Raw genomic sequence first — 84,490 nt, 5'->3', positions numbered from 1 at the left:
CTGCCTGTCACGCAGGGGGTCGCGGGTTCGAGTCCCGTCCGTTCCGCCACTTATTTATATTAAGCCTGCTATATTAGCGGGCTTAATAGCGAGAAAGATTTAGGGGCGTAGCTCAGTTGGTAGAGCACCGGTCTCCAAAACCGGGTGTCGCGAGTTCGAGTCTCTCCGCCCCTGCCATATATAATCCTTTGCTTCGGCAAAGGATTTTTTTTGTCTTTAATTTCTCCCATCACTCTGCCTTTCCAGTTTTTTAGCCACTCCATCCATGGAGTCAGATCGCTATTCCAGGATGCTGCTTTTCAGGATCTCGCGAATATGTGCCTGCTTATCGCTATTTTGTAGCCAAATGGCATACAGAGGACGTGAAAGGGTCGCGCTATCGGTCACCGTGTGCAAGCCGGTTTTCTGCTGTGCCCAACTAACGGGTAACCAGGTACAACCATTCAAGGTAGTGAGCTGTTGATAAGCCAGTTCTGCGGAGCTCGTCGTCAGTAGCGGTACATCATCGCTGCCGATCAAACCCACTTCGTTTTGCTGGAAGTCCGGTCCCCATTCCAGCCGCAGGTAGTTCAAATCATTCTTATTTTTTCCCGGCGCGGCACAATAGAGCGCCAGGGTGAAATGACCCAATAACTGGCTGCTTAATTCATCCATCTTCGGTGATTCTGTGGTGATCAGGAGATCGAGCTGGCGTTCATGCAACTGCTTCACTAATGACTGGCGTTGAGCTATCCGGGCCTCAAATTGCAGATTATAGGGATCTTTGTAGAGCGTCCCCAGCCAACCGTTCAATAGGCATTCCCATAGCGACGCGCTGGCGCCGATCGAAAACTCATTATGGCGAGAAGAGTGGGCAACCTCCTTACGCGCGGCCTGCCAGGTATTCATCAACGTTTCGGCATAGGGCAACAGTTTCTCACCGGCTGACGTCAGGCGAATATTGTTACGATGGCGGGTGAATAAATTTACGCCCAGCTGGTTCTCCAACTGACGAATGCGGAAGCTAACCGCTGATTGTGTTAAATAAAGCGCTTCCGCTGCCCGCCCAAAGTGGCGAGTTCTGCTCACTTCAAGGAAAGTTTTGAGCAATTCCGTGTCCACACTCTTCTCCGCAAAATTATTTGTCGTGATGATTTAAATGTTTTGTTTGACGCTCTGTCAAGCGTAACTAATACTCCGCGCCATAAATAGCTCGGCCAAAGAATCAGGAGCGTGTAGGATGGCGGAAAGCTTTACGACGACTAATCGTTTTTTCGACAATAAAAATTATCCACGCGGGTTCTCCCGTCACGGTGATTTCACCATCAAAGAGGCGCAACTGCTTGAACGTCATGGTTACGCCTTTAATGAGCTGGAATTGGGCAAACGCGAGCCTGTTACCGAAGATGAAAAACAATTCGTTGCGGTATGCCACGGCGAACGTGAGCCGGTGACCGAAGCGGAACGCGTTTGGATTAAGTATATGGCGCGAATCAAACGTCCGAAGCGTTTTCACACCTTATCTGGCGGTAAGCCGCAGGTTGAAGGCGCTGAAGACTACACTGAAAGCGACGATTAAAAAAAAGGGCGAAAGCCCTTTTTTTATGCCATCAGCGTCTGCAGGTGATTTAACATACGGTCGATAGCCCGGTAGCTTAGCGCCTCCTGCAAATGATGACGTTCGATATCCCTATCCTCATTAAGATCGGCGATAGTACGCGCAACTTTCAGTAAACGTTGCCATGCGCGGATTGAAAGCCCTAATAGTGAGAGCGTCTGTTCCAGCCATATCGCGTCGTCTTCTTTCAGCTTGCACCAGACTTTTATCTCCCCGCTGTCCAGTTGTGCATTAAGTTTATTCTGCCGTGCGAGCTGTCTGTCGCGCGCCGCGAATATCCGTAGACGAATGGTGGCGCTTCGCTCTTCGCCAACGCCACCCCGGCTTAATACGCCCGGTGGAGGGAGTGGAATCTCAAGCGAGAGATCGAAGCGGTCGAGAAATGGCCCTGACAATCGGCCCAGGTAGCGCAGGGTCTGTTCCGGTGTGGCCCGATTATGCTGACCCTGGTAATGTCCTGTTGGGCTGGGATTCATGGCGGCAATCAACTGAAATCGCGCAGGATAGTCAATCTTAGCCCGAGTGCGGGAAAGATGAATTTTTCCTGATTCAATGGGCTCTCGTAGTGCATCCAGAACCCGACGCTCGAATTCAGGTAGTTCATCAAGAAACAGAATACCGTTATGCGCCAGGGAGATCTCCCCAGGGGCAGGGATTGAGCCGCCGCCGACCATCGCCGTTAGCGAAGCGCTGTGGTGAGGGGCGCGAAAAGGCCGCCGACGCCACTGACGCGTAACGTAATGAGCATTGACGAGGCTGAGGATAGCCGCGCTTTCCAGCGCTTCCTGGTTGCTTAGGGGCGGTAAAAGCCCCGGCAAACGGCTGGCGAGCATCGTCTTCCCTGTACCCGGTGGACCCATCAAGAGTAAATTGTGACCGCCAGCTGCGACTATCTCCAACGCGCGTTTTCCCTGCTGTTGGCCAATGACATCGCCGAGATCGTCATAATCGTCCTCTCCCGCAGTTATTTCACCAGTCGGCGGCTGCAGAATATGTTTCCCTTCCAGGAACGCACAGACTTCCTGCAGGTGCCCTGCTATAAGGCACTCATTGCCGTTAATCAAGCCGACCTCTTCGGCGTTATCTCCAGCAACGACAATCTGCCTCCCGACTTTTATCGCTTCCATAGCGCTGGATATTGCCCCAGGAACGCCGCGTAATGCGCCTGTAAGCGCTAATTCGCCAATAAACTCATACTGATTAAGTTTTGGGGCGGCAAGCTGCTGCGAAGCGACCAGGAGCGCGAGAGCGATAGGTAAATCATATCTCCCGCCCTCTTTCGGCAGATCGGCTGGGGCAAGGTTTATGGTTATCTTCTTTGCCGGAAAGCTGTAGCCGCTGTTAATAATGGCGCTACGTACCCGATCGCGGGCTTCCTTTACCGTGGTTTCCGGCAGGCCGACCATCGTCAAACCAGGGAGTCCGTTGCTGATATGGACTTCGACGGTAATTAGCGGCGCGCTGACCCCGAGCGCCGCGCGGGTATAGACAATTGCGAGTGACATAACGCCTCCTGAGCGGAATGATTATGTCTATTCATAGAGTTTCATGAACCTGGGAATATTTAACTTTACGACGCCTGTTCCAGACAATTGTCTGCAAAGTTTTGCATTTTTATTATCTTGCGAGGACATACGCAAATCCGTCATGACGCCGTTTTGATGCCGTAAAACATGGATGCAAACGCGAGAATAAACTGAATTTTTTTCATTTTATTTTTTTCTTTTTAAAAACAACTGGTTTAATAAAAATCGTTAGCAAGATCAGAAAATGGAACATAAAAAAATCTTGTGCTTAATGTGATGTCTGTGGTAACTCTTTAGGTATTCCTTCGAACAAGAAGCCAGAAAGAACAGAAAATGACAGCCCTTCTACGAGTGATTAGCCTGGTCGTGATTAGCGTGGTGGTGATTATTATCCCACCGTGCGGGGCTGCACTTGGACGAGGAAAGGCTTAGAAATCAAGCCTTAACGAACTAAGACCCCCGCACCGAAAGGTCCGGGGGTTTTTTTATAACTTAAAAAACATAAGCGAGGAGCAGAAGATGAGTTTTAGCATAAAATTCTGTTTCTCCCGATCTATGACGGGGAAGTAACTATGAACGGGGCGCAGTGGGTGGTACATGCTTTGCGAACACAGGGGGTCGACACGGTATTTGGCTATCCGGGTGGCGCGATTATGCCGGTTTACGATGCTTTGTATGACGGCGGCGTGGAACACCTGCTGTGTCGGCACGAGCAAGGCGCCGCAATGGCCGCCATCGGTTATGCCCGCGCGACCGGCAAAACTGGTGTTTGCATCGCCACTTCCGGCCCTGGCGCCACCAACCTGATCACCGGTTTGGCTGACGCGTTACTTGATTCTGTACCTGTTGTCGCCATCACCGGTCAAGTGGCGGCGCCGTTTATCGGCACCGATGCTTTTCAGGAAGTGGACGTTCTCGGTTTGTCGCTGGCCTGCACCAAACACAGTTTCCTCGTGCAGTCGTTGGAAGAGCTGCCGCGCGTCATTGCGGAAGCTTTCCAGGTGGCAAACTCAGGCCGTCCTGGCCCGGTACTGGTTGATATCCCGAAGGACATCCAGCTGGCTAAAGGGGAATTAGATCCGCATTTCTCCACCGTCCCTGATGATGTTGAGTTCCCGCACATACAAGTCGAGCAGGCGTTAGCGATGCTTGCGCAGTCCCACAAGCCAATGCTGTACGTGGGCGGCGGTGTTGGAATGGCACAGGCGGTACCGGCCGTGCGCGAATTTCTGGCGGTGACGCAGATGCCGGTAACCTGCACTCTGAAAGGGTTGGGCGCCGTCGCCGCGGATTATCCGTATTACCTTGGCATGCTGGGTATGCACGGAACCAAGGCAGCAAACCTGGCGGTGCAGGAGTGCGATTTATTAATCGCCGTCGGCGCCCGTTTTGATGACCGGGTTACCGGCAAGCTGAATACCTTTGCCCCGCACGCCAAAGTAATCCATATGGATATTGACCCGGCTGAGCTGAACAAACTGCGCCAGGCACACGTCGCCTTAACCGGAGATTTAAACGCCATGCTGCCGGCGTTGCAGCAGCCGTTGGCCATCGATGCGTGGCGCGAGCGCAACGCGCAGCTGCGCGCGGAGCACGCCTGGCGTTACGATCATCCCGGCGAGGCAATCTACGCGCCGCTGTTGCTCAAGCAGCTTTCCGATCGCAAACCGGCGGATTGCGTCGTGACGACCGATGTCGGCCAGCACCAAATGTGGTCGGCCCAGCACATGACCTATACCCGCCCGGAAAACTTCATCACTTCCAGCGGCCTCGGCACCATGGGTTTTGGTCTGCCGGCAGCCGTTGGCGCGCAGGTGGCTCGCCCGGACGATACGGTTATCTGTATCTCCGGCGATGGCTCTTTCATGATGAACGTGCAGGAGCTGGGCACCGTTAAGCGCAAGCAATTACCGTTGAAAATCGTGCTGCTGGATAACCAACGTTTAGGCATGGTTCGCCAGTGGCAGCAGCTGTTTTTCCAGGAGCGTTACAGCGAAACCACGCTTACCGATAATCCTGATTTTCTTACGCTGGCCAGCGCTTTTGGCATTCCAGGCCAGCACATCACCCGTAAAGACCAGGTTGAAGCGGCACTCGACACCATGCTTTCGAGCCAGGGGCCATACCTGCTTCATGTCTCAATCGATGAACTTGAGAATGTCTGGCCGTTGGTGCCGCCCGGCGCCAGTAATGCAGAAATGCTGGAGAAATTATCATGATGCAACATCAGGTCGCTTTACAGGCTCGCTTCAACCCCGAAACCTTAGAACGCGTGCTGCGCGTGGTGCGCCATCGCGGTTTTCAAATTTGCTCAATGAATATGGAAACCGCGTCGGATGCGCAAAACATAAATATCGAGCTGACCGTTGCCAGCCAGCGGCCCGTCGAATTACTGTTTAGTCAGTTACGCAAACTGGTCGACGTCGCCTGCGTCGAGATCCAGCAACCCACATCACAACAAATCCGCGCCTGAGCGCAGAGGAATAAAAACAATGACGACGAAGAAAGCTGATTACATTTGGTTCAATGGCGAGATGACCCCATGGGGCGAGGCGAAAGTACACGTCATGTCCCACGCGTTGCACTACGGGACTTCGGTATTCGAAGGTATCCGCTGCTACGATTCTCACAAAGGGCCAGTGGTGTTCCGCCATCGTGAACACATGCAGCGTCTGCATGATTCAGCCAAAATCTACCGTTTCCCGGTTTCTCAGAGCGTTGACGAGCTGATGGAAGCCTGCCGCGAAGTTATCCGTACCAATAAACTGACCAGCGCTTATATCCGTCCGCTGGTGTTTGTTGGCGATGTTGGCATGGGCGTTAACCCGCCGGACGGTTACAAAACCGACGTTATCATCGCGGCGTTCCCGTGGGGTGCATACCTTGGCGCAGAAGCGCTGGAGCAGGGGATCGATGCGATGGTTTCTTCCTGGAACCGCGCGGCGCCAAACACCATCCCAACCGCAGCGAAAGCGGGCGGCAACTATCTCTCCTCTCTGCTGGTCGGCAGCGAGGCGCGTCGTCACGGTTATCAGGAAGGTATCGCGCTGGACGTTAACGGCTATATCTCCGAAGGCGCAGGCGAAAACCTGTTTGAGGTGAAAGATGGCGTGCTGTTTACTCCGCCGTTTACCTCTTCCGCGCTGCCGGGTATCACCCGCGACGCCATCATCAAACTGGCGAAAGATCTCGGTATCGAAGTCCGCGAGCAGGTGCTGTCCCGCGAATCTCTGTACCTCGCGGATGAAGTGTTCATGTCCGGTACCGCTGCGGAAATCACGCCGGTACGCAGCGTTGACGGTATCCAGGTTGGCGCAGGCCGCCGTGGCCCGGTGACCAAACGCATTCAGGAAGCCTTCTTTGGCCTCTTCACCGGTGAAACGGAAGATAAATGGGGTTGGCTGGATCCGGTTAGTAAGTGATTAAAAATGGGACGGCACGCACCGTCCCATTGCATAAACAGAGATGGGAGTAAAAAGAGCATGCCTAAGTACCGTTCCGCCACCACCACACATGGCCGCAATATGGCGGGCGCCCGCGCGCTGTGGCGCGCAACCGGAATGACCGATGCCGATTTCGGCAAACCGATCATCGCCGTTGTTAACTCCTTTACCCAGTTTGTACCAGGGCACGTGCATCTGCGCGATCTCGGCAAACTGGTTGCCGAGCAAATTGAAGCTGCTGGCGGCGTTGCTAAAGAATTCAACACCATCGCGGTGGATGATGGGATCGCCATGGGGCACGGGGGTATGCTCTATTCACTGCCATCCCGCGAGCTCATCGCCGATTCAGTCGAGTACATGGTTAACGCCCACTGCGCCGATGCTATGGTCTGTATCTCTAACTGCGACAAAATCACCCCGGGGATGCTGATGGCCTCCCTGCGATTGAATATTCCGGTGATCTTTGTCTCCGGCGGTCCGATGGAAGCCGGGAAAACCAAGCTGTCTGACAAAATCATCAAGTTGGATCTGGTTGATGCCATGATCCAGGGGGCAGACCCGAAAGTCTCTGACGATCAGAGCGAACAGGTGGAGCGTTCCGCCTGTCCGACCTGCGGTTCGTGCTCGGGGATGTTCACCGCGAACTCAATGAACTGCCTGACCGAAGCATTAGGCCTGTCGCAGCCGGGTAATGGTTCTCTGCTGGCGACCCATGCCGACCGTAAAGCGCTGTTTCTCAACGCCGGTAAACGTATCGTTGAACTGACCAAACGCTACTACGAGCAGGACGACGCTTCCGCGCTACCGCGCAATATCGCCAGCAAGGCGGCATTTGAAAACGCCATGACTCTCGATATCGCAATGGGCGGCTCAACCAATACCGTACTGCACCTGCTGGCGGCGGCGCAGGAAGCCGAAATCGACTTCACCATGAGTGATATCGACAAGCTGTCCCGCAAAGTGCCGCAGCTGTGTAAGGTGGCGCCGAGTACGCAAAAATACCATATGGAAGACGTGCACCGCGCCGGTGGCGTGCTGGGTATCCTCGGCGAGCTGGATCGCGCGGGGTTACTCAACCGCGATGTTAAAAACGTCCTTGGCCTGACGCTGCCGCAGACCCTGGAACAGTACGATGTGATGGTGAGCCAGGACGACGCGGTGAAAAAAATGTTCCGCGCCGGTCCGGCGGGGATCCGTACTACCCAGGCGTTCTCGCAGGATTGCCGCTGGGATACGCTGGATGACGATCGCGCTGAGGGATGTATCCGTTCTCTGGAACATGCCTACAGTAAAGACGGTGGCCTGGCAGTACTGTACGGTAACTTTGCCGAAAACGGCTGTATCGTCAAAACCGCTGGCGTCGACGATAGCATCCTGAAATTTACCGGCCCGGCGAAAGTTTATGAAAGCCAGGACGAAGCGGTTGAGGCTATCCTCGGCGGCAAAGTCGTGGAAGGCGACGTCGTGGTTATTCGCTATGAAGGGCCGAAAGGCGGGCCGGGAATGCAGGAGATGCTCTATCCGACCACTTTCCTGAAGTCCATGGGGCTTGGCAAAGCGTGCGCGTTGATCACCGATGGCCGCTTCTCCGGCGGCACCTCCGGGCTTTCCATCGGCCACGTATCGCCGGAAGCCGCGAGCGGCGGCAACATCGCTATCATCGAAGATGGCGACATGATTGCTATCGATATTCCGAACCGCGGTATTCAGCTGCAGCTCAGCGATGCCGAAATCGCTGCCCGTCGCGAAGCGCAAGAAGCGCGTGGCGATAAGGCGTGGACGCCGAAAGACCGCGAGCGCCAGGTCTCCTTCGCGCTGCGCGCTTACGCCAGCCTCGCGACCAGTGCCGACAAGGGCGCCGTGCGCGATAAATCAAAACTTGGGGGTTAATCATGGCCGAGTCGCAACCCCTATCCGCCGCCCCTGAGGGGGCGGAGTATCTCCGGGCGGTACTGCGCGCGCCGGTTTATGAAGCGGTGCAGAAAACCCCGCTGCAAAAAATGGACAAGCTCTCTTCGCGGCTGGATAACGTTATCCTGGTGAAACGCGAAGACCGCCAGCCGGTGCATAGCTTTAAGCTGCGCGGCGCCTACGCGATGATGTCCGGCCTGACGGCGGAACAAAAATCAAATGGCGTGATCACCGCTTCGGCGGGTAATCATGCGCAGGGCGTGGCGTTCTCTGCCTCCCGGCTGGGTGTTAAGGCGCTGATCGTGATGCCGGTAGCGACCGCCGATATCAAAGTCGATGCCGTTCGCGGCTTTGGCGGCGAAGTGCTACTGCACGGCGCCAACTTTGACGAAGCGAAAGCCCGCGCGATTGAGCTGGCGCAGCAGCAGGGGTTTACCTGGGTGCCGCCGTTCGATCACCCGATGGTCATCGCCGGTCAGGGAACGCTGGCGCTGGAGCTGCTGCAGCAGGATGCCCACATTGACCGCGTATTCGTCCCGGTTGGCGGCGGCGGTCTGGCGGCAGGCGTGGCGGTGCTTATCAAGCAGCTGATGCCGCAGATTAAAGTGATAGCGGTCGAAGCGGAAGATTCGGCGTGTCTGAAAGCGGCGCTGGATGCCGGTCACCCGGTGGATCTGCCGCGCGTCGGTTTGTTCGCTGAAGGCGTGGCGGTGAAGCGCATCGGCGATGAAACGTTCCGTGTATGCCAGGAGTATCTGGACGACATCATCACCGTCGATAGCGATGCTATCTGCGCGGCGATGAAAGATCTGTTCGAAGATGTGCGGGCGGTAGCGGAGCCCTCCGGCGCGCTGGCGCTGGCGGGGATGAAAAAGTATATCGCCCAGCATAACATCCGCGGCGAGCGTCTGGCTCACATCCTGTCCGGCGCCAACGTCAACTTCCACGGACTACGCTACGTTTCTGAGCGTTGCGAGCTCGGGGAGCAGCGCGAAGCGCTGCTGGCGGTGACGATACCGGAAGAGAAGGGTAGTTTTCTTAAGTTCTGCCAGCTACTGGGCGGCCGTTCGGTTACCGAGTTCAACTACCGTTTTGCCGATGCCAAAGATGCCTGTATTTTCGTTGGCGTGCGGCTGAGCCGCGGGCTGGATGAGCGTAAAGAGATCCTCGATTTACTGAGCGAAGGCGGCTACAGCGTGGTCGATCTTTCCGATGACGAAATGGCGAAACTGCACGTGCGCTATATGGTCGGCGGACGGCCGTCTAAACCGCTGCAGGAGCGCCTGTTTAGCTTCGAGTTCCCGGAATCACCAGGCGCGCTGCTCAAGTTTCTCCACACCCTCGGCACCCACTGGAATATTTCGCTGTTCCACTATCGTAGCCACGGCACCGATTTTGGCCGCGTTCTGGCGGCGTTTGAGCTTGGCGAGCATGAGCCGGACTTCGAAACCCGTCTTAATGAACTGGGCTACGAGTGTCATGACGAAACCCATAACCCGGCGTTCCGCTTTTTCCTCGCGGGCTAGTGGTTAGGCAGGATTTTCCAGAACGCATCAATAAGCGGCTCGTACAGCCGCTTTTTTTGTGCGCAGACGCCCAGCTCAAATGGCGTTTTCTCATCGCTGCGATCGAGGATCATCACGCGATTGCGGACCGGCTCGGGGCTGTTTTCCAGCACCACTTCCGGCAGTAGCGCCACGCCGCAGCCGAGGGCGACCATCGATACCATGGCTTCATGGCCGCCGACGGTGGCGTAAATGGATGGATTGCTGATTTTATGGCGACGGAACCACAGCTCGATGCGGCGGCGCACCGGGCCCTGATCGGCCATGATAAACGGCACCGTTGCCCAGTCGGGATGTTCGACCGTCACCTGATTGCGCACCGGGCAGGGCAACGCCGGGGCAATCAGTACCACCGCAAGATTTTCCAGCATCGAAAACGCCACCGAGCCCGGCAGCGTCTCCGGCTTACCGGCAATGGCCAGATCGGCTTCTCCAGTGACCACTTTTTCCATCGCATCAGCGGCGTCGCCGGTCGATAACTTTATCTCTACCGAAGGATGCGCGGCGCGAAAGCGGTCGAGAATCGGCGGCAGATGGCTGTAAGCGGCGGTCACGGAGCAGAAAATATGTAGCTCGCCGGAGAGCGACGGCCCCTGCTGGTCGATGGCGTGACGCAGTTGCTGATACTGCAATAAAGTCTGCTGGGCAAAGGTGCGGAGTTCTTCGCCGGCCTCGGTTAGGGTCACGGTGCGATTATCGCGAACGAACAGCGGCTGGCCGAGGTCCTCTTCCAGGCGTTGAATCTGCCGCGAAAGCGTGGAGGGACTGACATGCATAGCCCGCGCGCTGCGGCCAAAATGGCGGCTTTCCGCCAGATGCAGAAAGGTTTTCAGATCGCGTAAATCCATGGCTCAATCCCCTGAAAATAACGTTGCAGTTATTGCAATGTGATGTTGTGAATATATCAATTTTCGCAACAAAATTCCTGTCATATAGTGGGTTCATTCTCGCAAAACGCGAACCGAACAATAAGCACGACAACACAACATCACGAGGTATCACCATGGCTAACTACTTCAACACACTGAATCTGCGCCAGCAGCTGGCTCAGCTGGGCAAATGCCGCTTTATGGGGCGCGATGAATTTGCCGATGGCGCAAGCTATCTTCAGGGTAAAAAAGTAGTCATCGTCGGCTGTGGCGCGCAGGGCCTGAATCAGGGGCTGAACATGCGTGACTCTGGCCTGGATATCTCCTATGCGCTGCGTAAAGAAGCGATCGCCGAGAAGCGCGCATCCTGGCGTAAAGCGACGGAAAACGGCTTCAAAGTGGGTACCTATGAAGAGCTGATCCCGCAGGCTGACCTGGTCGTCAACCTGACTCCGGACAAACAGCACTCTGACGTTGTGCGTTCCGTACAGCCGCTGATGAAAGACGGCGCGGCGTTGGGTTACTCCCACGGCTTCAACATCGTTGAAGTGGGCGAGCAGATCCGCAAAGACATCACCGTGGTGATGGTGGCGCCGAAGTGCCCGGGTACCGAAGTTCGTGAAGAGTACAAACGCGGTTTCGGCGTGCCGACGCTTATCGCCGTACACCCGGAAAACGATCCGAAAGGCGAAGGTATGGCCATTGCTAAAGCGTGGGCAGCGGCGACCGGCGGCCATCGTGCGGGCGTTCTGGAATCCTCCTTCGTGGCGGAAGTAAAATCTGACCTGATGGGCGAGCAGACCATCCTCTGCGGTATGCTGCAGGCGGGTTCTCTGCTGTGCTTCGACAAGCTGGTGGCTGAAGGTACCGATCCGGCCTACGCGGAAAAACTGATTCAGTTCGGTTGGGAAACCATCACCGAAGCGCTGAAGCAAGGCGGCATCACCCTGATGATGGATCGCCTGTCTAATCCGGCGAAACTGCGTGCTTACGCGCTGTCAGAACAGCTGAAAGAGATCATGGCGCCGCTGTTCCAGAAACATATGGATGACATCATCTCCGGCGAATTCTCTTCCGGCATGATGGCTGACTGGGCGAACGACGACAAAAAACTGCTGACCTGGCGTGAAGAGACCGGTAAAATCGCGTTCGAAACCGCGCCGCAGTATGAAGGTAAAATCGGCGAGCAGGAGTACTTCGATAAAGGCGTTCTGATGATTGCAATGGTGAAAGCGGGCGTTGAACTGGCCTTCGAAACCATGGTTGATTCCGGCATCATCGAAGAGTCCGCTTACTACGAATCGCTGCATGAGCTGCCGCTTATCGCCAACACAATCGCCCGTAAGCGCCTGTATGAAATGAACGTGGTTATCTCCGATACCGCGGAGTACGGTAACTACCTGTTCTCTTATGCTTGCGTACCGCTGCTGAAAGAGTTCATGACTACTCTGCAGACCGGCGACCTGGGCAAAGCGATTGCCGAAGGCGCGGTGGATAACGCTCAGCTGCGCGACGTAAACGAAGCGATTCGCAGCCACGCTATCGAAGCGGTGGGTAAAAAACTGCGCGGTTATATGACCGATATGAAGCGTATCGCGGTTGCCGGCTGATTCCTCGTCGTCTTTCGACTTGCCGTCTTCCGGCAAGCCGAAATCCATAGAGGAATGGATTTGTTTAGTAGGCCTGATAAGCGAAGCGCCATCAGGCAAAAACCCGGAGATTAAGATCCCCGGGTTTTTTATTATTTCCGGTACAGCACTTTGATGATGTGGTAACCGAACTGGGTATGCAGCGGGCCGGTTGGCTCCAGTTCCGGGCAGGAGAAAACCACTTTATCGAATGCCGGAACCATCTGGCCCTGGCGGAATTCGCCCAGATCGCCGCCGCGTTTTCCTGACGGGCAGATAGAGTGTTTTTTCGCCAGCTTGCCGAAGTCGGCGCCGTTTTTGAGCTGCTCAAGCAGATCGAGAGCCAGTTTCTCTTCTTTTACCAGGATATGCAGTGCTGCCGCTGTTTTAGCCATGATTGCGCCTTGATTGAGTTGGGATAAATCAGGGCGCCATAGTAACACGCGCTAGCGGCGATACAGCACCTTGATGATATGGTAGCCAAATTTGGTTTGTACCGGGCCATAGGGTTTGAGCAGCGGACAGCTGAACACGGCTTTATCAAACGGAGCGACCATCGCGCCCTGCTGGAACTCCCCCAAATCGCCGCCATGGCGTCCGGACGGACATTTTGAGTAGCGCTTCGCCAGATGATCGAAGCTGACGCCCCGTTCCAGCTTGGCGAGGATGTCGTGTGCCAGTTTTTCTTCTTTGACCAGAATATGCAGGGCCGCTGCGCTTTTTGCCATTACCGGAGCCTCGGGATGAATTGCGTGGCTGACACTTTACCATCAGCCGGTAAATCTCGGCCTCGCTTTCTGCTACAATCCACACCCCGTTCGAAGATTGAGCAATATTCCCATGCGTTTAAACCCTGGCCAACAACAAGCCGTCGAATTCGTTACCGGACCGTGCCTGGTGCTGGCGGGCGCCGGTTCCGGTAAGACCCGCGTTATTACGAATAAAATCGCCCACCTGATCCGCGGCTGCGGTTATCAGGCGCGCCATATCGCGGCCGTCACCTTTACTAACAAGGCCGCGCGCGAAATGAAAGAGCGCGTCGGGCAAACGCTGGGGCGAAAAGAGGCGCGCGGGCTAATGATTTCCACCTTCCACACCCTGGGGCTGGATATCATCAAACGTGAATACGCCGCGCTGGGAATGAAATCTAACTTTTCCTTGTTCGATGATACCGACCAGGTCGCGCTGCTCAAAGAGCTCACCGAAGGGTTGATCGAAGATGACAAAGTGGTGTTGCAGCAGCTGATCTCGACGATCTCCAACTGGAAAAACGATCTGAAAACGCCGGCGCAGGCGGCGGCTGGCGCGAAAGGCGAACGGGACCGCATCTTCGCCCACTGCTATGGGCTCTATGATGCGCATATGAAGGCCTGCAACGTCCTCGATTTTGACGACCTGATCCTGCTACCGACGCTGCTGCTGCAGCGAAATGAAGAGGTGCGCGAGCGCTGGCAGAACAAGATCCGTTACCTGCTGGTGGATGAGTATCAGGATACCAACACCAGCCAGTATGAGCTGGTGAAGCTGCTGGTGGGGCAGCGCGCGCGCTTTACCGTGGTGGGTGATGATGACCAGTCGATCTACTCGTGGCGCGGCGCGCGGCCGCAGAACCTGGTGCTGTTAAGCCAGGATTTTCCGGCGCTGCAGGTGATCAAGCTTGAACAGAACTACCGTTCATCAGGGCGTATTCTGAAGGCTGCCAACATTTTGATCGCCAATAACCCGCACGTGTTTGAAAAGCGGCTGTTCTCGGAACTTGGCTACGGTACCGAGCTGAAAGTGCTCTCCGCCAATAACGAAGATCATGAAGCGGAGCGCGTCGCTGGCGAACTGATTGCCCACCACTTTATTAATAAAACAAACTACAAAGATTACGCCATCCTTTATCGCGGCAATCACCAGTCGCGGGTCTTTGAAAAGATGCTGATGCAGAACCGCATCCCGTACAAAATCTCGGGCGGCACCTCGTTCTTCTCGCGTCCGGAAATTAAAGATCTGCTGGCCTATCTGCGCGTACTCACCAACCCGGATGACGACAGCGCCTTCCTGCGTATCGTCAATACGCCGAAGCGAGAGATTGGTCCGGCGACCTTGCAAAAACTGGGCGAATGGGCGATGAGCCGCAATAAAGGCTTATTCACCGCCAGCTTTGATATGGGGTTAAGCCAGACGCTGACCGGGCGCGGGTATGAATCCCTCACTCGTTTCACCCACTGGCTGCGGGAAATTCAGCAACTGGCCGAGCGTGAACCAGTCAATGCCGTGCGGGATTTAATTCGCGGGATTGATTATGAGTCCTGGCTATATGAAACCTCGCCGAGCCCGAAAGCCGCGGAAATGCGGATGAAAAACGTCAACCAGTTGTTCACCTGGATGACCGAAATGCTGGAAGGCAGCGAGATAGATGAGCCGATGACGCTGACGCAGGTGGTTACCCGCTTTACCCTGCGCGATATGATGGAACGCGGCGAATCGGATGAAGAGCTGGATCAGGTGCAGTTGATGACCCTGCATGCCTCAAAAGGGCTGGAGTTCCCGTATGTTTACCTGGTGGGAATGGAAGAGGGATTGCTGCCGCATCAGAGCAGTATCGATGAAGATAATGTTGATGAAGAACGGCGACTGGCCTATGTAGGTATAACGCGCGCGCAGAAAGAGCTGACTTTCACGCTGTGCAAAGAGCGTCGTCAGTATGGCGAGCTGGTGCGCCCGGAGCCGAGCCGTTTTCTGCTTGAGCTCCCGCAAGACGATCTGATTTGGGAGCAGGAGCGGAAAGTCATCTCTGCGGAAGAACGTATGCATAAAGGCCAGGCCAACGTCGCGAATATCAAGGCGATGCTGGCGAAGGCGAAAAAGGGCTAACGTTTCAGGCGACAAACTGTTGCCAGGCGGTGGAAAATGGCATCACCAGCAGCAGCGACGGCAGCATGTTGGCGGTGGGGAAATGGCGAATACCGCAAAGCCGAAAACCGGTCGCCAGCATAATAATACCGCCGCAGGCAGTAAAATCAGCGATCATCGATGGGCTTATCAACGTCATAATAAACGTGGCGGCGAAGAACAGAATCACGAAGATGATCAACTGGGGAATAAAAATCGCGGTGATAATGTAGCCCAGCGTGGATGCGAAAATAGCGGCGGTGAAAAAGTCGAGTATCGACTTGGTCAGCAGAATGGTCGGGTCACCGGTCATCCCTTCGGTTAGGGCGCCAAAAATACCGGTACCGCTGGCGCAGAACAGGATCAGCACCGCGATAAACTGGTTCATAAAATCCTCCGCTTCTACGCCTGCGTTGTTTTGGCCTGGAAAAATGCGCTCGATGGGCGTTCGCAGCTGTGTTCCCGCCCGCTCAATCCACTTCTCAATATTCAACAGGCCGCCAATAATCGTGCCGATGATAACGGCCAGCGCAATGGGTGGCAGATTGATGAGTTTGTTAAGGAAGAACACGCCCATACTGATAGAGATTAAACCGGAAATAAGCGGTAGCGTTTTCTTAAAGTGATCCGGGATAAATCGGTTGAGTGAGGCGCCTGCAATCGCGCCGACGAGTAATGAACCGCTGCAAACAAAAATACCTACCGGCATAGTATATTCTCCCTGTAATAAAATCAGGGCCTGAGAACAGGCCCTGTCGATTTATTTTTATTATTTGATATTAAATACGCGGCTGGCATTGCCCCAGGCTATTTTTTCTTTCAGCCCTTCATCCATTTCTAACGGATCAAACCAGTCGCAGGCCTGATGAATATCTTCATAAGGGTAATCTACGGAGAACATCACGCGATCTGCACCCATTACTTCAATCGCATTATTTAGCGAATGAGTATTAAAATGACCGCTGGTGGTGACAATAAAGTTATTTTGCAGATAGTGCATTAACGGTTTTTCCGCCTTGCCCAAACCGCAGCCGAAACGCTGACGATAGAGGCGATGTTGAGTCCGCGGCAGCATGTGTACCAGCCCTTCACCGAGGTGTCCCAGCACCAGGTTAAGATTCGGATAACGGTCGAACAGGCCGCTCATCATCAGGCGAATAGCGTGAACGGCGGTTTCCTGCGCAAAGCCCCAGGCGGAACCGATTAGGCTTTCGTAACCGGTATAAATCCCGCGCGCCGGGCCTTCCAGCGGTTCACGCGGATGCAGGTACACCGGCACGTTTAGCTCGTTGACTTTATCCCAGAATACCAGCATGGATTCATCATCAAGATACAGGCCATGTTCGCTGTCTTTGACGTTGGTGTAGCCGTTAATCAGCGCGCCTTTCATGCCCAGTTTTTTCACCGCGCGCTCCAGCTCTTCCGCCGCAGCTTCCGGGTTTTGTAACGCCAGCGTGGCGAACGCGCTAAATTTATCCGGATTCGGTTTTACATAATTATCAACGATAAAGTCGTTAGTGTCGCGAGCGAAAGAGACCGCTTTGGCTTTATCTAAAATAGATTGCGCGCCGGGTGAAGTCAGAGAAAGAATAACGTGGTCGATATTACGTTGCGCCATTTCTTCGAGTTGAATGCTGCGGTCAAGCAGGCGGCGCTCTACGTCTTGCATATATTCGCTACCGTTACGGTTAGCTTCACCGGTTGAATCCCATAAACGGTTATTTTCAGGAGTAGATACATGTTCTTCTAAAGCGATTTTTCCGCGCATGATAGGTTCCTTTATTTATTCGGTCGATATGAACTGATGCGAGGAGATTAAAATTTTTGACGTATTGACAGCAATAAACCAAATAGAATATGGCGTATCAGGAATCCTAATACAGCCGATTATTTTATGATTTAAATGCTAATAGAACCGCCTGAGGCGGCAAGATCTACAATCTGCTTGCGCAGCCAGATATGCCCAGGATCGCGGTGCAGACGCTGGTGCCAGACCTGGCGAATCGCGATGTTAGCCAGTGAGAAAGGTAGCGGCCAGCTGCTGCAGGGGTAACGCCTGGTGATGTGGCGCGCCAGCTGCTCCGGCACCACCGCGATCATCTCGCTGCCGGCAACCAGCTCGCCCGCGCCTAAAAAGCTGGGCAGCGTCAATGCGATACGCCGCGGCATACTGTGTTCCGCCAGCAGTTTATCAATGTCGCCGTGGGCGGTGCCGTTGACGCGAACCGCAAGGTGCTTTTCCTGACGCCAGTCTTCGGTGCTGAACCGATGACGAATGCGCGGGTGATTGTCCGCTGCCAGACAAACATACGACTGATCGAACAGATGCTGCTGATAGACGCTATCCGGCAGTTGGGTAAGATAGCCGATCGCCAAATCACATTTACCTAATTCCAGCGCGCTAAGCGTCTGATCGTCAATATTCAGCACCGTAAAGGTGATGCCGCTGGCGTCCAGCCGCTGTAGCTGGCTTTGCAGCAAAGGAAGAAGCGTCATCTGGCTGATATCGGTCATGCCGATGGTGAAGTTACGGTTGCTCTCCTGCGGGATAAATTCCGGCTTAGCCGCCAGATCGGTATCGGCCAGTTGCAAAAGAGTAAAAATGGTGGGGGCGATTGCGTCCGCGCGCGGCGTTGGCGCCATGCGTTGTCCAACGCGCACAAACAGCGGGTCGTCAAAGTGCTCGCGTAGCTTTTTTAGCAGCAGGCTACCGGTTGGCTGACTGATATCGAGCGCTTCCGCCGCCGGAGAGACATTCCCCAAACGGTAGAGCGCGGAGAAAAAGCGTAGTGATTTGAAATCCAGTTCTTCCCGCATGCGCCCTCCTGGCCGGAAATTACCTCGCCGCGTCGTCGTTGATCAACAGCACCCAATGAACATAGCTTTGCCACTGACACTCTTGCTCAACCATTTCCCGGCCCAGCGGATGTTCCTTCAGCCAGTCATCCGGCAGCGTCAGCGTCAGTTTTTCGTCGTCGGCGGCAAGTTGAATGGCTGGCAGGAGATCGTCGCGCCGGCGGCTGGCAAACAGAATCGCCAGTCGCAGCAGGCGACACAAATGTTCAGCAACGCGCGGCGGTACCGCGTTTTGCTGATGGAGCGAAGAAAGATCGATGGCGTTAGTCTGGTTGAGCAGCAGCGTGGCGATGAGCTTCTTCTGCGCCGGGGTAAAACCGGGCAGGTCGAGGTTATTGACCAGATAGGCGGCGTGCTGCGGCGCGCGTTTGAAATCGACGCTCAGGCCAATTTCATGAAGCGCACAGGCGCTGACGAGCAAATCACGGCTTAGCGGATCCAGCTCCCAGCCGCTGTCCAGTTGATCAACCAGATGGGTGGCCAGATTAGCCACCCGTTGCGCCTGTTCAGTATCGATCATAAAGCGACGCTGAATATTACGCAGCGTGCGGCTACGAATATCCTGATCGACAGAAAGGTGCAACATGCCGTAGACCAGGCCTTCGCGTAATGCGCCGCCAGCCAGCGTCATGCACTGAATATTCAGTTCGCTAAAGATAGCAATCAGAATGGCAAGGCCGCTCGGAAAAACCAGTGCGCGTTCGAGCGTCAGCCCTTCGATTTCCAGCTCTTCGAGTCGGCCGCACTGGATGGCGCGCTGCTTAAGCTGCTGTAGCTTGCTGAGGGTGATTCGCTCATCCATTCCCTGCGCCATCATAATTTCCTGCAGCGCCTGCACGGTGCCTGAAGCGCCGACGCACACTTTCCAGCCGTGGTAACGCAGGACATCAGCGATTGGAAGCAGCACATCGCGCGCCGCAGCTTCAGCGAGATCGAAGTTTTCTTTCGTCAGGCTACGGTCGGCAAAGTAGCGTTCAAGCCAGGTGACGCAGCCCATCGACAGGCTGAACAGCGAGGTCGTTTGCGCGCCGGTGCCGGTCACCAGTTCAGTGCTGGCGCCGCCGATATCCACCACCAGACGCTGATCGGCGCCGCCGGTGGTATGGGCTACGCCCTGGTAGATCAGGCGGGCTTCTTCCTCACCGCTAATCACCTGGACGGGGCAACCGAGGATTTCCTGCGCTTTCGCCAGAAATTCGCCGGCGTTGACCGCCAAACGCAGGGTGGCGGTGGCGACGACGCGAATTTGCGCCGAAGGAATATCCTGCAGACGTTCGGCAAACAGGCGTAAGCACTGCCAGCCGCGCTCCATCGCTTCTGCGGAGAGCGCATTGTCGTTATTCAGGCCGGCAGCCAGACGCACCTTGCGCTTAATGCGGCTCAGGGTCTGAATACTGCCCGCCACCTCGCGCACCACCAACATATGAAAACTATTGGAGCCAAGGTCGATGGCGGCATACAGCGAGGTGGAACTCATACTCTTCATCTTTCAGGCAGCTCCTGTGTCGACTGGGCTTCGTTGCCCGGGATAATCTCCGTGGCGCATCCTGAAAAATTTCGTGTATGGCATAGATATTAACCTGAGCGACGACGATTACGAGGCGGGCCATTACGGCGCGGGCCATTACCTGGGCGGGTGCGCGTTAAACGCAGCGGCTTCGGTAAATCGGTCATCAGCGCGTCCGGATTGTACTTGCTGACCGGGATCGAATGGCCGATATAGGTTTCGATTGCCGGCAGGTTCAGCGCGTATTCTTCACAGGCCAGGCTGATGGAGTGCCCGCTGGCGCCCGCGCGGCCGGTACGGCCGATACGGTGGACATAGTCTTCGCAGTCATCCGGCAGGTCATAGTTAAAGACATGGGTGACGGCTGGGATATGCAGGCCGCGAGCGGCTACGTCGGTCGCAACCAGAATATCGAGATCGCCGCGGGTGAACTCTTCGAGAATACGCAGGCGTTTTTTCTGCGCCACGTCGCCGGTCAGCAGGCCGACGCGATGTCCATCTGCCGCCAGATGGCCCCAGATATCTTCACAACGATGCTTGGTGTTGGCGAAAACAATAGCGCGGTCGGGCCACTCTTCTTCCAGCAGCGTCTGCAGCAGGCGCATTTTTTCGTCGTTGGAAGGATAGAACAACTCTTCTTTAATGCGGTGGCCGGTTTTCTGTTCCGGTTCGACTTCAACGTACTCGGCGTTGTTCATCTGTTCGAATGCCAGTTCGCGTACGCGATAAGACAGCGTGGCGGAGAACAGCATGTTCAGGCGCTGAGTGGCCGGCGGCATGCGGCGGAATAGCCAGCGGATATCTTTAATAAAGCCGAGATCGTACATGCGATCGGCTTCGTCGAGCACGACAACCTGAATGGCGCCGAGATTAATGTGGTTTTGTTTGGCGTAATCGATCAGACGACCGGTGGTGCCGATCAGAATATCAACGCCGCTTTCCAGTACTTTCAGCTGCTTATCGTAGCCGTCGCCGCCGTAAGCCAGACCGAGCTTCAGACCGGTGGCCTGCGCCAGCGGTTCGGCGTCAGCGTGAATCTGTACCGCCAGCTCGCGCGTTGGCGCCATGATCAGCGCGCGCGGTTGGTTAACCTGGCGGTCTGCGATGGCCGGGTGAGAGAGAAGATAATGAAACGTTGACGTCAGAAACGCCATCGTTTTACCGGTACCGGTTTGCGCCTGCCCGGCGACATCGCGGCCTTCCAGCGTGAGCGGAAGGGCGAGAGCCTGAATGGGTGTGCAATTATGAAACCCTTTTTTTTCAAGGGCTTCGACAACTGCCGGGTGCAGGGCGAAGTCGGAAAACTTCTGTTCTGTCAAATGTGTTTTGCTCATAGTGTGGTAGAATATCAGCTAACTATTGCATTAAGAAAGCGTATCCGGTGAAATAACGTCAACCTTTCGTTGGCGATATACGAAATTATTCAAGGTGCGTCTCCGGCTACTGAATGGATCCCGGAAAGCTTAGACTACTAAGCGCAACGGGGGCGGTAAATCTGCCGCAGGTAGATTTGCAGACAGTGCGCTTAAGCATCGGCGGTGGTGGTCCATGGTGGATCCATTCCCGCAGGTAGCTTATAAAAGAGGCATCCTGAAGAATAGCGTGCATAACGTAGCATCAACACGTCGTTGATGACTGCGACACCAACACACCAGGCTTATTCCTGTGGAGTTATATATGAGCGATAAAATTATTCACCTGACTGACGACAGTTTTGACACGGACGTACTCAAGGCTGACGGGCTGACCCTCGTCGATTTCTGGGCAGAGTGGTGTGGTCCGTGCAAAATGATCGCCCCGATTCTGGATGAGATCGCTGAAGAGTATCAAGGCAAACTGACCGTGGCTAAACTGAACATCGATCAGAACCCGGGCACGGCGCCGAAGTACGGCATCCGCGGCATCCCGACGCTGCTGCTGTTCAAAAACGGCGAAGTCGCGGCGACCAAAGTCGGCGCGCTGTCCAAAGGCCAACTGAAAGAGTTCCTCGACGCCAACCTGGCGTAATCGGTTTGCCATTCCGGCGTCCGGATTCCTATTTTTTGTGGAACTCTGGACGCCCGGCCTGAGTCGTGCTAAGTTAATTCCAGACTTCGTTTTAAACATACCTATTGTTTGAATCTTGTTTTACCCAAAGCGTCCCGCAGACTATGCGCGTGAGGCTAATAATTCCGGGCTTATCACTCATTCCGTCTTGTCGTTTCAGTTCTGCGTTCTTTCCTGTGACCAGGCAACGTACAGACACGAGATGAAGCCGCTAACAGGCATGGATGTTCCTGCCATACCATTCACAACATTAAGTTCGAGATTTACCCCGAGTTTAAGAACCCACACCACTATGAATCTTACCGAATTAAAGAATACGCCGGTTTCTGAGCTGATTACTCTCGGCGAAAATATGGGGCTGGAAAACCTGGCTCGTATGCGTAAGCAGGATATTATTTTTGCCATCCTCAAGCAGCATTCAAAGAGTGGCGAAGATATCTTTGGCGATGGCGTACTGGAGATACTGCAGGATGGATTTGGATTCCTCCGCTCAGCAGACAGCTCCTACCTCGCCGGTCCAGACGACATCTACGTATCCCCCAGCCAAATCCGCCGCTTCAACCTCCGCACTGGTGACACCATTTCCGGTAAGATTCGTCCTCCTAAAGAGGGTGAACGTTACTTCGCGCTGCTGAAAGTTAACGAAGTTAACTACGACAAGCCGGAAAACGCGCGTAACAAGATTCTGTTCGAGAACTTAACGCCGCTGCACGCGAATTCACGCCTGCGTATGGAGCGTGGTAATGGTTCTACCGAAGACTTAACCGCTCGCGTACTGGATCTGGCATCGCCGATTGGCCGCGGCCAGCGTGGTCTGATCGTCGCGCCGCCGAAAGCCGGTAAAACCATGCTGCTGCAGAACATCGCGCAGAGCATCGCGTACAACCATCCTGACTGCGTGCTGATGGTGTTGCTTATCGACGAACGTCCGGAAGAAGTGACCGAGATGCAGCGTCTGGTTAAAGGTGAAGTTGTCGCTTCTACCTTCGACGAACCGGCATCTCGTCACGTGCAGGTTGCCGAAATGGTTATCGAGAAAGCGAAACGTCTGGTTGAGCACAAAAAAGACGTTATTATCCTGCTCGACTCCATCACCCGTCTGGCTCGTGCCTACAACACCGTGGTTCCGGCTTCCGGTAAAGTGCTGACCGGTGGTGTGGACGCCAACGCCCTGCATCGTCCGAAGCGTTTCTTCGGTGCGGCGCGTAATGTGGAAGAGGGCGGCAGCCTGACCATCATCGCTACCGCGCTTATCGATACCGGCTCTAAAATGGATGAAGTTATCTACGAAGAGTTTAAAGGTACCGGTAACATGGAACTGCACCTCTCCCGTAAGATTGCGGAAAAACGCGTCTTCCCGGCTATCGACTACAACCGTTCCGGTACCCGTAAAGAAGAGCTGCTGACCACCCAGGAAGAACTGCAGAAAATGTGGATCCTGCGCAAAATCATCCATCCAATGGGTGAAATCGACGCAATGGAGTTCCTCATTAACAAGCTGGCGATGACCAAAACTAACGACGACTTCTTCGATATGATGAAGCGTTCGTAGGACGGAATACGCCGAAAAAACGCCACGCGATTGCGTGGCGTTTTGTTTTGTAGCTTTGTATGATCCAGGCGGGAAAAGCACCGCCAACGTTGACGTATGATATGCGCGGCGGGTTAAGCAGAAAGGACTTTAACAGTCTAAAATATATACAATAAATTTGTAATGTTCTGCTTTTCCCCTTCAGGAGTGGAGACATCATCGTTATACTCCCCGGATTAACTATGCTGAGAGCACATGTGTTGTGAATTTACTCACTGCTATTACTGAATTAATCAGTGTTTTCTTATTCACGACCCTGTTTATATTTGTTGCCCGTAAAGCAGCGAAAAAAATTGGGTTAGTGGATAAGCCAAACTATCGGAAACGGCATCAAGGTTTGATTCCGTTAGTTGGTGGTATCTCAGTTTATGCCGGTATTTGTTTTACCTTTGCGATTGCCGATTATTATATCCCTCATGCCACGCTGTATCTGGCCTGCGCGGGGGTGCTGGTGTTGGTCGGCGCGTTGGATGACCGATTTGATATCAGCGTAAAAATTCGTGCGGTTATTCAGGCCGCGATAGCCGTTATCATGATGACGGCGGGTAATCTGCATCTCAGCAGCCTCGGCTATATTTTCGGTTCGTGGGAGTTAGTCCTCGGCCCCTTTGGTTTTTTCCTCACGCTTTTCGCCGTTTGGGCGGCAATCAACGCCTTCAATATGGTGGATGGCATTGACGGGTTGCTCGGCGGGCTTTCGTCCGTCTCCTTCGCGGCAACCGGCATCATCTTATGGTTTGATGGCCAGTACAGCCTGGCGATGTGGTGTTTTGCGATGATCGCCGCCATTCTGCCCTATATTTTACTTAATCTTGGCGCGCTTGGACGTCGCTATAAAGTGTTTATGGGTGATGCCGGCAGTACCATGATTGGCTTCACCATTATCTGGATCCTGCTGGAGACGACGCAGGGCAAAACGCATCCCATCAGCCCGGTGACGGCGCTGTGGATTATTGCGATTCCACTGATGGATATGGTGGCGATTATGTATCGCCGCCTGCGAAAGGGGATGAGCCCGTTCTCGCCAGATCGTCAGCATATTCATCATTTGATCATGCGTGCCGGGTTTACTTCCCGGCAGGCCTTTGTCCTGATTACGCTGGCTGCCGCTTTACTGGCGCTGGTCGGCGTAGTGGCGGAATACACCCGTATTGTTCCTGAATGGGTGATGTTAATACTCTTTTTGTTTGCTTTTTTACTTTATGGCTACTGCATTAAGCGCGCATGGAAAGTGGCGCGTCTGGTTAAGCGCATTAGACGCAGAATTCGGCGACACAGCGGCAATAATCCAAATTTAACCAAGTAAAACTGGGGAAGTGATGACTCAACCATTACCGGGAGCACAAGCAGTGAACGTTGAGAACGAACTGGATATTCGCGGGCTGTTTCGCGCCTTATGGGCAGGAAAAGGCTGGATAGTCGGCATCGCCGTGCTGTTCGCGCTGATCGTTCTTATTTATTCCTTTTTTGCTCGCCAGGAGTGGAGCGCGACGGCAATTACCGACCGGCCGACCGTCAATATGCTGGGCGGATACTATTCGCAACAGCAGTTCTTACGTAACCTGGATATCAAAGCCGATCTGGCTTCGGTAGACCAACCTTCCGCCATGGATGAGGCATACAAAGAGTTTATTATGCAACAGGCGTCATGGGATACCCGCCGTGACTTCTGGCTGCAGACCGATTACTACAAGCAGCGCCAGTCAGGCAACTCACGCGCGGATGCCGCGATGCTTGACGATCTGATTAACGATATTCAGTTTATCCCCGGCGACCCGCTGAAAAGCGTCAATGACAGCATCAAGCTGACGGCGGAGACCGCGCCAGATGCCAATAATCTGCTGCGTCAGTATGTCGCTTTTGCCAGCCAACGTGCCGCTGGTCATCTTAATGATGAGCTGAAGGGCGCCTGGGCGGCGCGTACGGTACAGATGAAAGCGCAGGTGAAGCGTCAGGAAGAGGTGGCAAGCGAGATCTTCAACCGCCGCGTGCAGAGCGTCGAGCAGGCGTTGAAAATCGCCCAGCAACATAACATTTCCCGCAGCGAGACCGATGTTCCGGCGGAACAACTGCCGGCCTCCGAACTCTTCTTACTTGGCCGGCCGATGCTGCAGGCGCGCCTCGAAAATCTGCAGGCCGTAGGGCCGGAATACGATCTCGACTATGACCAGAACCGCGCCATGCTGAACACGCTAAACGTTGGCCCGACGCTGGATCCACGTTTTCAGACTTACAGATATTTGCGTACGCCGGAAGAACCTGTAAAACGCGATAGCCCGCGGCGTGTATTTCTGATGATCATGTGGGGGATTGTGGGCGCGCTCATCGGCGCAGGCGTGGCGTTAGCACGTCGTCGTGTCCAGTGAATGGGGCCTGTGATGAAGGTTCCTCGCCATCATCACCTAATCGAAGAGAATCGATGTGAAAGTACTAACTGTATTTGGCACGAGACCAGAAGCCATCAAGATGGCGCCGCTGGTCCATGCGCTGGCAAAGGATCCTCATTTTGAGGCAAAGGTTTGCGTAACCGCGCAGCATCGGGAGATGCTCGATCAGGTGTTGAAACTGTTTTCGATTACGCCGGACTACGATCTGAACATTATGCAGCCGGGTCAGGGATTAACCGAGATCACCTGCCGCATTCTGCAAGGTTTAAAGCCGGTACTGGAGTCGTTTAAGCCGGACGTGGTGCTGGTACATGGCGATACCACGACGACGATGGCGGCCAGCCTGGCGGCGTTTTATCAGCGCATCCCGGTGGGCCACGTGGAAGCGGGCCTGCGTACCGGCGACCTGAACTCGCCGTGGCCGGAAGAGGGTAACCGCACGCTGACCGGGCGTCTGGCGATGTACCATTTCGCCCCGACCGCCACCTCGCGCGATAACCTGCTGCGGGAAAATATTAACGAAGAACGCATTACCGTCACCGGCAATACGGTGATCGATGCGTTGTTCTGGGTTCGCGATCGTGTCCTTGGTGACGAGGCGCTGCGCAATGAACTGATGCAGCGCTATCCGTTCCTCGAAGAGGATAAGAAATTAATTCTGGTGACCGGCCACCGCCGCGAGAGCTTTGGTCTCGGCTTTGAGCACATTTGCCATGCGCTGGCGGATATCGCCAGCCATCACCCTGATGTACAGATTGTTTATCCGGTTCACCTGAACCCGAACGTCAGCGAGCCGGTTAACCGTATTCTCGGCCATGTCGCTAACGTGAAATTAATTGATCCGCAGGATTACCTGCCGTTCGTCTGGCTGATGAATCGCGCGTGGCTGATTCTGACCGATTCCGGCGGGATTCAGGAAGAAGCGCCGTCGCTTGGGAAACCGGTACTGGTGATGCGCGAAATGACGGAGCGCCCGGAGGCGGTCGCCGCTGGCACCGTACGTCTGGTCGGCACCGACAGGCAGCGTATCGTCGATGAAGTCACCCGTCTGCTGCAGGATGATGCCGCCTGGCAGGCAATGAGTCGGGCCCATAACCCTTACGGCGATGGTCAGGCATGCGATCGTATTTTATCCGCTCTTAAAAATAATCAGGTAACGCTATGAGTTTTTCTACCATTTCAGTGATTGGCCTTGGGTACATTGGTCTGCCAACCGCTGCCGCATTTGCTTCCCGGCAACGGCGGGTGGTTGGCGTGGACATCAATCAACACGCCGTTGAGACCATTAACCGTGGTGAGATTCATATCGTCGAGCCGGATTTAGCGAGCGTCGTAAAAACGGCGGTTGAACAGGGATATTTAAGCGCCACCACCGTGCCGGTGGAGTCTGACGCCTACCTGATTGCCGTCCCGACGCCGTTTAAAGGCGGGCATGAGCCAGATATGGCCTTTGTTGAATCCGCCGCTAAATCTATTGCCCCGACCCTGAAGAAAGGGGCGTTAGTGATCCTGGAATCCACCTCGCCGGTCGGTTCGACTGAACAGATGGCCGAGTGGCTGGCGGCGATGCGCCCCGATCTCAGCTTCCCACAGCAGGTGGGCGAGGCGGCCGACGTTAATGTCGCCTACTGTCCGGAGCGCGTGCTGCCGGGGCAGGTGATGGTTGAGCTCATCAAAAACGACCGCGTTATTGGCGGCATGTCGCCGGTCTGCTCGGCGCGTGCCAGTGAGCTGTATAAAATTTTCCTTGAAGGCGAATGCGTAGTGACTAACTCGCGCACTGCGGAAATGTGCAAGCTGACGGAAAACAGCTTCCGCGACGTCAACATCGCCTTTGCTAACGAACTATCGCTGATTTGCGCCGACCAGGGGATCAACGTCTGGGAACTGATCCGCCTGGCGAACCGCCATCCGCGCGTCAATATTCTGCAGCCGGGTCCGGGCGTCGGTGGCCACTGTATCGCCGTCGACCCGTGGTTTATCGTGGCGCAAAACCCGCAGCAGGCGCGTCTGATTCGCACCGCGCGCGAGGTTAACGACCACAAGCCGGAATGGGTTATCGAACGGGTGAAAGCACAGGTTGCCGAGTGCCTGAATGCCAGCAATAAACGCGCCAGTGAACTGACTATTGCCTGCTTCGGCCTGGCCTTTAAGCCTAACATTGATGATCTACGTGAAAGCCCGGCGATGGAAATTGCCGCGCAGATCGCCCGCTGGCACAGCGGCGTGACGCAGGTGGTTGAGCCCAACATTCACACGCTGCCGAAGAAGCTTGATGGCCTGTGTACGCTGGCGACCCTTGATGATGCGCTGGCGAGCGCCGATGTGCTGGTGATGCTGGTCGATCACAACGAGTTTAAAGCCGTTAGCGGCGATAGCGTTACCCAGGCCTATATCATCGACACCAAAGGAGTGTGGCGGTGAGAATCCTACCCTCGTCTGGTTCATCCAATGCCTCTGCACGCCAGTATTGAAGCGCTGGAGTGGGAAAACCGCTTCTTCGCCGTTAATAGCGGCATCGTTCGCTTTGACGAGCGCGCGTCGCTGCTCACCGCTGAAACCCTGGCGGGATGGTCGCGAGTGCAGGCGAAAGTCGCCGCCAGCGACACCGCCCGGCTGGATGCGCTACAGGAGATCGGTTTTCAACTGGTGGAAGGCGAGGTTGATCTGGCCTTGCCGGTAGGCGACCCGGCTGATGCCGGCGCCGAATGGGCCGTTGAAGGCGATATTGCGCGGCTGCGCGAACTGGCTGCGCAGGCCTTTGCTATGAGCCGTTTTCGCGCTCCCTGGTACGCCGCTGACGCCAGCGGCCGATTCTACGCGCAATGGATTGAAAACGCGGTGCTGGGGACCTTTGACCACCAGTGTCTGCTATTTCGCGCGCCCGATGGCGACATCCGCGCATTTGTTTCTTTGCGTCAGCTCAACGACACCGACGCGCGTATCGGCCTGCTGGCCGGGCGCGGCGCTGGCGCCGAGCTTATGCAGGCGGCGCGCCACTGGGCGGCGCAACGCGGGCTTTCTACACTGCGGGTGGCGACCCAAATGGGCAACACCGCCGCGCTTAAACGTTATATTCTCAGCGGTGCGAATGTGGAAAGCACCGCGTACTGGTTATACAGGTGACACGATGATTCCATTTAACGCACCGCCGGTGGTGGGGACTGAGCTCGATTACATGCAATCGGCGATGAACAGCGGCAAGCTTTGCGGCGACGGCGGTTTTACCCGTCGCTGCCAGCAGTGGTTTGAACAGCGCTTCGGCACCGCTAAGGCGCTGCTGACGCCATCATGCACCGCGTCGCTGGAGATGGCAGCGCTGCTGCTGGATATTCAGCCTGGCGATGAAGTCATCATGCCCAGCTATACCTTTGTTTCCACCGCCAATGCCTTTGTGCTGCGCGGGGCGAAAATCGTCTTCGTCGATATCCGTCGCGATACGATGAATATTGATGAATCGCTGATAGAAGCCGCAATCACTGATAAAACTCGGGCGATCGTGCCGGTGCATTATGCGGGCGTGGCCTGTGAAATGGACACTATCATGGCGCTCGCCGCCAAATATAACCTGTTTGTGGTGGAAGACGCCGCGCAGGGCGTGATGTCCACCTATAAGGGCCGCGCGCTGGGCACCATCGGCCATATTGGCTGCTTTAGCTTCCATGAGACGAAAAACTACACCGCCGGTGGTGAAGGCGGCGCAACGCTTATCAACGATCGTAAACTGGTGGAACGCGCGGAAATCATTCGCGAAAAGGGCACTAACCGTAGCCAGTTCTTCCGTGGTCTGGTGGATAAGTACACCTGGCGCGATATCGGTTCCAGCTATTTGATGTCCGATCTGCAGGCCGCCTATCTTTGGGCGCAGCTGGAAGCCGCGGAGCGGATTAACCAGCAGCGCCTGACGCTGTGGCAAACTTATTATGACGCGCTGCTGCCGCTGGCGCGCGCGGGTCGTATCGATCTGCCGGCGGTGCCGGCGGATTGCGGGCAAAACGCGCATATGTTTTACATTAAGCTGCGGGATAACGATGACCGCGCGGCGCTGATTAACTGGCTGAAAGAGGCAGAAATTCTGGCGGTGTTCCACTATATTCCGCTCCATAGCTGCCCGGCTGGCGAACAGTTCGGCGAGTTCTGCGGCGAAGATCGTTATACCACCCAGGAGAGTGAACGCCTGCTGCGTTTGCCGCTGTTCTACAACCTGTCTGCGGTAAACCAACGGACGGTGATTAATTCACTGCTGAGCTACTTCTCCTGATATGTCGTTGGCAAAAGCATCACTGTGGACCGCGGCGTCCACCTTAGTCAAAATAGGCGCCGGTCTGCTGGTGGTAAAGCTGCTGGCGGTCTCATTTGGCCCGGCGGGCGTAGGCCAGGCCGGTAACTTCCGGCAACTGGTCACCGTTCTGGGCGTCCTGGCGGGCGCCGGGATTTTTAATGGCGTCACTAAGCTGGTTGCCCAACATCACGACGATCCGCTACGCCTGAAGCAGGTGGTTGGAACCTCGTCATCAATGGTGCTCGGTTTTTCCACCCTGCTGGCGCTGGTCTTTTTGCTGGCGGCGGCGCCCATAAGCCAGGCGCTGTTCGGCCATTCGCACTATCAGAATCTGGTACGTCTGGTGGCGCTGGTGCAGATGGGAATTGCGTGGGCCAACTATCTGCTGGCGCTGATGAAAGGTTTTCGCGATGCGGCGGGTAACGCTTTTTCGCTGATTGCCGGGAGTCTGATTGGCGTGGCGGCCTACTACGCCTGTTACTACTTCGGTGGTTATCAGGGGGCGCTGTTAGGGCTGGCCTTAGTTCCCGCGCTGGTGGTGGTTCCGGCCGCCATTATGCTTTGGCGGCGCGGCGCGATCCCGCTGAACGCGCTACGTCCGCGTTGGGATAACGGGCTTGCGGGGCAACTATCGAAATTTACCCTGATGGCGTTGATTACCTCGGTGACGCTGCCGGTGGCCTATGTGATGATGCGTAATCTGCTGGCGGCGCATTACGGCTGGGAGGCGGTCGGTATCTGGCAGGGGGTGAGCAGTATCTCGGATGCCTACCTGCAGTTTATTACCGCTTCCTTTAGCGTATATCTGCTGCCGACGTTGTCGCGACTGAGCGCCAAGACGGACATCACGCGTGAGATAGTGAAGTCGTTGAAATTCGTCCTGCCGGCGGTGGCGGCGGCAAGCCTGATGGTCTGGCTGCTGCGCGATTTTGCCATCTGGTTACTGTTTTCCGCGCGCTTCACCGCGATGCGCGACCTGTTTGCCTGGCAGTTGGTGGGCGATGTTTTAAAAGTTGGCGCTTACGTCTACGGCTATCTGGTGATCGCCAAAGCGTCATTGCGTTTTTATATTCTGACGGAAATCAGCCAGTTCACGCTGCTGACCGCATTTTCACACTGGCTTATTCCGGCGCACGGCGCACTTGGCGCGGCGCAGGCGTATATGGCCACTTATATTGTTTATTTCGCCCTTTGTAGTGGCGTGTTTTTACTCTGGCGTAAACGGGCATGACAGCACTGATACACGTACTGGGATCGGATATCCCGCACCACAACCAGACCGTATTGCGGTTCTTTAACGACGAACTGGCCGCCGACGCGCGGGCCAGGACGTTTATGGTCGTGGGTGATGCGACAGGTATGCGCGAGGCGTATCCGGCGCTGGAAATTACCTGCTATCCGGGTAAGAAATCGCTGGCGCAGGCGGTGATTGCCAAAGCGAAAGCCGATCGCCAGCAGCGCTTTTTTTTCCACGGCCAGTTTAATACCGGTCTGTGGCTGGCGTTGTTGAGCGGCGGGATCCGCCCGTCGCAATTTAACTGGCATATCTGGGGCGCGGATCTGTATGAAAACTCAGCCAGCCTGAAATTCCGTCTGTTTTATCCTCTGCGCCGCATGGCGCAAGGGCGGGTAGGACGCGTTTTCGCCACCCGCGGCGATCTCAGCTGGTTTGCTAACCGCCATCCGCGAGTGCCGGGCGAACTGCTGTACTTCCCGACGCGTATGGATCCGTCGCTAAATTCCCTTGCCGATACCGCCCCGCGCGGTGACACGCTGACCATTCTGGTGGGGAACTCCGGCGATCGTAGTAATGAGCATATTGCGGCGCTAAGGGCGATTCATCAGCAATTTGGCGATACGGTGAATGTCATCGTGCCGATGGGTTATCCGGCCAACAATGAAGCCTACATTGATGAAGTGCGTCAGACGGGAGCGGCACTGTTTAGTCGCGAGCATCTGCAGATCCTTAGCGAGAAGCTTGAGTTTGATGATTATCTGGCGCTGCTGCGCCGCTGCGATCTGGGTTATTTCCTGTTTGCGCGCCAGCAGGGTATCGGCACGCTGTGCCTGCTGATTCAGGCGGGTATTCCCTGCGTGCTCAATCGCGAAAATCCGTTCTGGCAGGATATGACCGAACAACAGATCCCGGTGCTGTTTACCACCGATACCCTGGACGCCAACGTGGTGCGCGAAGCACAGCGTCAGTTAGCGAGCGTTGATAAAACGCAAATCGCCTTCTTCCGCCCGAACTATCTGGCGGGCTGGCAGCGGGCGCTACAGCTGGCAGCGGAGGCGCGGGTATGACGTTAATGCAATTTAGCGGGCTGTTGGTGGTCTGGCTGCTGTCGACGCTGTTTATCGCCACCGCCACCTGGTTTGAGTTCCGCCGCGTGCGCTTTAACTTCAACGTCTTTTTCTCGTTGTTGTTCCTGCTCACCTTTTTCTTCGGCTTCCCGTTAACCAGTATCCTGGTATTCCGCTTTGACGTCAGCGTGGCGCCGCCGGAGATTTTGCTGCAGACGCTGCTGGTTGCGGTGTGCTTCTATGCCATCTACTACGTGACCTACAAAACGCGATTGCGTCCGGCATCGCGCGATGTTCCACGTCGTCCGCTGTTTACCATGAACCGGGTTGAAACCCATCTGGCCTGGGGGATTTTGATGGGGCTGGCGCTGCTGTGCGTCGGTATCTTCTTCGCCCACAACGGTTTCCTGCTATTTAAGCTCAATTCATACAGCCAGATATTCTCCGCGGAAGTGTCCGGCGTGGCGTTGAAGCGCTTCTTCTACTTCTTTATTCCGGCGATGCTGGTGATCTATTTCCTGCGTCAGGATTACAAGGCGTGGATTTTCTTCCTGGTGAGCACCGTCGCCTTTGGTCTGCTGACCTACGCGATCGTCGGCGGTACCCGCGCCAACATCATTATCGCTTTCGCTATCTTCCTGTTTATCGGCATTATTCGCGGCTGGATCAGCCTGTGGATGCTGGCGGCAGCGGGCGTGCTGGGTATTGTCGGCATGTTCTGGCTGGCGTTGAAGCGCTATGGGATGAACGTTAGCGGCGATGAAGCGTTTTATACTTTCCTCTATCTCACGCGCGATACCTTCTCGCCGTGGGAGAACCTGGCGCTGTTGCTGCAGAACTACGACAAGATTGAGTTCCAGGGGTTGGCGCCGATGATCCGCGACTTCTACGTCTTTATCCCCAGTTGGATGTGGCACGGTCGCCCGACAATGGTGCTGAATACCGCCAATTACTTCACCTGGGAAGTGTTAAATAACCATTCGGGGCTGGCGATATCGCCGACGCTGATTGGTTCGCTGGTGGTGATGGGCGGCGTATGGTTCGTACCGCTGGGCGCCGTCGCGGTAGGGCTCATCATTAAATGGTTCGACTGGCTGTACGAACTGGGCAACCGGGAGAGCAATCGCTACAAAGCGGCTATCCTGCACAGTTTCTGTTTCGGCGCTATCTTCAACATGATAGTGCTGGCACGCGAAGGGTTGGATTCGTTCGGCTCCCGCGTGGTGTTTTTCCTCGTGATCTTTGGTATCTGCTTGTTAGCGGCGAAACTGCTGTACTGGCTCCTGGACAGCGCAGGATTGATTCATAAGCGGGTGAAGCCGCTTTCGCAACCGCAGGTCTGATAAGGATGAACATGACTGATAACACTTCGGCGCCGCAGTATGCGCTGCGAGGGCTGCAGCTGATTGGCTGGCGCGACATGCAGCATGCGCTCAACTATCTCTTCGCCGACGGCGAACTGCGTCAGGGAACGCTGGTCGCGATCAACGCCGAAAAGATGCTGGCGGTAGAAGATAACCCGGAAGTGCGTGCGCTGATTGAGGCCGCCGAGTTTAAATATGCCGACGGTATTAGCGTCGTGCGCTCATTACGTAAAAAATATCCGCAGGCTGAGGTGTCGCGCGTTGCCGGCGCCGATCTGTGGGAAGCGCTGATGGAGCGGGCTGGCGCTCAGGGAACGCCGGTGTTCCTGATCGGTGGCAAGCCCGAGGTGCTGGCGGAGACGCAAGCGAAGCTGCGTGAGCGCTGGAAGGTCAATATCGTCGGCAGTCAGGACGGCTATTTTTCCGCCGATCAGCGTCAGCAGCTGTTTGAGCGGGTGCGCGACAGCGGGGCGAAAATTGTCACCGTCGCGATGGGATCGCCGCGCCAGGAAATTCTAATGCGCGACTGCCGGCTGGTGTATCCCGCCGCGCTGTATATGGGCGTTGGCGGCACTTATGACGTCTTTACCGGCCACGTTCACCGGGCGCCAAAATTCTGGCAGAACCTGGGGCTGGAGTGGTTCTATCGCCTGCTCCTGCAACCGAGCCGTATCAAAAGACAGTTCCGTTTACTGCGCTATTTACGTTGGCATTATTCCGGCAAGCTCTGATATTCCACTGCAACCAGGCGAGATTGCATACATATTCTGTGTAATCTCTTCACTCGCCTGATACTTTATTTGCCATTTCCGTAAAATTAATTAACCATTCGCATGCTTCAAACGCGTGGGGGAGACCTGCGCGTCGGCAAGGCTATGGTTTCAATTAATAACAATAACCGGGAGTACCCGGAGTACAGCAAACACAAGAGGCTTTATGACTGAGAAAAAAGCGGAACTCCAGCGTGGACTGGAGGCCCGGCATATTGAGCTAATCGCGCTAGGCGGGACGATTGGCGTAGGGTTATTCATGGGCGCGGCAAGTACGCTGAAGTGGGCCGGTCCATCCGTCCTGCTGGCGTATATTATCGCCGGTTTATTTGTCTTCTTTATCATGCGTTCGATGGGCGAAATGTTGTTCCTCGAACCGGTAACCGGCTCATTCGCCGTTTACGCGCACCGTTATATGAGCCCGTTCTTCGGCTATCTCACGGCCTGGTCATACTGGTTTATGTGGATGGCGGTGGGAATATCAGAGATCACCGCCATCGGGGTATACGTGCAGTTCTGGTTCCCGGAGATGGCGCAGTGGATCCCGGCGCTAATTGCCGTTGGGTTGGTAGCACTAGCGAATCTGGCGGCAGTGCGTCTGTACGGCGAGATCGAGTTCTGGTTTGCGATGATTAAAGTCACCACCATTATCGTGATGATTGTCATTGGCCTGGGCGTCATCTTCTTTGGCTTCGGTAACGGCGGGCAGTCGATCGGTTTTGGCAACCTGACCGAGCACGGCGGCTTCTTCGCCGGCGGCTGGAAAGGCTTCCTGACGGCGCTGTGTATTGTCGTCGCCTCTTATCAGGGCGTTGAACTTATCGGTATCACCGCCGGGGAAGCGAAAAACCCGCAGGTCACGTTGCGTAGCGCGGTGGGTAAGGTGCTGTGGCGTATCCTGATTTTTTACGTGGGCGCGATTTTCGTTATCGTGACTATCTTCCCGTGGAACCAGATTGGATCGACCGGTAGCCCGTTCGTCCTGACCTTCGCCAAAATCGGCATTACCGCGGCGGCGGGGATTATCAACTTCGTGGTGCTGACCGCAGCGCTGTCGGGCTGTAACAGCGGGATGTATAGCTGTGGGCGTATGCTGTACGCGCTGGCGCGCAACCGTCAGCTACCGGCAGCAATGGCCAAAGTGTCGCGTCAGGGCGTGCCGGTGGCGGGCGTCGCGCTGTCGATCGTGATTCTGCTAATCGGTTCGTGCCTGAACTACATTATTCCTAACCCGCAGCGCGTGTTTGTCTATGTCTATAGCGCCAGCGTGTTGCCGGGGATGGTGCCGTGGTTTGTGATCCTGATTAGCCAGCTGCGTTTTCGCCGCGAGCATCAGCAGGCGATGGCCAGCCATCCGTTCCGTTCATTGTTGTTCCCGTGGGCAAACTATTTGACGATGGCTTTCCTCGTTTGTGTGCTGATCGGCATGGGAATTAACGATGAAACCCGGATGTCGCTCTTTGTCGGAATGATTTTCCTCGCCGCGGTGACCCTTATTTATAAGGTTTTCGGCCTCGGCAAGCGGGGAAATCTCGATAAAACGGCGGAATAAGCGCCAAAGCGCACAAACTGTGAGCAAATAGAAATTTTATTTAAAAAGGCACTAGACAGGGGTGGGGGAAGTCCGTATTATCCACCCCCGCAACGGCGCTAAGCGCCCGTAGCTCAGCTGGATAGAGCGCTGCCCTCCGGAGGCAGAGGTCTCAGGTTCGAATCCTGTCGGGCGCACCATTTACCCGGTGCTGGAGCTGCGGTGGTTTTAATACCGCGTAAAAGAATTGTTGTGGTGGCTATAGCTCAGTTGGTAGAGCCCTGGATTGTGATTCCAGTTGTCGTGGGTTCGAATCCCATTAGCCACCCCATTATTTGATAGAGTTGTGAATTGCGAAGGTGGCGGAATTGGTAGACGCGCTAGCTTCAGGTGTTAGTGTTCTTACGGACGTGGGGGTTCAAGTCCCCCCCCTCGCACCACGACTTTAAAGAATTGAACTAAAAATTCAAAAAGCAGTATTTCGGCGAGTAGCGCAGCTTGGTAGCGCAACTGGTTTGGGACCAGTGGGTCGGAGGTTCGAATCCTCTCTCGCCGACCAATTTTGAACCCCGCTTCGGCGGGGTTTTTTGTTTTCCGATTTTCTTCAGGCGCCTTTTATCCCGCTGATCTTCCTCGTAAAAAATCGTTTCTAGCTCTGCGAATTATTGCCCGGAATTGTCCCAAATGATTGCTGCGATAGATGCAATCTCCCAGGATCCTGTGCGATAATAACCGGGTAGATGCTCATTCCATCTCTTATGTTCGCCTTCGTGCCTCATAAACTCGGGAATGATGCAGAGCCGTACTTACGGTGCTTATCGTCCACTGATAGATGTCGCATTTTATGTCTCATCAAACACCATGGACATAACGTTGAGTGAAGCACCCAATTTGTTGTCAAACAGACCTGTTTTAACGCCTGCCCTGATTTCAGCGCAGGCGTTTTTTTCTTTCAGGGGTAGGCTATTTTTTTCGCGAGAGAAGGGCGCTATCGCCCCATACGAGGCGATAGCGTTATCGTGAATTACTGCTGAGGGTTATTGTGTAGCGTCAACAGCAGGCCGTCACGACGCATGGTCGCCGCTTCTTCCGGCTGGTGCAAGCGGTCCAGCGCATCGGCAAGCCACGCGTAATCAAAGGCATCCGGGCGCTGCTTAAGCGCGGCGCGGAAGGCGATACTGGCCTCCTGCCATTCACCGTGACGCATCAGCGACTGGCCCAGAGTGCTCCACAGCAGCGGACGGTCGCCGACGGCTTTGATCTGCTGGCGCAGCACTTTTTCCAGTTGCTCAGGATTATTGGTCTTCAGCCGTGGGATCGGCATGACCAGGCGGTCGTCGTACTGTTTCTTCAGACCATCGATAATAATTTGCTGTGCGGTATCGTGATCGTCGCTTTCGATCAGGCGTTCGGCCATTGCCACCTGCAGCGGTATCAGCGCGCGCGTTTTACGGCTCTGGTTGCGCCACCATTCGCGTAGCCCTTCGCTACCGCCGTCGGCCAGCGCTTTATCCATCAGTCCAATCCACGCCAGCTGTTCCAACGCGGCGCGGTGCTCTTCATCCGCCACGTTGGCTTTCGCCATAGACGGAATGATGTCCAGCAGCGAATTCCACGCGCCGGTGCGGGTATAGGCCTGCTCGGCGAGACGCAGTACCTCCGGATGACGCGGGGTCACTTCCAGCAGCTTATCGATACCGTGACGGGCGGCGTGGTTTTCATTACGCGCCAGCTGTAGGCGCACGCGGGTGATTTCAACCGGGATCAGATCGTCGCCAGCCAGTTCGGCGGCGCGCTCAAGATGCTGATTGGCGCGAGCTTCATCACCGCGCTGTTGGGCCGCTTCCGCCGCTAACAGATAGTTCACTACCGGTTGTTCGGCGTGATCGGCATTTTTCGCCATCAGCTTTTCAACCTGTTGGTAATCGCCTTCCGCCAGTTTCAGCAGCGCTTGCTCGGTTTGCTTACGCGCGCGGCGGCGCTTACGCCCGACGAACCAGCCGCGAGTGTGCGCGCCGGTACGGAAAATGCGGCGCAGAAGCCACTCGATAGCAAACAGCACGACCATTGCGAGGATCAGGATGATCACAAGACCCGTCACGCTGGTTTCGATATTGTAGTTATCGGTCTGGATCAGAACATAGCCCTGATGGCCCGCGATCATCGGCCCAACGACGATCCCGGCGATCAGCAGTGCGAAAAGCAGGAGAATTTTCAGCATCGGTTATTCTCCTTGCGGCGCAGGCGCTGGCGCGGTCGCTGCTGGCGCTGGCGTCGGAGCGGCTGCCGCAGGCTGGGCCATTAAATTACGCACCCGGGTTTGCATCAGCTTTTCCAGCAGGCTCTGGCTCTGCAGCGTTTCCGGTACGCTCATGGTGATACTCTGCTGACTGAGCTTATCCACTTCTTCAAGGAAAGCCTTGGTGGTGGCGTCTTCAGTATCGTAATAAGCGCGTACCCAGGTGGAGACGTTTTCCAGCGCCTGCTTATAGGTTTCTTCCTGATGACGCGGCACCGCCTGCGCGGCGACCAGCAGGCGAGAACGGATATTTTCGCGCAGATAGACATCCTGATTCGGCGCTAACAGCGGCACCGCCGTTTCGTCGCGGCGGCGTATGGTAATGAAGCTATCCATAAAGTTCTGCCAGCTTTTCTGCAGGTTAACCCGCCATTCGCCGATGGAGCTGGAGAGCTCGTCGCTGTCGGCATCCATCGGGGAATCATCGTCGTTATTATCGGCCAGACGCAGATTGTCGATTTGATTCGCCAGCTGGTTAACTTTGAGGATGATGCCGTCATAATCGACCTGGCTTACCGCCGACAGCGAAGCGATGTCATCGGTGATGGCGCGGCGCGCGCCGATAAGGCTTGGGTCGTTCATGTCGGCGAGGCTGGCATCGGCGCTTTTCAGCAGCGCGGCGGCGGTCGTCACATCCTGATCGCTCCACAGTTTACGTCCCGCCAGCTTAACCAGGAAATCAGCCTGCGCCAGCAGCCAGGTTTTGGCGTCGCTGCCGGAAATCACGGCAACTTTTTGCTGTAGCTCATCAAGCTGTTTGGTCAGGGTTTCCTGTTCACGTTTGGCTTCGCTCAACTGGTCGGCCTGCTGTTTGATGACGCTTTCCAGCTCGCTCTTTTGGCTGTCCTGCGCTTTTTGCAGCGCCGCGAGCTGGCTTGCTAATTCAGAGCTGGTTTCGTTTTGCCGCGTAACCTGCTGCTTATTCAAGCCATACAGGCCAATACCGGCGGCGAGGGCGATAGCGATAGCAATCGCGCTGAGCGCCAGGCTGGTTTTGTTGCCGGCCTTTTTCTTCTCGTTGTTTTCTGGCTGTGGCGTGGTTTCCACGGCCTCCCTGGTCTCTTCAACCACGGCGGATTGATTTTGTTGTTCCGTCATTATGGCTTCCAATGTTGAGAGTTATTGTAATGCGCGTAGCAGCGCATCGTTGTCGGCGTTATCGGCAACCTGAATATCCTGCCAGCCCAATTCCCGGGCCTGAAGGGCCAGACGTTCGCTGACAACGATAAGGCTACAGTGCAGCAGCCACTGTTCGCGATACCACTGGGGTATTAACGACCACAGCTGCTGCAGCATCTCGCCGCTGGTGACCACCAGCGTTGTGACTCCACGAGATTGCCAGCGCATAGCCTCTTCCGCACCATCATAGTACTTCGCACAACGTTGATAACATTCACAAAATGTTACTTCGGCGCCGCGATCTCGCAGCGTGTCGCCGAGTAATTCCCGCCCGCCGTTGCCGCGCAGAATCAGGGCTTTCTTGCCCGCAATGTTTTGTAATTCAGGTAATTGTAGCAAGACTTCGCTGATTTCCCGATCTAACGGGTAACGGATATTTTTACCACTGACCGTATGCAGGGCCAGCGCGGTGGTGCGGCCTATCGAGAAATAGGCCGGGTCGGAGGGCCAGCGTTGGCTCTCCTGCAGCAGACGGGCATGGGCGAATTCCACCGCATGCTGCGACAGCGCAAACAACAAATCGTCCGCGCCTAATGCCGCCAGTTGACGCGGGAGCGCTGCCAGCTCTCTCCCCGGCGTGAATTCAATCAGCGGAAAGCTCCAGGCCACGCGTCCCAGCGCGCGCAGGCGGCTGACTAACTCTTCACCTTGCGGTAGCGGACGGGTGACCAGGATGCTCATCGTGGGGCTTCTCCATCATAGACCGCCGCGAGGATGTCGCGGGCGCCGTTATCCAGTAGCTCTTCCGCCAGCGAGACGCCGAGCGCCTCTGCCTCTTCAGGCCGCCCGCGGCGTTCACCGCGCACGACCAGCGAACCATCCGGCGCGCCCACCAGCGCTCGTAGCCACAGCTCACCATCGCGCAGTTCGGCATAGCTGCCAATCGGCACCTGACAACCGCCTTCGAGACGGGTGTTCATCGCCCGCTCGGCACGTACGCGCACGGCGGTCTCTGTATGGTTAAGCGGCGCTAACAGCGCTTTGGTCCATTCATCGTCAAGGCGGCATTCGATACCTACCGCGCCCTGGCCGACGGCCGGCAGAGATTGTTCAGGCGAGAGCGGCTGGCGAATACGCGCTTCCAGTTTCAGGCGCTTCAGCCCGGCGGCGGCAAGGATAATAGCGTCATACTCGCCGTTATCGAGTTTGCCTAATCGCGTGCCAACGTTGCCGCGTAGCGAGCGGATCACCAGATCGGGGCGCTCTGCCGCCAACTGGCACTGGCGACGTAAACTTGACGTGCCAACGATGCTGCCAGCCGGCAGCGCGTCAATTGAGGCATAGTGATTGGAAACAAATGCGTCGCGCGGATCTTCACGTTCGCAAATGGTGACCAATCCCAGGCCTTCAGGGAATTCGACCGGGACATCTTTCATCGAATGGACGGCGATATCGGCGCGCCCCTCAATCATGGCGAGCTCTAACTCTTTCACAAATAAGCCCTTGCCGCCCACTTTCGCCAGCGGGGTATCAAGGAGCACGTCGCCGCGGGTGACCATTGGCACCAGCTCAACGGAAAGCCCCGGATGACAGGACTCCAGGCGCTCTTTCACATAATGTGCCTGCCATAGCGCAAGCGGGCTTTGCCGTGTGGCAATTCTCAAAACTTTGTCTAACATGCTTGTTACCGTCATTGTCGACCATGAGCCATCCTAACATTGTTGCTTTAGGGATGTTAGTTTCACGGTTAATGTGGGATGCTGGCATGATGACCTTTAGCGTTTCATGCGCGTGCGGTTGCCGCAAGCGTAGTGGGGAATTTACACCCGGCAAACGGTGCTACACTTGTATGTAGCGCATCTTTCTTTACGGTCAATCAGCAAGGTGTTAAATTGATCACGTTTTAAACCATTTGTCAGCCAGCAGTTCATCACAACCACACCGATGACGAATGGTGACGGTTCTTGTTGAAATACTGAAATCCTCCGTACTATTGTACGTCGGATTTTTGAACATCAGGCGATATGTCTTGTACCTCTATATTGAGACACTGAAACAGAGACTGGATGCCATCAACCAACTGCGCGTGGATCGCGCGCTTGCTGCCATGGGACCTGCTTTCCAGCAGGTTTACAGTCTTCTGCCGACATTACTACATTATCATCACCCGCTGATGCCGGGTTACCTTGACGGTAACGTTCCCCGCGGCATTTGCCTCTACACGCCTGATGAAACCCAACGCCACTATCTTGACGAACTCGAACTGCATCGCGGCCTGCTAACGCAGGAGCCGCCGAAAGGCGAACTGCCGATTACCGGCGTCTATTCGATGGGCAGTACCTCTTCCGTCGGGCAAAGCTGCTCTTCCGATCTGGATATCTGGGTATGCCATCAGGCCTGGCTGGATAACGAAGAACGCCAACTGCTGCAGCGTAAATGCAGCCTGCTTGAAAGCTGGGCGGCGTCGCTCGGCGTCGAGGTCAGTTTCTTCCTGATCGACGAAAACCGCTTCCGCCATAACGAAAGCGGCAGCCTCGGCGGCGAAGACTGTGGTTCGACCCAGCATATTTTGTTGCTCGATGAATTTTACCGCACCGCCGTGCGTCTCGCCGGGAAACGTATTCTGTGGAATATGGTGCCGGGCGATGAAGAAGACCATTACGATGATTACGTGATGGGACTGTATGCCCAGGGCGTGCTGACGCCAAACGAATGGCTCGATCTCGGTGGCCTCAGTTCTCTGTCGGCGGAAGAGTACTTCGGCGCCAGCCTGTGGCAGCTGTATAAGAGCATCGACTCCCCGTATAAAGCGGTGCTGAAAACGCTGCTGCTGGAAGCCTACTCGTGGGAATACCCCAACAACCGCCTGTTGGCGAAAGATATTAAACAGCGCCTGCACGATGGCGAGATTGTCTCATTCGGTCTCGACCCCTACTGCATGATGCTGGAGCGCGTAACCGCCTATCTGCAGGCTATCGAAGACGACACCCGTCTCGATCTGGTACGCCGCTGCTTCTATCTGAAAGTCTGTGAAAAACTCAGCCGCGAGCGCGCCTGTGTGGGCTGGCGTCGTGAAGTCGTCAGCCAACTGGTGAAAGAGTGGGGCTGGGATGAAAAGCGTCTGATGATGCTCGATAACCGCGCTAACTGGAAAATCGATGAAGTGCGCAAAGCGCACAACGAACTGCTCGACGCGATGATGCAGAGCTATCGTAATCTGATCCGCTTCGCGCGTCGCAATAACCTCAGCGTCTCCGCCAGCCCGCAGGATATCGGCGTGCTGACGCGTAAGTTGTATGCGGCCTTTGAAGCCTTGCCGGGCAAGGTTACCCTGGTAAACCCGCAAATTTCACCGGACCTGTCGGAACCGAATCTGACCTTTATCCACGTGCCGCCGGGCCGCGCCAACCGTACCGGTTGGTATCTGTATAATCGCGCGCCGGATATGGAATCGATCATCAGCCATCAGCCGCTGGAATATAACCGTTATCTTAATAAGCTGGTGGCCTGGGCCTGGTTTAACGGCCTGCTGACCTCACGCACCCGTCTGTTTATTAAGGGCAACGGTATCGTCGATTTGCCGAAGCTGCAGGAGATGGTGGCCGACGTGTCGCACCACTTCCCGCTGCGTCTGCCGGCGCCGACGCCAAAAGCGCTGTACAGCCCGTGCGAAATTCGCCACCTGGCGATTATCGTTAACCTCGAATATGACCCGACGGCGGCTTTCCGCAATCAGGTGGTGCATTTCGACTTCCGTAAGCTCGACGTTTTCAGCTTCGGCGAAGAGCAAAAATGCCTGATTGGCAGCGTCGACCTGCTGTATCGCAACTCGTGGAACGAAGTGCGTACGCTGCACTTTAACGGCGAGCAGGCGATGATCGAAGCGCTGAAAACTATTCTCGGCAAAATGCATCAGGACGCCGCGCCGCCGGATAGCGTGGAGGTGTTCTGCTACAGCCAGCATCTGCGCGGCCTTATTCGCACCCGCGTGCAGCAGATGGTCTCCGAGTGCATCGAACTGCGTCTCTCCAGTACCCGTCAGGATACCGGGCGCTTCAAAGCGCTGCGCGTCTCCGGCCAGACCTGGGGCCTGTTCTTTGAACGCCTGAACGTTTCGGTGCAGAAGCTGGAAAACGCCATTGAGTTCTACGGCGCTATCTCGCACAACAAGCTCCACGGCCTGTCGGTACAGGTAGAAACCAATCACGTTAAGCTGCCGGCGGTGGTGGATGGCTTCGCCAGCGAAGGGATTATTCAATTCTTCTTTGAAGATGCGGATAACAATGATAGCGGCTTTAACATCTACATTCTCGATGAAAGCAACCGCGCAGAGGTCTATCACCACTGCGAAGGCAGCAAAGAAGAGCTGGTGCGCGACGTCAGCCGCTTCTACTCGTCATCGCACGATCGCTTCACCTACGGCTCCAGCTTCATTAACTTCAACCTGCCGCAGTTCTATCAGATAGTCGAAGTTGACGGACGCACGCAGGTGATCCCGTTCCGCAGCCAAGCGATTGCCGCCGCGGTGCCGCCGGGCCAGGAAGCTGTCGCCTCACCGGTGCTGCAGCAGCGCTACTCGTAGATTTGGCCCGCATAAGGCGCGATGCGCTATCCGGAGATATTCCCTGCTGGCGTTGCGCTTAGCAGGGCTACGGTTCTATGTCGTCGGGTAGCACGGATAAGGCGCGATGCGCCGCCATCCGGGAAACACCTCATTAACGGAAGCTCACCGTCTCGCCGGCCTGATTGCTTGCCGCCTGCTCCAGCAGATCCCAGAAGCGTTCGCCGCTGCGATCGCAGATCCACTCGTCGCCTTGCAGATCGAAGTGATAGCCGCCTTGCTTGGTCGCCAGCCAGACCTGATGCAGTGGCTCCTGACGGTTAATAATGATCTTACTGCCATTTTCGAAGCTGATGGTCAGCACGCCGCCGTTGATTTCGCAGTCGATATCGCTGTCGCCGTCCCAATCGTCCAGACGTTCTTCGATGGTCATCCACAGGCTATCGGCCAGGCGATGGAATTCACTGTCGTTCATGGTTCTATCCTGCTTTTTTGAAGATGGCCGCAGTATAGCGCGAAACAAAAGCGCGTGCAGTCAGATGCTAAACGCTTGCTTTTACGTCTTCTCCTGCGATGATAGAAAGCAGTAACGAATGAATCATGGGCAACTATCAATGAAAAACGTTTTACCCACGCTTGCCGTTCTGTTTGCAATCTTCAGCCTGACCGGCTGCGGTTTGAAAGGGCCGCTGTATTTCCCGCCGGCAGACAAAACCGCGCCGCCGCCGACCAAGCCGGTTAACCCAGGCATTCAGAGCGCGACGCCGGATCGTAACGATCGCGGCGATAATGGCGGTCCGACCCAGGTTAACTATTAACGATAACGTTCTGTTCCGCGCAATTGGAGTAGATAATGCAGTTCTCTAAAATGCATGGCCTCGGCAACGACTTCATGGTTGTTGATGCGGTAACGCAGAATGTTTTCTTCTCACCGGAGCTGATTCGTCGCCTTGCGGATCGGCATCTTGGCGTCGGCTTCGACCAGCTGTTGGTTGTCGAGCCGCCGTACGATCCCGATCTGGACTTCCACTACCGTATCTTCAATGCTGACGGTAGCGAAGTCTCGCAGTGCGGCAACGGCGCGCGCTGCTTCGCCCGCTTTGTCCGTTTAAAAGGCCTGACCAATAAACGTGATATCCGTGTGAGCACCGCCAATGGGCGTATGGTATTAAGCGTAACGGAAGATGATCTGGTGCGCGTTAACATGGGCGAGCCGAATTTCGAGCCGTCTCAGGTCCCGTTCCGCGCCAACAAAGCGGAAAAGACCTATATTATGCGTGCGGCTGAACAGACAATATTGTGCGGCGTCGTCTCAATGGGCAACCCGCACTGCGTGATTCAGGTCGATAACGTGGACACCGCCGCGGTTGAAACCCTCGGTCCGGTGATGGAAAGCCACGAACGTTTTCCGGAACGCGCCAATATCGGCTTTATGCAGGTAGTGGAACGCTCTCATATTCGTCTGCGCGTCTATGAACGCGGCGCAGGTGAAACGCAGGCCTGCGGCAGCGGCGCCTGTGCGGCGGTGGCGGTCGGTATCCAACAGGGATTACTCGCCGAAGAGGTACGCGTGGAATTGCCAGGCGGGCGTCTCGACATCGCCTGGAAAGGTCCGGGTCAACCGTTGTATATGACTGGCCCGGCGGCACATGTCTACGACGGATTTATTCATCTATGAAACAGATCGGGGAAGAACAGCAGGAACTCGCCACAGCGCTCGACGACAGCGCGGTAGTAGATTATCTGCTGCAAAATCCTGAGTTCTTTATTCGTAATGCAGCGCAGGTAGAGCATATCCGCGTCCCGCATCCGGTGCGCGGCACCATCTCGCTGGTCGAGTGGCATATGCTGCGGGCGCGTAACCATATCAACGTGCTGGAAGAAAATATGACGCTGCTGATGGAACAGGCGACGGCCAATCAAAGCCTGTTTCAGCGCCTGTTCCATCTGCAGACGCGCCTGGCGTCCGCCGATAGCCTGGATGAAATGCTCAACCGCTTTCATCGTTGGGCGCGCGAGCTGGGCCTGGCGGGCGCGACGGTGCGCCTGTTTCCGGACAGCTGGCATCTCGGCGCGCCGTCTAAATTCACCCATCTGGCGTTGAGCCGGCAGGCGTTCGAACCCATTCGTATCCAACGGTTGGGCCAGGCACGTCACTATCTTGGTCCGCTGAACGGGCCAGAGCTGTTGGTGGTGCTGCCGGATGCGAAAGCTATTGGCTCGGTGGCGATGTCGCTACTGGGCGATGACGACGCACCGGGGGTGATGTTCTTCAGCAGCCGCGATCCGCAGCATTATCAGCAAGGTCAGGGAACACAGCTACTGCAGGAGATCGCCCGTATGCTGCCCGGCCTGCTGGAGCGCTGGATTGAACGCGCATGAGCCACTCCCCGCTATTCGCCTGCGTCGACCGCTTCCTGCGCTATCTCGGCGTAGAGCGCCAGCTTAGCCCGATTACGCTCACGAATTACCAGCGCCAGCTGGAAGCGCTGATCGCGCTGGCGGATGATGCTGGCTTAAAAAGCTGGCAGCAGTGCGACGCCGCTCAGGTACGTAGCTTTGCCGTGCGCAGCCGCCGCGCGGGCTTAGGCCCGGCGAGCCTGGCGCTGCGGCTTTCCGCCTTGCGCAGTTTCTTCGACTGGATGGTCAGCCAGGGCGAGTTAGCGGCTAACCCGGCGAAGGGGATTGCGGCGCCAAAAATTCCCCGCCACTTACCGAAAAATATCGACGTTGATGATGTGAATCGGCTTCTGGATATCGACCTTAACGACCCGCTCGCGGTGCGCGACCGGGCGATGCTGGAAGTGATGTACGGCGCGGGGCTGCGTCTTTCTGAGTTAGTTAACCTTGATATTAAGCACCTTGATCTTGAGTCAGGGGAAGTGTGGGTGATGGGTAAAGGCAGCAAAGAGCGCCGCCTGCCAATTGGGCGCAACGCGGTGGCGTGGATCGAACACTGGCTGGATTTACGCGGCCTGTTCGGCGGCGATGACGACGCGCTGTTTTTGTCGAAGCTGGGTAAGCGCATTTCAGCGCGCAACGTGCAGAAGCGGTTTGCCGAATGGGGGATCAAGCAGGGGCTCAATAGCCACGTGCATCCGCATAAGCTGCGGCACTCCTTCGCGACGCATATGCTGGAGTCGAGCGGCGATCTGCGCGGCGTGCAGGAGCTGCTGGGGCATGCCAATCTCTCTACCACCCAAATCTATACCCATCTCGATTTTCAACACCTTGCCTCGGTGTACGATGCCGCGCATCCGCGCGCTAAACGGGGGAAATAATGCGTTTTTACCGACCTCTGGGCCCGATCTCCGCGCTGACGTTCGACCTGGATGACACCCTTTATGATAACCGCCCGGTGATTGACCGGACGATGCAGGAATCGCTGACGTTTGTGCGCAATTATCATCCGGCGCTGAGCCAGTTTGATGCCCATGCGCTTAATCAACTGCGACAAACGCTATTGTCCTCAGAACCTGAGATTTATCATGACGTCACCGTCTGGCGCCACCGCGCGCTGGAGTTAGGGATGCGTAATGCCGGGCTCTCCGCCGCCGAGGCGAAAGCCGGCGCCGATGCGGCGATGGAAAACTTCGCCCACTGGCGCAGTCGCGTCGACGTGCCGCAGGAGACGCACGATACGCTGGCGAAGCTGGCGCAGAAATGGCCGCTGGTGGCTATCACCAACGGTAACGCCCAGCCGGAACTGTTCGGGCTGAATGACTATTTCCGTTTCGTGCTGCGCGCGGGTCCGGATGGCCGCTCCAAGCCGTTTGCCGATATGTACCATCTGGCGGCGGAGCGTCTGGATTTGCCGCTCGGGCAGATTCTGCACGTCGGCGATGATCTGACCACCGACGTAGCTGGCGCTATTCGCTGTGGAATGCAGGCCTGCTGGATCAAGCCGCAGGACGCCTCTCTGATGAAAACCGCCGATAGCCGCTTGCTGCCGCATATTGAAATTTCACGGTTGGCATCTCTGACCTCGCTGATATAATCACCAGTAACTCTGTATATATTAACAGGGGTTCGTGGAACCCCTTCTCTTCCGGCGGTGCCAATGGACGTTTCTTACCTGCTCGACAGCCTTAATGACAAACAGCGTGAAGCCGTAGCGGCCTCGCGCACCAATATGCTGGTTCTGGCAGGGGCGGGCAGTGGTAAGACGCGCGTACTGGTGCACCGTATCGCCTGGCTGCTGAGCGTAGAGAACTGCTCGCCATATTCCATTATGGCGGTGACCTTTACCAACAAAGCGGCGGCGGAAATGCGCCACCGTATCGGCCAACTGATGGGCACCACCCAGGGCGGTATGTGGGTCGGCACCTTCCACGGCCTGGCCCATCGCCTGCTACGCGCCCATCATCTGGATGCCAACCTGCCGCAGGATTTCCAAATCCTCGATAGCGAAGACCAGCTACGCCTGCTGAAGCGCCTGATTAAGGCGATGAACCTGGATGAGAAACAATGGCCGCCGCGTCAGGCGATGTGGTACATCAACAGCCAAAAAGATGAAGGGCTGCGCCCGCACCATATTCAGAGCTACGGCAACCCGGTCGAACAAACCTGGCAGAAGGTGTATCAGGCCTATCAGGAAGCCTGCGATCGCGCCGGGCTGGTGGACTTCGCCGAGCTGCTGCTGCGCGCGCACGAACTGTGGCTGAACAAACCGCACATCCTGCAGCACTACCGCGAGCGCTTCACCAATATTCTCGTCGACGAATTCCAGGATACCAACAACATTCAATATGCCTGGATCCGCCTGCTGGCGGGCGATACCGGCAAAGTGATGATTGTCGGCGATGATGACCAGTCGATTTACGGCTGGCGCGGCGCGCAGGTTGAAAACATTCAGCGCTTCCTGAATGACTTCCCGGGGGCGGAAACTATTCGTCTGGAGCAGAACTATCGTTCGACCAGCAATATTCTCAGCGCCGCCAACGCCCTGATTGAAAACAACAACGGGCGGTTGGGCAAAAAACTGTGGACCGACGGCGCCGACGGCGAACCCATTTCGCTGTACTGCGCCTTCAACGATCTTGATGAAGCGCGTTTCGTGGTTAACCGAATTAAAACCTGGCAGGAGAACGGCGGAGCGCTGGAGCAGTGCGCCATTCTCTATCGTAGCAACGCCCAGTCGCGCGTGCTGGAAGAGGCGCTGCTACAGGCCAGCATGCCGTACCGTATCTACGGCGGCATGCGCTTCTTCGAACGTCAGGAAATCAAAGATGCGCTCTCTTATCTGCGTCTGATTGCTAACCGCAACGATGACGCGGCGTTTGAGCGCGTGGTCAATACGCCTACCCGCGGCATCGGCGATCGTACCCTGGATGTGGTGCGCCAGACCTCGCGCGATCGTCAGCTGACGCTGTGGCAGGCCTGCCGCGAGCTGCTCAAAGAGAAAGTGCTGGCAGGCCGCGCGGCCAGCGCTCTGCAGCGCTTTATGGAGCTTATCGACGCGCTGGCGCAGGAAACTGCCGATATGCCGCTGCATGTCCAGACTGACCGGGTCATTAAAGATTCCGGCCTGCGTATGATGTACGAGCAGGAAAAAGGCGAGAAGGGCCAGACCCGTATCGAAAACTTAGAGGAACTGGTGACGGCGACGCGCCAGTTCAGCTACAACGAAGAAGATGAAGATCTGATGCCGCTACAGGCGTTCCTCTCCCACGCCGCGCTGGAAGCCGGCGAAGGGCAGGCGGATACCTGGCAGGATGCGGTACAGCTGATGACTCTGCACTCGGCAAAAGGGCTGGAGTTCCCGCAGGTGTTTATCGTCGGCGTTGAAGAGGGGATGTTCCCGAGCCAGATGGCGCTTGATGAGGGCGGTCGTCTGGAGGAAGAGCGTCGTCTGGCCTACGTCGGCGTGACGCGCGCGATGCAGAAACTGACACTGACCTACGCCGAAACCCGTCGTTTGTACGGCAAAGAGGTTTACCATCGCCCATCGCGCTTTATCGGCGAGCTGCCGGAAGAGTGCGTGGAAGAGGTGCGGCTGCGGGCTACGGTGAGCCGCCCGGTTAACCATCAGCGCCTCGGTACTCCGGTGGCGGAGAACGATACCGGCTATAAGCTGGGCCAGCGGGTCCGGCATCCGAAGTTCGGCGAAGGCACCATCGTAAACCTTGAGGGCAGCGGTGAACATAGCCGGCTGCAGGTGGCATTCCAGGGGCAGGGAATTAAATGGCTGGTTGCCGCCTATGCCCGGCTGGAAACGGTGTAACTTTAAGAAAAATATAATTTTTTTGTAATAATCTGCTAGCCTTATATGCTAAAGGGCAGGATTTGCTCTTTAGCGTTCCCTTGCGTGTTGACGCCGTTTTGGCGCTGGCGTAACATGCGCGCACGATTACGCTAAGAGGACATTCGCCTTGGACACACCCAGTAGATGCTGGCTCAACTTCCTGTCATTCAGGAACAACTCCTAAGGCTATCCCCTTATGCCGATAGCCTTAGCGGTTGTCGGCGACTCGTCCTATCCCCGTCGCTCTGAGTCAGGCTTAATGGTCTGAAACCCAAATAGTTTCTGTGTGCCCATCGAACTGTCCGATAAATTTTTTGTATTGGGAGTCCCGGTCATGCTGAGCGCATTTCAACTGGAAAATAATCGTTTAACGCGCCTTGAGGCCGATGAGATCAAGCATCTCGCCAGCTCGGTGTGGGTCGATCTGGTCGAGCCAGACGATGACGAACGTAGCCGTGTGCAAACGGAGTTAGGCCAGAACCTGGCGACGCGCCCGGAACTGGAAGACATCGAAGCGTCAGCGCGTTTCTTTGAAGACGAAGATGGTTTACACATCCACTCCTTTTTCTTTTTCGAAGATGCCGACGATCACGCCGGTAACTCAACCGTGGCGTTTACCATCCGCGAAGGCCGCCTGTTTACATTGCGCGAGCGTGAACTACCCGCTTTTCGCCTGTACCGCATGCGTGTGCGTAACCAGACGCTGGTCGACGGCAACGCCTACGAGCTGCTGTTAGATCTGTTCGAGACCAAAATCGAACAGCTGGCGGATGAGATAGAAAACATCTACAGCGACCTGGAAAAGCTGAGCCGCGTGATTATGGAAGGCCACCAGGGCGACGAGTACGACGAAGCGCTGTCGACGCTGGCGGAACTGGAAGATATCGGCTGGAAGGTTCGCCTCTGTCTGATGGATACCCAGCGCGCGCTAAACTTCCTCGTGCGCAAGGCGCGCCTGCCGGCAGGCCAGCTGGAACAGGCGCGAGAGATCCTGCGAGATATCGAATCCCTGCTGCCGCACAACGAATCGCTGTTCCAGAAGGTGAACTTCCTGATGCAGGCGGCGATGGGCTTTATCAACATCGAGCAGAACCGCATTATCAAGATCTTCTCGGTGGTTTCGGTCGTGTTCCTGCCGCCGACGCTGGTGGCGTCCAGCTATGGGATGAACTTTGAGTTTATGCCGGAACTACACTGGAGCTTTGGTTATCCGGGAGCCATCGTGTTTATGATGTTGGCAGGCCTGGCGCCGTATCTCTACTTCAAGCGTAAAAACTGGCTGTAGTTGTTGTGCCGGATGCGCTTCGCTTATCCGGGCCTACGTGTTGTGCTTTTGTAGGCCGGATAAGGCGTAGCCGACATCGGGTAATATCCTATCCCCGGCGCCCCCGTCTTTGCGTATATACCGCATCCATCACGAATATCGCCAGCGCCACCCAGATAAAGGCGAAGGTTACCATCTTATCCGTGCCCGGCACTTCACCGTAGAACGTTACCGCCAGCAGGAACATCAGCGTCGGGCCAATGTACTGGAAAAAGCCCAACGTCGACAAGCGCAGGCGGGTTGCCGCACCGGTAAAGCACAGCAGGGGGATGGTAGTTACCACGCCCGCGGCCATCAGCAGTAAATTGAGCGACCAGGGGTTGTCTCCCATATGGCTGGTTGGGCTATCGGTGATGCCGAAAAGCCAGATCGCTGCCACTGGCAGCAGCCATAGCGTTTCCACCAACATGCCGGTCTGCGCATCGACGGCGATTTTCTTACGTACCAGTCCGTAGAAGGCAAAGCTGAAGGCTAGCCCAAGGCCGATTACCGGCAGTGAGCCGAAGGTCCAAAGTTGCACCAGCACGCCGCAAAAAGCGAGGATCACCGCCAACCACTGCAGCCGACGAAAGCGTTCGCCGAGGAAAATCATCCCGAGCACGATATTAACCAGCGGGTTAATAAAGTAGCCGAGGCTAGCTTCCAGCATATGGTGGTTATTGACCGCCCAGATAAAGAGCAGCCAGTTGCCGCCGACAAGCACCGCAGAGAGCGCGAGCAGGAAGATCTTGCGCGGGGTTTTTAGCAGTTTTTTTACCTGCGGCCACTGGCGGCTGACGCTGATGAGCGCCACCATGAAAAAGAAAGACCAGATCACGCGATGGGTCAGGATTTCATCGGCGGGAACGTAGTAAATAAGTTTGAAGTACGCCGGCGCGATACCCCAGATAAAATAGGCGGCCAGCGCCAGCATAACGCCCAGCCGCGTTTGTTTTGCGTCCATTGGTAGAATCCATTGCCAAAGAGAGTGATGTTACTCGATCTGCGGCAATCAACCCACCATATAGGTGGCTGTGGCGCTGGCGATATAAACCTGCTCTTCGTTATGCAGCTCGACGCGAGCCACGGCGACTTTGTTTCCGGCACGCAGCAGGCTGCTGGTCGCGGTGAAGCGTTCGCCGCGGCCAGGGCGTAAATAATCGACGCGCAAATCGATAGTTCCCATCCGCGAGAGGCGCTGGCGCAGCTCTTCTTCGTTGATGGTGTCATGGCGAGTCAGGGTGCTGCCGACGCAGACCAACCCCGCGGCGACATCCAGCGCAGACGCAATAACGCCGCCGTGCAGAATACTCTGCGCCCAGTTGCCAACCATCATCGGCTGATTATTAAAGCTGAGCTGGGCAAACTCTTTTTCATACCGTTCCAGTTCCAGCCCAAGGGCACGGTTAAAAGGCATATGATAAACAAAAATCTCGCCCACCAGCTTTAGCGCGGCGGCGGCGGTCAGTTCAGACATAGCAGAGGTCCATTCGTTAATGAAATGTTGATTTTATGCTTCAAAAATATTGATTTCCACTTTCGGAGGCGATAACGCAGCGGGAGGTGGATAAATAGGTAGAATGGCAGCAGGACAAAACATTAATAAGAACCATTCTTCAGGAGAACAGTAATGCGTATCTCTTTAGCCTGGCTGCTGGCGCTTAGCGCGTTACCAGCAGGCGTTCTGGCGCAGGACGCGCCGATTGAACAAACCGTTCATGACAAACCCGCGGTACGGGGCAGTATTATCGCCAACCTGCTGCAGGATCATGATAATCCGTTCTTGCTTTATCCTTATGAGAGCAACTATCTGCTCTATACATGGACCAGCGATCTCAATAAAGAGGCAATTCGTAGTTACGACTGGGCCGATGACGCGCGTAAGGATGAGGTGAAGTTCCAGCTCAGCCTGGCGTTCCCGTTATGGCGCGGTATTCTCGGCGATAATTCGCTGCTTGGCGCCTCCTATACGCAAAAATCCTGGTGGCAGCTCTCTAACAGTAAAGGCTCGGCGCCGTTTCGCGAAACCAACTACGAGCCTCAGCTCTTCCTTGGCTTCGCGACGGATTATGAGTTTGCCGGCTGGACCTTGCGCGATATCGAAGTCGGCTATAACCACGACTCTAACGGCCGTTCCGATCCAACGTCACGTAGCTGGAACCGCCTGTATACTCGCCTGATGGCGCAAAACGGTAACTGGCTGGTTGAAGTGAAGCCGTGGTATGTGGTCGGCAGTACCGATGATAACCCCGATATCACCAAATACATGGGTTACTACCGCCTGAAGATTGGCTACCAGCTGGGGGAGGCTATTTTTAGCGCTCAGGGGCAATATAACTGGAATACCGGCTACGGCGGCGCGGAAATCGGGGTCAGTTACCCTATTACCAAGCACGTGCGCGCCTATACTCAGGTGTACAGCGGTTATGGCGAGTCGCTCATCGACTATAACTTCAATCAGACGCGCGTCGGCGTCGGCGTGATGCTCAACGATCTGTTTTAATCGTTGCACTCTGGCTCGCAGGCGCTGAAAATAGCGCCTGTTTTCTTTTCAGGCGAATGGGGTCAACGTGGCACAGGCGGAAGTATTAAATCAGGAATCGCTGGCTAAGCAGGTTTTACAAGAGACCTTCGGCTACCAGCAGTTCCGCCCGGGCCAGGAATCGATTATCGCCACGGCGCTGGAAGGCCGCGATTGCCTTGTAGTGATGCCGACCGGCGGCGGTAAGTCGCTGTGCTACCAGGTACCTGCATTGGTCCTCGGCGGCCTGACGGTTGTCGTGTCGCCGCTGATTTCGCTGATGAAAGACCAGGTCGATCAGCTGCTGGCGAACGGCGTCGCCGCGGCCTGTCTTAATTCAACGCAAAGCCGCGAGCAGCAGCAAGAAGTGATGGCGGGCTGCCGCAGCGGGCAGATTCGTCTGCTGTATATCGCGCCGGAACGCCTGATGCTGGACAACTTTCTCGAGCATCTGAGCCACTGGAACTTAGCGATGCTGGCGGTAGATGAGGCGCACTGTATCTCGCAGTGGGGCCATGATTTCCGCCCGGAATATGCCGCGTTGGGCCAGCTGCGCCAGCGGATGCCGCATATTCCGTTTATGGCGCTCACCGCCACCGCGGATGACACCACCCGCCGCGATATTGTTCGCCTGCTGGGGCTCAACGATCCGCTGATTCAGGTCAGTAGCTTCGATCGCCCCAATATCCGCTATATGCTGATGGAGAAATTTAAGCCGCTCGATCAGCTGATGCGTTACGTCCAGGATCAGCGCGGTAAATCAGGGATTATCTACTGTAACAGCCGTTCTAAAGTTGAAGACACCGCCGCCAGGCTGCAAAGCCGCGGCATCAGCGCGGCGGCCTACCATGCTGGTCTGGAAAATGATATTCGTGCCGACGTGCAGGAGAAATTCCAGCGCGACGATCTGCAGATCGTGGTGGCGACGGTGGCCTTCGGTATGGGCATTAACAAGCCGAACGTCCGTTTTGTGGTGCACTTTGATATCCCGCGCAACATTGAATCCTATTATCAGGAAACCGGCCGCGCCGGGCGTGACGGGCTGCCGGCGGAAGCGATGCTGTTTTACGATCCGGCGGATATGGCGTGGCTGCGCCGCTGCCTGGAGGAGAAGCCCGCCGGGCCGCTGCAGGATATTGAACGTCATAAGCTGAATGCGATGGGCGCCTTTGCCGAAGCGCAGACCTGTCGCCGTCTGGTGCTGCTGAACTATTTTGGCGAAGGGCGTCAGGAGCCGTGCGGCAACTGTGATATCTGTCTTGATCCGCCAAAGCAGTACGATGGCTTAATGGACGCGCGTAAGGCGCTTTCAACTATTTATCGGGTGAATCAGCGCTTCGGGATGGGCTATGTGGTTGAAGTACTCCGCGGCGCCAACAATCAGCGTATCCGCGACCTGAACCACGATAAACTGCCGGTGTACGGTATTGGTCGCGAGCAGAGCCACGAGCATTGGGTGAGCGTGATTCGTCAGTTAATTCACCTCGGACTGGTTACGCAAAATATTGCCCAGCACTCCGCGCTGCAGCTCACCGAGGCCGCGCGTCCGGTACTGCGCGGTGAAGTCCCGCTGCAGCTCGCCGTGCCGCGTATCGTGGCGCTAAAACCGAAAGCGATGCAGAAATCCTTCGGCGGCAATTATGACCGCAAGCTGTTCGCCAAGCTGCGTAAATTACGTAAAGCGATCGCCGACGAGGAGAATATCCCGCCCTATGTCGTCTTTAACGACGCGACGCTGATTGAGATGGCCGAACAGTCGCCGCTCACCGCCGGGGAAATGCTCAGCGTCAACGGCGTGGGGACCCGCAAGCTTGAGCGCTTCGGTAAAGAATTCATGGCGCTGATACGTGCTCATGTCGATGGCGATGATGAGTAGTCAGCCGCGGGAAAAGGTGCCAGAATAGTTTCCTTCTTCACTATTTCCCTGCGAGTTAAACATGTTGATGCTTTTTCTCACCGTGGCGCTGGTGCACATCATTGCGCTAATGAGTCCGGGGCCGGATTTTTTCTTTGTTTCGCAAACCGCGGTGAGCCGCTCGCGCAAAGAGGCGATGATGGGCGTGCTGGGGATCACCGGCGGCGTGATGGTCTGGGCGGGCGTAGCGCTGCTCGGCTTGCACCTGATTATCGAGAAAATGGCCTGGCTGCATACGTTGATTATGGTCGGCGGCGGTCTCTATCTGTGCTGGATGGGCTATCAAATGCTGCGCGGCGCGCTGAAGAAAAACGACATTGTCACGGCGGAACCGCAGGTTGAGTTGGCGCGTAGCGGACGCAGTTTCCTGAAGGGCCTGCTGACCAATCTCGCCAATCCGAAAGCCATTATCTACTTCGGCTCGGTCTTTTCACTGTTCGTTGGCGATAACATCGGCGCCGGTGCGCGTTGGGGGATTTTCCTGCTGATCGTCCTTGAAACGCTGGCGTGGTTCACCATCGTAGCCAGCCTCTTCGCACTGCCGAAAATGCGCCGCGGCTATCAGCGGATGGCAAAGTGGATAGACGGCATCGCAGGAACCCTGTTTGCCGGTTTCGGCATTCATCTGATCATTTCGCGCTAACTCGTCATGCGATTATCCACCCGGTTTGTTGCCGGGTGGGGCAGACATTAGTGACGAAGGCGCTGTAGTTCATCCCTGGTCAAACCGGTCATTTCCAGGATAGCATCGTCATCCATACCGCGATTGAGCATCGCTGCGGCGACCTGTAAAAGGGCCTGTAGTTTTCCTTCTTTAATGCCTTCTTTAATACCTTTCTCTCTGCCTTCTGCGAGCCACGTTTCTGCCAGAGTCATTAGCATTCCTCCATGCTGCGGCACACGCTGTGCCAGCCCATACAATAGCGCCCGAATATCCTGAGCTTCTCCCGCCTGAGCCATATATTTTATCAGCACGGCGATTTGTTGTCCGCTCATCTGCTCCAACATTAAGAGGTGGGTCAACTTGTCAAGCAGCTGTGCCATATCGCGCTGGCGAATATGTTTTTGTACCAGCGTAAGCGCCGCCATACTGCGGTGGCGCATAATTTCGTCATCAGGGATCACCGTAATATCGACCAGCGGAAATGCACCTGAATAGAGCTGATGGGCAAGCATCGAGTCGTCAAAATTATCCAGCCAGTTCAGCGACCAGGGATAGGGGCTGCGACGTCCTTGATAAAAGAGAATGGGAATTACCAGCGGTAACGTTTTATGACCATTCTCCAGATGCCTCTGCATGGCGGCGATGGCGTAGCGCATCAGACGAAACGCCATCAGTTTATCAGGTGAACTCTGGTGTTCTATCAGAACATGGATATACCCCGGGCCGCGGTTTGTCTCCAGCGAATAAAGAATATCGCTGTAGTAGGGCCGCAGGTCATCTTCCAGAAAACTCTCGGATTCCAGGCGCAGCGTATCCAGTTTGCAAACCTGAATTAACGCCGGAGGAAGGTGGATCTCGATAAAATCGCGCGCCGTTTCGACCCGCGACAGAAAGGTCTTAAAGACTGCATCATGTGGGGTTGCCGTTTCCGCCATTTCGTTCATCCGTGAATAAACCCAATGGCGGCATTCTGGCACTGAAAAGGCGGGGCCGACAGCGCGCGGATAAAGTCTCTTTCATCTTTGCGCGCCAGCACGCGTGATAATACGACTCCGGCCGCAAGTGGCCTCGCGCTATGCGAGCGCCATTCCAGTTTCAGGCGTGACGAGCGGAAGCGAGCAGCGCCCCCACCAGCATAAACAGCGAACCAAACACTTTATTCAGCGCCTTCATCTGCTTCGGACCTTTAATCCAGGCCGCAATGCGCTGCGCCAGCGTCGCGTAACCGATCATCACAATGATATCGACCACAATGGTGGTGACGCCGAGTACCAGGTACTGCATCACCTGTGGCTGATGCGGGACGATGAACTGGGGAAACAGCGCAGCGAGGAAGACGATACTTTTTGGGTTGGTCAGATTGACGAACACCGCGCGTTGATAGAGCTTACCGCGGCTTTGAGTTCGCGCCAGCGTATTCAGGTCAATTGAACCCGCCGCCCGCCACTGCTGGATCCCCAGCCAGATAAGATAGGCCGCGCCCGCCCATTTCAACACTTCGAATGCCAGTACCGAGCGGGAGAAGAGCGTGCCCAGACCGACGCCGACCAGCACGATATGAATGGCCAATCCGGTTTGCAGGCCGGCAATAGAGGCCGCCGCGCCGCGATAGCCGTGGTTGATGGATGTGGTCATGGTATTGATCGCGCCGGAACCCGGCGACAGGCTGAGAATGATTGATGTCAGCAGATAAGCGAACCACCACTCGAAGGTCATGAGAATCTCCCTGATTGTCTATTTTTATGCCACAATACGCTATTGCATCAGCATTGTGTGATGTGCGACAAAAAAACGATTTTCAGCGGTTAACAGGGGTGTAAACCCGATGTTTGGGCAGCAAAAGGACTGGGACACACGAGAAAACGCGTTTGCGGCCTTTACCATGGGGCCGCTGACGGATTTCTGGCATCAGCGGGAAGAAGCTGAATTTACGGGCGTCGATAAGGTTCCGGTACGCTTTGTGCGCTTTTGCGCGGCAAATAACGATCGGCTGGTGGTTATTTGCCCCGGCCGCATCGAAAGCTACGTGAAGTATGCCGAACTAGCCTACGATCTCTTCCACAGCGGCTTTGACGTGATGATTATCGATCACCGCGGTCAGGGGCGCTCCGGTAGGTTGCTGTCTGATACCCACCGCGGTCATGTTGTGCGCTTTAGCGATTATGTTGACGATCTGGCTGCGCTCTGGCAGCAGGAAGTGGTTCCCGGCCACTGGCGTAAACGTTTTATTCTCGCCCACTCGATGGGCGGCGCCATTGCCACGCTGTTCTTGCAGCGTCACCGGCAGCATTGCGACGCCATTGCCTTATGCGCGCCAATGTTTGGCATCATCATGCGCCTGCCGGACTGGATGGTGCGCCATATTCTCGACTGGGCTGAGGGCCATCAGCGTATTCGTGAAGAGTATGCCATCGGTACGGGCCGCTGGCGGGCGCTGCCGTTTTCGCTCAATGTGTTGACTCATAGCCGTCAGCGCTATCGTCGCAACCTGCGTTTTTATGCCGACGATCCGCGGTTGCGCGTCGGCGGGCCGACCTATCACTGGGTGCGCGAAGGTATTCTGGCCGGTGAAGAGATATTGTCTGGCGTCGAGAAAGATACGACTCCGACGTTATTGATTCAGGCCGAGGATGAAAAGGTGGTCGATAACCTGATGCACGACCGCTATTGTGAACTCCGTTCCGCTGCCGGGCACCCTTGTGAAGGCGATAAGCCGCTCGTTATTGAAGGGGCATATCATGAGATCCTTTTTGAAAAGGACGCTATGCGCTCAGTCGCGCTAAATGCCATCGTCGATTTTTTCAATCGACATACTTAATCCGACGATAGATCTCGTCGCCCTGCTTAGAGGTTAAATTTTTTATGTACCAGGTTGTTGCGTCTGATTTAGATGGCACGCTGCTTTCTCCCGACCATTTCCTCACCCCCTATGCCAAAGAGACGCTGAAGCTACTCACCGCGCGCGGGATAAATTTCGTTTTCGCCACTGGCCGCCACTACATCGATGTGGGGCAGATCCGCGATAATCTCGGCATTAAGTCGTACATGATCACCTCTAACGGCGCGCGGGTACACGATAGCGAAGGTAAACAAATCTTCGCTCATAACCTCGACCGCGATATCGCCAGCGATCTGTTTGAGATGGTGCGTAACGATGTGAAGATTGTGACCAACGTCTATCGTGAAGATGAATGGTTTATGAATCGCCATCGCCCGGAAGAGATGCGCTTCTTCAAAGAGGCGGTGTTCAACTACAAGCTTTATGAACCGGGCGAGCTGGATGCGGATGGCATCAGCAAAGTTTTCTTCACTTGTGAAGATCATGAACATCTGCTGCCGCTTGAGCAGGCTATCAACGCGCGCTGGGGCGACCGCGTGAATGTGAGTTTCTCCACATTGACCTGCCTTGAAGTGATGGCCGGCGGTGTTTCGAAAGGGCATGCGCTGGAGGCCGTCGCGAAAATGCTCGGCTACAGCCTCAAAGAGTGTATCGCCTTTGGCGACGGCATGAACGATGCCGAGATGCTGTCGATGGCCGGTAAAGGCTGCATCATGGCGAACGCCCATCAGCGGTTGAAGGATTTGCATCCGGAGCTGGAAGTGATCGGCAGCAATGCTGAGGATGCCGTACCGCATTACCTGCGCAAGCTGTACCTCGATTGATAAAGATTGACGACTGGCTAATAACTGGCCAGTCGTCAACCTCTCTCTCCGCTACAATGCCTGTTCTTTATTCAATGAGACGACCATTGTGGCGCTATTAATTATCACCACTATCCTGTGGGCCTTTTCTTTTAGCCTGATTGGCGAATACCTTGCCGGTAGCGTCGATAGCTATTTTTCCGTGCTGATGCGCGTGGGCCTGGCAGCGCTGGTGTTTTTGCCTTTCCTGCGTACGCGCGGCCAGTCTCCGCGCACCATCGTACTCTATATGCTAGTGGGGGCGATGCAGCTTGGCATCATGTATTTGCTGGCTTTCCGCGCCTATCTTTATCTGACGGTCTCGGAATTTCTGTTGTTTACGGTCTTTACCCCGCTGTATATCACCCTGATTTACGATCTGCTCAGCGGCCGTAAACTGCGCTGGGGCTATCTGCTTAGCGCGGCGCTGGCGGTGTTAGGGGCGGCGATCATCCGCTATGACAAAGTCAGCGATCATTTCTGGACCGGGCTATTGCTGGTGCAGTTGTCGAATATCTGCTTCGCCATCGGCATGGTGGGCTACAAGCGTTTGATGGAAGTCCGCCCGATGCCGCAACACAATGCTTTTGCCTGGTTCTATGCCGGCGCCTTTATTGTGGCGGTAGCGGCGTGGTTTATGCTGGGCAATCCGCAGAGGCTACCGACTACCGGCCTGCAGTGGGGAATCCTGGTCTGGCTTGGCGTGGTCGCATCCGGATTGGGTTATTTCATGTGGAACTACGGCGCGACGCAGGTGGATGCCGGTACGTTGGGGATCATGAATAACGTTCACGTCCCCGCCGGGCTGTTGGTTAATCTCGCTATCTGGCAGGAGCAGCCTCACTGGCCAAGCTTTATCATTGGCGCGCTGGTAATCCTGGCTTCGCTATGGGTCCATCGCCGCTGGGTCGCTCCGCACTCCGTACAAACGGCAGATGATCGCAAGCGTGGTTCCGCGCTGAGCGAATAAACGCTTCTGTTACCGGCTGGCGTTGCTCGCCATCGCGCACTGCAGCATACAGCCGGCTCCACAGTCCTTCTCCCAGGGTTTTGGTGACAATCAAACCCTGGCGTTCAAAACTTTCCACCACCCAGTGCGGCAGGGCGGCAATACCCATTCGTGCGGCAACCATCTGAATCAACAGCAGCGTGTTATCGACGCTTTTCAACTGTGGGCTGATCCCCGCCGGTTGCAGGAAGTGGCGCCAGATATCCAGCCGCCCGCGCTGTACCGGATAAATCAGTAACGTTTCCGCAGCCAGATCTTCCGGGGAGATGCGCGTTTTTGCCGCCAGCGGATGTTCCGGAGCTAACACCAGACGAACTTCATAATCAAACATTGGTGAATAGTGCAGGCCGCTACGCGGCAAAATATCTGAGGTCATCACCAGATCGAGTTCACCCTGCTGCAGGGCTGGCTGCGGGTCAAAGGTGACGCCGGACTGAAAATCAACTTCCACCAGCGGCCAGCGGACGCGGAAGCTTTCCAGCGCCGGGGTGAGCCATTGAATACAGCTATGGCACTCAATCGCCAGCCGCAGACGGGTTTGCTGTGGTTCATTGCAATCCTGTAGCGCGCGAGCGATCTGCGGCAGTACCTGATTGGCCAACTGCAGCAGAATTTCTCCTTGCGGCGTGAAGCGTAGCGGCTGGCTTTTACGCACAAACAAACGGAAGCCAAGGCGCTGTTCCAGATCGCTAAACTGGTGGGACAGGGCCGACTGGGTTTGGTGCAGGGCCGCCGCCGCGCCCGCCAGCGAACCGCTGTTCCGCAACGCCTGTAGCGTTTTCAGGTGCTTAATCTCGATCATGAATGTCCTTCACTTCGGCATGAATAATTTGCGCTTGAGGAATATACAGTACCTTTACATTATGGATGTGTAAACATCTGGATGGCTAAATGCAAAAAATTCCATAAGGGGCATAACATGACAATCCTCAATCACACCCTCGGTTTTCCTCGCGTTGGCCTTCGCCGCGAGCTGAAAAAAGCGCAAGAGAGCTACTGGGCGGGCAAGGCCACGCGTGAAGATCTGCTGGCGGTAGGTCGCGAACTGCGCGCTCGTCACTGGGAGCAGCAGAAACAGGCGGGCATTGATCTGCTGCCGGTGGGCGATTTTGCCTGGTACGACCATGTTCTGACCACCAGCCTGCTGTTGGGCAACGTGCCGGCTCGTCATCAGAACAAAGACGGCACCGTCGATATCGATACTCTGTTCCGTATTGGTCGCGGTCGCGCGCCGACCGGCGAACCCGCTGCCGCCGCGGAAATGACCAAGTGGTTCAATACCAACTATCACTACATGGTGCCGGAATTTGTCCAGGGCCAGCAGTTCAAGCTGAGCTGGACTCAACTGTTGGATGAAGTGGACGAAGCGCTGGCGCTGGGCCACAAGATTAAGCCCGTACTGCTGGGGCCGGTAACGTATCTGTGGCTGGGCAAAGTAAAAGGCGAACAGTTTGACCGTTTAAGCCTGCTGAACGATATCCTTCCGGTTTACCAGCAGGTACTGGGCGAGCTGGCGAAACGCGGCATTGAGTGGGTGCAGATTGATGAACCGGCGCTGGTACTGGAGCTGCCGCAAGCATGGTTGGATGCCTTTAAACCGGCTTATGAGGCCCTGCAGGGGCAGGTAAAACTACTGCTGACTACCTATTTTGAAGGGATCGCCGACAACCTTGATGTTATCACCGCGCTGCCGGTACAGGGGCTTCACGTCGATCTGGTGCATGGCAAAGATGATGTTGCTGAACTACATAAACGTCTGCCGGCCGACTGGCTGTTATCCGCCGGGCTGATCAACGGTCGTAACGTCTGGCGCGCCGATCTCACGGAAAAATATGCGCAAATTAAGGCGATTGTCGGTCAACGCGAACTATGGGTCGCCTCTTCCTGCTCCTTGCTGCATAGCCCGATCGATCTGAGCGTAGAGACCCGTCTTGATGCCGAAGTAAAAAGTTGGTTTGCTTTCGCCCTGCAGAAGTGCGGCGAACTGGCGCTGCTGCGCGATGCGCTGAACAGCGGTGATACGACGGCGATCGAGGCGTGGAGCGCGCCAATCCAGGCTCGTCGCCATTCGACTCGCGTACACAACGCGGCAGTGGAAAAACGGCTGGCGGCAATCACCGCTCAGGACAGCCAGCGCGCCAGTCCTTATGCTGAGCGCGCACAAGCGCAGCGCAGGCGCTTTAACTTGCCAGCATGGCCGACGACGACGATCGGTTCATTCCCGCAGACAACCGAAATTCGTACCCTACGTCTGGACTTCAAAAAGGGCAATCTTGATGCCAGTCATTATCGGACGGGTATTGCCGAACATATTAAGCAGGCGATCGTCGAACAAGAACGTCTGGGTTTAGACGTGCTGGTGCACGGAGAAGCCGAGCGTAATGACATGGTGGAGTATTTCGGTGAGCATCTGGACGGTTTCATCTTTACGCAAAACGGTTGGGTGCAAAGCTATGGCTCTCGCTGCGTGAAGCCGCCGGTGGTTATCGGCGACGTCAGCCGTCCGCAAGCGATCACCGTCGAGTGGGCGAAGTACGCGCAGTCTCTTACCGACAAGCCGGTCAAAGGCATGTTGACCGGTCCGGTGACCATTCTGTGCTGGTCCTTCCCGCGCGAAGATGTCAGCCGTGAAACCATCGCGAAGCAGATTGCGCTGGCGCTGCGCGATGAAGTGGCGGATCTGGAGGCGGCCGGTATCGGTATTATTCAGATTGATGAACCGGCACTGCGCGAAGGTCTGCCGCTGAAGCGCAGTGATTGGGATGCTTATCTACAGTGGGGCGTCGAAGCTTTCCGCATCAACGCCGCGGTTGCTAAGGATGATACCCAGATTCATACCCACATGTGTTATTGCGAGTTCAATGACATCATGGATTCTATCGCCGCGCTGGATGCCGACGTCATCACCATTGAAACTTCGCGTTCTGACATGGAACTGCTGGAGTCGTTTGAAGAGTTCGAATATCCGAACGAAATCGGCCCGGGCGTTTATGATATTCACTCGCCAAACGTACCGAGCGTGGAGTGGATTGAAGGGTTGCTGGAGAAGGCCGCGCAGCGTATTCCGGCGGAGCGCTTGTGGGTTAACCCGGACTGCGGCCTGAAAACCCGTGGCTGGCCGGAAACTCGCGCCGCGCTGGCTAACATGGTGCAAGCGGCGCAGAATCTGCGCGAATCAGCCTGATAGATACGCGGAAAACAACAGAGGAGGCCACGGCCTCCTCTTTTCATGTATCAGGCGAGTTACCCTTTTTTACCGCCATATTGAGCAAACCAGGCCAGCATTCGCTGCCAGCCGTCTTTGGCTGACTCTTCGTGATAGCTGGCGCGATAGTCGGCGTTAAAAGCGTGATCGGCCTCGGGATAGACCACGATCTCGGCGTTCGCATTCGCCGCCCGCAGCGCCTGGCGCATGGTCTCGACGGTATCCTGCGGAATGCTGGCGTCTTTAGCGCCGTACAGGCCAAGTACCGGCGCGTTGAGGTCGACGGCGATATCCACCGGGTGTTTTGGCGAATTCAGCGATTTTTCTCCCACCAGTTTGCCATACCAGGCGACGCCTGCCTTCAACTGCGGGTTATGCGCGGCATACAGCCAGGTGATGCGCCCGCCCCAGCAGAAACCGGTGATCAGCAGACGATGGGCATCGCCGCCGTGGCGTGCCGCCCAACTGGCGACGTGGTCGAGATCCGCCAGCACCTGTGCGTCAGGCACCTTAGTGACCAGTTCTTTGAACAGGGTAGGGATATCGTTGTACTCATTCGGATCGCCCTGGCGGAAGTAGAGTTCTGGCGCAATCGCCAGATAGCCTTCCTGCGCCAGGCGGCGGCACAGATCGCGAATATGCTCATGTACGCCGAAAATTTCCTGCACCACGATAACGATCGGCAGCGGGCCGTCGGCGTTTTTCGGGCGGGCGTGATAGGCCGGCATATTCTCGCCCTGCGATGGGATCGAGGTTTCTCCGGCGGTAATGTGCTCATCCGACGTATGGACGGCGGTAGAGGCGTGCGGCGAGGCTGCAGGTGCGAATCCGGGTTGCTTGGTGGTGGTCATGGTATTCTCCGTACCCTTATTTATTAGCGCATCGATAAATATAGACTCTTAGACTGAACGTTAATAAAGCACAGTGCCTGAAAGCGGCTATCTTTTGTTCTGTGACCGCGAATATAACTTGTTAATGTGATGTAAATCACTATTTGTTGAAAAACAAATGCAATCATTATTATGCATGGTGACTATCATCACAAAAATAAGCGAGTGGCTTCTGTAAAGTACCCTTTTGCTTCTGCTGATACTTCGACCCACAGAGGAGTTTTTTATGTCCAAGTCTGATGTTTTTCATCTCGGCCTCACTAAGAACGATTTACAAGGGGCTACGCTGGCTATCGTCCCTGGCGATCCGGAGCGTGTGGAAAAGATCGCCGCGCTGATGGATAAGCCGGTTAAGCTGGCATCACATCGTGAATTTACCTCCTGGCGCGCTGAGCTGGACGGCAAACCGGTGATTGTTTGCTCCACCGGTATCGGCGGCCCGTCGACCTCTATCGCCGTGGAAGAGCTGGCGCAGCTGGGGGTTCGTACCTTCCTGCGTATCGGTACCACCGGCGCGATTCAGCCGCATATCAATGTTGGCGATGTACTGGTGACGACCGGTTCTGTCCGTCTGGACGGCGCCAGCCTGCACTTCGCGCCGATGGAGTTCCCGGCCGTTGCTGACTTCGCCTGTACCACCGCGCTGGTGGAAGCGGCGAAATCAATCGGCGCGACCACGCATATCGGCGTGACTGCCTCCTCTGATACCTTCTATCCAGGCCAGGAGCGTTACGACACCTTCTCCGGCCGCGTCGTGAGCCGTTTCAAAGGCTCGATGGAAGAGTGGCAGGCAATGGGCGTCATGAACTATGAAATGGAATCCGCTACGCTGCTGACCATGTGCGCCAGCCAGGGCCTGCGCGCAGGGATGGTGGCAGGGGTTATCGTCAACCGTACCCAGCAAGAGATCCCTAACGCCGAAACCATGAAGCAAACCGAAATCCACGCGGTGAAAATCGTTGTGGAAGCGGCGCGCCGTCTGCTGTAGTTCTTCTCTCTTTCTCACAGGGCCGGATCTTCCGGCCTTTTTTTTGCGTAGCGCCTCGCAGGAAAATCCTTTTCAACTGGACGTTTGTACAGCACAATTCTATTTTTGTGCCGTAAGTGGTTGCCGGGGAGGCGTTGTGGATATCTCTATTGTGATAAGCGCCGTGGTGGCGCTGGCGGCAGGGTTAATCGTTGGCTGGCTGGCGACAAAAGCCCGCGCCGATCAAATCCGTGCCGATCTCATTGAAGAGCGCCGCGAGCTGGATATTGAACTTAGCGCCGCACGTCAGCAGCTGGTGCAGGAATCGCACTGGCGCGATGAGTGCGAACTTCTCAACAACGAGCTGCGCAGCCTGCGTGATATCAACACCTCGCTGGAGGCCGACCTGCGTGAAGTGACCACCCGTCTGGAATCCACGCAGTTGCACGCCGAAGATAAAATTCGCCAGATGGTCAACAGCGAGCAGCGCCTGAGCGAGCAGTTTGAAAACCTGGCGAACCGCATATTTGAGCACAGCAACCGCCGGGTTGATGAACAAAATCGCCAGAGCCTGCATGGCCTGCTGACGCCGCTGCGCGAACAGCTCGACGGCTTCCGTCGCCAGGTGCAGGACAGCTTCGGCCAGGAGGCGCGTGAGCGCCACACGCTGGCGCACGAAATCCGCAATTTGCAACAGCTGAACGCACAGATGGCGCAAGAGGCGCTGAACCTGACGAAAGCGCTGAAGGGTGATAACAAAACTCAGGGCAACTGGGGAGAAGTGGTGCTAACCCGCGTGCTGGAGGCCTCCGGCCTGCGCGAAGGCTATGAGTATCAAACTCAGGTGAGCATCGAAACCGATAACCGCTCGCGGATGCAGCCGGATGTTATCGTGCGTCTGCCGCAGGGCAAAGACGTGGTTATCGACGCCAAAATGACCCTCGTCGCCTATGAGCGCTACTTCAACGCTGACGACGACTACACCCGCGAAGCGGCGCTACAGGAGCATATTGCCTCGGTGCGTAACCACATTCGCCTGCTGGGGCGTAAAGATTACCAACAACTGCCGGGGCTTCGTTCGCTCGACTATGTGCTGATGTTCATCCCCGTTGAGCCGGCGTTCCTGCTGGCTATCGACCGCCAACCTGAGCTTATCAGCGAGGCGCTGAAGAACAATATTATGCTGGTTAGCCCGACAACCTTGCTGGTGGCGTTGCGCACCATCGCCAACTTGTGGCGCTATGAGCATCAAAGCCGTAACGCGCAAAAAATCGCCGAGCGCGCCGGGCGCCTGTATGACAAGATGCGGCTGTTTGTCGACGATATGTCGGCTATCGGTCAAAGCCTTGATAAAGCGCAGGATAACTATCGCCAGGCGATGAAAAAGCTCGCCTCCGGGCGCGGCAACCTGCTGGTACAGGCCGAGTCATTCCGTGGCCTGGGGGTCGAGGTTAAGCGCGGGATTAATCCTGATTTAGTCGAGCAGGCCACGGCGCAGGATGAAGAATATCGCCTTGAGGAAGATGAAAATTCACCGCAGGAAGATGTGTTTAGCGCCGATTCCGACCCTGCAGTGAGCGCAAACGAGCACGTCAGGCCAAGCTGAAACGTATGGGAAATGGCCTGAATCTGTTACACTCGCTGAACATTTTCTTGATAAGTAAGCGGGCATAGAGATGGTTGAGGATTCACAAGAAACAACGCATTTTGGCTTTCAGACGGTAGCCAAAGAGCAGAAGGCGGACATGGTGGCGCATGTATTCCATTCTGTCGCTGCAAAATATGATGTGATGAACGACTTAATGTCGTTCGGGATTCATCGCTTGTGGAAGCGCTTCACCATCGACTGCAGCGGCGTGCGTCGCGGGCAAACTGTGCTGGACTTAGCGGGCGGCACCGGCGACCTGACGGCGAAGTTTTCCCGTCTGGTGGGCGAAACCGGCCGCGTAATGCTCGCCGATATCAATGACTCGATGCTCAAAATGGGCCGCGAAAAACTGCGCAACATCGGTATTGTCGGTAACGTTGAGTACGTTCAGGCCAACGCCGAAGCGCTGCCGTTTGCGGATAACACCTTTGACTGCATCACCATCTCCTTTGGCCTGCGTAACGTTACCGATAAAGACAAAGCGCTGCGTTCAATGTACCGCGTGCTGAAACCGGGCGGACGTTTGCTGGTTCTGGAGTTTTCTAAACCGATTCTCGAACCACTGAGCAAAGCCTACGACGCTTATTCCTTCCACGTGCTGCCGAAAGTCGGCGAGCTGGTGGCAAACGATGCGGAAAGCTATCGCTATCTGGCGGAATCCATCCGCATGCATCCCGATCAGGATACCCTGAAAGGCATGATGCAGGAGGCGGGTTTTGAAAGCGTCGACTACTACAACCTGACGGCAGGTATTGTCGCGCTACACCGCGGCTATAAGTTCTGACAGGAGGGACGCTATGCCTTTCGCACCACTGGTTACCGCTGGCATCGAAACGGTTCTTAATACTTTTCTCTGGCGCGACCGCGCGCTTAAACCGGCGCGTCAGCGCCTGCTGGGGAAAGTGCTGCGCGTAGAGCTCAAAGAGCTGTCGGCGCCTGTCGTGCTGGCCTTTAGCGAGCAGCAAATCGACGTGCTCGGCGCGTGGGAAGGCGAAGCTGACTGTACCGTGATAACCCGCCTGAGCGTGCTGCCGCAGTTGCGTAACCGCCAACAACTGACCGCGCTGATTCGCAGCGGCGATCTGGAAGTACAGGGCGACCTGCAGGTTGTGCAGAACATGGTCGCACTTTGCGATCTGGCGGAGTTCGACCCGGCAGAGCTATTGGCGCCGTATACCGGCGATATCGTCGCTGAAGGGGTTGGCAAGGTGCTTCGCGGCGGCGCGCGCTTCCTGCTGCAGGGCGCGAAAAGCCAGCAGCGCTACGTCGCTGAAGCGATTACCGAAGAGTGGCGACTGGCGCCGGGGCCGTTGGAAATGGCCTGGTTTGCTGAAGAATCCGCCGCCGTTGAACGCGCGCTGGCCGCACTGGAAAAACGGCTGGAAACGCTGGAGGGCAAATGACGCCAGGAGAATTACGGCGCCTGTATTTTATCATCCGCACCTTTTTGAGTTACGGGCTTGATGAGCTCATTCCCAAAATGCGTATCACGTTGCCGCTGCGCATCTGGCGGCGAATGTTGTTCTGGATGCCGAATCGCCACAAAGATAAACCGCTGGGTCAACGCTTACGCCTGGCGCTGCAGGAGCTGGGCCCGGTGTGGATTAAGTTCGGCCAGATGCTCTCCACCCGCCGCGATCTGTTCCCGCCGCAAATCGCCGATCAACTGGCGCTGCTGCAGGATCGCGTCGCACCTTTCGATGGCAAATTGGCTAAACAACAGATCGAACAAGCGATGGGCGGGCTGCCCATTGAAGCCTGGTTCGATGATTTCGCCATTGAGCCGCTCGCTTCCGCCTCCATCGCCCAGGTCCATACCGCGCGCCTGAAAGACAACGGCAAAGAGGTCGTCATCAAGGTCATCCGCCCGGATATCCTGCCGGTGATCAAAGCGGACATGAAATTAATCTACCGCCTGGCGCGCTGGGTGCCTCGTCTGCTGCCGGATGGCCGCCGTCTGCGTCCGCAGGAAGTCGTCCGCGAATATGAAAAAACGCTGATGGACGAGCTGAATCTGTTACGCGAGTCGGCTAATGCTATTCAGCTACGGCGCAATTTCGAAGACAGCCCAATGCTATACGTGCCGGAAGTCTATTCCGATTACTGTAGCGAAGGCATGATGGTAATGGAGCGGATCTACGGTATTCCGGTGTCCGATGTCGCCGCGCTGGAAGCCCAGGGCACCAACATGCAGTTGTTGGCGGAGCGTGGGGTGCAGGTCTTCTTTACCCAGGTGTTCCGCGACAGCTTTTTCCATGCGGATATGCATCCGGGTAATATTTTCGTTAGCTACGATCATCCGCATGACCCGCAATATATCGGTATCGACTGCGGTATCGTCGGCTCGCTGAACAAAGACGATAAGCGCTATCTGGCGGAAAACTTTATTGCTTTCTTCAACCGTGATTATCGTAAGGTTGCCGAGCTGCACGTCGATTCCGGCTGGGTGCCGCCGGATACCAACGTTGAAGAGTTTGAGTTTGCGATTCGCACCGTGTGCGAGCCCATCTTTGAAAAGCCGCTGGCGGAAATCTCCTTCGGCCACGTATTGCTGAATCTGTTTAATACCGCGCGGCGTTTCAACATGGAAGTCCAGCCGCAGCTGGTTTTGCTTCAGAAGACATTACTTTACGTAGAAGGGGTAGGTCGTCAGCTCTATCCTCAGTTAGACTTGTGGAAAACGGCGAAGCCTTTTCTCGAGTCGTGGATTAAGGATCAGGTCGGTATTCCCGCGCTGGTGCGTGCGTTTAAAGAAAAAGCGCCGTTCTGGATTGAACGAATGCCGGAAATTCCTGAGCTGGTGTACCAAAGCCTGCAGCAGAGCAAACAGCTGCAGACCAGCGTCGATACCATCGTGCGCGACTTCCAGGTGCGCCACGTGCGCCAGGGGCAGTCCCGTTATCTGTTTGGTATAGGCGCCGTTTTGCTTTTAAGCGGTACGCTGTTATTTATCCACCGCCCGGAGTGGGGCATGATGCCAGGCTGGCTGATGGCCGGCGGCGTCGTAACCTGGCTTATTGGTTGGCGAAAAACGCGCTGACAGGTTTCGCGTTTATTCTGGCGCATTGATTCTTGCGCGAAGTCATGTGAGCGGTCTGACAAAGAGGCGTCTCACCGGATGACGTGTATAATGCGCTCTCATCATTCATCATCTGTCATAGGGGAACGTGTATGGGTGGTATCAGTATTTGGCAGTTGTTAATTGTTGTCGTCATCGTAGTTCTGCTTTTCGGGACGAAGAAGCTGAGCTCGCTGGGTTCGGATTTAGGCGCATCGATCAAGGGCTTTAAAAAAGCGATGAGCGATGACGAAAAATCCGATAAATCCTCAGCCGATGCAGATTTTGCAGCGAAAACTATCGCTGATAAACAAGATGATGCGAAAAAAGACGAGACAAAACGCCACGACAAAGAGCAGGTGTAATTCGTGTTCGATATCGGTTTTAGTGAACTATTGCTGGTGTTCGTGATTGGCCTCATCGTATTGGGGCCACAGCGACTACCTGTCGCCGTTAAAACGGTGGCCAGCTGGATCCGTACGTTGCGCTCGCTGGCGACCACCGTACAAAATGAGCTTGCCCAGGAGCTAAAACTGCAGGAGTTTCAGGAGAGCCTGAAGAAGGTGGAGAAAGCCAGCCTGGATAATCTGACTCCGGAGCTCAAAGCCTCGATGGACGAGCTGCGTGAAGCAGCTGAATCTATGAAGCGTTCCTATACCGCCCACGATCCTGAAAAGGCCAGCGACGAAGCGAACACCATTCATAATCCGGTCGTCAAAGGTAGCGAAGCGCAGCGCCAGGATGTCACGCCGGCGACGGCGGAACACCAGGTCAGCGCTCCGGCACATACCCCGGAGCCCGTTGCCGAGGAGCCATCCGTTTCGTCGGCTGAAGCCCCGGCAGCTAAGGAAAAAGCCGCCGCGGCAGTGCCAGATTCTTCCCCCGCATCGAGTGATAAAGCGTAAAAAATGGGCGTAGACGAGACTCAACCGTTAATTTCTCATCTGATTGAGCTGCGTAAGCGCCTGCTCAACAGCATTATTGCCATCCTGGTGATCTTCCTGGCGTTGGTTTACTTCGCCAATGATATCTATCAACTGGTATCCGCTCCGCTTATCAGCAAAATGCCGGTAGGCGCGACGATGATCGCCACCGATGTCGCTTCTCCTTTCTTCACGCCGATCAAACTGACCTTTATGGTCTCGGTGATCCTGTCGGTACCGGTCATTCTTTATCAGGTATGGGCGTTCGTCGCGCCGGCGTTGTATAAGCATGAACGTCGGCTGGTCATGCCGCTGCTGGTTTCCAGTACGTTGCTGTTTTATATCGGTATGGCTTTCGCTTATTTCGTCGTGTTCCCGCTGGCATTCGGCTTCCTGACTCACGCCGCGCCGGAAGGGGTATTAGTTTCGACCGATATCCGTAGCTACCTCGATTTTGTCATGGCGCTGTTTATGGCTTTCGGCGTGTCGTTTGAAGTGCCGGTCGCCATCGTCCTGCTCTGCTGGATGGGCGTCACGACGCCGGAAGATTTACGTAAAAAACGGCCCTACGTGCTGGTGGGCGCCTTCGTGGTCGGTATGCTGCTGACGCCGCCGGATGTGTTCTCGCAAACGCTGTTGGCCATCCCCATGTATTGCCTGTTTGAAGTCGGGGTGTTCTTTGCCCGTTTCTACACCGGGAAACGCCTGACGCGTGACGAAGATGCCTCCGCCGAAGAGGCGGAGAGCAAAGAAGAGTAACAACGCCAACCGCCCGTCAGGGCGGTTGTCATATGGGAGTTATGATGTTTGATATTGGCGTAAATCTGACCAGCTCGCAGTTTTCCCGCGATCACGACGAGGTGGTTGCGCGCGCGCAGGCGGCGGGTGTCCAGGGGATGTTGCTGACCGGCACCAATCTGCATGAAAGCCAGCAGGCGCAGCAGATGGCTGGCCGTTACGCCAACTGCTGGTCTACCGCGGGTGTACATCCGCACGATAGCAGCACCTGGACGGAGTCGGTGGCCGAAGAAATTCACGCGCTGGCCCGCCAGCCGCAGGTGGCGGCGATTGGCGAATGCGGTCTTGATTTCAACCGTAATTTCTCAACGCCGCAGGAGCAAGAGAAGGCATTCAGCGCCCAGCTGGCGCTGGCGGCCGAGCTCTCAATGCCGGTATTTTTACACTGCCGCGACGCCCATCAACGGTTCCTTGAGCTGCTGGAGCCGTGGCTCAATAAACTGCCAGGCGCCGTGTTGCACTGCTTTACCGGTAGCCGCGAGGAAGTGATTCAGTGTCTTGATAGAGGTTTATTTATCGGTATCACCGGTTGGGTGTGCGATGAGCGGCGGGGACTGGAGCTTCGTGAACTGTTACCGGCGATCCCGGCGGAACGTCTGCTGCTGGAGACCGATGCGCCATATCTATTACCGAGGGATATGAAGCCGAAGCCCTCCTCGCGGCGCAACGAGCCCGCTTATCTGCCGCATATTCTGGCAAGCGTAGCGGGCTGGCGAGGCGAGGAAGCGCAATGGCTGGAGGAGGTTACGGATGCGAACGTCAGGAAGCTGTTTGGCGTGCGCTTCTAACCGCGCCGTCAGATTTTATAGAAGTCGGTATTTTTAACGCTTTGCAGGACCTGTTTATTCAACAGATTGAGGAGCAGCATTGAACGGGCTTCGCCGTCGGGCTCGGTGAAAATAGCCTGCAGCCCTTCAAAAGCACCGTCGGTGATTAACACGCTGTCGCCTTCATGAGGCGTTTCCGGGTCGGTAATACCTTCCGGTTTATAGATGGAAAGCTGGTGAATCACCTCTGAAGGGACCACTGCCGGTTGGGCGCCAAAACGGACGAAACTGTTCACCCCTCGGGTAGCGCTGATGGTGGTGGTATGAATGATCTCGGGATCGAATTCGACGAACAGATAGTTTGGGAACAGGGGCTCGCTGACCGTAGTACGTTTACCACGGATGATTTTTTCCAGCGCGATCGTCGGCATCAGGCAATTGACTGCCTGACGTTCAAGGTGTTCCTGGGCGCGCTGAAGCTGCCCACGTTTGCAATAAAGTAAGTACCAGGCTTGCATAATGACTCTTTCCGCTTTACTACCTGCAAGCATAACAAAAGCCTGGAACAATCGCGAAAACCATTATAAGCGAAAGCGTAAATAGCCTGTTCATTTACGCTTATTTAACAAAAGTACAGCATCGTTGCGGCGAAAATCGTATAATCAGCCGCTTGTATAGAGGTCAATAATAACTCCATGAAATACCACGATCTACGCGACTTTCTGACATTACTTGAGCAGCAGGGCGAGCTAAAACGGATAACCCTGCCGGTCGACCCGCATCTGGAAATTACCGAAATTGCCGACCGCACCCTGCGTGCCGGCGGCCCGGCGCTGCTGTTTGAAAACCCGAAAGGCTACTCGATGCCGGTGCTGTGCAACCTGTTTGGCACGCCGCGTCGTGTGGCGCTGGGGATGGGCCAGGAAGACGTCAGTTCGCTACGGGAAGTCGGGAAGCTATTGGCCTTTCTGAAAGAGCCGGAACCGCCAAAAGGCTTCCGCGATCTGTTTGATAAGCTGCCGCAGTTCAAGCAAGTGTTGAATATGCCGACCAAACGCCTGCGCGGCGCGCCTTGTCAGCAAAAAATCATCCAGGGCGATGATGTCGATCTCAACAAAATACCGATTATGACCTGCTGGCCGGAAGATGCCGCGCCGCTGATTACCTGGGGGCTGACGGTGACCCGCGGCCCGCACAAGGAGCGGCAAAATCTGGGTATTTATCGCCAGCAGCTGATCGGCAAAAATAAACTCATCATGCGTTGGTTGTCCCACCGCGGCGGCGCGCTCGATTTCCAGGAGTGGTGCGCGGCGCATCCCGGCGAACGTTTTCCGGTTTCCGTGGCGCTTGGCGCCGATCCGGCGACCATTCTGGGCGCGGTGACGCCGGTTCCTGATACCCTGTCGGAATACGCTTTCGCAGGCTTGCTGCGCGGCACCAAGACCGAAGTGGTGAAGTGCGTTTCCAATGACCTTGAAGTGCCGGCCAGCGCGGAAATCGTGCTTGAAGGCTACATTGAGGCCGGCGAGATGGCGCCGGAAGGGCCATACGGCGATCATACCGGCTACTACAATGAAGTAGACAGCTTCCCGGTATTTACGGTGACCCATATTACCCAGCGCGAAGACGCGATTTATCATTCGACCTATACCGGTCGTCCGCCGGATGAACCCGCGGTGCTGGGCGTGGCGCTGAACGAAGTCTTTGTGCCGATTCTGCAAAAGCAGTTCCCGGAAATCGTCGATTTCTATCTGCCGCCGGAAGGGTGTTCCTATCGCCTGGCGGTGGTGACCATGAAAAAACAGTACGCAGGCCATGCCAAGCGCGTGATGATGGGCGTCTGGTCGTTCCTGCGCCAGTTCATGTATACCAAGTTCGTGATTGTCTGCGACGATGACGTGAACGCGCGCGACTGGAATGACGTGATTTGGGCGATTACTACCCGTATGGACCCGGCTCGTGATACGGTACTGGTAGAAAATACGCCAATAGATTATCTGGATTTTGCCTCGCCGGTTTCCGGCCTGGGTTCAAAAATGGGGCTGGATGCCACAAATAAATGGCCTGGCGAAACCCAGCGTGAATGGGGTCGTCCAATCAAAAAAGATCCTGAGGTGACGGCGCGTATCGACGCCATCTGGGATGAACTGGCCATCTTTAAATAACAGTAAGCGGGGCTAACGCCGCTGTTTTGCTCTATAGACCCGACAGAGGGGACGCATGACAACCTTAAGCTGTAAAGTGACCTCGGTGGAGGCGATTACCGATACCGTGTATCGCGTTCGATTAGTACCGGAAGCGGCATTTTCTTTCCGCGCCGGCCAGTATCTGATGGTAGTGATGGATGAGCGCGACAAGCGTCCGTTCTCTATGGCTTCCACGCCGTCAGAGCATGAGTTTATCGAGCTGCATATCGGTGCTTCTGAACTCAATCTGTATGCGATGGCGGTGATGGATCGCATTCTGAAAGAGCGTGAAATTGAGGTTGATATTCCGCATGGCGAAGCGTGGCTGCGCGATGACGAAGATCGCCCGCTGATTCTGATCGCCGGCGGTACCGGATTCTCTTATGTGCGTTCTATTCTGTTAACCGCGCTGGCGCGTAACCCGGATCGCGATATCGCCATTTATTGGGGCGGCCGCGAGGCTAAGCATCTGTACGATCTGGCCGAGCTGGAAGCGTTAAGCATCAAGCATCCGAATCTGCGCATCGAGCCGGTGGTCGAGCAGCCGGAAGAAGGGTGGCGTGGTCGCTCCGGTACGGTACTCACCGCCGTGCTGCAGGATTACGGTACGCTGGCCGAGCATGATATTTACATTGCCGGTCGTTTTGAGATGGCCAAAATTGCCCGCGACCTGTTCTGTAATGAGCGCGGCGCGCGTGAAGATCGCCTGTTTGGCGATGCGTTTGCGTTTATCTGAAAATAAAAAACCCGCCCCTGACAGGCGGGAAGAACGGCAACTAAACCCCCTCTAATCCATTATTGCCTGTTGGCTGGCAGGCAATAATGGCATCGAGTTTTTTCCTACATCCGCTCGAATACGGTGGCGATCCCCTGGCCTAAGCCGATACACATGGTCGCCAGACCGAACTGCGCGTCTTTGCGTTCCATCTGATTGATCAAGGTGGTGCTAATACGCGCCCCGGAACAGCCCAACGGGTGGCCGAGCGCGATCGCGCCGCCGTTAAGGTTGATCTTCTCGTCGATCTGCTCCATTAAGCCCAGATCTTTAATACACGGCAGGATCTGCGCGGCAAACGCTTCATTCATTTCAAAGACGTCGATATCGCTGGTGGATAATCCCGCTTTTTTCAGCGCCAGCTTTGAGGCCGGAACCGGGCCGTAACCCATAATGGACGGATCGCAGCCGACCACCGCCATTGAACGGACGCGAGCGCGCGGCTTCAGCCCCAGCTCGCGGGCGCGGCTTTCGCTCATCAGCAGCATTGCCGCCGCGCCGTCGGAAAGCGCGGAAGAGGTACCTGCCGTTACCGTGCCGGTCACCGGATCGAAAGCCGGTCTCAGCGCCGCCAGCGCTTCTACGGTGGTTTCCGGGCGGATCACTTCGTCATAATTAAAGGATTTCAGCACGCCATCGGCATCGTGGCCGCCGGTCGGGATAATCTCCGCCTTGAATGCCCCGGATTGCGTCGCCGCCCAGGCGCGAGCGTGGGAACGTGCGGCGAATTGATCCTGCATTTCACGGCTAATGCCGTGTAGACGCGCCAGCATTTCCGCGGTCAGCCCCATCATACCGGCGGCTTTCGCCACGTTACGGCTAAGGCCCGGATGGAAATCGACACCATGACTCATTGGCACATGGCCCATGTGCTCAACGCCGCCAATCAGGCAGACGCTGGCGTCGCCGGTCATGATCATACGGGCGGCATCGTGCAGCGCCTGCATGGAGGAACCGCACAGGCGGTTAACCGTTGTTGCCGGTACCGAGTGCGGTATTTCCGCCAACAGCGCGGCGTTACGCGCAATGTTGAAACCCTGCTCCAGCGTTTGTTGCACGCAGCCCCAGTAAATATCGTCAATCGCGCTCGCCTCAAGGGACGGGTTACGCGAGAGCAGGCTTCGCATCAGGTGTGCGGAGAGGTCTTCCGCACGCACGTTGCGAAAGGCGCCGCCCTTTGAACGGCCCATCGGGGTGCGAATTGCATCGACAATGACAACCTGTTCCATTGTGACTCCTTAAGCCGTTTTCAGTTCGCCAACCGGACGGGCTGGTTCTACTGGAGGATAATACGCTTCGTTATGACGGGCCTTATTACGCAGACCCTCCGGCACTGCATAAAGCGGGCCGAGGTGCTGGTATTGCTGCGCCATATCGAGATATTTTGCGCTGCCGATGGTGTCCAGCCAGCGGAATGCGCCGCCGTGGAACGGAGGGAAGCCCAGGCCGTATACCAGCGCCATATCCGCTTCCGCCGGGCTGGCGATAATGCCTTCTTCCAGGCAGCGAACAACTTCGTTAACCATTGGGATCATCATGCGGGCGATAATCTCTTCATCGCTGAAATCGCGCTTCGGCTGGCTGACTTCGGCCAGCAGACTATCGACTGCGGCATCTTCTTCTTTCTTCGGCTTACCTTTACTGTCTTCTTTATAACGCCAGAAACCGAGGCCGTTCTTCTGGCCGAAACGGCTGGCGTCAAACAGCGCGTCGATAGCATCGCGATAATCTTTCTGCATCCGCTGTGGGAACCCCGCCGCCATTACCGCCTGAGCATGGTGCGCGGTATCGATGCCGACAACATCCAGCAGATAGGCCGGGCCCATCGGCCAGCCAAACTGTTTTTCCATTACTTTATCGACTTTGCGGAAGTCCGCGCCGTCGCGCAGCAGCTGGCTGAAGCCTGCGAAATAGGGGAACAGGACGCGGTTAACGAAAAAGCCGGGGCAATCATTCACAACGATCGGTGTTTTGCCCATTTTGCTGGCCCAGGCCACGACTTTGGCAATGGTCTTGTCCGAAGTTTTCTCGCCGCGGATCACTTCAACCAGCGGCATGCGATGTACCGGGTTAAAGAAGTGCATACCGCAGAAATTCTCCGGGCGCTGCAGAACGCTGGCCAGCTCGCTGATAGGAATCGTTGAGGTGTTGGAAGCCAGCACGGTGTCCGGACGCACTTTCTCTTCGGTTTCCGCCAGTACCGCTTTCTTCACTTTCGGGTTTTCCACCACCGCTTCAACGACGACGTCCACGCGGTCAAAACCGCTGTATTCCAGCGTTGGCTGAATGGTGCTAATCACTCCGGCCAGCTTCAGGCCGTCGATTTTTCCGCGTTCCAGCTGTTTATTCAGCAGCTTCGCCGCTTCGGTCATGCCAAGGGTCAGCGATTTGTCGCTAATGTCTTTCATCACCACCGGCACGCCTTTCCAGGCTGACTGGTAAGCAATGCCGCCACCCATAATGCCGGCGCCTAATACGGCAGCGTGCTTCGGCGTCTCGACATCTTTAGTGAGTTTTTTCGCTTTCGCTTTGACGTACTGGTCGTTAAGGAAGATACCGACCAGCGCGCGCGCTTCGTTGGTGTGCGCCAGCGGAACAAAACTTTGGTTTTCCAGCTTCAGCGCGTCATCACGGCCAAGACGCGCGGCGGCTTCGATGGTTTTTACCGCGGTGATCGGCGCCGGGTAATGTTTTCCGGCGGTTTGCGCGACCATACCTTTGGCAATAGTGAAGCTCATGGCGGCTTCAATTTTGCTGAGCTTCAGCGGCTCCAGTTTCGGCTGACGTTTGGCTTTCCAGTCCAGGTCGCCATTAATCGCCTGGCGCAGAATCGCCAGCGCGCCGTCATGCAGTTTTTCCGCGGCAACAATGCCGTCAATGAGGCCAATTTTCAGCGCTTGATCGGCACCGACGTCTTTACCGGCGGCAATAATTTCCAGCGCGCTATCGGCGCCGAGCAGGCGCGGCAGACGTACGGAACCGCCGAAGCCAGGCATAATGCCCAACTTGGTTTCCGGCAGGCCGATGCGCAGATCCGGCGTGGCGAGGCGATAGTCGGTCGCCAGTACGCATTCGCAGCCGCCGCCCAGCGCGTAGCCGTTAACCGCTGACAGAGTAGGGACCGGTAAATCTTCCAGACGATTGAAGACGCTGTTGGCGAAGTGCAGCCACTGGCTCAACTGTTCTTCCGGCACCAGGAATAGTGAAAGGAATTCGGTGATATCGGCGCCGACAATAAAGGCCGCTTTTTCAGAGCGCAGCAGCAGCCCTTTGAGATCTTTTTGTTTTTCGAGTACGTCCAGCGCGTGACCGAGGCTGGCAACGGTTGCAGTATCAAGCTTGTTAACCGAGCCGGGGGCGTCGAAAACCAGTTCGGCAATGCCATCTTCCAGCCAGTCGAGGTACAGGGTGTCGCCTTTGTAGAGCATGTCAGTCTCCTGAATCCAGCAATATGATCTGGTCATACCAGATGACTCGGAGTGTGGAATTTATGTTAAGAAAATGCAAATTACTCTTTAAATAATTGCTGGTCGGATCACATCCGGTAGAAATCACCCGGCCTGGAGCCAATGTGCTAAGATGCGGAGAATCACGATCCAATAAAAGCAAAGGATAAAAGATGGAATCACTGGCCGCGCTTTATAAAAATCATATCGTTACCCTACAAGAACGTACCCGCAAAGTTTTAGATCGCTTCAAGCTGGATGCTCTGCTTATCCACTCCGGCGAGCTGATCAATGTCTTCCTCGACGATCATCCGTATCCGTTTAAGGTTAACCCGCAGTTTAAGGCGTGGGTGCCGGTGACCCAGGTGCCAAACTGCTGGCTGCTGGTGGATGGCGTGAATAAACCGAAACTGTGGTTCTATCTGCCGGTCGATTACTGGCACAACGTTGAGCCGCTGCCGACCTCTTTCTGGACTGAGGAAGTGGATGTTATTGCGTTGCCGAAAGCCGATGGCATTGGCGGTCAACTGCCCGCGGCGCGTGGCAACATAGCGTATATCGGCCCGGTGCCGGAACGTGCTTTAGGTCTGGAGATCGCGGCAGACAAAATCAACCCGAAAGGCGTTATCGACTATCTGCACTATTATCGCGCTTACAAAACCGACTATGAGCTGGCCTGTATGCGTGAAGCGCAGAAATCGGCGGTGAACGGCCATCGCGCGGCCCACGAAGCTTTCCAGTCGGGGATGAGCGAGTTCGATATTAATCAGGCTTACCTGACGGCGACCGGTCATCGCGATACCGATGTCCCTTACAGCAATATCGTGGCGCTGAATGAGCATGCGGCCGTATTGCACTACACCAAGCTGGATCACCGTGCGCCAACCGAAATGCGTAGCTTCTTGTTGGATGCGGGCGCAGAGTACAACGGCTATGCCGCGGACCTGACTCGTACCTGGGCAGGGCACAGCGATAATGATTTCGCGCAGCTGATTAAAGACGTTAACGACGAGCAACTGGCGCTGATTAGCACCATGAAGGCTGGCACCAGCTACGTTGATTACCATATTCAGTTCCATCAGCGCATCGCAAAGCTGCTGCGTAAACACCAGCTAGTGACCGGCATGAGCGAAGAGGCGATGGTGGAAAACGATCTGACCGGGCCGTTTATGCCACACGGGATTGGTCATCCGCTGGGCCTGCAGGTTCATGATGTCGCCGGTTTCATGCAAGACGATACCGGTACGCATCTGGCGGCGCCGTCGAAGTATCCTTACCTGCGCTGCACCCGTATTCTCGAACCGCGTATGGTGTTGACTATCGAACCAGGCATCTACTTTATTGAGTCGCTGTTGGCGCCATGGCGTGAAGGGCAGTTCAGCAAGCACTTCAACTGGCAGAAAATTGAAGCCATGAAGCCGTTTGGCGGGATTCGTATCGAAGATAACGTGGTGGTTCACGAAAACAGCATCGAAAATATGACGCGCGACCTGAAACTGGCGTAATGGAAAGTTGGTTGGTCCCGGCCGCGCCGGTGAGCGTTGTTGAAGAGATCAAAAAGAGCCGTTTCATCACGCTGTTGGCGCATACCGACGGCGTGGCGGCGGCGAAAGCGTTTGTCGAATCGGTCAGGGCTGAGCACCCGGACGCTCGTCACCACTGCGTGGCGTGGGTTGCCGGGCCTCCTGATGATTCACAGCAGCTGGGTTTCTCTGACGATGGCGAACCGGCGGGAACGGCAGGTAAACCCATGCTGGCGCAGCTGATGGGCAGCGGCGTCGGCGAGATAACCGCGGTGGTGGTGCGCTACTACGGTGGTATTCTGCTGGGTACCGGCGGCCTGGTGAAGGCCTATGGCGGCGGTGTCCATCAGGCGCTTGCGCAGTTGAAAACGCAGCGCAAGACGCCGTTAACCGCATATACTTTGCAATGTGAATACGGACAGCTGGCCGGGGTAGAAGCGTTGCTGGCGCAGTTCTCGGGCATTATTGTGGAAAGCGAATATCAGGCGTCTGTGCAACTGCGCGTCGCGCTTCCGCAAGCTGAAGTGGCCTCTTTTTCGACAAAACTGGCTGATTTTAGTCGTGGTTCATTGCAATTACTGAAGATTGACGAATAATCCCCACCTGATTTTTTTGTAACCCAAAGGAAGCGCCAGAGATGCATTTTCGCGCGATAACCCGAATCGTTGGACTGTTGGTCATCTTATTTTCGGGGACAATGATTGTCCCGGGATTAGTGGCCTTGATATATCGCGATGGCGCGGGGCGAGCTTTCACCCAAACCTTCTTTGTTGCCCTGGCGATTGGCTCCATGCTGTGGTGGCCGAACCGCAAGCAAAAAGGCGAACTGAAATCCCGCGAGGGGTTTCTGATTGTCGTGCTGTTCTGGACCGTGTTGGGTAGCGTCGGTGCGTTACCGTTTATCTTTGCTGAACAGCCTAATCTGACGGTGACGGATGCCTTTTTTGAATCCTTCTCCGGCTTAACCACTACCGGCGCGACGACGCTGGTGGGACTGGACTCACTGCCTCATGCCATCCTGTTCTATCGCCAGATGCTGCAGTGGTTCGGCGGTATGGGGATCATCGTGCTGGCGGTGGCGATTTTGCCTATCCTCGGCGTCGGTGGGATGCAGCTCTACCGGGCAGAAATGCCGGGCCCGTTGAAAGACAATAAAATGCGCCCGCGTATTGCCGAGACGGCAAAAACGCTGTGGCTTATTTATGTCTTATTAACCGTCGCCTGCGCATTGGCGCTGTGGTTTGCCGGAATGCCGGCATTCGACGCGATCGGCCATAGCTTTGCGACCATCGCTATCGGCGGCTTCTCAACTCACGATGCCAGCGTCGGCTACTTTAATAGCCCGATGATTAATTCCATTATCGCCATCTTCCTGCTGATCTCCGGCTGTAACTATGGCCTGCACTTTTCGCTATTAAGTGGACGCAGTTTGCGGGTTTACTGGCGTGACCCGGAATTCAGAATGTTTATCGGTGTTCAGCTAACCCTGGTTATCGTCTGTACACTGGTATTGTGGCTACATAATGTCTACGGCTCGGTGTTAACAACGCTGAACCAGGCGTTCTTCCAGGTGGTGTCGATGGCGACGACCGCTGGGTTTACTACCGATAGTATTGCGCGCTGGCCACTGTTCTTGCCGGTATTGCTGCTATGCTCTGCGTTTATCGGCGGCTGCGCCGGGTCAACGGGCGGTGGCTTAAAGGTCATTCGTATCCTGTTGCTGTTTAAGCAGGGGAATCGTGAGCTTAAGCGCCTGGTGCACCCGAATGCGGTCTATAGCATTAAGCTAGGCAACCGTGCGCTACCGGAACGTATTCTGGAAGCCGTGTGGGGATTCTTCTCCGCCTATGCGTTGGTCTTTATCATTAGTATGCTGGCTATTATTGCGACTGGGGTTGATGACTTCTCTGCCTTTGCTTCAGTTGTGGCGACATTGAACAACCTGGGGCCTGGTCTTGGGGTCGTTGCTGATAACTTTGCGACAATGAACCCGGTCGCGAAATGGATCCTGATTGCTAACATGCTGTTTGGTCGTCTGGAAGTGTTCACCTTATTGGTGCTCTTTACTCCCACTTTCTGGCGCGAATAACAGGAGTGCTCGTGAAAACTTTAATTCTTTTCTCCACCCGGGATGGGCAGACCCGTGAAATTGCCTCCTACCTGGCTTCTGAACTCAAAGAGCTGGGGGTTGATGCGGATACTGTGAACCTGAACCGTACCGAGACGGTTGAGTGGCATCATTACGATCGGGTGGTGATTGGCGCTTCTATTCGCTACGGGCACTTTCATCCAGCGCTGGACCGCTTTGTGAAAAAGCATCTGGCATCTCTGCAGGCGTTGCCGGGGGCGTTCTTCTCGGTAAACCTGGTGGCGCGCAAACCGGAAAAGCGCACCCCGCAAACCAACAGCTATACGCGCAAGTTTCTCCTTAACTCGCCGTGGCAGCCGCAGAGCTGCGCGGTATTTGCCGGTGCGCTGCGTTATCCGCGATATCGCTGGTACGATCGAATGATGATTCGCTTAATTATGAAGATGACCGGCGGGGAAACGGATACCAGTAAAGAAGTGGTTTATACCGATTGGCCGCAGGTTGCCAGATTTGCGCGAGAAATCGCGCAAATGACGAGCAAATAGCGCGTAAAACTCGCGTTGTGGTGGAAAATCGAGCGAACGAAAAGTTTTTTTGAATTTCCTCTTGTCACTTCAGAATTACTCCCTATAATGCGCCACCACTGACACGGAACAACGGCAAACAAGCCGCCGGGTCAGCGGGGTTCCGGTGAGAACCTCGCGGAGAAAAGCAAAAATAAATGCTTGACTCTGAGGCGGGAAAGCGTAATATGCACACCCCGCGCCGCAGCGAAAAACGAAGCGGCACTGCTCTTTAACAATTTATCAGACAATCTGTGTGGGCACTCAAAGTGACATGGA

76 protein-coding genes and 5 tRNA genes are annotated in these 84,490 nt (G+C 55.7%); 57 read left to right on the top strand and 24 right to left on the bottom strand.

Annotated elements, in window-relative coordinates; genetic code table 11:
- Window positions 1–101: 101 nt before the first annotated feature.
- A tRNA-Trp gene (locus tag ABLV08_RS21560) sits at window positions 102–177 on the top strand.
- 102 nt (window positions 178–279) lie between these two features.
- Here ABLV08_RS21560 and hdfR read toward each other — a convergent pair.
- Window positions 280–1,101: an HTH-type transcriptional regulator HdfR gene (gene hdfR / locus ABLV08_RS21555; RefSeq protein ID WP_015703960.1), complete on the bottom strand. Its 822-nt coding sequence runs from the start codon at window positions 1,099–1,101 to the stop codon at window positions 280–282.
- 118 nt (window positions 1,102–1,219) lie between these two features.
- On the opposite strand from hdfR, the gene ABLV08_RS21550 reads away from it, so the two are divergent.
- Window positions 1,220–1,558, top strand: coding sequence for a DUF413 domain-containing protein (locus ABLV08_RS21550; protein WP_015368901.1), 339 nt, complete (start codon window positions 1,220–1,222; stop codon window positions 1,556–1,558).
- A gap of 23 nt (window positions 1,559–1,581) precedes the next feature.
- On the opposite strand, the gene ABLV08_RS21545 is transcribed toward ABLV08_RS21550, so the two are convergent.
- Window positions 1,582–3,102 carry a YifB family Mg chelatase-like AAA ATPase gene (locus tag ABLV08_RS21545; protein WP_047052963.1) on the bottom strand — a complete coding sequence of 507 codons (1,521 nt, stop codon included), beginning with the start codon at window positions 3,100–3,102 and terminating at the stop codon, window positions 1,582–1,584.
- Window positions 3,103–3,456: 354 nt separating this feature from the next.
- Here ABLV08_RS21545 and ilvL point away from each other — a divergent pair, with 354 nt between their 5' ends.
- From ilvL to ilvA, 6 genes are all read left to right on the top strand, one after another.
- The gene (gene ilvL / locus ABLV08_RS21540) at window positions 3,457–3,555 is read left to right on the top strand and encodes an ilv operon leader peptide (RefSeq protein WP_001311244.1); all 99 of its coding nucleotides are present in this window, start codon (window positions 3,457–3,459) and stop codon (window positions 3,553–3,555) included.
- A gap of 140 nt (window positions 3,556–3,695) precedes the next feature.
- Window positions 3,696–5,342, top strand: a complete 1,647-nt coding sequence (gene ilvG, locus ABLV08_RS21535) for an acetolactate synthase 2 catalytic subunit (RefSeq protein WP_234276547.1) — start codon at window positions 3,696–3,698, stop codon at window positions 5,340–5,342.
- Window positions 5,339–5,596 (top strand): acetolactate synthase 2 small subunit, encoded by a 258-nt coding sequence (ilvM, locus tag ABLV08_RS21530; RefSeq protein ID WP_015368897.1) that lies wholly within the window; start codon window positions 5,339–5,341, stop codon window positions 5,594–5,596. Before ilvG ends, ilvM begins: the two co-directional genes overlap by 4 nt.
- 19 nt (window positions 5,597–5,615) lie before the next feature.
- Window positions 5,616–6,545, top strand: coding sequence for a branched-chain amino acid transaminase (locus ABLV08_RS21525; protein ID WP_008807980.1), 930 nt, complete (start codon window positions 5,616–5,618; stop codon window positions 6,543–6,545).
- Window positions 6,546–6,605: 60 nt separating this feature from the next.
- Window positions 6,606–8,456: a dihydroxy-acid dehydratase gene (gene ilvD, locus ABLV08_RS21520; protein WP_171830473.1), complete on the top strand. Its 1,851-nt coding sequence runs from the start codon at window positions 6,606–6,608 to the stop codon at window positions 8,454–8,456.
- A gap of 2 nt (window positions 8,457–8,458) precedes the next feature.
- Window positions 8,459–10,003 carry a threonine ammonia-lyase, biosynthetic gene (gene ilvA / locus ABLV08_RS21515; protein ID WP_015368895.1) on the top strand — a complete coding sequence of 515 codons (1,545 nt, stop codon included), beginning with the start codon at window positions 8,459–8,461 and terminating at the stop codon, window positions 10,001–10,003.
- On the opposite strand, the gene ilvY is transcribed toward ilvA, so the two are convergent.
- A complete protein-coding gene (ilvY, locus tag ABLV08_RS21510; protein WP_015703964.1) occupies window positions 10,000–10,890 on the bottom strand; it encodes an HTH-type transcriptional activator IlvY in 891 nt (296 codons plus the stop codon). The genes ilvA and ilvY overlap by 4 nt on opposite strands.
- A gap of 155 nt (window positions 10,891–11,045) precedes the next feature.
- On the opposite strand from ilvY, the gene ilvC reads away from it, so the two are divergent.
- Window positions 11,046–12,521 (top strand): ketol-acid reductoisomerase, encoded by a 1,476-nt coding sequence (ilvC, locus tag ABLV08_RS21505; RefSeq protein WP_348856242.1) that lies wholly within the window; start codon window positions 11,046–11,048, stop codon window positions 12,519–12,521.
- A 131-nt stretch (window positions 12,522–12,652) separates the two neighbouring features.
- On the opposite strand, the gene ppiC (ABLV08_RS21500) is transcribed toward ilvC, so the two are convergent.
- Both ppiC (ABLV08_RS21500) and ppiC (ABLV08_RS21495) read right to left on the bottom strand, forming a co-directional pair.
- A complete protein-coding gene (gene ppiC, locus ABLV08_RS21500; protein WP_002883180.1) occupies window positions 12,653–12,934 on the bottom strand; it encodes a peptidylprolyl isomerase PpiC in 282 nt (93 codons plus the stop codon).
- A gap of 51 nt (window positions 12,935–12,985) precedes the next feature.
- Entirely contained in the window at window positions 12,986–13,267 is a 282-nt protein-coding gene (gene ppiC / locus ABLV08_RS21495; RefSeq protein WP_015368892.1) for a peptidylprolyl isomerase PpiC, read from the bottom strand.
- A 112-nt stretch (window positions 13,268–13,379) separates the two neighbouring features.
- Between ppiC (ABLV08_RS21495) and rep the strand changes: the two genes are divergently transcribed.
- The gene (gene rep / locus ABLV08_RS21490; protein WP_015368891.1) at window positions 13,380–15,401 is read left to right on the top strand and encodes a DNA helicase Rep; all 2,022 of its coding nucleotides are present in this window, start codon (window positions 13,380–13,382) and stop codon (window positions 15,399–15,401) included.
- Between the two features lie 4 nt (window positions 15,402–15,405).
- Here the strand turns inward: rep and ABLV08_RS21485 are convergent, their stop codons facing one another.
- The 5 genes from ABLV08_RS21485 to rhlB form a co-directional block, all read right to left on the bottom strand.
- Window positions 15,406–16,128: a DUF554 domain-containing protein gene (locus ABLV08_RS21485; protein ID WP_015368890.1), complete on the bottom strand. Its 723-nt coding sequence runs from the start codon at window positions 16,126–16,128 to the stop codon at window positions 15,406–15,408.
- Between the two features lie 60 nt (window positions 16,129–16,188).
- Complete coding sequence (locus tag ABLV08_RS21480) at window positions 16,189–17,187, bottom strand: amidohydrolase family protein (RefSeq protein ID WP_015368889.1); 999 nt, start codon at window positions 17,185–17,187, stop codon at window positions 16,189–16,191.
- 131 nt (window positions 17,188–17,318) lie between these two features.
- Window positions 17,319–18,236 (bottom strand): LysR family transcriptional regulator, encoded by a 918-nt coding sequence (locus tag ABLV08_RS21475; protein WP_348856240.1) that lies wholly within the window; start codon window positions 18,234–18,236, stop codon window positions 17,319–17,321.
- A gap of 19 nt (window positions 18,237–18,255) precedes the next feature.
- Window positions 18,256–19,761, bottom strand: a complete 1,506-nt coding sequence (gppA, locus tag ABLV08_RS21470) for a guanosine-5'-triphosphate,3'-diphosphate diphosphatase (protein WP_196796683.1) — start codon at window positions 19,759–19,761, stop codon at window positions 18,256–18,258.
- An 89-nt stretch (window positions 19,762–19,850) separates the two neighbouring features.
- A complete protein-coding gene (gene rhlB, locus ABLV08_RS21465; RefSeq protein ID WP_015368886.1) occupies window positions 19,851–21,116 on the bottom strand; it encodes an ATP-dependent RNA helicase RhlB in 1,266 nt (421 codons plus the stop codon).
- Between the two features lie 343 nt (window positions 21,117–21,459).
- Here rhlB and trxA point away from each other — a divergent pair, with 343 nt between their 5' ends.
- The 17 genes from trxA (at window position 21,460) to ABLV08_RS21380 (ending at window position 36,616) form a co-directional block, all read left to right on the top strand.
- Window positions 21,460–21,789 carry a thioredoxin TrxA gene (trxA, locus tag ABLV08_RS21460; RefSeq protein WP_002883224.1) on the top strand — a complete coding sequence of 110 codons (330 nt, stop codon included), beginning with the start codon at window positions 21,460–21,462 and terminating at the stop codon, window positions 21,787–21,789.
- Between the two features lie 331 nt (window positions 21,790–22,120).
- Window positions 22,121–23,380 carry a transcription termination factor Rho gene (gene rho, locus ABLV08_RS21455; RefSeq protein WP_002883293.1) on the top strand — a complete coding sequence of 420 codons (1,260 nt, stop codon included), beginning with the start codon at window positions 22,121–22,123 and terminating at the stop codon, window positions 23,378–23,380.
- Between the two features lie 241 nt (window positions 23,381–23,621).
- On the top strand, window positions 23,622–24,725 hold the full coding sequence (gene wecA, locus ABLV08_RS21450; RefSeq protein ID WP_015368885.1) for a UDP-N-acetylglucosamine--undecaprenyl-phosphate N-acetylglucosaminephosphotransferase: 1,104 nt from the start codon (window positions 23,622–23,624) through the stop codon (window positions 24,723–24,725).
- A gap of 13 nt (window positions 24,726–24,738) precedes the next feature.
- Window positions 24,739–25,785, top strand: coding sequence for an ECA polysaccharide chain length modulation protein (gene wzzE, locus ABLV08_RS21445; RefSeq protein ID WP_020077604.1), 1,047 nt, complete (start codon window positions 24,739–24,741; stop codon window positions 25,783–25,785).
- A gap of 55 nt (window positions 25,786–25,840) precedes the next feature.
- Window positions 25,841–26,971: a UDP-N-acetylglucosamine 2-epimerase (non-hydrolyzing) gene (gene wecB / locus ABLV08_RS21440; RefSeq protein WP_015703970.1), complete on the top strand. Its 1,131-nt coding sequence runs from the start codon at window positions 25,841–25,843 to the stop codon at window positions 26,969–26,971.
- Window positions 26,968–28,230 (top strand): UDP-N-acetyl-D-mannosamine dehydrogenase, encoded by a 1,263-nt coding sequence (gene wecC / locus ABLV08_RS21435; RefSeq protein WP_020077603.1) that lies wholly within the window; start codon window positions 26,968–26,970, stop codon window positions 28,228–28,230. Before wecB ends, wecC begins: the two co-directional genes overlap by 4 nt.
- Window positions 28,231–28,257: 27 nt before the next feature.
- Window positions 28,258–28,932, top strand: a complete 675-nt coding sequence (gene rffC / locus ABLV08_RS21430; protein ID WP_063410738.1) for a dTDP-4-amino-4,6-dideoxy-D-galactose acyltransferase — start codon at window positions 28,258–28,260, stop codon at window positions 28,930–28,932.
- A 4-nt stretch (window positions 28,933–28,936) separates the two neighbouring features.
- Complete coding sequence (rffA, locus tag ABLV08_RS21425; RefSeq protein ID WP_045389293.1) at window positions 28,937–30,067, top strand: dTDP-4-amino-4,6-dideoxygalactose transaminase; 1,131 nt, start codon at window positions 28,937–28,939, stop codon at window positions 30,065–30,067.
- A 1-nt stretch (window position 30,068) separates the two neighbouring features.
- Window positions 30,069–31,319 (top strand): lipid III flippase WzxE, encoded by a 1,251-nt coding sequence (gene wzxE / locus ABLV08_RS21420; RefSeq protein WP_045389291.1) that lies wholly within the window; start codon window positions 30,069–30,071, stop codon window positions 31,317–31,319.
- Window positions 31,316–32,392 carry a TDP-N-acetylfucosamine:lipid II N-acetylfucosaminyltransferase gene (locus ABLV08_RS21415; protein ID WP_015368876.1) on the top strand — a complete coding sequence of 359 codons (1,077 nt, stop codon included), beginning with the start codon at window positions 31,316–31,318 and terminating at the stop codon, window positions 32,390–32,392. Before wzxE ends, ABLV08_RS21415 begins: the two co-directional genes overlap by 4 nt.
- Window positions 32,389–33,735, top strand: coding sequence for an ECA oligosaccharide polymerase (gene wzyE / locus ABLV08_RS21410; protein ID WP_015368875.1), 1,347 nt, complete (start codon window positions 32,389–32,391; stop codon window positions 33,733–33,735). The genes ABLV08_RS21415 and wzyE overlap by 4 nt, the downstream gene beginning before the upstream one ends.
- An 11-nt stretch (window positions 33,736–33,746) precedes the next feature.
- Window positions 33,747–34,487, top strand: a complete 741-nt coding sequence (gene wecG / locus ABLV08_RS21405; protein WP_015368874.1) for a lipopolysaccharide N-acetylmannosaminouronosyltransferase — start codon at window positions 33,747–33,749, stop codon at window positions 34,485–34,487.
- Window positions 34,488–34,692: 205 nt separating this feature from the next.
- Window positions 34,693–36,078 (top strand): amino acid permease, encoded by a 1,386-nt coding sequence (locus tag ABLV08_RS21400; protein ID WP_015368873.1) that lies wholly within the window; start codon window positions 34,693–34,695, stop codon window positions 36,076–36,078.
- Between the two features lie 102 nt (window positions 36,079–36,180).
- Window positions 36,181–36,257, top strand: a tRNA-Arg gene (locus ABLV08_RS21395).
- A gap of 55 nt (window positions 36,258–36,312) precedes the next feature.
- A tRNA-His gene (locus tag ABLV08_RS21390) sits at window positions 36,313–36,388 on the top strand.
- 22 nt (window positions 36,389–36,410) lie between these two features.
- Window positions 36,411–36,497: transfer RNA gene (locus tag ABLV08_RS21385), tRNA-Leu, on the top strand.
- 42 nt (window positions 36,498–36,539) lie between these two features.
- Window positions 36,540–36,616 (top strand) — tRNA-Pro (locus ABLV08_RS21380).
- A 465-nt stretch (window positions 36,617–37,081) separates the two neighbouring features.
- Here ABLV08_RS21380 and hemY read toward each other — a convergent pair.
- From hemY to hemC, 4 genes are read right to left on the bottom strand one after another with little or no spacing between them, the layout of a single operon-like run.
- Complete coding sequence (gene hemY, locus ABLV08_RS21375; RefSeq protein ID WP_015703976.1) at window positions 37,082–38,278, bottom strand: protoheme IX biogenesis protein HemY; 1,197 nt, start codon at window positions 38,276–38,278, stop codon at window positions 37,082–37,084.
- 3 nt (window positions 38,279–38,281) lie between these two features.
- Complete coding sequence (gene hemX / locus ABLV08_RS21370) at window positions 38,282–39,454, bottom strand: uroporphyrinogen-III C-methyltransferase (protein ID WP_015703977.1); 1,173 nt, start codon at window positions 39,452–39,454, stop codon at window positions 38,282–38,284.
- A gap of 21 nt (window positions 39,455–39,475) precedes the next feature.
- Window positions 39,476–40,216 carry a uroporphyrinogen-III synthase gene (gene hemD, locus ABLV08_RS21365; protein WP_015368870.1) on the bottom strand — a complete coding sequence of 247 codons (741 nt, stop codon included), beginning with the start codon at window positions 40,214–40,216 and terminating at the stop codon, window positions 39,476–39,478.
- The gene (gene hemC, locus ABLV08_RS21360; protein WP_015368869.1) at window positions 40,213–41,154 is read right to left on the bottom strand and encodes a hydroxymethylbilane synthase; all 942 of its coding nucleotides are present in this window, start codon (window positions 41,152–41,154) and stop codon (window positions 40,213–40,215) included. The genes hemD and hemC overlap by 4 nt, the downstream gene beginning before the upstream one ends.
- Before the next feature lie 350 nt (window positions 41,155–41,504).
- Between hemC and cyaA the strand changes: the two genes are divergently transcribed.
- Window positions 41,505–44,057, top strand: a complete 2,553-nt coding sequence (gene cyaA / locus ABLV08_RS21355) for a class I adenylate cyclase (protein WP_015368868.1) — start codon at window positions 41,505–41,507, stop codon at window positions 44,055–44,057.
- 133 nt (window positions 44,058–44,190) lie between these two features.
- Here the strand turns inward: cyaA and cyaY are convergent, their stop codons facing one another.
- The gene (cyaY, locus tag ABLV08_RS21350; protein WP_015368867.1) at window positions 44,191–44,511 is read right to left on the bottom strand and encodes an iron donor protein CyaY; all 321 of its coding nucleotides are present in this window, start codon (window positions 44,509–44,511) and stop codon (window positions 44,191–44,193) included.
- Window positions 44,512–44,650: 139 nt separating this feature from the next.
- Here cyaY and ABLV08_RS21345 point away from each other — a divergent pair, with 139 nt between their 5' ends.
- From ABLV08_RS21345 to corA, 7 genes are all read left to right on the top strand, one after another.
- Window positions 44,651–44,854 carry a lipoprotein gene (locus ABLV08_RS21345; protein ID WP_020077593.1) on the top strand — a complete coding sequence of 68 codons (204 nt, stop codon included), beginning with the start codon at window positions 44,651–44,653 and terminating at the stop codon, window positions 44,852–44,854.
- A gap of 35 nt (window positions 44,855–44,889) precedes the next feature.
- Window positions 44,890–45,714: a diaminopimelate epimerase gene (dapF, locus tag ABLV08_RS21340; protein ID WP_032713809.1), complete on the top strand. Its 825-nt coding sequence runs from the start codon at window positions 44,890–44,892 to the stop codon at window positions 45,712–45,714.
- Window positions 45,711–46,418 (top strand): DUF484 domain-containing protein, encoded by a 708-nt coding sequence (locus tag ABLV08_RS21335; protein ID WP_015368864.1) that lies wholly within the window; start codon window positions 45,711–45,713, stop codon window positions 46,416–46,418. Before dapF ends, ABLV08_RS21335 begins: the two co-directional genes overlap by 4 nt.
- Window positions 46,415–47,317 (top strand): tyrosine recombinase XerC, encoded by a 903-nt coding sequence (gene xerC, locus ABLV08_RS21330; RefSeq protein ID WP_110916326.1) that lies wholly within the window; start codon window positions 46,415–46,417, stop codon window positions 47,315–47,317. Before ABLV08_RS21335 ends, xerC begins: the two co-directional genes overlap by 4 nt.
- Window positions 47,317–48,033 carry a 5-amino-6-(5-phospho-D-ribitylamino)uracil phosphatase YigB gene (yigB, locus tag ABLV08_RS21325; RefSeq protein WP_015368862.1) on the top strand — a complete coding sequence of 239 codons (717 nt, stop codon included), beginning with the start codon at window positions 47,317–47,319 and terminating at the stop codon, window positions 48,031–48,033. Before xerC ends, yigB begins: the two co-directional genes overlap by 1 nt.
- 63 nt (window positions 48,034–48,096) lie before the next feature.
- Window positions 48,097–50,259 carry a DNA helicase II gene (gene uvrD, locus ABLV08_RS21320; RefSeq protein ID WP_032709535.1) on the top strand — a complete coding sequence of 721 codons (2,163 nt, stop codon included), beginning with the start codon at window positions 48,097–48,099 and terminating at the stop codon, window positions 50,257–50,259.
- A gap of 355 nt (window positions 50,260–50,614) precedes the next feature.
- The gene (gene corA, locus ABLV08_RS21315; protein WP_002883400.1) at window positions 50,615–51,565 is read left to right on the top strand and encodes a magnesium/cobalt transporter CorA; all 951 of its coding nucleotides are present in this window, start codon (window positions 50,615–50,617) and stop codon (window positions 51,563–51,565) included.
- Window positions 51,566–51,653: 88 nt separating this feature from the next.
- Here corA and rarD read toward each other — a convergent pair whose 3' ends face one another.
- Both rarD and yigI read right to left on the bottom strand, forming a co-directional pair.
- Window positions 51,654–52,547, bottom strand: a complete 894-nt coding sequence (gene rarD / locus ABLV08_RS21310; protein WP_015368860.1) for an EamA family transporter RarD — start codon at window positions 52,545–52,547, stop codon at window positions 51,654–51,656.
- Window positions 52,548–52,595: 48 nt separating this feature from the next.
- Entirely contained in the window at window positions 52,596–53,060 is a 465-nt protein-coding gene (yigI, locus tag ABLV08_RS21305) for an acyl-CoA thioesterase YigI (RefSeq protein WP_004097567.1), read from the bottom strand.
- A 153-nt stretch (window positions 53,061–53,213) separates the two neighbouring features.
- Between yigI and pldA the strand changes: the two genes are divergently transcribed.
- The 3 genes from pldA (at window position 53,214) to rhtC (ending at window position 56,662) form a co-directional block, all read left to right on the top strand.
- Entirely contained in the window at window positions 53,214–54,086 is an 873-nt protein-coding gene (gene pldA, locus ABLV08_RS21300; RefSeq protein WP_032709537.1) for a phospholipase A, read from the top strand.
- A 67-nt stretch (window positions 54,087–54,153) separates the two neighbouring features.
- Complete coding sequence (gene recQ / locus ABLV08_RS21295; protein ID WP_015368858.1) at window positions 54,154–55,980, top strand: ATP-dependent DNA helicase RecQ; 1,827 nt, start codon at window positions 54,154–54,156, stop codon at window positions 55,978–55,980.
- Window positions 55,981–56,041: 61 nt separating this feature from the next.
- Complete coding sequence (gene rhtC / locus ABLV08_RS21290) at window positions 56,042–56,662, top strand: threonine export protein RhtC (RefSeq protein WP_032709539.1); 621 nt, start codon at window positions 56,042–56,044, stop codon at window positions 56,660–56,662.
- Window positions 56,663–56,709: 47 nt separating this feature from the next.
- On the opposite strand, the gene ABLV08_RS21285 is transcribed toward rhtC, so the two are convergent.
- Both ABLV08_RS21285 and rhtB read right to left on the bottom strand, forming a co-directional pair.
- Entirely contained in the window at window positions 56,710–57,618 is a 909-nt protein-coding gene (locus ABLV08_RS21285; protein WP_348856239.1) for an Rpn family recombination-promoting nuclease/putative transposase, read from the bottom strand.
- 160 nt (window positions 57,619–57,778) lie between these two features.
- A complete protein-coding gene (rhtB, locus tag ABLV08_RS21280; RefSeq protein ID WP_032713807.1) occupies window positions 57,779–58,399 on the bottom strand; it encodes a homoserine/homoserine lactone efflux protein in 621 nt (206 codons plus the stop codon).
- Between the two features lie 109 nt (window positions 58,400–58,508).
- On the opposite strand from rhtB, the gene pldB reads away from it, so the two are divergent.
- The 3 genes from pldB (at window position 58,509) to ABLV08_RS21265 (ending at window position 61,334) form a co-directional block, all read left to right on the top strand.
- Window positions 58,509–59,501: a lysophospholipase L2 gene (gene pldB, locus ABLV08_RS21275; RefSeq protein WP_015703989.1), complete on the top strand. Its 993-nt coding sequence runs from the start codon at window positions 58,509–58,511 to the stop codon at window positions 59,499–59,501.
- Between the two features lie 44 nt (window positions 59,502–59,545).
- Complete coding sequence (yigL, locus tag ABLV08_RS21270) at window positions 59,546–60,346, top strand: sugar/pyridoxal phosphate phosphatase YigL (protein WP_020077589.1); 801 nt, start codon at window positions 59,546–59,548, stop codon at window positions 60,344–60,346.
- Between the two features lie 88 nt (window positions 60,347–60,434).
- Window positions 60,435–61,334, top strand: coding sequence for a carboxylate/amino acid/amine transporter (locus ABLV08_RS21265; RefSeq protein WP_015368852.1), 900 nt, complete (start codon window positions 60,435–60,437; stop codon window positions 61,332–61,334).
- Here ABLV08_RS21265 and metR read toward each other — a convergent pair.
- Entirely contained in the window at window positions 61,222–62,175 is a 954-nt protein-coding gene (gene metR, locus ABLV08_RS21260) for an HTH-type transcriptional regulator MetR (protein WP_045389271.1), read from the bottom strand. The two genes, ABLV08_RS21265 and metR, sit on opposite strands and share 113 nt — an antisense overlap.
- A 117-nt stretch (window positions 62,176–62,292) precedes the next feature.
- On the opposite strand from metR, the gene metE reads away from it, so the two are divergent.
- A complete protein-coding gene (gene metE, locus ABLV08_RS21255; protein WP_045389269.1) occupies window positions 62,293–64,557 on the top strand; it encodes a 5-methyltetrahydropteroyltriglutamate--homocysteine S-methyltransferase in 2,265 nt (754 codons plus the stop codon).
- A gap of 59 nt (window positions 64,558–64,616) precedes the next feature.
- On the opposite strand, the gene ABLV08_RS21250 is transcribed toward metE, so the two are convergent.
- The gene (locus ABLV08_RS21250; RefSeq protein ID WP_015703993.1) at window positions 64,617–65,429 is read right to left on the bottom strand and encodes a dienelactone hydrolase family protein; all 813 of its coding nucleotides are present in this window, start codon (window positions 65,427–65,429) and stop codon (window positions 64,617–64,619) included.
- Between the two features lie 265 nt (window positions 65,430–65,694).
- Here ABLV08_RS21250 and udp point away from each other — a divergent pair, with 265 nt between their 5' ends.
- The 9 genes from udp to tatD all read left to right on the top strand — a co-directional run bounded on the left by udp (window position 65,695) and on the right by tatD (window position 73,650).
- Window positions 65,695–66,456: a uridine phosphorylase gene (gene udp / locus ABLV08_RS21245; protein WP_348856238.1), complete on the top strand. Its 762-nt coding sequence runs from the start codon at window positions 65,695–65,697 to the stop codon at window positions 66,454–66,456.
- Between the two features lie 136 nt (window positions 66,457–66,592).
- The gene (gene rmuC / locus ABLV08_RS21240; protein WP_045389267.1) at window positions 66,593–68,041 is read left to right on the top strand and encodes a DNA recombination protein RmuC; all 1,449 of its coding nucleotides are present in this window, start codon (window positions 66,593–66,595) and stop codon (window positions 68,039–68,041) included.
- Window positions 68,042–68,111: 70 nt separating this feature from the next.
- Complete coding sequence (gene ubiE / locus ABLV08_RS21235; RefSeq protein WP_015368847.1) at window positions 68,112–68,867, top strand: bifunctional demethylmenaquinone methyltransferase/2-methoxy-6-polyprenyl-1,4-benzoquinol methylase UbiE; 756 nt, start codon at window positions 68,112–68,114, stop codon at window positions 68,865–68,867.
- Window positions 68,868–68,880: 13 nt separating this feature from the next.
- Entirely contained in the window at window positions 68,881–69,486 is a 606-nt protein-coding gene (locus ABLV08_RS21230; protein WP_032713803.1) for an SCP2 domain-containing protein, read from the top strand.
- Window positions 69,483–71,123 carry a ubiquinone biosynthesis regulatory protein kinase UbiB gene (gene ubiB, locus ABLV08_RS21225; protein ID WP_015368845.1) on the top strand — a complete coding sequence of 547 codons (1,641 nt, stop codon included), beginning with the start codon at window positions 69,483–69,485 and terminating at the stop codon, window positions 71,121–71,123. The genes ABLV08_RS21230 and ubiB overlap by 4 nt, the downstream gene beginning before the upstream one ends.
- Before the next feature lie 131 nt (window positions 71,124–71,254).
- Window positions 71,255–71,506 carry a Sec-independent protein translocase subunit TatA gene (gene tatA / locus ABLV08_RS21220; RefSeq protein ID WP_015368844.1) on the top strand — a complete coding sequence of 84 codons (252 nt, stop codon included), beginning with the start codon at window positions 71,255–71,257 and terminating at the stop codon, window positions 71,504–71,506.
- Window positions 71,507–71,509: 3 nt separating this feature from the next.
- Window positions 71,510–72,046 (top strand): Sec-independent protein translocase protein TatB, encoded by a 537-nt coding sequence (gene tatB, locus ABLV08_RS21215; RefSeq protein ID WP_077204067.1) that lies wholly within the window; start codon window positions 71,510–71,512, stop codon window positions 72,044–72,046.
- A 3-nt stretch (window positions 72,047–72,049) separates the two neighbouring features.
- Window positions 72,050–72,823 (top strand): Sec-independent protein translocase subunit TatC, encoded by a 774-nt coding sequence (tatC, locus tag ABLV08_RS21210; protein ID WP_348856237.1) that lies wholly within the window; start codon window positions 72,050–72,052, stop codon window positions 72,821–72,823.
- A gap of 32 nt (window positions 72,824–72,855) precedes the next feature.
- Complete coding sequence (gene tatD, locus ABLV08_RS21205) at window positions 72,856–73,650, top strand: 3'-5' ssDNA/RNA exonuclease TatD (protein WP_175879618.1); 795 nt, start codon at window positions 72,856–72,858, stop codon at window positions 73,648–73,650.
- A gap of 8 nt (window positions 73,651–73,658) precedes the next feature.
- Here tatD and rfaH read toward each other — a convergent pair whose 3' ends face one another.
- Entirely contained in the window at window positions 73,659–74,147 is a 489-nt protein-coding gene (rfaH, locus tag ABLV08_RS21200) for a transcription/translation regulatory transformer protein RfaH (RefSeq protein ID WP_015703997.1), read from the bottom strand.
- Between the two features lie 177 nt (window positions 74,148–74,324).
- On the opposite strand from rfaH, the gene ubiD reads away from it, so the two are divergent.
- On the top strand, window positions 74,325–75,794 hold the full coding sequence (gene ubiD / locus ABLV08_RS21195) for a 4-hydroxy-3-polyprenylbenzoate decarboxylase (RefSeq protein WP_015368839.1): 1,470 nt from the start codon (window positions 74,325–74,327) through the stop codon (window positions 75,792–75,794).
- A 55-nt stretch (window positions 75,795–75,849) separates the two neighbouring features.
- Window positions 75,850–76,551, top strand: a complete 702-nt coding sequence (gene fre / locus ABLV08_RS21190) for an NAD(P)H-flavin reductase (RefSeq protein WP_008807928.1) — start codon at window positions 75,850–75,852, stop codon at window positions 76,549–76,551.
- A 104-nt stretch (window positions 76,552–76,655) separates the two neighbouring features.
- Here the strand turns inward: fre and fadA are convergent, their stop codons facing one another.
- On the bottom strand, window positions 76,656–77,819 hold the full coding sequence (gene fadA, locus ABLV08_RS21185; RefSeq protein ID WP_015703998.1) for an acetyl-CoA C-acyltransferase FadA: 1,164 nt from the start codon (window positions 77,817–77,819) through the stop codon (window positions 76,656–76,658).
- A 9-nt stretch (window positions 77,820–77,828) separates the two neighbouring features.
- Entirely contained in the window at window positions 77,829–80,018 is a 2,190-nt protein-coding gene (fadB, locus tag ABLV08_RS21180; protein WP_045367526.1) for a fatty acid oxidation complex subunit alpha FadB, read from the bottom strand.
- Window positions 80,019–80,209: 191 nt separating this feature from the next.
- On the opposite strand from fadB, the gene pepQ reads away from it, so the two are divergent.
- From pepQ to hemG, 4 genes are read left to right on the top strand one after another with little or no spacing between them, the layout of a single operon-like run.
- Window positions 80,210–81,541, top strand: a complete 1,332-nt coding sequence (pepQ, locus tag ABLV08_RS21175; RefSeq protein WP_015704000.1) for a Xaa-Pro dipeptidase — start codon at window positions 80,210–80,212, stop codon at window positions 81,539–81,541.
- Entirely contained in the window at window positions 81,541–82,155 is a 615-nt protein-coding gene (locus ABLV08_RS21170; protein WP_015704001.1) for an IMPACT family protein, read from the top strand. The genes pepQ and ABLV08_RS21170 overlap by 1 nt, the downstream gene beginning before the upstream one ends.
- 41 nt (window positions 82,156–82,196) lie before the next feature.
- Entirely contained in the window at window positions 82,197–83,648 is a 1,452-nt protein-coding gene (gene trkH / locus ABLV08_RS21165) for a Trk system potassium transporter TrkH (RefSeq protein ID WP_015368834.1), read from the top strand.
- 11 nt (window positions 83,649–83,659) lie between these two features.
- Window positions 83,660–84,193 carry a menaquinone-dependent protoporphyrinogen IX dehydrogenase gene (hemG, locus tag ABLV08_RS21160; protein ID WP_015368833.1) on the top strand — a complete coding sequence of 178 codons (534 nt, stop codon included), beginning with the start codon at window positions 83,660–83,662 and terminating at the stop codon, window positions 84,191–84,193.
- Window positions 84,194–84,490 lie beyond the last annotated feature (297 nt).

The organism is Klebsiella sp. CN_Kp088, assembly GCF_040064335.1.
GTDB lineage: Bacteria > Pseudomonadota > Gammaproteobacteria > Enterobacterales > Enterobacteriaceae > Klebsiella > Klebsiella aerogenes.
The sequence above is the reverse complement of the archived record's forward strand: the minus strand, read 5'-3'. Positions and strand labels throughout refer to the sequence as shown.

Excerpts from the sequence above, each read along its gene's own strand:
- ilvL (WP_001311244.1), top strand. The coding sequence starts at position 3,457 with ATGACAGCCCTTCTACGAGTGATTAGCCTGGTCGTGATTAGCGTGGTG.
- ABLV08_RS21525 (WP_008807980.1), top strand. The coding sequence starts at position 5,616 with ATGACGACGAAGAAAGCTGATTACATTTGGTTCAATGGCGAGATGACC.
- rffC (WP_063410738.1), top strand. The coding sequence starts at position 28,258 with ATGCCTCTGCACGCCAGTATTGAAGCGCTGGAGTGGGAAAACCGCTTC.
- hemC (WP_015368869.1), bottom strand. The coding sequence starts at position 41,154 with ATGTTAGACAAAGTTTTGAGAATTGCCACACGGCAAAGCCCGCTTGCG.
- ilvA (WP_015368895.1), top strand. The coding sequence starts at position 8,459 with ATGGCCGAGTCGCAACCCCTATCCGCCGCCCCTGAGGGGGCGGAGTAT.
- hemY (WP_015703976.1), bottom strand. The coding sequence starts at position 38,278 with ATGCTGAAAATTCTCCTGCTTTTCGCACTGCTGATCGCCGGGATCGTC.
- ubiE (WP_015368847.1), top strand. The coding sequence starts at position 68,112 with ATGGTTGAGGATTCACAAGAAACAACGCATTTTGGCTTTCAGACGGTA.
- trkH (WP_015368834.1), top strand. The coding sequence starts at position 82,197 with ATGCATTTTCGCGCGATAACCCGAATCGTTGGACTGTTGGTCATCTTA.
- metE (WP_045389269.1), top strand. The coding sequence starts at position 62,293 with ATGACAATCCTCAATCACACCCTCGGTTTTCCTCGCGTTGGCCTTCGC.
- ABLV08_RS21550 (WP_015368901.1), top strand. The coding sequence starts at position 1,220 with ATGGCGGAAAGCTTTACGACGACTAATCGTTTTTTCGACAATAAAAAT.
- yigI (WP_004097567.1), bottom strand. The coding sequence starts at position 53,060 with ATGTCTGAACTGACCGCCGCCGCCGCGCTAAAGCTGGTGGGCGAGATT.
- fadB (WP_045367526.1), bottom strand. The coding sequence starts at position 80,018 with ATGCTCTACAAAGGCGACACCCTGTACCTCGACTGGCTGGAAGATGGC.
- hemX (WP_015703977.1), bottom strand. The coding sequence starts at position 39,454 with ATGACGGAACAACAAAATCAATCCGCCGTGGTTGAAGAGACCAGGGAG.
- rep (WP_015368891.1), top strand. The coding sequence starts at position 13,380 with ATGCGTTTAAACCCTGGCCAACAACAAGCCGTCGAATTCGTTACCGGA.
- ilvM (WP_015368897.1), top strand. The coding sequence starts at position 5,339 with ATGATGCAACATCAGGTCGCTTTACAGGCTCGCTTCAACCCCGAAACC.
- ABLV08_RS21545 (WP_047052963.1), bottom strand. The coding sequence starts at position 3,102 with ATGTCACTCGCAATTGTCTATACCCGCGCGGCGCTCGGGGTCAGCGCG.
- rfaH (WP_015703997.1), bottom strand. The coding sequence starts at position 74,147 with ATGCAAGCCTGGTACTTACTTTATTGCAAACGTGGGCAGCTTCAGCGC.
- trxA (WP_002883224.1), top strand. The coding sequence starts at position 21,460 with ATGAGCGATAAAATTATTCACCTGACTGACGACAGTTTTGACACGGAC.
- rhlB (WP_015368886.1), bottom strand. The coding sequence starts at position 21,116 with ATGAGCAAAACACATTTGACAGAACAGAAGTTTTCCGACTTCGCCCTG.
- pldA (WP_032709537.1), top strand. The coding sequence starts at position 53,214 with ATGCGTATCTCTTTAGCCTGGCTGCTGGCGCTTAGCGCGTTACCAGCA.
- tatD (WP_175879618.1), top strand. The coding sequence starts at position 72,856 with ATGGGAGTTATGATGTTTGATATTGGCGTAAATCTGACCAGCTCGCAG.
- fadA (WP_015703998.1), bottom strand. The coding sequence starts at position 77,819 with ATGGAACAGGTTGTCATTGTCGATGCAATTCGCACCCCGATGGGCCGT.
- ABLV08_RS21230 (WP_032713803.1), top strand. The coding sequence starts at position 68,881 with ATGCCTTTCGCACCACTGGTTACCGCTGGCATCGAAACGGTTCTTAAT.
- rarD (WP_015368860.1), bottom strand. The coding sequence starts at position 52,547 with ATGGACGCAAAACAAACGCGGCTGGGCGTTATGCTGGCGCTGGCCGCC.
- xerC (WP_110916326.1), top strand. The coding sequence starts at position 46,415 with ATGAGCCACTCCCCGCTATTCGCCTGCGTCGACCGCTTCCTGCGCTAT.
- ppiC (WP_002883180.1), bottom strand. The coding sequence starts at position 12,934 with ATGGCTAAAACAGCGGCAGCACTGCATATCCTGGTAAAAGAAGAGAAA.
- udp (WP_348856238.1), top strand. The coding sequence starts at position 65,695 with ATGTCCAAGTCTGATGTTTTTCATCTCGGCCTCACTAAGAACGATTTA.
- ABLV08_RS21170 (WP_015704001.1), top strand. The coding sequence starts at position 81,541 with ATGGAAAGTTGGTTGGTCCCGGCCGCGCCGGTGAGCGTTGTTGAAGAG.
- ilvD (WP_171830473.1), top strand. The coding sequence starts at position 6,606 with ATGCCTAAGTACCGTTCCGCCACCACCACACATGGCCGCAATATGGCG.
- rffA (WP_045389293.1), top strand. The coding sequence starts at position 28,937 with ATGATTCCATTTAACGCACCGCCGGTGGTGGGGACTGAGCTCGATTAC.
- ABLV08_RS21485 (WP_015368890.1), bottom strand. The coding sequence starts at position 16,128 with ATGCCGGTAGGTATTTTTGTTTGCAGCGGTTCATTACTCGTCGGCGCG.
- tatA (WP_015368844.1), top strand. The coding sequence starts at position 71,255 with ATGGGTGGTATCAGTATTTGGCAGTTGTTAATTGTTGTCGTCATCGTA.
- ABLV08_RS21285 (WP_348856239.1), bottom strand. The coding sequence starts at position 57,618 with ATGGCGGAAACGGCAACCCCACATGATGCAGTCTTTAAGACCTTTCTG.
- dapF (WP_032713809.1), top strand. The coding sequence starts at position 44,890 with ATGCAGTTCTCTAAAATGCATGGCCTCGGCAACGACTTCATGGTTGTT.
- ppiC (WP_015368892.1), bottom strand. The coding sequence starts at position 13,267 with ATGGCAAAAAGCGCAGCGGCCCTGCATATTCTGGTCAAAGAAGAAAAA.
- gppA (WP_196796683.1), bottom strand. The coding sequence starts at position 19,761 with ATGAAGAGTATGAGTTCCACCTCGCTGTATGCCGCCATCGACCTTGGC.
- ABLV08_RS21475 (WP_348856240.1), bottom strand. The coding sequence starts at position 18,236 with ATGCGGGAAGAACTGGATTTCAAATCACTACGCTTTTTCTCCGCGCTC.
- wecC (WP_020077603.1), top strand. The coding sequence starts at position 26,968 with ATGAGTTTTTCTACCATTTCAGTGATTGGCCTTGGGTACATTGGTCTG.
- cyaY (WP_015368867.1), bottom strand. The coding sequence starts at position 44,511 with ATGAACGACAGTGAATTCCATCGCCTGGCCGATAGCCTGTGGATGACC.
- ABLV08_RS21345 (WP_020077593.1), top strand. The coding sequence starts at position 44,651 with ATGAAAAACGTTTTACCCACGCTTGCCGTTCTGTTTGCAATCTTCAGC.
- ABLV08_RS21250 (WP_015703993.1), bottom strand. The coding sequence starts at position 65,429 with ATGACCACCACCAAGCAACCCGGATTCGCACCTGCAGCCTCGCCGCAC.
- wzzE (WP_020077604.1), top strand. The coding sequence starts at position 24,739 with ATGACTCAACCATTACCGGGAGCACAAGCAGTGAACGTTGAGAACGAA.
- ilvY (WP_015703964.1), bottom strand. The coding sequence starts at position 10,890 with ATGGATTTACGCGATCTGAAAACCTTTCTGCATCTGGCGGAAAGCCGC.
- ubiB (WP_015368845.1), top strand. The coding sequence starts at position 69,483 with ATGACGCCAGGAGAATTACGGCGCCTGTATTTTATCATCCGCACCTTT.
- ABLV08_RS21415 (WP_015368876.1), top strand. The coding sequence starts at position 31,316 with ATGACAGCACTGATACACGTACTGGGATCGGATATCCCGCACCACAAC.
- rhtB (WP_032713807.1), bottom strand. The coding sequence starts at position 58,399 with ATGACCTTCGAGTGGTGGTTCGCTTATCTGCTGACATCAATCATTCTC.
- ilvG (WP_234276547.1), top strand. The coding sequence starts at position 3,696 with ATGAACGGGGCGCAGTGGGTGGTACATGCTTTGCGAACACAGGGGGTC.
- hemD (WP_015368870.1), bottom strand. The coding sequence starts at position 40,216 with ATGAGCATCCTGGTCACCCGTCCGCTACCGCAAGGTGAAGAGTTAGTC.
- yigB (WP_015368862.1), top strand. The coding sequence starts at position 47,317 with ATGCGTTTTTACCGACCTCTGGGCCCGATCTCCGCGCTGACGTTCGAC.
- wzxE (WP_045389291.1), top strand. The coding sequence starts at position 30,069 with ATGTCGTTGGCAAAAGCATCACTGTGGACCGCGGCGTCCACCTTAGTC.
- ABLV08_RS21480 (WP_015368889.1), bottom strand. The coding sequence starts at position 17,187 with ATGCGCGGAAAAATCGCTTTAGAAGAACATGTATCTACTCCTGAAAAT.
- ubiD (WP_015368839.1), top strand. The coding sequence starts at position 74,325 with ATGAAATACCACGATCTACGCGACTTTCTGACATTACTTGAGCAGCAG.
- tatC (WP_348856237.1), top strand. The coding sequence starts at position 72,050 with ATGGGCGTAGACGAGACTCAACCGTTAATTTCTCATCTGATTGAGCTG.
- metR (WP_045389271.1), bottom strand. The coding sequence starts at position 62,175 with ATGATCGAGATTAAGCACCTGAAAACGCTACAGGCGTTGCGGAACAGC.
- yigL (WP_020077589.1), top strand. The coding sequence starts at position 59,546 with ATGTACCAGGTTGTTGCGTCTGATTTAGATGGCACGCTGCTTTCTCCC.
- uvrD (WP_032709535.1), top strand. The coding sequence starts at position 48,097 with ATGGACGTTTCTTACCTGCTCGACAGCCTTAATGACAAACAGCGTGAA.
- pldB (WP_015703989.1), top strand. The coding sequence starts at position 58,509 with ATGTTTGGGCAGCAAAAGGACTGGGACACACGAGAAAACGCGTTTGCG.
- pepQ (WP_015704000.1), top strand. The coding sequence starts at position 80,210 with ATGGAATCACTGGCCGCGCTTTATAAAAATCATATCGTTACCCTACAA.
- wecG (WP_015368874.1), top strand. The coding sequence starts at position 33,747 with ATGACTGATAACACTTCGGCGCCGCAGTATGCGCTGCGAGGGCTGCAG.
- ABLV08_RS21335 (WP_015368864.1), top strand. The coding sequence starts at position 45,711 with ATGAAACAGATCGGGGAAGAACAGCAGGAACTCGCCACAGCGCTCGAC.
- ilvC (WP_348856242.1), top strand. The coding sequence starts at position 11,046 with ATGGCTAACTACTTCAACACACTGAATCTGCGCCAGCAGCTGGCTCAG.
- wzyE (WP_015368875.1), top strand. The coding sequence starts at position 32,389 with ATGACGTTAATGCAATTTAGCGGGCTGTTGGTGGTCTGGCTGCTGTCG.
- rhtC (WP_032709539.1), top strand. The coding sequence starts at position 56,042 with ATGTTGATGCTTTTTCTCACCGTGGCGCTGGTGCACATCATTGCGCTA.
- fre (WP_008807928.1), top strand. The coding sequence starts at position 75,850 with ATGACAACCTTAAGCTGTAAAGTGACCTCGGTGGAGGCGATTACCGAT.
- rho (WP_002883293.1), top strand. The coding sequence starts at position 22,121 with ATGAATCTTACCGAATTAAAGAATACGCCGGTTTCTGAGCTGATTACT.
- ABLV08_RS21400 (WP_015368873.1), top strand. The coding sequence starts at position 34,693 with ATGACTGAGAAAAAAGCGGAACTCCAGCGTGGACTGGAGGCCCGGCAT.
- corA (WP_002883400.1), top strand. The coding sequence starts at position 50,615 with ATGCTGAGCGCATTTCAACTGGAAAATAATCGTTTAACGCGCCTTGAG.